This window comes from Microbacterium sp. 4-7, from assembly GCF_014332665.1.
Classification (GTDB): domain Bacteria; phylum Actinomycetota; class Actinomycetes; order Actinomycetales; family Microbacteriaceae; genus Microbacterium.
Map to the genome: position 1 here is coordinate 57672 of NZ_MCRH01000001.1, position 114161 is coordinate 171832.

Consider the following 114161-nt stretch of genomic DNA (forward strand, 5'->3'; position numbering starts at 1 on the left):
TGCGACAGCACGGTGACCTCTGCTCCGAGAGCGTGCGCGATCTGCACGCCCATGTGGCCGAGTCCGCCGAGGCCGACGACCGCCACGCGCGTGCCGGGTCCGACGTTCCAATGCCGCAGCGGGGAGTACGTGGTGATTCCTGCGCAGAGCAGGGGTGCCGCGACGTCGAGCCCGAGCGCGTCGGGGATGCGCACGGCGAAGGACTCGGTCACCACGACCTGCTCGGAGTATCCGCCCTGAGTGACGCTGCCGTCACGGTCGGTGCTGCCGTAGGTGAAGATCGCACCGTTGGAGCAGAACTGCTCGTCGCCGCGCAGGCAGTTGCGGCATTCTCCGCACGAGTTCACGAGACAGCCGACGCCGACCCGATCGCCGACGGCGTGCTTGGTGACATCCGATCCGATGGCCGCGACGGTTCCGGCGATCTCGTGTCCGGGTGCGAGCGGGTACTGCTGCGGCCCCCAGTCTCCGCGCACCGTGTGGATGTCGGAGTGGCAGATACCGGCGAACGCGATGTCGATCAGGATGTCGTTCGGGCCGAGCTCGCGGCGCTCGATGACGGTCTTCTCGAGCGGTGCGGCCTCGCTGGGTGCGGCATAGGCGGTGACACGGGTCATCTCGGACTCCTCTGATCGGTGCGGATGGGCCAGATCGACACTACTCGCGCCCTCCTCTGCGGCACCTGACCGCCCACGACGAAGGCCGGGACCACTGATCCCGGCCTTCGTCAGCGGAGCGAGGAGGAAACCTCAGCGCTTCGCGTTCTTCTTGAGCGCCTTCTCCAGCACAGGGGCGTCACCGGATGCCGCGAGCGCCGCGTAGTACTCCCGAGCCTCGTCCTGCCGCACGCGCTCGGCGCCGGAGGCGATGGGCGCCCGGACGTGCTCCGGCTCGTAGCCGAACGCGTCGACCAGGTCGAGTGCGTACGGACGGAGCCTGGCGCACAGACGGTCGATGTATCGCGAGACCGCGGCGGCGCGCTGCGTCGAGAGACGCCCGTGGATGAGGTGCCAGGCGAGGTGCTTCTCGATGAGCTGCAGACCGAAGAGGTCGCGCAGCCACGTGAGCACCTTCTTGGTGTCGGTGTCGTCGACGCGGTGGACGGCATCCGTGAACGCCTCCCACTGCAGCAACTCACCGTGCGCACGGGCCGCCTCGATCAGCTCGGCCTGATTCTCGTTGAACAGCTTCGCGCCGAGGGCCTTGTCCTTGCCCGCCGGACGCAGCCGGCCGGCGATGTCGGCGACCATCTGCTGCACGCGCTCGGCGAGCAGCTGGTGCTGCTGCTCCTCACGCAGACCGTTCTCGACCGAACGCGAGACCTGACCGAGGTCGACGACCGACTGGCCGAACTGACGAAGGCCTGCGCCGTGGAACAGCTTGCCGGCGGTCATGCCTACGGCGAACTTGGCCAGGGCCGCAGCATCCTTGCCGGTGAACTGCTTGGCGTAGTCGGTGAGCAGCCGCTTGCCGACCAGCTGAAGGAGCACATTGTTGTCGCCCTCGAAAGTGACATAGATGTCGAGGTCGGCGCGAAGTCCCACGAGACGGTTCTCGAACATGAAGCCCGCTCCGCCGCAGGCCTCGCGAGCCTCCTGGAGGGTGTCGAGCGCGTGCCAGGTCGACAGCGGCTTGAGGGCTGCCGCCAGGGTCTCGAGGTCCTCACGGTCATCAGGGGTGTCGATGCGGCCGGAGAACACGCCGTCGAACTTCTGCAGGAACTCGTCGTGCGCGAAGATCTGCGCGTAGGTCGTCGCCAGGCGCGGCAGCAGGCGGCGCTGGTGCTTGCCGTAGTCCATGAGCACGACCTCCTGGCCGTCTGCTCCGTCGAACTGGCGGCGCTGCGTCGCGTAGGTGATCGCGATCTTCAGCCCGAGAGCCGAAGCCCACGACGCGGCGCCGTCGAGCGAGACCCGTCCCTGCACCAGCGTGCCGAGCATCGTGAAGAAGCGGCGACCGGGGCTGTCGATCGCGCTCGAGTACGTGCCGTCGGCCGCCACATCGCCGTACTTGTTCAGCAGGTTCGTGCGGGGGATGCGGATGTGGTCGAAGCTGAGGCGGCCGTTGTCGATGCCGTTGAGTCCGCCCTTGAGCCCGTCGTCCTCACGACCGATGCCGGGAAGATCGACGCCGTCTTCGCCGCGCAGCGGCACGTAGAAGCAGTGCACCCCGTGGTTCACGCCGTTCGTGATCAGCTGAGCGAACACCGTCGCCGCCACGCCGTGCAGCGCCGCGTTGCCGAGGTACTCCTTCGTCGCGCCGCGGAACGGCGTGTTGATCACGAACTCCTCGGTGCTCGGGTCGTACGTGGCGGTGGTGCCGACCGCTGCCACATCGGAGCCGTGCCCGATCTCGGTCATCGCGAAGGCGCCGGGGATCGAGAGATCCATGACACCGGGCAGCCACTTCTCGTGGTGCTCGGCGGTGCCGAGCTGCAGGATGGCGGAGCCGAACAGCCCCCACTGCACTCCCGACTTGATCTGCAGACTCGGATCGGCGACGACGAGCTCCTCGAAGCCGGCGATGTTGCCGCCGTTGTTGTCTTCTCCGCCGAGTGCGGTCGGGAACGCCCGGTGCACTGCCTTGTTCTCGACGAGCAGGTGCAGCTGGCTGAGCACACGCTCGCGGTGCTCGTCCTTGCTCAGCGCGTCATCGCGCCAGAACGCCGAATCCTTGATCAGCTCGCGCGCCTCGCGGCGCGTGTCGGCCCAGGTGCCCATCAGCAGATCGGTGACCCGGGCGACATCGAACCTCAGGTTCGCATCTGCGCTGTCGGTGTGCGGGCGAGTCGTCTTCGGACGGACGGCGGCGTCGACCATGAGCGTTCCTCTCAGAGGGAAGTAGGGATACTCCCATGGTAGGTCTGCCACAACCAGGAGCGAACTGCTGTGTGCGCATCCTCCAACAAGCTCCCGGGACGGCGCCCGGTCGGATTGTCGTCAGACCACAGTCTCAGCCCAGCCGCAGTCTCAGGCCTCGACGCGTGCGGGCGTGGGAGGCGCGGTCTGCGCCTGCTCCCACCGCCGTCTCGTCCCTTCGCTCAACCGCGCCCACGTCCGATCGCGGATGAAGATCGAGTCGATCGCGATCATCGTCAGCGAGAACCACGGCAGCCCCATCAGCACGCCGATGCCGATGTGGAAGGAGAGGATGCCGATGAGGCCGATCAGCCGAGTGGGCCGTGTGAGCAGCATCAGCGGGAACGCCACCTGCAGGATGATCGACCCCCAGGTCGCCGCGACCACCATCGGGCCCCAGGTCGTGACCAGGTCACTCAGCACCGGCCATGTGCCGAACCGAGCGGTCTGCAGCGGGTTGTACACCGCGTAACCCTCTTCCCAGGGCGCGCCTCCCGCCTTGTAGAGAGCACCCGATGCGTACACGAAGCACACCTGCGCGGTCAGCGCCACGAGGGCCAGATTGTGGAAGACCGTTCCCAGGAGGGCGGGCTGGCTTCCCGGAGCGAACCACTCCCCCTTCTTGGCGCGACGTCTGGCATCGATCGACCAGCGAGCGGCCGGGTCGGCGAAGAACAGCAGGAGCAGCGCGATGCGGAACATGTTGTCGCCCTGATCGCCCACCATGTCGTTCGCCTCGATGAACCCGACCCAGAGGCAGAAGAACACCGGGAGGACGATCCGGAAACGCCAGCCGAGGACGAACAGCACCGCCAGCACGCCGAGCAGCAGATAGAGGGCGGTGTAGAGCGCGTCATCGCCCATCGCGGCATGGAACGCGCTGAAGATCCAGATCTTCGGGAACTCGCTGACGGGTTCGGCGAGTTCGCCGTTCCACGCCGACCCCGAGCCGAACGTATAGAGACGAGTGCTGAAGTTCGACGCGAGCAGGCCGATCGCTGTGACGCCGAAGAGGATGCGGGTGACCGCGAGACCGTAGAGGGCCTTCTTGCCGTTGAAGAGCCAGTCCCCCACGAACGCGGAGATCCGGTCGATCGCCGAGAGGACCATCGACCACAGTCCGCCGATCATCGACGAGGCGAAGCTCAGCAGGCGGGTCACGAAAGACCGGGGAGGCGGGGCGGCAGGCGCACCCGAAGGCGCGGGCATGCGCAGCGGCGAAGGCTCGGGGGCAGAGGCGGGTGGAGCGGATGCCGGAGCGGGCGCCGTCACGGTCGACCGCCCGGCAGCATCCTTCTTCCGGTCCCGGTTCGCGGCGCCGTTCGTCTGGGGCGCGGTCTTGGTGGGCGCGCTCACGGCTGGATCCTCTCGAACTGGGCGCGGAAGGTGTTCGCGAAGTTCTCGCGACTCTGCCCTTCCTCTTCTATAGGCAGTCGCCACCCGGTGGTCGAGAACGTGGGGTCGGGGCGCTGCGCGCTCGGATCGTTGCGATCCGCATAGAGCACCACGTTCTGGCGGCTCACGCGGTACTGGACCTTGATGACGGAGTCGGCGCCCCAGATCGCATAAGCCACCTGGGTGGCGTAGGCGGTGGAGAGGTGCTCTTCCGCCATGTACGCGTCGGTCGACGGGTTGTCGCCCTCGAGTTCGTCGAAGGAGCGCACCATCCACTCCTCCCAGCCATCCTCGGCGAAGTCGAGCCCGACGACGGCCTTCTGGTCGTCGTCCAGCTTGTTGTAGGCGTTCATCTGGCCGCTCGCGACCTCGCTCGACTGGATCCCCGCTCGGGGCGGGAAGAGGTTGTAGCGGATCATCGAGAGCTCGACGTCGGTGGCGCTCACCCACCCGGTCTCGATCTCCTCACCGTCCTTCTCGATGACGGCACGCACGTTGAAGTGGTAGTCGCCGTTGATGGGCTCGGGCGCGAAGACGCTCCACGACTGACCGAACATCGGCAGCATGTACCCGGCGAGGACTTCTTGCGTGGGGATCTCGCGGAGCGCCGAGTACGGAGCGATCCACAGGAACGACGCCCCCACGTGCCACAGGGTGAGCAGACACGCGGCGAACGCGATGAGCTTCACCCACCAGGTCGGGCGCGGTCGAGGGGCGGTCGCGGCGACCGCCGCATCCTGCACTTCGGGTGAGGTCTCAGTCATCGTGCCCATCCACATCCTTCTCACCGCTGAAGGTCGGGGCCGCCGCAGCGACGGCCCCGACCTCTCAGCGTTCCTGCACTGCGTTACTCCGTCTGGACGAGCGGCCGTCTGGAACGCGCGACCCTCGTCATCCCGAGTCCGAGCATCAGCAGCAGAGCCGCCAGCGCGATCCACCCGCCCTGGATCTCACCACCGGTGGTGGCGAGGCCCGTGGCCACGACCTGGAACGAGGCCGACACGCTGCCGGAGGTCGCTCCGGTCAGTGTCACGGCGTGGGTTCCGAGGTCGGTGCCGGAGGGGATCGTCCAGGTGAAGGTGACCGTGCCCTGCGCATCGGCGACCTGGGTGCCCAGTGCGATCGGCTCGGACGTCATCACACCGGTGACGGACTCGCCGGGCTGGAACCCGGTGCCGACCGCCGTCTGCTTCTCACCGCGCTCCAGAACCGGGACCTTGATCGTGATGGCGATCGGTCCGGTCGGGTCGGCTGCCGCGTCTGCAGACGCCGAGGCCTCAGCAGTCGCCGAGGCGGATGCCTCGGCAGCAGCCTCAGCGGAGGCATCAGCCGCCGCCGCCGCGGACGCCGTGGCCGACGACGAGGCGTTGGCCGCCGCGGCCGCCGACGCGGTCGGATCAGCGTCAGCCGAAGCCGATGCGTCAGCCGCACTCGTCGAGGTCGCGTCGTTCTGCGCCGACGCCTGCGCCGCTGCCGCGGAGGCGGCCGACGCGTTCGCATCCGTGGTGGCCGTGGCCGAGGCATCCGTGGATGCGTCGTCCGTCGCCGCCGCAGACGCGGCCGCATCAGCCGTCACGTCAGCCGCCGCCGAAGCGGAACTCGTCGCATCGGCCAGAGCCGCAGCGATAGCCGCCGCCTGAGCCGCCGCGTTGCTGTCGTCATCAGCCTGAGCCGACGCCGCAGCGGATGCCGAGGCGTTGGTGTCGACCTCAGCCGACGGGTCGGCCGCAGCCGAGGCATCAGCCGTAGCCGCAGCGTCAGCCGTGGTCGCAGCGGATGCCTCGACCTCTGCCTCGGCGGAAGCGTCAGCCGCCGCCGTCGCGGACGCGGTGGCCGACGACGAGGCGTTGGCCGCCGCGGCCGCCGACGCGTTCGGGTCGGCATCTGCCGCGGCGGACGCGTCAGCCGCACTCGTCGAGGTCGCATCGTTCTGCGCCGCCGCCTGAGCGGCCGCTGCAGCAGACGCGTCCACATCCGTCGTGGCCGTGGTCGACGCGTCCGTGGATGCGTCGTCCGTCGCCGCCGCAGACGCGGCCGCATCAGCCGTCACGTCAGCCGCCGCCGAAGCGGAACTCGTCGCATCGGCCAGAGCCGCAGCGATAGCCGCCGCCTGAGCCGCCGCGTTGCTGTCGTCATCAGCCTGAGCCGACGCCGCAGCGGATGCCGAGGCGTTGGTGTCGACCTCAGCCGACGGGTCGGCCGCAGCCGAGGCATCGGCCGTGGCGACTGCATCGGAAGAGGCGTCGGTCGATGCACTGGCGATCGCCGCCGCGCTCGAGTTCGATGCTGCGCTCGTCGAGGCGTCCGATGTCGCCGAGGCCTCAGCCGCGGTATCCGTCGTCGCGTCGGCCAGCGCCGCAGCCTGAGCCGCTACCGCCGCACCGGCGTTCGCCTCCGAGGTGGCGTCCGCCGTGGCTGCCGTGGACGATGTCGCCGTCGCCGCCGACTCCGCCGCAGCCTCAGCCGTCGGGTCAGCCGCAGCCGATCCCTCTGCCGTGGCGTCCGCGAACGCCGCCGCCTGCGCGGCCGCTTCAGCGATCGCGTCGGTCGATGCATCGGCGTTCGCCGACGCGGATGCCGACGCCGCCGCGTTCGTGTTGGCCGCAGCCTCGGACGAGGCATCCGTCGACGAGTCGGCGATGGCCGCCGACTCCGACGACGACGCCGAGTTCGACTCCGCCGCCGTCGATGCATCCGCGTTCACGTCATCCGACGCGTCGGCCTGGGCCGCCGCCTGCGCAGCAACTGCCGCCGAGGCGTTGGCCGTCGAGGTGGCATCGGTCGTCGCGGCCGACGAGGCATCCGGCGTCGCCGCCGCATCCGCCGCCGAGGTGGCGTCCGAGGTCGCCGCCGCTGAGGCCGCCGACGTCGCGTCTGCGAGGGCCGCGGCCTCAGCCGCCGCCTGCGCCGACGGGTCGCCGTCTGCGGTCGCGTCAGCCGAAGCGGATGCCGATGCAGCCGCGTTGGTGTTGACGTCACCCGGGTCGCCCGCGGTCACCTCGGTGGTGTCCGTGTCGCTGGACGCGCCGGATGTCGCGGTGAGCAGGTAGCCCGCGCCGGGCTCGGCATCAGCCGGAACCGGGTAGTTCTCCGTGAACGCACCGAACTCGTCAGTGGTCGCGATGACCGGGCCTCCGATGTCCGCTTCCCCGCCTGGCGCGGTGAGCTGCAGCGACACGGTGGAGTTCACCGGCCAACCCGTGCCGGTGACGGCGAGGTTGGTACCTGCCGGAACCGACGAGGCCGCGTCGACGACGACCGGAGCAGCCGTCACCTCGGTCGTGTCGGTGGCTGTCTGCGTGCCCGCGCTCGCGGTGACCGTGTATCCCGTGCCCGCGGGAGTTCCCGCCGGCACCGGATAGTCGATCGCGAAGCCGCCGAGAGCACCGGTCGTCACCGTCTGGGGCGTGCCGATGACCGCACCACCGGGGGCTGTCAGCTGCACGGTGACCTCGGTGTCGGCCGGCCACTCCGCACCGGTGATCGCCAGGTCCGTCCCGGCCTCGACGGTCGCGGCCGCGTCGACGGTCGCCGCTGCGGTCACCTCCGTCGTGTCGGTCGCCGTCTGGGTGCCGACGGTCGCGGTGATCGTGTAGCCCGTGCCCGGCGTCGCCGAGGCGGGAACCGGGTAGTCGAGCGTGAACCCGCCGTCGCCATCGGTCGTGACCGTCTCAGGACCGCCGACGGTCGCTCCGCCCGGAGCGGTCAGCTGCACCGAGACCTCGGTGTTCGCCGGCCAGCCGGTGCCGGTGACGGGAAGGCTCGTGCCCGCCTGCACCGTGTCCGCGGCATCCACCGCTGCCGCGGCGGTCACCTCGGTCGTGTCCTCAGCCGTCTGGCCGCCGACCGTCGCGGTCACGGTGTACCCCGTGCCCGGGGTCGCCGACGCGGGAACCGGGTAGTTCAGCGTGAACCCGCCGTCGCCATCGGTCGTGACCGTCTCGGGACCCCCGACGTCAGCGCCGTCCGGGTCCGTCAGCTGCACCTCGACGACGGTGTTGGCCGGCCAGTTCGCACCGGTGATGGGGAGAGAGGTTCCCGCCTGCACCGTGTCGGCCGCATCCACCGCAGCGGCGGCCGTCACCTCGGTGGTGTCGATCGCCGTCTCGGCGCCAGCGGTCGCGGTGACCGTGTAGGCCGTGCCGGGCGTCGCCGATGCGGGCACCGGGTAGGAGAGCGTGAACTCACCGTCGCCGTTCGTCGTGACCGTCTCGGGGCCACCGACGTCCGCGCCTCCGCCCGGAGCCGTCAGCTGCACGGAGATCTCCGTGTTCGCCGGCCAGTTGGAGCCGGAGACCGCGAGATCGGTGCCTGCCTGAACGGTCGGCGCCGCATCGATCGAGGCGACCGGAGCGTTCGTCACCTCGGTGGTGTCCGTCGCCGTCTGCGCGCCCAGCGTCGCGGTGACCGTGTAGCCGGTTCCCGCAGGAGTTCCGGCCGGAACGGGGTAGCCGAGCACGAAGGCACCCGACCCGTCCGTCGTGACGAGCTCGGGGCCGCCGATGTTCGCGCCGCCGCCGGGAGCGGTCAGCTGCACCGAGATCTGTGTGTTCGCGGGCCAGTTGGTGCCCGAGACGCCGAGGTCGGTTCCGTCCTGCACGGCAGGTGCCGCATCGATCGCTGCCGCGGCGGTCACCTCGGTGGTGTCCGTCGCCGTGCTGGTGCCGTCGGTCGCCGTGACGATGTAGCCGGTGCCGGGCACGGTCGGGGCCGGGATGAAGACCGTGCCGGTGAAGTTGCCCGACGCGTCGGTGGTCACCGGCGCTGATTCGTTGACCGGGGTTCCGTCCGGTGCTGCCACCTGGATCGTCACCTGGGTGTTGGCCGGCCAGCCGGAGCCGGTGACCGGAAGATCGGTTCCGGCCTGCACGGTGGTTGCGGCGTCGATAGCCGCGACTGCCGCCGCCGCTGCCTTGACGGTCGACGACGCGAGATCGAGTTCGACCCCTCCGCCCACGGCCGGGAGCAGATCGATGGCGAGCGCCCGCACGGTGAAGCTGTCACCGGGGATGTCTCCCGGCTCGGACTGCTCGTTGATCGTGATGGTCGCGATGCCGGACAGCACGCCCTGCAGCACGGGGTCCAGCGTCGAGAGCACGGGGCCGGTGACCGCTGCGAGGGCCGGCTGGACGAGCGGGATGACGCTGGTCAGCGCGGTGTTCACCAGAGGGCCGGTGGTCGTGGTGACCGCCGTGGTCACAGCGCTCACCACCGGGTTGAGCAGCGCACCGATGTTGAGCCCGGCGAGCGAGATGTCGGTGGTCACCGTCGGAACCGGCGTGGCCGTGCCCGCGAACTGAGCGAGCGAGCCGGCGATCGTGACATCGCCGGAGACCAGGTCGATCCCGGTGAGCGGGTTGGTGAGATCCACCCCGACGGTGAGCGTGACCGCCAGCGAGTCGAGGGTGGAGTCGAGGATGGTCTCGACCTTGCCGTTGAGGCTGTTCGGGTGCGTTCCGGTCAGAGCAGAGGTGATCCCCTGCTGGATGGCGGCGATCGTCGTCGCAGACAGCACAGGGGTGTTCGCGGGAAGCGAGTTGAGGTCGGCTCCTGCGCCCGTCTCCACGAGGATCTGAGCGAGGTCGACCGAGATCGTCCCGTCGCTCAGGTCGACGAGCACCGAGCCCGTGGTGTTCTCGAGCGGCTCCGTCAGGAGCTCCGTGACGACCGTCGCCCCGACTGTGTCGAGGCCGGCGATAGCGACCGTTCCGCCCGTCGCCTCGAAGGCGGCGACGAGGGGCACATCCGGAATCGCGTTGATCGTGTCGACCACGGTCGTGACGAGCCCGGTGAGCGCTCCGCCGGGACCGGCGAGGTCGCTGACCGGGGTCACCGTGCCCTGGATGGCCGTGCCCAGAGTGGTCGCGAGCCCCGCGACGAGGTTGCTGTGCAGGTCGAGGTCCAGGCCCGCGATGCGGTATTCGGAGCCGGCGACGCCGGCGTTCGACTCCGCCCGCGATGCGAGGGCTCCGATGCCGACCGACGCTTCGTCGAGGACGGCGTCGGTGAGACCGGCGACGCTGAGCTGGTCGAAGAGATCGGTGAGTTCGAGGGTGGCGGGGTTGACGCTTCCGTCGATCGCCCCCGCATCGATCGCACCACCGGAGGTGATCGCGCCGGAGGACGCGATCGACTGGGTCTGCGTGGGTGAGGAGCTGAAGCTCTGCGCGCCCCCCAGATCGCCCAGCTGCAGCAGACCGGGCGACGTGCCGTCGGTCAGCAGCGGCACGTTGAGCGTGCCCACGTCGATGCTGAGCGCCTCGAGCACGTCGAGGTCGAGACCGCCGAGCTCAGGGCCGGCCGCGGCTGGGTTGCTCGTCAGCGTGTGCCCGAGTGCGGCGACGTCCAATCCACCGAGCAGGTCGGCCGGCAACTGGATGATCTGTCCCTGCGCGACCGACGGATCGTTCGGATTCGCGTCATCGAGCGCATTCGCCGCCGTCGGTACCAGTGCACCCGCAAGGATCATCGCGCCGACGGTCACGCCGGCGATGCCTCCCCCGATGGCTCTGCGTCGCCGCAGAGTCTTCCCCTCCAAGAATTCCATTCGCCTCTCCCGTGATGCAGATGTTCCGCGTCACAAGGCCCTCCCCAGGCGTCGACAGGTGCCGACCGAGCGCATGTCCAGACAGTATTGCCGGATCGAGAATGTTAAGTCCAGCGATTGTCCAGTGATCTTTCAGGAAACGTCATCAGGTGAGACATTTCGTCATCGGTCATTGAGACCTGCCCACAGGTCTGTCGGCGAGGACGCTTTCGCCAGGACGAATAGGAGGGGTCCAGGGCACTCCGCGCAGGCGCGACACGCACTCCGGCCACACGACGAAACCGCCCCGCAGACCGAGGTCTGCGGGGCGGTTCAGGGCGTGAAGCGAGGGCTACAGAGTGAGCCCGTCGCCGAATCGGAAGAGCGGATCAGCGGTGTCGAACGGCACATCGGGTCGCGAGGCGACGACCGCGGCCATCGACCTCGGCAGGTCGAACGGGAGCCTGCCCTGCGCGCTCGCGACGCCGCTCAGCACATCGAGCAGCGCCGCCCCTGAGACACCCCAGTTGACGGTGACGGCCGCCGCACCGGCCACGATCGGTTCGAGAATGGGCGGTCGATCGGCGAGCACATCGACCACGGTCGGCACGGCTCCGGCGATGGCGCCGACATGCGCGAGCACGTCGTCGGAGAACTCGAGCGACCCCGCATGGAAGAAGTTCTCGAAGGTCGTGTCGCGCTGCTCGAACGGCGCCTGGAGACGGAGGATCGCCAGGTCGGCCTCGTCGACGGTCGCCACGACGTCGCCGTACGCGGCTGCGACGGATGGTTCGATCCCCTCGACGTAGAGCTTGATCCCGGGGGCGAAGGGCAGCGAGCCATCGTTCGTCAGCACGGTCACGGAGGCGCGCTGGGCCGCCTCTCCCGCGGCGCGGAACTCCGCGCTGCCGACGATCTCGTCCGCCGCGTCCTCGTCGACGAACGGGTTCTCGAAGAGCCCGAGCTCGAACTTCTCCCGCAGGATCCGTCGCGCGGAGAGGTCGAGCCTCTCCTCCGAGACCGAGCCCTCGGCGACCAGCCCGAGCAGCAGTTCGGGGCAGTCCTCGCCACCGAACTGATCGACACCCGCATCGAGCACCTTGAGCATCCGCTCTCGCGGCGTCAGATGCTCCACGCCCCAGGCGCGGGCAGGGAACGGCTGGCCGAAGATCTCCGCATCGTTGATCAGACCCCAATCGGTGCACACCAGGCCGTCGAAGCCGAATCGCTCGCGCAGCAGCCCGGTGATCACCGACCTGTTGAAGCCGAACCCGACCTCCTCGTACTCGGTGCCGACGGGCATGCCGTAGTACGGCATCATCTGACGCGTGCCGGCGGCCAGTGCATCCTCGAAGGGCTTGAGGTGCAGGTCGAACGCACCCCCGGGATACACCTGCTCCCGCCCGTACGGGAAGTGCGGGTCCTCGCCGTCGAGCTGCGGCCCGCCGCCGGGGAAGTGCTTGGTCATGGTCGAGACCGATCCGGGACCGAACGAGTCGCCCTGGAACCCGCGGATATATGCCGCTCCCAGAATGCCCGTCAATTCGGGGTCCTCTCCGAACGTCGCCGTCTGCCGCGCCCACCTCGGTTCGGTGGCGAGGTCGACCTGCGGGTGAAGGGCGACGCGCAGGCCGACAGCCGTATATTCCTGACGAGCGATATCTGCGAACCGTTCGACCAGCTCGGGGTCACGGGTGGCTGCGAGACCCAGGGTCTCCGGCCATTGCGAGAACGGTCCGGCGAGGATCGACGCCCCGGGATTCTCGCTGAACGAATGCCGCGGGTCGGTCGACAGCGTGACCGGGATGCCGAGCCGGGTCGAGGCCGCCAGCCGCTGCAGCTCGTTCTGCCAGGCGGCTATCTCTCGCCCGGTGGGCGCCGCCCCCAGCAGGTTGAAGTGCGTCATGTTCTTGAGGTCGATGAACTCGCGGGCGCTCGGTGTGCCGAAGATCGGGTTCGCCTCATCGAGGTCTCCGATCGCGATCATCGTGTGGAAGAACAGTCCGGCCTTCTCCTCGACGGTCATCTCGTCGAGGAGGAGCTGCACTCTCTCATCGACCGGCAGGGCCGCGTCGAGCCACGGTCGGGCAGTGGTCACGTCGGTGTCGGTCATGGTCACTTGACTCCCTTGATGCGGTAGACGAGAACGGCGCCGGCGAGTGCGACGAGCGCTCCGAAGAGGTACCAGGTCGTGTAGCCGCCCAGCGGCGTCGCGGCGCCGAGAGCGATGATGCTCGGCGCGATGGCCGGGGCGATCGACTGGGGAAGGGCGTTGGCGATGTTGAGCACGCCGAGGTCCTTCGCCACGTCGTCGGGGTTGGGCAGCACTTCGGTCGCCAGCGCGAGATCGACCGACAGGAACGACCCGGCACCGAGTCCGATGATGGCCTGAGCGACGATGACGACGGCGATCGACGGAGCGATCGCGAGGATGACGAGGCCCACGACCATGATGACGCCGGCGATCGCGACGAACGGCCGGCGCTTGCCGATCTTGTCGGAGAGGAATCCGCCGAGCGGCGCGGAGATAGCCATCGCGGCCATGGAGGCGAGGTTGGCGATCAGGATCGTGCCGACTGCGCCCTGCTCGTCGAGCTGGAACTTGGTCACCAGGTAGAGCGGCAGGAAGGTGGCGATGCCCGCGTAGCCGAACATCACGAAGAACTTCGTGAGCCAGGTCCATCCGAAGTCGGGGTGCTTGCGGGGGTTGAACACGAACGAGCCGAAGAACGTGCCGACCGTGAAGCGCGTGGCGGGCTTCTCGGTGAGACGACGGTCCTTGAGGGTGAGCACGAACACGATGACGAGGATCAGCGCGATGGCACCGGGGACGAAGAAGCGCTCGAAGTCGCCGGGGAGGAAGTTGACGATGAAGCTGCCGGCGAGGATGCCGATGGGGGTCGTGATGCCGATGATGCCCGACACCTTGCCACGGCTCGAGACCGGCACCTGATCGGGCAGGGTCGCGTTGGCCGCCGCGAGCACGGCGTTCATGGATGCCTGCACGAGGCACCACGCGAGGAGAACGACGAGCACCGAGGTCGCGGCGCCGATGATCGCGAAGCCGCCGAGGCCGACGATCGCACCGCCGAGGATCCAGGGGCGACGCATGCCCCACCGCGAGGTCGTGCGGTCGGAGAGGCGACCGACGAGGGGATTCGCGATGAGCGCGAAGGCCGCACCGACACCCATCACCAGTCCGAGGCTCGCCTCGGTGTTGGTGGGGTCGAGCCGCTGGATCTTGAAGGCCATCGACACCATCACCGGGGTGAGCAGGGCGAGGTAGACGCCGAAGTTCACGGCGGCGAGTCCGGGGGTGTAGCCACGGGGCGTCTTCAGCGGGGTGGTGCCGGGAACTTTGAAACCGGTCGTTCCTACGGCGGCCGCGGTGGCGGCCGATGACAGCTCTGTCACGGGTGGATCCTTTCGGGCAAGGTGCGCCGGTCATCTGCGACACGACGTGAGGATGACAATACCGGAATATCGACCGATTGGTAAGTGAATATCTACCGATTGGTAATGAGAGAGAATGAGAGGGAAGGGTGGACGGGATGACGACAGCAGCCACGACGGGCTCGCGCCAGGCGCGCGCCGCGGCCACGCGTCAGCGGATCGTGGACGCGGCCCGAGAGCTCTTCGTCTCGAACGGATACCGTTCGACGTCCCTGCGCGACATCGCCGCCGCGGCATCCGTGAGCCATCCGGGGCTGCTCGGACATTTCGCGTCGAAGGACGACCTGCTCGCCGAGGTCGTCGCCGGTTTCGAGGACGACAACGAACGGGCATTCGACCTGCTCGCTGCGGCATCCGATTCCGGTGAACTGATCTTCGCGGACGTGGCTCGACGCAACGCGCGCACCCCCGGCTACCTCGAGCTCTTCGCCGCACTCACCGGGGAAGCATCCGCCTCCGGACACCCGGCGCACGAGCGGATGCGCCAGCGGTATGCACGCCTGCACCGCCTCAGCACGGATGTCCTCGAAGATGCGGCGCTGCATGGGACGATCGGCGCCGACCGCGACGTCGCGGACGAGTCCGTGCGTCACAGCGCGGGCTGGGACGGGCTGCAGCTGATCTCTCAGTATCTGCCTGACCGGGTCGACGTCGTGCAGATGCTCGAGGAGCGCGAATCCCTGTGGGCACTGCCCTACGGGTGGCGGGATGCCGACAGCCCCGACCCTTCTCCGACCGCTGCCGGCCCCCTGCCGCCTGTGTTCGGAGAGCCCGCCGTCGACGACTCCCCGGGATACGAGGTGGGACGGCGCCGCCGCGCGCAGATCCTCGCCGACGCCTCACGCCTGTTCTCCCAGGACGGCTACGGGGACACCAGTCTTCGGGACATCGCTCAGGCTGTCGGCGTCTCGAAGTCCACTCTGCTCCACCACTACCCGTCGAAGGAACTGCTGCTCAGCGCGGTGCTCTCCGAGCGCGACAGCGCGATCCGTGTGCGCAGCGAGTCCACCCATGCCGAGCGAGCCGCCGACGCGCTGCGCGCGATCCCGCTCGGAGCACGGGTGAGCGCACTCGACGAGCCCGGCCTCATCGAGGTCTACGCGGTGCTCTCCTGCGAAGCGGTGCCGGCCATGCACCCTGCGCACGACTACTTCGCCACGCGGTTCTCCCAGGCGATCGACTACTTCACCGAGCTGTTCCGTCTCGCCCGCATCGACGGCGATCTGCCCGAGCACCGCGACCCCGAGCACGAGGCGATCTGGCTGATCGCCCTGTGGGACGGCCTGCAGTACCAGTGGCTCTACGACCGCGGGGCCGTCGACGTCGGCGCCCACCTGCGCGCGCATCTCGAAGACGTGCTGCCGAGCTGAACGGCGCCCTGCGTCAGCCGGCCGCGATGACGGCGAGCACTCCCTCGCCGTAGGCATCCCGCTTCTTGGCGCCGATCCCCGTGATCCCGTCGAGGTCGGCCAGCGAAGCCGGACGATGCTCGGCGAGCGCACGCAGCGTCGCATCGCCGAAGACGATGTACGCCGGAACGCCCTGCTCGCGCGCCGTCTCGGCGCGCCACGCCCGCAGCGCCTCGAAGAGCGGGCGGTCGGACTGATCGAGCGCGTCCGCCGCACTCGCCTTGCGTGCCCGCGGCGACGAAGCGGGGCGTCCGATCGTGTCCTTGCGCAGCGGCACCGGGGTCTCGCCCTTCAGAACGCCGGCCGACTGCTCGCCCGGAGCGAGCGTGCCGTAGTCGCCCTGGGCCACGATGATCCCCCGTGCGAGCAGCTGGCGGACGACGCTGCGCCAGTCCTGGTCGGAGAGGTCGGCGCCGATTCCATAGGTCGCGAGCTTCTCGTGCCCCTGCTGACGGATGCGCTCGGTCGAGGCTCCGCGGAGGATGTCGATCAGATGCCCGGCTCCGAAGGCCTGATTGCGCTCGCGCTTGAGCCGCACGATCGTCGAGAGCAGCTTCTGTGCCGGGATCAGGCCGTCGAAGGTCTCGGTCTCGTCGAGGCACGTGTCGCAGTTGCCGCACGGCTGCGAGTCCTGCCCGAAGTAGCCGAGAAGGTTCTGGCGGCGGCACTCGACCGTCTCGCACAGCGCGAGCATCGCGTCGAGGTGCTGCCCCAGGCGCATCTTGAACGTGCGATCGCCCGGGCTCTGGTCGATCATGCGGCGCTGCTGCACCACGTCGCCCAGGCCGTACGCCATCCAGGCGATCGACGGCTCGCCGTCACGGCCCGCGCGACCGGTCTCCTGGTAGTAGCCCTCGACGGACTTCGGCAGGTCGATGTGAGCGACGAAGCGCACATCGGGCTTGTCGATTCCCATGCCGAAGGCGATCGTCGCGACCATCACGACGCCGTCCTCGCGCAGGAACCGGGACTGGTTCTTCGCGCGCACCTCGGCCGGAAGACCGGCGTGATACGGCAGCGCGTCGAAGCCCTGAGCGGCGAGATAGGTCGCGGTCTGCTCGACGGACTTCCGGCTCAGCGCGTAGACGATGCCGACCGAGCCCTCCGGCTGCGCGCGGATGAACGAGACGAGCTGCTTGCGCGGATCGACCTTGGGCACGATCCGATACTGGATGTTGGGCCGGTCGAAGCTGGCCACGTAGTGCTGGGCGGCGTCGAGACGCAGTCGCTCGGTGAGCTCCTTGTGCGTCGCCCGCGTGGCGGTGGCCGTGAGCGCCATGCGCGGAACACCGGGGAACCGCTCGCCCAGATCGCCGAGTGCGAGGTAGTCGGGGCGGAAGTCATGACCCCACTGCGACACGCAGTGCGCCTCGTCGATCGCGATGACGCTGAGCGTGCCGCGCTGCAGCAGGGCGGTCGTCTGCGGCGAGGACAGCCGCTCGGGGGCGACGTAGATGAGGTCGAGTTCGCCGGCGACGTACGCCCGTTCGACCTCGCGCCGCTCTTCGATCGCCTGGGTCGAGTTGAGATAGGCGGCGTTGACGCCGTTGGCCCGGAGCGCGTCGACCTGGTCGTGCATGAGAGCGATGAGCGGGCTGATCACGAGGCCGGTGCCCTCGCGCACCAGTGCGGGCACCTGATAGGTGACGCTCTTGCCGCCGCCGGTGGGCATGAGCACGACAGCGTCACCGCCCGAGATGACCTGATCGACGATCGCGGCCTGATCGCCGCGGAACTCGTCGTAGCCGAAGACCGTGTGCAGCGCCTCGGCCGCAGTCGCGTATCGGCTGGGGGCCGCCTGTCGCGCGGCCGTCGCCGTCACCCAGGGAGCAGACGAGCGTGCGGATGACCGCGCGGACGCCGATCCGACCGGTGTCACGGGGCCCTGGCCCCAGTCGAGCGGCGGCTCGTACCCGGCGCCCTGCGGCTCCCAGTCCATCGGCTCGGGCGGCTCGGAGGGCTCCCACCCTGCGCCGTCCCACGGCTCGTCGGCGTAGGGCAGATCCTCGTACGGGTCACGGGGAGTCTGCGGCATCCCTCCAGCGTAACGACCCCCGCCGACGTCGGCCGCGCCTGTGGACGCTCAGCGGGCGTAGGTTTGTGGCAGACGCCCGAAGGAGCCCCGATGACCGACATCACCGTCACCCGCAACGACGACGCCTCCCGCTACGAGATCCACTCGGATGAGACGCTCGCGGGCTTCGCCGAGTTCGAGCTGCGTCCGGGCGCGATCCGCTTCATCCACACCGAGATCGACCCCGCGTTCCAGGGTCAGGGACTCGCGGGGATCCTCGCTGAGCGCGCCCTGACGGATGCCGCGGCATCCCGCGACGCGATCGTGCCGCTCTGCCCGTACATCGCGAAGTACCTGACGACGCATGAGATCCCGGGCGCCGAGATCCGCTGGCCCAAGCGGCCCGGCGCTGCTCCGACGGAGGCGTGATGATCGGCGAACGACGCATCGTCCTCGAGCCACGCGAGGTGCCGCTCGGCGGGGTGCGCGGGATGAACGTGCTGCGCGTGCTGCCGCATCGCAACCTCCCGACCATCGGTGCGTGGTGCTTCCTCGACCGGTTCGGCCCCGCCGACACCAGGATGCGGGTCGAACCGCATCCGCACATCGGTCTGCAGACCGTGACCTGGCCGCTGGTCGGAGAGATCCGTCACCGGGATTCGGTCGGCAGCGACGCCGACCTCCGCAGGGGCCAGCTGAACCTCATGACGGCCGGCAACGGCATCTCGCATTCGGAGTACTCGATCGGCGATGATCCGATCCCCCTCGACGCCCTGCAGTTCTGGGTGGTGCTGCCCGAGAGCGCACGGCACGGCGCTGCCGGTTTCGAACGGCACACCGAGCTGCCACAGCTGCCGCTCCCTGCCGACGAGGGTCAGGACGCCACCGCCACCGTCGTCCTCGGCGAGTTCGCCGGCACCTCATCGCCCGCCACCGTGCACACCCCGATCGTCGGCGCGGAGATCCGGATCCCCGCGGGCGCTCGTCTGCACCTGCCCTTGCGTTCGGGATGGGAGCACGGCCTCATGCTCGTCGAGGGTGATGCCGTCGTCGCCACGCACGGGATGTCGTCGAACGACATGCTGTACCTCGGCGACTCGAGGGACTCGGTCGAGGTGTCCAGCGCACAGGGAGCGCTGCTGTTCCTCATCGGCGGCGAGCCCTTCGAGGACGAGATCGTCATGTGGTGGAACTTCGCCGGACGCACGCACGAGGAGATCGTCGAGGCTCGCACCGAGTGGGAGGCGGCCTCCGCGCGGTTCGGTGTCGTCGAAGGGCACGACGTCCGCATCCCCGCTCCGCCTCTTCCCGACGTGCGGCTGATGCCGCGCGGCCGCAAGATCTGACGGCTCTGACTGCGACACCGCGCCCCGCGCGCGACGCGACGCGGCCTCGACGCGGCCTCGACGATGCGGCGACCGCACGCGACGGCGCCCCGCGCTCCGAAGAGCACGGGGCGCCGGCGCTGATCGCTACTGCGCGTCGACCGTCACGATCGTGCGCACGGCGGACTCGCCGTACTGCACGAGGCCGAGGTACCGGGTGCCGGCGGTGAGGCCGGTCCAGCTCAGCTCGTAGCTCGTCGCCTGGCCGCGGACGGCCTCGATCGGGTTCGGGGTCGCGGTGAACGCCCCTTCGCCCTCGGGCTGCACGTTGGCGTAGGTCATGTCCCACGTCATCGGGGCCGAGGTCGAGTAGACGTTCGCGACCACCAGGTAGGTGCCCGCCGTCGGAGCCGGGAGTGTGACCTGCTCATCCGCCGAACCGGTCGCCGACTGCCAGCGCTCGTAGTAGCGCAGGTCGTCGGCGCTCACGACCCGGTAGACGGTCAGGTCGAGGTCGCTGCCCGCGTCATCCGACGAGTCGAGGTCGAAGCGCGAGAGCGTCGTGCCCTCCGGCACGTCGACGATCCACGACACGTCCTTGTTCTCATCGCCCGACGCCTCATCGCCCGAGTGTCCGACGACACGGCCGTCGGGGTCCTCCAGCAGGCTGAACGGCGTGAGTCCCGAGAGCCCGAGCGCCAGAGCGCCGTCGACGCCGGGGGTGATCTCGACCGTGGTCGCCCCCTCGACTCCGGTGCCCTCGACCTCGGCCGGCGCGTCGGCCGTCACGGGGAAGACCGCGATCGGCGAGCGCACCGAGTTGCTCTTGCTCGTCCAGGTGAGCGACCCGGTCGCCCACTGCTCGACGGGAGCACTCTGGTTGTCGAACGTGACCGTGTAGGTCGCGGTCTGGCCGGGCTTGGTGAACTTCAGCGTCGAGGGCTCGACGGCCACGTCGACGCCGGGCAGATCGACGGATGCCGTGAACGTGCCCTTCTCGGTCGCCGTCACCGTGCGGGTGACGCTCTGCGCGCTCGCGAGCGATCCGATCGAGAACGATGCGATGTTCAGGTCGCTGCCGTCGATCGGCTCGACGCCGTCGAACTCCGCCAGACCCTTGCCCTCGAGGAACGCGGCCCAGTCGGGCACGTCGTTCAGGTAGAGCAGGCCCGGGTTGAAGTAGCGCTTCGGGTCGACCTGGCCCGCACCCTGCTGGAACGGGTCCTTGTTGGCCGAGCCGTCGGGGTTCACCGTGTCGTAGGCGGTCGTCATCATGGCCGACTTGACCTCAGCCGGCTTCGCGTTGGGACGCTCGCCGAGATACAGCGCCGCGAGACCGGCGATGTGCGGTGACGCCATCGACGTGCCCGACAGGATGCCGAAGGTCGGCGCCTCTCCGGGCCCGTTCTGCGTGGCCGCGAGGATCGCGACGCCGGGGGCTGCGATGTCGGGCTTCATGATGTCGCTGCCGTCGGCGAGCATCGGGCCACGGCTCGAGAAGCCGGCGATCTGCGGCACCGGGGTCACGACACCGGTCGTGTTCTCGCCGACGAGCGTGATCGGGCGATCGGCGCCGCCCTGCACATAGGCGAGCACGGCTGCGCGATGCACGGACGAGAGGTGCACGGTGGGCACCGCGTGGAAGTCGTTGTCGAGCGAGTCCGCACCACCGGGCACGTTCACGAGCACGACGCCCATGCCGCCGGCATCCTTCACGACCTGCGACTTCTCGGCGCGGGCGTTGCCCCCGCGGTCGCAGACCACGATGTGACCCGTGACCTTCGCCGCATCCAGCGTGCCCGGAAGGCACAACGCGGCATCGGCGGCAGCCTGTCCGGCAGCCGGCGCGTCACCCGCGTAGATCGACGGCCCGGTGACAGTCGTGCCGAACGGCACGCTCACCGATGCGCCGGCCTGGGCGAAGCCGTCGAACTGCACGGTGCCCTCCCACGTCGGGATCGTCGATGCCGCGACCGTGGTGTACCAGGGGGAGGCGTGGTCGGCGGTGACGGAGTCGGGACCGTCGTTGCCGGCGCTCGTGGCGACGAAGACGCCGGCTGCCGCCGCGTTGAAGAACGCGATGTCCTCGGGGGCGAGCACGGTGGATGCCGCTCCGCCGCCGATCGAGTAGTTGATCACGTCGACGCCGTCGGCGACCGCCTGGTCGATGGCGGCGATCAGGTCGCTGCCCGCGCAGATGTCATCGGTGGTGACGGCCTCATCGGGCCCGACGTAGCAGGCCTTGTAGGCGGCGACCTTGGCTCCGGGGGCGACCCCCGAGATCTTGCCGAAGTCGACGTCCTCGATCGAGGCCTTCACGCCGAAGTTGCCGGCCGCCGTGCTCGCGGTGTGCGAACCGTGGCCGTCACCGTCGCGCGGCGAGAGGTAGTCGTACTGGAAGTCGAATCCGGCCGCCTCGGCACCGGTGTAGAAGTACTGGGCTCCGATGAGCTTCGACGAGTAGTCGCCCTTGTCCCACTCCTGAGCCTCGACCATCGTGCTCTGGAACTGGCCGCCGTCGGACTTGTCGAAGTAGACGAAGGTGCCGTCGGTGTACGGCTGACCGCCCTTGTGGCGCTTGTCGTTCTTCGGCTGCTTCTTGAGCTTCTTGCCCTCGAAGGAGGGGTGCTCGGGAGCGATGCCCGTGTCGATGACACCCACGACCACGCCCTCGCCGGCCTTGTCGACGCCGCCGGTCTGCTGCCAGACGCCGCCACGCCCCTTCTTGTCATCGCCGAGACCGAGGAAGTCCGTCGAGGTCTGCGCGTCGGGGTGACGGATGAAGTCGGGGTAGACGTCGTACACGTCCTTCGACGCCCGCAGCTTGTCGACCTGCGCGCCCGTGAGCTCGGCGCTGAAGCCGTTGAGCACGACCTGGTAGCTGATCTCGGGAGTGACTCCCGCCTCCTGCGCGACCGTCTGCTGCTCGGCCTCGAGGTGCTGCACGTAGCGCTGCGAATCCTGCGACTGCGTCTCGAGCTGCTCGCCTTCGGCGGGTTTGGTGGCCTTGAGCCCGTTGACGTCGCCGGTGTAGCTCGCGAGCGGATCGGACTTCAGCACGACGATGTAGTGACCGGGCGTGCCGTCGACCGGAGTGGGGTTTGTCACCTCCTCCGTGCCTGCGTAGCCTGCGGTTGCCGTCGATGCGATGAACAGCGTTGCCAGGGTGGTGGCCGCTGCCATCCGGAGGGGTGTTCGACCCATGTGCTTCTCCCGATGATCACGGTGCGACTGCGGTGCCGCACCGCCGTTCAAGCTACGCCCGGCTTCCGTCCACACACCAGGGTCGGGGATTATTCCTGGACGAACGGCCAGCCGTGTCGACAATGGTCGACAGTAGGCTGGAGGGGTGGCCCCCTCCCCCGTTCTGACGACCCGCGTGCTGCTGGTCTGCGCCGCGATCGGCGTCGCCACGGGCATCCTCGGGGGGATCGCCGGGCTCATCACGCCGATCGTCATCGTGGGCGCTCCGTATCTCTACGGACTCGTGCTCGGCTCGCACGTGCTGCCGGGGATCATCGCTCAGGAGGTGCTGCGCCGCCCCTTCGTGGCCCTCGTCACGCACGTGTTCGCCGCCCTCATCTCGAGCGCGTTCAACCCGGCCTGGACGCTGCGCTTCATCGGCACCGCGCTGCTGTTCGGGGCGATCCAGGAGGGCATCGCCGCGCTCACCCGCTACCGCTCCTGGGGCCCTTGGCGCTTCTTCATCTCCGCAGCGATCATCGGGGTCATCGTGGCCGTCGTGGTGTTCTTCGCCGTCGACCTCGCGACCTTCCCGCTGTGGGCGGAGATCTCCTACCTCGTGATCGCGGTGCTCGGTCCGATCGCGTGGACCGCAGCAGGACTCGCGATCGGATCTTCTCTCAGCCGCGCAGGCGTCGCTCGGCGCTGATCACGGCGTCCGACCCTTCCGAGCCGTCCGGCCTGTGCAGATCAGGTAAGGCTCAGCTAAGTTAGAACGGTACCGATCCGCTGAAACCGGGGTTATGCCGTGCGCTCATCTGCGCCTCTCCTCCGCGTGCGTGACCTCTCGATCACCCACGCCGATGCTGTGCACCCCTCGCCGCGGGACGTCACCTTCGACATCGATGCCGGCGAGGTGGTGCTGCTGCTCGGCCCTTCGGGTTCGGGCAAGTCGACGCTCACGCTCGCGCTCAACGGGCTGATCCCGCACGCCGTGCCCGCGACCATGACGGGATCGGTCGAGGCCGGCGGAGTCAGCACGGCGGATGCCGACACCGCATCGCTGAGCACCCACGTCGCGATGGTCTTCCAGGACCCGGACGCCCAGATCGTCACCGGCACGGTCTACGACGAGGTCGCCTTCGGCCCCGAGAACCTGCTGCTGTCGCTCGACGAGGTGCGCACGAGGACCGAAGACGCACTGCGCCGTGTCGGCCTGTGGGAGCGGCGCGATGAGAACCCCGATCGCCTGTCCGGCGGCGGGCGTCAGCGTCTCGCGATCGCGTGCGCGCTGGCGATGGGGTCGCCCCTGATCGTGCTCGACGAACCGACCGCGAACCTCGATCCGCAGGGCATCGACGACGTCTACGCCGCACTGACCGACGTCATCGCAGCGGGCGACCGCGGCATCCTGCTCGTCGAGCACAATCTCGACGCCGCGATGGGGTTCCTGACCCGCACGATCGTGCTCGACCGCGCAGGGCGGGTCGTCTTCGACGGCCCGCCGGCCCGGATCATCCGGGAGCACGCGGCGGAGCTCGTCGAGATGGGTGTCTGGCTGCCTGCGGCGACACTCGCGGCGCTGCGGATGCGGGATGCCAGAACACTGCATCTCGACGACCTTCCATTGACACCCGAGGAGCTCGCCGCGGCACTGGCGGCGGCATCCGCCACTCCTGACCCGTCCGGTGTGCAGGACCACGGCACGGATGCAGGACCGGATACCGCTGTCTCCTCCGGCATCCGTGCGTCGGTCCTGCAGACGCACGAGGGAATGACGGATGCGGCAGACCGTGCAGCCACTCCGATCGTCCGCGCCCGCGGGCTGACGGTTCGTCGTCACCGCACGGAGATCCTGCACGGCATCGACCTCGACATCGAGGCGGGAACCCTGACGGCGATCGTCGGGACCAACGGCGCCGGAAAGACCACCCTTCTGCAGGCGCTCGCCGGTGTCGTCCCGCCGCCCCGGCGGCAGGTCACGGTCGACGGCATGGACCCCGGGTCGGCCTCGCCGCGCGAGCTCTCGAGCCGCATCGGGTTCGTGTTCCAGAACCCGGAGCACCAGTTCATCGCGCACACCGTGTTCGACGAGCTCGCGCACGGACTTCGGCTGCGGCACACCCCGGATGCCGAGACGCGCGAGCGCGTCGACGCCATGCTGATGCGCTTCGGCCTCGAGGCGAAGGCCGATGTGCATCCGTTCCTGCTCTCGGGCGGCGAGAAGCGCCGCCTCTCGGTCGGCACGGCCCTGATCACCCGCCCGCGGGTGCTCGCCCTCGACGAACCGACCTTCGGCCAGGATCGTGCACGGGCGTCCGAGCTCCTCACTCTGCTGCACGACCTGCGTGACGAGGGGACGACGATCGTCATAGTGACCCATGACCTGCAGCTCGTCGCCGAGCACACATCGCACACGGTGATCTTGAAAGACGGTCGCGTGCACGCCGCCGATCGCACCGACGCGCTCTTCGCCGACGAGACGCCGTTCGTCGAGGCAGGGCTCCGCCTTCCGGCGCTGCAGCGCGTGCTCGCCGCAGCGGGACGGGCGATCGCATGACCGCCCACGCCTTCGACCCGTATGCCGCGATGTCGGCATCGTCTCGGCGCCAGTTCCTGTACGCGCTCAATCCGCTGGCGAAGGTCGCGGGAGTCGCCCCGGCCATGGTGCTGCTGATCTTCGTGCGCGACCTCGCCACGCCCGCCGCCTTCCTGGCGCTGTCCCTAGCGGTGATCGTCATCGGATCGCGGGTGACCTGGCGCATCGCCGCGGTGCTGTTCCTCGCACTCCCACTCGGCATGATCGCCATCGGGCTCGGGTTCTCGCTGTGGGTCGACGCCGAGATCGTGCGCGACACCGCTGCCGTGGTGCAGCTCGGCGACTGGACGCTGCGCCAGGGCGCCCTCGCGATCGGCTTCGCCACGGCTCTGCGGCTCGGCGCGATCGTCTCCCTCGCACTCATCGGCGGCCTGACCACCACCGGCCCCGACCTCGTGCGCGCCAGCGTGCAGCAGCTGCGGGTGCCCTACCGCATCGGCTACACGGCCCTGGCCGCGTTCCGCTTCGTGCCGCGCTTCGGGCACGAGCTCGCGGTGATCAGAGCCGCGCATCGCGTGCGAGGGCACCATGGGGGCAGCAGTCCCTTCGCGCGCATCGCTCGCGGCTGGGGATACATCGTTCCGCTGCTCGCGGGTGCGATCCGCCACGCCGAGCGCGTGGCCCTGGCCATGGACTCGCGGGCCTTCGGCGCGCACTCGACGCGCACCGAGAGGCACCTCGTGCCGTTCCGCATCCGAGACACCGTCTTCATCGTCGCCTCGATCGCCGCATCCGCCGCGATCTTCATGCTCTTCTTCCCCTGGCAGCTGCCCTGAAAGGCGCCCCGCATGGCATACAGCAGACTGGTCAAGCCCGAGACCGCCGAACTCCTCCATCTCAGCGTGCTGCGCACCGAGCGCCTCTCCGAGCACTGGATGAGGGTCACGCTCGGAGGCGGTGAGATCGAGAAGTTCCGCCCGATGGGCTTCGACCAGTGGTTCCGCCTGTTCCTGCCGATCGGCGGCGATGCGGGGCTCGACCGCGTTCCCGCGAAGGCGAACAAGATGTTCGGATACCTCAGGTTCCTGCGGATCCCCGACGGCGAGCGCCCGGTCATGCGCAACTACAGCGTGCGCGCGTACCGGGCGGCCACCGCCGAGTCGGGCGCCGAGATCGACGTCGACTTCGTGCTGCACGGGTCTGCGGCCGACGGCACGGCCGGCCCCGCGTCGCGCTGGGCGGAGACCTGCGAACCCGGCGAGCACGTGCTCATCATCGACGAGGGCCTCACGTTCAACCCGCAGCGCGGAACGGATCGCGTGGTGCTGGTCGGCGATGAGACGGCGCTCCCCGCGATCGCCTCGATCTGCGCGTCACTGCCTGCGGACGCGACGGGAACGGCGATCATCGAGGTGCCGTCCGAGGCCGACGCTCTGGAGTTCCCGCACCCCGCCGGCGTCGAGATCATCTGGCTCGCGCGGCCGCACGAGTTCGACCCCGGGTCGTTCGCCCTCGCCCGGCTGCGCGAGCTGACACTGCCGGCAGCGCCGTTCCACGCGTACGCCGCGGGCGAGCAGTCGCTGGCCTCGGGTGCACGCAAGCATCTCGTCGGCGAGCGCGGTGTCGACAAGAACGACGTGAGCTTCTGCGGCTACTGGAAGATCGGCGCGGCCTCGCCCACCTCGAAGGCGGCCCGCGAGGCTGCGGCGGAGCCCCTCGCATGAACGGCGCGGATGCTGTGAACGGTGCGGGGTCGGAAACGCACCGCGAATCGGCTTCCGAGGTGCAGAATCGACCCCGCACCGGCGGCGGACGCTCGCGATTCCGCATCCCGACGGCGATCCTGCTGACGTGCGCGGCACTCGGAGTCGCCGGTGGCGCGCTCCTCGCCCCGGCGAACTGGATCTCGACGATCCTCTTCCCCGGCCTGCCCTTCGTGAGCGTGGCGCTGGCCGGCCTCTGGCTGCTCCCCTCGGTGATCGCCCTCCGCCTGCTGCGGCGCCCACTCGTCGGCCTGCTGGTGGGTCTGCTGGCCGGACTCGTGATCGTGCCGTTCTCGGGGCACGGCTTCAGCAGCGTGGCCACCAACCTCTGGTGGGCGGCGTTCACCGAGCTGCCGTTCCTGTTCGTCCTCTGGCGCTACTGGGGAACCTGGCTGCACTACCTCGGGGCACTGATCGTCGGCATCGTCTACCCGATCCTCGCCTGGGCCTCGTTCGATCTCGGCAGCTTCGGGCTTCCCCTTCAGATCACCTTCTTCGCCGTGACCCTCGGCAGCTGCCTCGGCGCCACCGCACTCGGCATCCTCATCGCCGATCGGCTGCGCAAGGCCGGCGTCGGTGGCCGACTGCCCCGCTGACCCGCGCTGGCTCCTGTCCGCCTGCGCGCCTGCAGGCCCGTTTCATGCGGGCAGCCGTGCCATCGACAGGAGAAGGGCCCCGGATGCCGGCATCCGAGGCCCTTCTCTGAGAGGTTCGTCAGCGCTTGCCGACGATCTGGCGGCCGACGAGGTCGCGCATGATCTCGTTCGTGCCGCCGTAGATGCGGTGCACACGGGCGTCGGTGAAGGCGCGGGCGATCGGGTACTCCATGATGTAGCCGTAGCCGCCGTGCAGCTGCACACCCGTGTCGAGCACCTCCCACTCGCGCTCGGTCGCCCAGAACTTGACCTTCGCAGCGTCCTCGGCGGTGAGGGTGCTGTTCTTGTAGGCGAGCAGCGCACGGTCGATGTACGCCCACATCGCGTCGGTGGTCGCCGCCATGTCGGCGAGCCGGAAGCGGGTGTTCTGGAAGTCGGCGATGCGCTCGCCGAACGCCTCACGATCCTTCGTGTAGGCGACGGTCCAGTCGAGGGCGGCCTGGGCGGCAGCGGCCGCGGCCACGCCGATCGACAGACGCTCGAGCGGCAGGTTCAGCATCAGCTGGATGAAGCCCTGCCCCTCCTTGCCGCTGATGAGGTTCTCGTCGGGGATGAACACGTCGGTGAAGCTGAGCTCGGCCGTGTCCCAGCCGTGGAAGCCCATCTTGCTGAGCTTCTTGCCCTGATCGAAGCCCTCCATGCCCTTCTCGACGAGCAGCAGGCTGAACGCGTCGGGACGGTTGCCCTCACCGGTCTTGACGAAGGTCACCACGACGTCGGCCGTCGAGCCCGACGAGATGAACGTCTTGGCGCCGTTGAGGATGTAGCCCCCGTCGACCTTCTTCGCGTTGGTCTTGATGCCGCGCAGGTCAGAGCCCGCGCCGGGGTCGGTCATGGCGAGCGCACCGAGCACCTCGCCCGTGGCCATGCGGGGCAGCCACTTCTCCTTCTGCTCCTGCGTGCCCATGTGCACGAGGTAGGGCACGGCGAGGTCGTCCTGGATGCCGAAGGCACCGGCGAGCGACCCTGCTCCGGAAGCGATGACCTCCTCCATGACGATGGTGCGGAAGCGGTAGTCCTGCAGCATGCCGGCACCGCCGAACTCCTCGGGGACGGACAGTCCGATCAGACCGGCCTCGCCCGCGGCCAGCATCGTCGCCCGGTCGATCTCACCCGCGGCATCCCACCGCTCGATGGCCTCGTTGTTCACGTGGCGCTTGACGAAGTCCTTGACGAGGTCGCGGAAGGCCTCGTGATCCTCTTCGTAGATGTCGCGTTCCATTGCGTCCTCCCGAACGTTCGTGCGTCATTGCTCCGGCGATTCTATGCCGGGTCGCCGACACCGCGACAGCTCGTTGTGAGAATGCATCCCACAATCCGTGAGACTCGGTACCGCGATTGTCGGATGCCGCAATGCGGTCGCACACGCGCCGCTGTCACTGCGCTCAGTGGGCGTAATCAGGGGCCGCGGGGAGCCCGAAGAACTCCTCCAGCGTGTGATACCCGCCGTGGTGATACGCCGCCGCGAGCTCGCGTCCGAGATATCGCAGGTGCCAGGGCTCGGGCTTGTATCCGGTGATGCCGGAGCCGACCTGCTCGTAGCGCACGATGAAGCCGTACTCCCAGGCGTTCGCCGCGATCCACTGCCCCTGCACCGTCGCGCCGAACGACTCGATGGCTCCGCACGACGAATCGCACGCCACGAGATCGAGCGCCAGCCCCGTCTGATGCTCGCTGTGACCGGCACGCGCCGACGAGGCGTCCGCACCCGCCTGCCCGCTGTTGCGCACATGGGAGGCGTGGGTCACGACCTGCAGCTCATACGATCGGTAGCCGTTGTTCGCTCCGATGCGCCCCGCGCCCTCTGCGGCCGCCGCATCCGCCATCTCTCCGACCGCCGCGGCGACGTCCGTCCGCGCCTGACCGGAGCGGGTGGTCATCTGCAGCGGAAGGTCGGCGAGCGACGACGGCGCGAAGGAGACCGGAGCGAGCGGACGCGCCTTGTTGACGACGACCCAGACGTGAGCCGGGTCGTCGAGCGCGATGCAGGGTGCGTTGCCCGCCACGACAGCGGAACGGAAGCTCTCGCCACCCCCGAAGCCGGCGATGATCGCCGCATCGTCGGCGACGGCTATCGCCTCGAGCACGCTCGGCTCCGAACACGGATCGGCAGCGGTGGTCGCACCGACCTCGACCGCCGGCACCTCCTGCACGACGGACGGCTGCGGCATCGCCAGCTCGTCGGTCGTCTCGGCCACCGGCGCACCGGCCAGCGACAGCAGGACGCCGATCGCCGTCGCCGCGAGACCGATGGGCAGTGCAGGTCCGCGGATCGGGGACCGCGGCGCCGCATGCTGAGGCTGCGGCGGGAAGAACATGCTTCCATTGTCCCTCATGTCCATTCGAACAGAATTCACACGCTCGGTTGACGGAGTATCGTCTTTATGTTCGAATGGAGGACATGCGGTGGCAAGGACAGAAACTCGGTGACGTCGACGCCGCTGCGCTGCCCGGCCTCGAAGATCGCTCCAGCGCGCTCCGCACGGTGACCACGCCGGAGTTCGCAGGCATGACGTTCCATGAGGTGCTGTCGAAGTCGGCCCTCAACCATGTGCCCGGCGCATCGCGCATGCCGTTCGCCTGGACCATCAACCCGTACCGCGGGTGCAGCCATGCCTGCGTCTACTGCTTCGCGCGGGGAACGCATGAGTATCTCGATCTCGACGGCGGATCGGACTTCGATTCGCAGATCGTCGTGAAGGTCAACGTCGTCGAGGTGCTGCAGAAGGAGCTGCGTCGCGGCAGCTGGGAGCACGAGACGGTGGCTCTGGGCACGAACACCGATCCGTATCAGCGCGCCGAGGGTCGGTACAAGCTGATGCCGGGGATCATCGATGCCCTCGCGACGTCGGGCACACCGATGTCGATCCTCACCAAAGGCACCCTGATCAGGCGCGACATCCCGCTGCTGGTGCGGGCGGCGCAGCGTGTTCCCGTCGACATCCAGATGTCCATCGCGATGTACGACGACGATCTGCAGAAGGCGATCGAACCCGGGACTCCGACGACCCAGGCACGGCTCGACACGGTACGCGCACTGCGGGATGCCGGCTTCCGCGTCACCGTCTTCCTGATGCCGATCATGCCCCACATGACCGACTCGGTCGAGGCGATCGACACCGCCCTGCGGCGCATCAAGGAGGCCGGAGCGAGCCGCGTGATCTACGGCGCCCTGCACCTGCGCGCCGGAGTGAAGCCCTGGTTCATGCAGTGGCTCGAGGGTTTCCGCCCCGACCTCGTGTCGTCGTATCGCGGGTTGTACCCCGGAGTCTCCGCCGAGGCGCCGAAGGGCTACCGCCAATGGCTCGCGAAGCGCGCACGGCCGCTGATCAGACTGCACGGACTCGATGGGCAGCACGAGGACGACTACCCCGTGCGCGGCATCCGGGCTTCTGCACCGCACGGGAGGCCGGCGCCCGCATTCACGCCAGCGCCCGCCCCCGCACAGCCGATGCTGTTCTGAACGCCGGTCCGGTGGAGCGTCGGAGGTCGGGAAGCCACCCCCGGGGCGCGTAGGCTCGAGCGTTATGGCTACCGGCTCCACGATGCACACGTTCGACGTCCAGTTGGCCGACATGGATCGCGGTGTCTACGACGACTACTCGCTGCGCGTGGCGCGGCATCCGTCCGAGACCGACGCCTACATGCTGACCCGCGTGCTCGCCTATGGACTCGAGTTCACCGAGGGCATCGCATTCGGCGGCGGCATCTCGCAGACCGATGAGCCCGCCGTGCTGGTGCGCGACCTCACCGGGAAGACGACGGCGTGGATCGAGGTCGGCGCCCCCGATGCAGAGCGCCTCCACTACGGCAGCCGCCTCGCCGAGCGCACCGTCGTCTATACGCACCGCGACCCCGCGAAGGTCATGGCGCCGTGGGCCGACAAGCGCATCCACCGCTCCGAGGACCTCCGGGTCTACAGCTTCGACCCCGGCTTCATCGACTCCGCGGCACCGCTCATCGCACGCCGCAACACGATGACGCTCACCGTGACCGAGCAGGTGCTCTACCTCGACCTCAACGGCACGACACTGACCACGGCCATCCACGAGCACCAGCTCGGCTGAGCCGCCGCTCGGAAGGAGATCACGCGCTCCGTAGGAGCGATCCGACGCGTCAGCCCTTCGGAGTGAGAGATCTCCTTCGCAGGACGCGCACCCGACCGCACCGCGCATCCCTGTGCCGCAGATCGGCCGAGCAAACGACGAAGGCCCCGCCGCCGCGAATGCGGGAGCGAGGCCTTCGAACGTGACGGATCAGGCCGTGAGGTCGGCGGCGGTCGGCACGCGACCGGCGATCTCCTCGATCAGGTCGTCGTCGATGCGCGCGTTCTCGAATGGCGCGTCGATCTCCGCACGCTCCAGCAGCTCGGTCATGCGACGCTGGCGCTGACGCGTGATGAGCGTGACGACGCGTCCCGAGCGACCGGCGCGGCCGGTGCGGCCTGAACGGTGCAGGTACGTCTTGTACTCGTCAGGAGCGTCTGCCTGCACGACCAGGTCGATGTCGTCGACGTGGATTCCGCGGGCGGCGACGTCGGTGGCGACGAGCACGTTCACGCGACCCGACGTCAGGCGCTCCAGGTTGCGCGTGCGCTTGGCCTGGTTGAGGTCACCGTGCAGCGAGACCGCGGGGATGCCGGCGTCGTCGAACTGCTCGGCGAGCATGTCGGCGTAGGCGCGGGTGCGGGCGAAGACCAGGGTCTTGCCGTCGCGGTCGACGAGCGAGGTGAGGATCTCGGCCTTGTCGCGGTGCTCGATCACGAGCACACGGTGCTCGATGGTGCTCGAGTCCTGATCTTCACCGGCGACCTCGTAGACGGCCGGGTCGACGAGGAACTCATCGACGAGTGCCGCGACCTCACGGTCGAGCGTGGCCGAGAAGAGGAGCTTCTGGCTGCCGTCGGCCGTGTGACGCAGGATGCGCTGCACGGGCTCGACGAATCCGAGCTCGCACATGTGGTCGGCCTCGTCGAGCACCGCGATGCGGCAGTCGGAGAGGTCGAGCTTGCCCTGGTTGATGAGGTCCTCGACACGACCGGGGGTGCCGATGACGATGTCGACGCCCTTCTTCAGCGCACCCACCTGACGGCCCTGCGGGACGCCACCGTAGATCTGCGTGGTGAACAGGCCGACGCTGCGGGCGATCGGCTGGATGGTCCGGTCGATCTGCAGTGCGAGCTCGCGCGTGGGAGCGAGGATGATCGCGCGCGGCGAGCGGCCGAACTCACGGCGCTTGCCCGCCTGCGACTGCAGCACGCGCTCGACGAGCGGTGCGCCGAAGGCGATGGTCTTGCCTGAGCCGGTGCGGCCACGGGCGAGGACGTCGCGCCCCTCGAGCACGGCCGGGATGCTGGCCGCCTGGATGGGGAACGGAGTCGCCGCACCCATGCCGACGAGGGTCTCGACGATGTTGGATCCGAGACCCAGGTCGCCGAAGGTCACACCGTCGACCTCGACCGCCGCGACGGACTTGGCCTCGAGGCGCTCGTGCACGACGTCGTCCGTCGGCTCGAACTTCTTGGCGGGTGCCGCGCTCGATGTGGCGTTCCAGTCGTTACGGCTGGGTCGCTCATTGCGCGACGGCCGCCCGCGGGTGTCCGACGTCAGCGGGCGGGGACGATCGGTGCGGTACGCGCCACCGGTCGAGGGACGCGAACGCTCGTCACGCCCACCCTCGATCGACCGCTGCGTGCGGTCGCGGTCGAAGGCACGGCGTGCGCGGTCGGCGTCGTAGGAACGCTCGGCGCCGCGGTCATCGCGACGCGGGCCCGCGCCACGGTCGTCACGACGCGGGCGGTCGTCACGGTCGAAGCGGGGACGCTCGGATGCCGCGCGGTCGAAGCGCGGACGCTCGGTGCGGTCGCCCGAACGCGGCGAGCGGTCGTCGCGGTTGAAGCGCGGACGCTCGGATGCGCCGCGGTCGTCGCGGAAGCCGCCGGAGCGCTGGTCACGGCCCGGACGTCCGCCATCGCGGTGATCGTTGTCGCGGAAGCCCTGGCGCTGCGTGCCCGCACCGCGGTCGTCGCGGCGCGGACGCTCGTCGCGCTGGCCGCCGCGCTCATCGCGGTACGTACCGGGACCGGTCGGACGCTGGCCGCCGCGGTCATCGCGACGCGGACGGTCGAAGCCCGTGGAGGAACGGTCGTTGTAGCGGGGGCGCTCGGCACGATCGTCGAAGCGCGGACGCTCGGAACCGCCGCGGTGCGGTGCCTCGCGGCGACCCGACTCCGCACGGTTGCGGATGCCACGGGCCTCATCGCGACCCGCGCGCTCCTGCGAGGACCAGCGCTGCTTGGGTGCGCCCTCTTCTGCGGGACGGTAGCCGCGGTGGCTGGCGCTGCGGCTGCCGGGACGACGGTCGAAGCCGGCCGCCGGGGTGCGCCGCTCGCCGGCATCCGCTCGTCCGCCCCGCACGTCGCGGGAATCGCGGGTGTCGCGAGCGCTGTCGCGCCCACCGGCGTGGCGGTCGTGGAACGAGGTCTTGTTCGCGCCGTAGCGCGGCTCGAAGTTGGCGGAGGGGCGTCCGCCGCGGGGCTTCTTGTTCTTGGGCATGGGTGTGTCCTTCTGAGTTCTCGCACGAGAACAGCGCCGCGCACACGCGCGAGCACCCAGCGCCGGATCGGATGCGATCGGACGGGGTTCCGGACTGTCAGCGGCCGGGGCCATTCATGTGATGGTTGATTAGCGTCGAGCGACGCTCACCATCGGCCCCTGGACTCACACTTCTTACACAAAAACGTCCGCGCCATGCGCGGGTGTCCGAAGCCGACCCATCAAGTGTAGCGGTCGCACCTGAAAAACCGCCCAGCCCCATCGCGGATGCTGCTCGCCATACGATTGCGGAGTGAACTCCGCATCCCCCACCGGCACACAGGTGCACCTCCAGCTCGGCGACGTCAGCGCTCAGATCGCGCAGGTCGGCGCATCCCTCCGCTCGCTCCGCATCGGATCCGTCGATCTGATCGCCCCGTATCCGCTCGACTCGCCGACCCCGTCCTGCTCGGGCGTCGTGCTCACGCCCTGGCCGAATCGCGTCAGGGATGGAGTCTGGAACGACGAGGGCACCGAGCGGCAGCTCGCGATCACCGAGCCGAAGTTCATGAACGCCAGCCACGGGCTGCTGCGATTCACGGCCTACGCGATCGAGGAGACGGCGTCGGCGACGACGCTGAGCGCCACGATCGTGCCGCAGACGGGCTACCCCTATCTCGTCGAGACCAGTGTCACCTACGTGCTGCGTGCCGACGGGATCGACGTCACGCACGCGCTGACCAACCGTTCCGCCACTGCGGCACCGGTGGCACTCGGCACGCATCCGTTCGTGACGATCGGCGACGTCGACCCGCACGAGCTCGTGCTGCGGGTGCCGGCGCAGACCGCGTTCGACACCGACGAGCGCATGCTCCCCACGGGCACGCACCCGGCGGATGCCGCGCTGCGCGACGGAGTGCGCATCGGCGATGTGAGCCTCGACACCGGATTCACCGACCTCGACCGTGATGCCGACGGGCTGGTCCGGCACTCGCTGACCGCCCCCGACGGTCGGCGACTCACCCTCTGGCAGGGCGCCGGGTTCGACTTCGTGCAGGTCTACACGACCGACAAGTACCCGGGCCAGTCCCTCGCGGTGGCGATCGAGCCCATGACCGCGCCCGCCGATGCGCTGAACAGCGGTGTCGGCCTGCGCCGCCTCGCCCCCGGTGAGACCTGGACCCTCGACTGGGGCATCACGCTCGACTGAGCTCGGCGGCGCCCGCTCCACAACTCAGCCGGAAACGGCTGACGCCCGCCCGGAATGAAGTTCCGGGCGGGCGTCAGACTCTGTCGTGCGGAGGACGGGACGGCGAGGGCGACTACTCGCCGCGCTCGCGCAGCTCCCGGCGCGTCAGCTGATTCGCGTGCGGCAGCGACGAACCCGATTCCGCCGAGCCCGATTCCGACATGCCCGCGCCGGCCAGCGCCAGATCGCCCGAAGGACGAGGGCCGTCCGAGGGGTCCGAGTCGCCGTTCGGTGCAGAGCCGTCGTCGCCCGACCCCGCCTTGCGGGCGCGTCGACGCTCCTTCGCACCCTCGACCAGGTTGTAGAGCGTCGGCAGAACGATCAGCGTCAGAACGGTCGATGAGATGAGTCCACCGATCACGACGATGGCGAGCGGCTGCGAGATGAACCCGCCGTGCCCGGTGATGCCGAGTGCCATCGGGGTGAGCGCGAAGATCGTCGCCAGCGCCGTCATGAGGATCGGACGCAGACGCTTCTCGCCACCGGCCTTCACCGCATCGATCGTCGACAGCCCCTTCTCGCGATACTGGTTGACGAGGTCGATGAGCACGATCGCGTTCGTCACCACGATGCCGATGAGCATCAGCACACCGATCAGCGAGGCGACGCCGAGCGGCACACCCGTGACGATCTGCAGCAGGATCGCGCCCGTGGCCGCGAACGGCACAGAGACGAGCAGCAGCAGCGGCTGACGCAGCGACTTGAACGTCGCGACCATCACGACGTAGACGATCAGGATCGCGGCGAGCATGGCGAGCCCGAGCTGCGAGAACGAGTCGGCCTGCTGCGAGGCGACACCGCCCACCTCGGCCGACGCGCCGTCAGGCAGCTCGACCGCGGCCAGCGCCTCGGTGACCGACTGGGTCGCCACGGCGAGGTTGTCGGATGCCGGGGGCACCGTGATCGTGGCGGTGCGGCGTCCCTGCTCGGTGGTGATGGAGGTCGGGCCGTTGCGCTCCTCGACGGTCGCGATGTCCTGCAGCTGCACCACACCGGTGGCACTCGGGATGGTGAGCTCACGAAGCGCCTGCGCGGTGGCGGGCGGCTCGGATGCGGCGAGGTAGATCGTCAGCGCGGTGTCGTCGATCTCGACCGTGCCCACCTGCTGGGGGCGCATCGTGTTCGAGACGATGGATCCGACGGCGACCTCCGACAGTCCACGCTGCGCGGCGGCGTCGCGGTCGACGACCACGGCCAGGTACGGCAGAGCCGCGGCGAGGTTGTCGGTGACCTGTCCGATGCCGTCCCGACCGTCGAGCTCGTCCACCACGGCGGTGGTGGCGGTCTGCAGGTCTTCGGAGTCGGATGCCGAGACGGTGATCTCGATGTCGCTCGAGCCGAGTCCGGCGGAGGCGGCGACCGACACCTCGCCGACATCGGTGAGCCCCTCGATCGCGTCCTGCACGTCGGCTCGGAGCTTCTCCTGGTCGGCATCCGCGTCGGTGAGCACCGAGTAGGTCACGCCGGCTCCGCCCGAGAACGCGTCACGCAGGGCGGATCCGCTCGAACCGATCGAGGCCTGCACGTGGGTGATGCCGTCGATGTCGAGCAGTGCGCCCTCGACGGCGATCGCCGCCTCCGACTTGGTCTCCAGGCTCGCGGTCGGGCCGAGGTCCTGCGTCACCGTCATGGTGTTCTGACCGGAGTCGCTGAGGAAGTTGATCTTCATGAGCGGTGCTGCGGCGAGCGTCGCACCGAGCACCACGACGGCGAGCACGACGGTCAGGCCGGAGTGCTTCAGCGTCCAGCCGAGGATCGGACGGTAGCCCTTCTGCAGTCGCGTCGGCGGAGCGTCCGGGTCCTCCGGGTCGATCTGCACGCCGTTCTCATCGAGCAGCGGCTTGCCCGGGCGGAGGAACCAGTACGCGAGCACCGGCACGATGGTCAGCGAGACCAGCAGCGACGCGACCATCGCGATCGACACGGTCATGGCGAACGGCCGGAACAGCTCGCCGACCATGTCGCCGACGAACACGATGGGCAGGAAGACGGCGACCGTCGTGATGGTCGAGGATGTGACCGCCATCGCCACCTCGCGCACCGCCAGACGGATGGCGTCTCCCTTGTCGGCATCCCCCACATAGTGCCGTTTGATGTTCTCGATCACGACGATCGAGTCGTCGACCACACGGCCGATCGCGATCGTGAGCGCGCCGAGGGTGAGGATGTTCAGCGAGTAGCCGAACGCCTGCAGCCCGATGAAGGTGATGAGCACGCTGGTGGGGATCGAGATCGCCGTGACGAGCGTCGAGCGGATCGACAGCAGGAACACGAGGATGACGATCACGGCGAAGACGAGTCCGAGCAGGCCTTCGGTGGCGAGCGTCTCGATGGACTGCTGGATGAACGGAGCCTGGTCGAAGATGATCGTGAACTCGGCGTCGGGGAAGGCCTCGCCGATCGTGTCGAGCGCGGCGATGACACCCTGCGACACCTCGACGGTGTTCGCGGCCGGCAGCTTGGTGATCGAGATCGAGAGGGCGTCCTTGCCGTCGACGCGCGAGATCGACGAGATGGGGTCGCTCTCCTGCACCACCGTGGCGACGTCGCCGATGCTCTCGGTGGTGCCGACGAGCGGCAGCGCCGCGAGTTCATCGACCGAGGTGATCTTCGCGCCGGTCTGGACGGTGAGCGTCTGGCCGTTCTCGGTGATGTCGCCGCCGGGGAACAGCGTGCCGTTCTGCTGCAGCGCCGTGGTGATGGCCTGCGTGCTCTGACCGATCGCCGCCAGCTTCGCGACGTCGGGTGTGATCGTGATGCGCTGGCCGACGCCGCCGATGATCTCCGCGGCGTTGACACCGTCGACGTCTTCGAGTTCGGGGATCGCGACGCTCTGCAGCTCGGCCTGCGCGTTCTCGGCGTCCTCGAAGCCGGTCACGGCGACCTGGATCACCGGGAAGTCATCGATCGACACCGTCAGCACCTGCGGACTCACGTCTTCCGGCAGCTGCCCCGAGATGCGGTTGATCGCCTGCTGGATCTTCTGCTCGGCGGTCGCGAGGTTGGTGCCGTAGGCGAAGGTGGCCTGCACGATCGAAGCGTTCGTCGTGCTCGTGGCGGTCGTGCCCTCGAGGCCGGGGACACCCTGGATCGCCGACTCGATGGGGGTCGAGACGTCGTTCTCGACGACCTCGGGCGAGGCGCCGGGGTAGGTCGTCATGACCATCAGGTTGGGCAGCTCGAGCGACGGGATGAGCTCCTGCTTGAGGTTCGTCAGAGCGAGCCCGCCGAACACGGCGGCGACGATCGTGATCAACGCGATCAGTGCGCGGTTCTTCAGACTCAGGACGGCGAGGTTCGACAAGGCGGATTCTCTCTCTGCGGATCAGGCGGATGCTGCGGCGGTGGGTGCGGAGGTGGACGCCTGACGAGTGAGGATCCCGGCGAGGGCGTCGCGGATGAGCTCTTCGTCGAGCGGCTCGTCGTGGATCTGAGAGTGCCAGAGTACGCCGTCGATGAAGACGGCTGCGGCCCTGGCTCTGTCGACCCCGTGAACGGGCGCGATGAAGCCGACGATCTCGTCGGACCACAGTCGCGCGAACTGCCGGACGCGCGGGTCATGCACCGCGGCGGTCACGACGGCGCGGTCGGCCTGGACGGCGCGTGCGTCCTCGAGCCCGCGGCGCACGAGGCGCGCGAGCCCCTCTGGCGTCACTCCCTCGATCACGACGGCCCGTCGTGTCGCGTCGATGCGCGCCTCGATCTCGGCGGCCAGCGCTCCGATCGCCGCTTCACGCAGATCGTCGAGCGTGGCGAAGTACTGCGTCGTCGATCCCAGCGGCACTCCCGCCCGGGCTGCGACCTTGCGGTGGGTGAGTGCGTCGACGCCGATCTCGACGATCAGCTCGGCTGCCGCGGTGATGATCTCGCGACGGCGCGCTTCAGGATCGCGGCGGCGGCGCGTGCCATCGCTCATCCTGACCCCCAGCGCGATCACCCCTGTACGGGCGTACATGTACGTTTGTACATTCTGCATCGCGAAGCTGTGGGTTCGCCCGGATCCCGGCGTCGACGGTCAGAGCGTCGACCCGAGCGCCAGCCCGAGACCAGCGGCGATCAGCCCGAGCAGCAGCATCCCGATGGCGTTGACCGCGGATGCTCTGCGCTGACCGTCTCGCCACAGCACGACGGTGTCGAGCATGGCGGTGCTGAACGTCGTGTATCCGCCGAGAAGACCGGCCCCGACCACGAACGACTCGGACGGCAGTGCCGTGGTCAGCAGGCCCAACGCGAACGATCCGGTGAGATTGACGACGAGGATGCCCCAAGGGAGGCGGCGTCCGACGACCTTCGACACACCGAGGTCGATGACGTACCGGAGGAGGGCTCCCACCCCTCCGCCGAGCGCGGCCGCGACGAACAGCAGCGGAGTCATGCCCTCCCTCCCGCAGGGAGCGTCGGTCGACGCGGGCGTCCGAGTCGCAGGCCCGCCGCGGCGGCGGCGAGTCCCAGGACCAGACTGGCGGCCGCATACGCGAATGCGAGCACCGGGGCGTCGCCCCAGAGCGCGACCGTTCCGGTCATGAACGCGCTGTAGGTCGTGAAGCCGCCGAGCACGCCCGTGCCGAGCAGCAGTCTGAGCTCCCTGGCGCCGGGCAGGCGCGCGGCGAGAACGCCGATCAGGAGCGATCCGAGCACGTTCACGACGATGGTCGCGAGAGGCACGCCCCCGACATCCGGCATCAGCAGACCGATCGCGAGCCGAGCGGCGGTGCCGATGCTCCCGCCGACGAAGACGAGGAGCAGGCGGCGAAAGGTCACGCGGCAACTCTATCCGCGCCATTGCAACGCATCCCTCGAATGTCAACCCGTTGGGCGAAGCCGGTCGGCAGGCGAAGACTGAGGCCATGAAGCCACTGTGGAAGCTCGACCGGACCCCGCCCATCGGCACACCGTTCGACCCCGGCGCACGACACGACGTGATCATCGTGGGTGCGGGCCTCACCGGCCTCAGCACGGCGGTCATGCTCACGCGCGCCGGTCTCGACGTCGCCGTGATCGAGGCGGGATCCGTCGCCGAGCTCGCGACCGGCGGCAACACCGGCAAGCTCACCCTGCTGCAGGGGAAGCGTCTCGCCGAGATCCGCAAGCACCACTCCGCGGCGCTCGTGCAGGCCTACGTCGAGGGAAATCGCGAGGGCATGGACTGGCTGGTCGGCTTCGCCGATCATGCGGGAGTCAGCTACGAGCGACGGATCGACCACTCGTACGCGCAGGACGCCGGCGGCATCGACTCGGTGCGCGAAGTGCACGAGGCGGCGCGGGAGGCGGGCCTCGAGACCAGGATGCTCACGCGAGGAGAGCTGGCCGGTGCGGCCTTCCCTGCGGCGGGAGCCGTGGCGCTCGACGACCAGGTGACCATCGATCCGGCACTCGTCACCCACGCGCTCGCGGACGAGCTTCTCTCCGCCGGAGGAACCCTGCACACCGGCGTCCGGGTCACGGCGACGCATGCGCTGCCCGACCCGCGAGTCGAGACGCCGCTCGGCCCGATGTTCGCCGATCACATCGTGATCGCGACCGGGTACCCGATCCTCGACCGGGGACTCTACTTCGCGAAGATGCGCGCCTTCCGCTCGTACTGCGTCTCGTTCCGCCTCCCCGGCGGCGTGCCGGACAGCACGTTCATCTCGGTCGACAGCCCCACGCGCTCGATCCGCCCGGTGTCGGATGCGGACGGCCCCGGCGGTCCTGCGCGACTGGTGGTCGGCGGAAACGGCCATTCCGTCGGCCGCTCGGACGGCGAGACCGCCGCGATCGACGATCTGGTCGAGTGGACGAGGCGGTACTTCCCGGATGCCGAGGAGACCCACCGCTGGTCCGCCCAGGACTATCAGTCGAACAACCAGATCCCGTTCGTCGGCGCCATGCCCCGGGGTCTCGGCCGCATCCGCTTCGCGACCGGGTACGCCAAGTGGGGCCTGTCGAACGCCCCCGCCGCCGCCCTGCGTCTCACCGCGGAGATCCTCGGTGCGAACTGGCACGACCGACCGTCGTGGATGGTCAAGATCGGCACGAGGCTCACCGTGCCGGCCGATCTGGCCCGCGGGGCCATCGAGGGCGCCAAGGTCGCCGCCGCCGCGACGACCGGGTGGGTCGACGCCGAGCGTCGCCCCGTGCCGGTCCCGAAGCCGGCAGAGGGCGAGGGCGTGGTCGCGAACCGCAGCGGCCGACCCGTGGGCATCTCGACGGTCGACGGCGTCACTCGGGCCGTCTCGGCCGTGTGCCCGCACCTCGGAGGCGTGCTCGACTGGAACGACGCCGAGTGCACGTGGGACTGCCCGCTGCACGCCTCGCGCTTCACGGCGGACGGCACGCGCATCGAGGGGCCGGCGCTGCAGGACCTCAAGCCCCTGCCCCGCAAGATCGGCGGCTGAGGCTCAGCCCGCCGTCGGCGCTCCGGCGCCCGGCGGCGGCGCGTCCCATCCCTGCTGCGGCTGGTCGCAGTTCTCGCGGAACACGTACTGCGAGGCGAGCTTGCGCTGATGGCTCGACCAGTCGATGGCCGGGCGGCGCTGCTCGGGCGGCAGATAGCCGAGGCGGTACACCGCCATGAGCTCGAGGTCGTCCGGCACGCGCAGCAGCTTCACGATCTCGTCCCACTGCCCAGGGACCTCCATCGGGAACGAGATGAACTGGATGCCCATGCCGAGCTCGACCGTGGTGAGCCAGACGTTCTCCATCGCCGCGCCCATGCTGAACACCGAGTAGAACGACGACAGCTGGCCCGGTCGGTACTCGCTGCGATCGAGCATCACGCCGAGCAGCAGCGGCGATCCCGCGACGAGCTTGTGATTCTCCTCCCCGAGGGTCTTCGGCACCCCGAACGTGTTCATCAGCTTCTGGCCGCGCTTGGTGAACACCTGACTCGTGAACGGGCGGAGGGCCGCGGGGAGCTTGTCGAACAGCATCCCGCTGCGCTTCTCCTCCATCTCGGCCTGGCTGAAACGGAAGTACGGCTTGTAGCGTTCGAAGAACGTGCCGTTCGACATCGCCTCGGTCATGCTGTCGCCCGAGATGCGGGCGATCTTGTCGATCGTGTCGCGGTTCTCGACGACCACGAACCGCCACGGCTGGCTGTTCAGCTGCGACGGCGCCCGACCTGCCGCCTCCAGCAGGATGCGCTGATGCTCCTCCGATACCGGGTCGGGCAGGAAGGGCCCGTTCGTGGTCTTGCGGCGGCGGATGGCGTCGAGCAGTTCCATGCGTTCACTTCCGGTCGGTGGCGAGGCGCGAGCAGACGAGGCCCGCGACGATGAAAGGGGCTGCGGCGAGCGCGACGAGCGGATGCCGTCGGCTGTGCGTGCCGAGATACGGGATGGCGGCGAGCGGCGCGGCGGCGGGCGCGAGGGCCAGGGCCGCGCGACGGCTCGCGTGCTTCGGCCGGCCCCAGAGGATCGCCGAGAACGCGGCGGCCGAAGTGGCGCACGTCGCGATGTAGATCGCATGGTGCAGCCAGCGGAAGCTGCTCGTGTCGATGAGTCTCGCGGCGACGGCCGAACCGAGGGCGACGTTCGCGGTGTAGGCGACGGCCGCCGCCGCGAACAGCGGCGCGGCATCCGTGCGTCTGCGTCGGTGACCCATGCCTTGACCCTACGCCCACCTCCGGCATCCGCTCCCGGCCTTGATCCGGTGTCCGCACCTGTGCAATGCCGTGACTCCCGTGCGGGGTCGAGAACGCATCGGAATCGGGTGATTCGGATGCGCTCTCGACCCCGCGGCGACCGGCGAAGGCGGTGCAGCGGGTCACAGGTTGCCGTCCGCGTAGATGCGGAGCGCGTCGCGGACGAACTCGGCGCCCTGCGTTCCGCCGGCGGACGTGGCGTAGTTCGCGCCGAAGCGCGGGTCCGCGACGTACATCTCGCCGAGGCCGATGACGTACGCCTTGACCTCGCCGCCGGGCACGGCCGCGGGAGTGCCCGGGATGCCGGTCAGCCACTCGACGTGACGGCGGGCGATGTCCTGAGCCTCGGCGGACGCCGGATCGATGCCGCTCTCGGCGGCAGCTGTCCAGTCCCGGCCGAGGTCGGAGACGCGCTGCTGCCAGTCGGCGCGATCGGCGTCGGTCATCCCGCGCCACCAGGGGTCGCTGTCGGCGTAGGTCTTCCGACCCCAGCGCTGCTCGACCTCCTCCTTGTAACGGGTGTGGTCGAAACCGTCGAACATGTTCTCTGCCATGAGTTCTTCACCTCCTCTCAATGCGTTGATGGTGTTCTCGACCGACGCGATCTGCCGCGCCAGTCGGTTCTGTTCCTCGCGCAGCAGCTCGAGGTGCGTCTCCAGCGCGGATTCCTCGCTCTGCCGTGCGTTCACCGGGTCGAGCACCTCGGCGATCTGCGGCAGACCGAGTCCGAGCTCGCGCAGCAGCAGAATGCGCTGCAGGCGCACGAGCGCCGCCTCGTCGTAGTGCCGGTAGCCGTTGTGCGCGATGCGTGAGGGCGGCAGCAGGCCCACGTCGTCGTAGTGACGCAGGGTTCTGCTCGTGGTGCCCGCGAGACGGGCGATGTCCTGGATCGACCATTCGCGACCGGCCATCTCGTCCTCCTTCCCTGGAACTGATGATGACTCCACGGTAGAAGTTGACGCTGCGTCAATGCCAAGTGAATCCACGCATGTCAGCATTCTGCACTCGAATGACTAGCTTTCGTGGCGCAGCGATGACAGCCTCCGTGTGTAACGACAAAACGGAGGTGGACAGATGTCCCTAATGGCGGCAATGGAGCCGACGCTGATGAAGCGCCGCGCACAAGACGCACTGGATGAGGCGATCATGCGTCTCGATGCCTGGTGGCTGGTGGTGATCGCGGCGATTCTCGTGTTCGGCGTCGCGTTCCTGGCAGCGCTGGCGCTGTGGTGCTTCTTCAAGGCGGGTGGCAGGCGCTTCACCGGCAACTGGCAGTGGGGCAAGAGCGGCGTCTCAGTGTGGATCGAATGCGTCTAACCCCTCGTCGCTTCCGGACATCGACCCCGATGTCCGGAAGCGGCGGCTTCGCACCGGACCCGCGCGTCCTCCTCGACGTCTCATCGGTCTCGTTCGCCTACTCGAAGCGCGCTCCGGCGCTCCGTGATGTGTCGTTCGCGATCGAGCGCGGCGAGAAAGTGGGTCTCGTCGGACCCAACGGATCGGGCAAGTCGACGCTCATCCGCCTCACCGCCGATCTGCTGCAGCTCGGCCAGGGGAGCATCCGCATCACCGGGCGCCCACATCAGGACCGCGCATCGCGCGAGCAGCTGGCTTTCATCGCGAGCAACGACTACCTGCCGCAGTTCCTGACCGGTCGCGAGTACCTCGATCTGATGCTCCGCCTCTATCGCCACCGTGCCGACCCGACCAGGGCCGACGAGCTCCTCAGCCGCTATCAGATGGAGGCGCGTCAGTTCGACCTCATCGAGGACTACTCGCACGGCATGCGCAAGAAGATCCAGCTCATCTCGACGCTTCTGCTCGAGCGCCCGCTCACGATCATCGACGAGACGCTCAACGGCGTCGACGTCGATGCGCTCTTCGAATTCGAGACGGATGCATCCCGGATCGGAGGGGCGAAGGGGCTGCTGCTGTGCAGCCATGACTTCCGTCTTCTCGAGGCCGTGTGCGACCGCATCATCGTGCTGCGTCGCGGAGAGATCGCCTTCGACCTCCCACTCCCCCGCATCCTGCGCGAATTCGGCTCGGTCGACTCCCTCGTCAAGACCGCGATCGCGCAGCCGTCGAGGGCGGTGGAATGACTCCCGCCCTGCAGCTCGCCGGCTTCCTCTCGGTGTTCCTCGTGAGGCGCATCGCTCGTCGGGGCGTGCTGCGCCTGCCGTCCGTGCGCTGGACGATCGCTCTCGCCGGTCTCGCCGCTTTCGTCGGCTTCTGCGCGTTCGGGGTGGTGATCCTCCGCCAACTGATCAGCGAGCCCGAGCAGCTCTCCCCGCTTCTGCGCGTCGTCGGCGTGTCCACCCCGCTGTGGGTCCTGACGGTCTTCACGGTCGTGCGCGTGCTCTTCATGAAGGCGAGCGATCTGGTCGAGCTCACGTTCTCGTTCCCCCTCACCAATCGGGCGCGAACGCTGGGATTCATGCTCTTCGAGTCGCTGGTCGTGGGCCTCGGCGTGATGCTCATGCTCGGCGCATTGGTCACCGGCACGATCTCGATCGGCGGATTCGGGATCCTCGATCAGGTCATCACCTGCCTGGTCATGCCCTCGACCGTCGCCTATCTCGTCGCGAGCGTCTACTACCTGGGCCTGGAGCGACTGCTGCTGCGTCTGCGGCTGGCGAGGCTCCGGGCGTTCATCGTGCCGGTGGTGCTGGCGGCCACGCTTGTCGCCCTCTACCTCGGCGTGTCGACGCAGTCGGAATCCGTGCTCTTCGCGGCGGTCGGCCAGGGCGACGACTACTTCGCGGTGCAGCTGCTCTTCGCCGACATCGCCGCGAGTCACGGGATCATGGCGGCCACGGGCATCTGGCTGGCCATGCTGGCGCTGCTGGTCTGCGCCGTCTTCGCGATCGCGCCGCGACAGTTCGATCCGACCCGTCGCTTCGCGATCGTGCCCCGCCTGTTCGGCCCCACGGAGTTCGGCGCGTACTTCGCCGCGCACATCAGGGGAATCGAGACGGTGACGGTCTGCGGCATCTCCCTCGCAGGCTCCTACGCGCTCTTCCTCGCCGACATCCGACTCCCGCCGATCCTGCTGCTGGCCGTCACCGTGCAGTCCGTGTACGCCTACGTCTCGACGGAGCCCCTGCGGGCGTGCGGTCCGCGCCGCCACGGTCCAGGCATGCGGTACGTGCTCGTGATCGGACCCCAGCTGGCGACCCTCGCGATCATCGCACCGCCGATCAGCATCCTGTCCGCTCTCACCGGGGCGAGGCTCGACGAGATCCTCTCCGTCGTCGGCTTCGCGGTGTCGAACGTCATCGTGCTCACCCTCGCCGGCATCGCCTTCCCGCCCGAGAAGGGCAACCCCTTCTCGGTCATCGCGGGAGCCGCCGTCGCCGGCCTCGTGACGGGCACGATCATGCTCGGCACCAACCTCCTGGGTCTTCCCCCACTGTTCACGGTCGGAGTGATGCTCGCGCTCACCCTGATCGCCGCCGCACTCTCCATCGCAGGGATGGACAGGATAGAAAGGACCTCTCGTCATGAAGTGGTTGTTTAGGGCCGCCATCAGCGTCGTCGGAGCGCTCGTCGTCATCGCAGGATCCGCCGTCACCGCCGCGATCTGGCTGATGTTCACCGGAGGATCCGCCGAGGGTCGACGCCTGGGGTTCTTCGACTCGGTCTTCGTCGACGTCCGGCAGAGCGCAGAGGGCGCGGTCCAGCTCGGCACCGGCATCAACGATCCCCTTCCGCTGATCCTCGGCGTGATCGTGGTCGCCGTATTCATCCTCGCCGTGTTCGTCGTGCACGACGGCCTTCTCGAACGGAAGAGGCAGCTCCTCGCCGAGGCCGACTGACATGTGGTCGGTCAGTGCGTCGCGCATCGATGGGGTTCTGGTCTGCCGATGGCTGCTGCTCGCCGCCTGGCCGATGAACACCGTGTTCGCGGTTCTGCTCACCGCGACCGTCGCTGTGGGCGCGATCACCGGGCAGTCCGCGATCGTCGGGGCCGCACTGATGATCGCGGTCCACTACGCCGCCGGCCTCGGCGGGTCGTTCGCGCTGCACGAACTCGGGCACCTCGCCGTGCTGTCCCGGGCGACCGGCGTCACGGCGATCACGCTCGAGCGCTCGCTGTGGAGGACGTCGATCAGTCCGCACGGCCGAGTCGGCGACCGGGACGCCGTGCTCGCCGCCCTCGCGGGTCCTGGCGCGTGCGTCGTCGTCGGAGCCGCCCTGTGGCTGCTCGCGCCGGGAATCCAGCTGCACGGGTGGTACCTGGCGCATGCCGTGTTCCTCATTCCGGTCTTCAACGACGGCCGGATCCTGTGGTCCGTCAGTCGGGCTCGCCGCACCGCCACCTCGCGGGCGGTCGAGTGACGCCAACCGATATTCTTCATCCGCTCGTCACACGTTGTGGCCCCACCATCGCTACGGTCGACACGTGCCCGAATCACACTCCGCCATGCATCCGCTCGCGCTCGCTCCGGTGATCGCTCCCCCGAGCACCGTCGACGAGTTCGTGAAGCGATTTCTGCACAACCTCAATCTCGAGCGCGGCGTCGCGCTGTCGGCATCGAGCGCGAACGACCGCTATCTCGCCCTCGCGCACACGGTGCGCGACTACCTGATGGCTCGCTGGCTCGAGGATCTGCGTCACCAGAAGGAGACGCAGGCGAAGGGCGTCTGCTATCTCTCGGCGGAGTACCTGCTCGGTCGCCAGCTCGACAACAATCTGCTCGCGGCCGGTCTCACCGACATCGCCCACGAGGCCCTCGCCGCGTGCGGCGTCTCGCTCGACGACCTGCGCGCGCACGAGGTCGAGCCCGGTCTCGGCAACGGCGGGCTCGGGCGCCTCGCGGCCTGCTTCGTCGACTCGCTCGCCACGATGGGCGTGCCCAGCATCGGATACGGCATCCGCTACGAGTACGGGATCTTCCGACAGACGTTCGTCGACGGCCAGCAGGTCGAACAGCCCGACTCCTGGCTCACGCTCGGTTCGCCGTGGGAGTTCGCCCGTCCCGAAGACGCACAGACCATCGCGTTCGGCGGCCACACCGAGAAGTACGACGACGACGGCATCACGCGCAGCCGCTGGGTGCCGGCGTGGAACGTGCAGGCGGTGCCGTACAACTACATGGTCCCTGGGTTCCGCAACGGGCGGGTCAACACCCTGCGCCTGTGGAGCGCCGTCGCCACCAGCGCGTTCGACCTGCGCATCTTCAACTCCGGCGACTACGAAGAGGCGGTGCGCGCGCAGACCTACGCCGAGACCATCTCGAAGGTGCTCTACCCCGAGGACTCCACGCCGCAGGGCAAGGAACTGCGTCTGCAGCAGCAGTACTTCTTCGTCGCCGCGTCGATCCACGACTTCCTCGACAACATGCTCGCCGACGGCTTCGAGCTCGCGAACCTCCCCGACCGCGTGATCTTCCAGCTCAACGACACGCACCCGGTGATCGCTGTGCCCGAGTTCATGCGGGTGCTCGTCGACGAGAGGCATCTCGAGTGGGATGCCGCGTGGGCCATCACGCAGCAGTGCTTCGCCTACACGTGCCACACACTGCTTCCGGAGGCGCTCGAGGTGTGGCCGGTCGAGCTGCTCGGACGCCTGCTGCCCCGCCACCTCGAGATCATCTATCGCATCAACGACGAGTTCCTCGTCGCGGTGCGCGAGCGGTTCGGCGATGACGAGATGCTCGTGCGCAACATGTCGATCATCGCGGAGCACCCGGTCCGCTCGGTGCGCATGGCATACCTGGCGACCGTCGCGGGCGCCAAGGTCAACGGCGTCGCCGAACTGCACTCGCAGCTGCTGCGCGACAAGGTGCTGAGCGACTTCGATGCGTTCTTCCCCGACAAGTTCACGAACGTGACCAACGGCGTGACGCCGCGGCGCTTCCTCCGCCTCGCCAATCCCGAGCTCTCGTCGCTCATCACCGCGGCGATCGGCGAGGGCTGGACCACCGATCTGGAGCGCCTGCACGAACTCGAGCCCTTCGCCGATGATGCCGAGTTCCGCGCCGCGTTCGCCTCGGTGAAGGCCGCCAACAAGCGCCGCCTGAGCGACGTGCTGCGCGAACGCGACGGTGTCGAGATCAGCGACGGCCACATGCTGGATGTGATGGTCAAGCGCCTGCACGAGTACAAGCGTCAGCTGCTCAAGGTGCTGCACATCGTCACCACCTACGAGGGGGTGATCTCCGGACGCCTCGCAGTGTCGGATGTCGTGCCGCGCACCGCGATCTTCGGGGCGAAGGCGGCTCCCGGCTACGCGATGGCGAAGCGCATCATCCACCTCATCAACGCGGTCGGCGAGGTCGTGAACACCGACCCTCGGCTGGAAGGCCGCCTCACGGTCGTCTTCCCTCCGAACTACAACGTGACGCTGGCCGAGCGGGTCATCCCCGCCGCCGACCTGTCGGAGCAGATCTCGCTCGCAGGCAAGGAGGCGTCGGGCACCGGCAACATGAAGTTCGCGCTGAACGGCGCGCTCACGATCGGGACGGACGACGGGGCGAACGTCGAGATCCGCGAGCTCGTCGGAGACGACCATTTCTATCTGTTCGGCATGAGCGAGCCCGAGGTCGAGGCGCTCAGCATCCGCGGTTACCGGCCGCAGGAGTTCTACCAGCACGACGAGGGACTCCGCCGGGCGATCGACCTGATCGCATCCGGGGCCTTCTCCCGCGGCGACCGCTCGGTGTTCGAGCCGGTCGTCTCGAATCTCCTCTACGAAGACCGCTTCATGGTGCTCGCCGACTATGCGTCGTACATCGAGGCACAGAGCAGAGTGGATGCCGCGTACGCCGACCAGGACGCGTGGACCCGCTCAGCGATCCTCAACGTCGCCCGCACCGGCTTCTTCTCGTCCGACCGTTCGATCCGCGATTACATCGACCGGATCTGGCACACCCCGCCTCTCGTCTGAGGCGTCCTCCTGGGCTGTCTCCTGTGTTCAGGCCCGGTCATCCAGACCGTTTGCAGGACCGAATCGTCCAGACCGTGTGCAGGACCGAATCGTCCAGACCGTGTGCAGGACCGAAGCACGTCTGCAGGAACATCCCACACGGATTCTCCTGCAGACGTGCCGCGATCCTGCAGACGGGATGCTCGGACCACCCCCTTGACAGAGTCGAGATATATCGTGTTACTCTGTGCAGACACGATATATCGTGATCCCTCAAACCAGGAGAAGCAGACATGACCGAGAAGTGGCTCATCGCCCCCGGCGAAGAACGCGTCATCGACATCGAGAACGTCACCCGACTGAAGATCGGCCTGGTCGGCGGTCAGGTCGATGTCATCGCACACGACGAACCCGGCATCCGCATCGAGGTGCACGGCGTCACGACCAAGGACCTCCGCATCGAGGCGAACAACGGCGAGGTCGAGATCGACCACCCGCAGCTCGGCTGGGACAACTTCCTCGAGGTGTTCCGCAACTTCGGATCGGGCGGCCCCAAGGCCGAGGTGAGCGTCGCCGTCCCCCGCTCGATCGCCCTCAACCTCGGCGTCGTGAGCGCCGGAGCGCTCGTCTCGGGCATCCGCAACGACGCCCGCCTCAACACCGTCTCGGGCGACCTCATCGTCGACACCCTCATCGGCGACCTGACCGTCAACTCGGTCTCCGGCGACGTGCAGGTGCGCGGACTCACGGGATCGATCAGCGCGAACAGCGTCTCGGGCGATGTCGCAGTCACGGGCACCATCCGTCGCGCGACCGTCGACATCGTCTCGGGCTCGACACTGGTCGACGCCGCAGGCGACGTGAACACGATCAACGTCAACTCGGTCTCGGGCGGCACCACGGTGCGCCTCGACGAGTCGCTCGCTGCGAACTACGTCATCCGCTCGCTGAGCGGGCGACTGCTGATCGACGGCGTCGAACGCGGCTCCTCCGGCATCAACAACTACACCGGCTCGACGGGCGAGCTCGCAGGACGCTTCGTCGATCTGCGCGCCAACTCGGTCTCCGGCGGCGTGACCGTGCTGCGGCGCACGCCCGAGTCGATCACCGACGATGCGGAGTGGGAAGCATGAGCCCCGCAGTCTTCTCGCACGGCGACCTCAGGCTCTACCTGCTCTCGCTGCTCGCCGAGGCACCGCAGCACGGCTACGGGATCATCCAGGCACTGACCGATCGCACGGGCGGCACCTACACGCCGAGCGCCGGCACCATCTACCCTCGGCTCGCGAAGCTCGAGGAAGAGGGGCTGGTCACCAAGACGGTCGACGGTCGCACCACGATCTACGCGATCACGGATGCGGGACGCGGCGAGCTGGCATCTCGCGAGGGCGACCTCGCCGGAATCGAGGCCGGCCTGACCGACTCGGTGCGACTGATCGCCAACGAGGTGCGGCAGAGCGTCAAGGAGGCCATGAAGAGCCTCCGGGCCGACCTCGCCACGGCGGAGAAGGACGACCGCGCCGCATCCAAGTCCCGTCCGCGGACCGCAGGCGACGACGAGCGCATCGTCACCCGTGAGGAGCTGCACCGAGCGGATGCCGTCATCAACGCCTTCCGCGCACGCGTGCGCACCGACCTCCGCACGCATGTGGCGAAGGGCGGCACGCTGCCGGCATCCGTCGTCTCGCAGCTGGAGGACGGCCTGGACGCCGCGGCGCGAGGCATCACCACCGCGCTGGCGTCACTCGGCCGCTGAGCTCAGCGGCCGACGCCTGCCGAGACGTTCGAAGCCCCTCCCGTCACACGACGAGAGGGGCTTCGGCCGTTCGCATCCCCAGGAACTCAGCGAGGGATGCCGAGACCTACTCGGTCCAGATCTCGGGCTGCTCGTCGGGCACGGGCTCCTGCAGCGGCACGACGAGCACCGACCGGTGCTGGCGGTGCGCGAGGCGGGCAGCGACGGACCCCGTGAAGAACTCGCGGATCGACTCTCCGATGCCGCGCTTGCGTGTGCCGACCACGATCAGCTGGGCGTCGAGCTTGTTCGCCAGCTGTTTGATGGCGAGCGCCGGATCGCCCACGAGCTGCCGGGCCGTCCATGTCAGGCCCGTTCCGTCGAGGGCCGCAGCCGCCTCCGCCTGCACGGCCTCGAACTCGGCCGTGCCGGCATCGAAGTTGATGTCGATGGGCGCCGAGTGCACGTAGCCGTCGGGGTCCTCATAGGTGACGAAGCGCGTGACGTCGACGTGTGCGACCACCAGCGGCACGCGGAGGAGCCGTGCGAATCGCGCCGCCTCTTCGATCACCCGTTTCGGCTGACCCGGCTGCATCCCGACGATCACGGCCTTCTGCAGTGTCGCGTTCTGCGCGGCCTCGTCGGAGGGCGTCGAGGTGTTGTCGGTCATGAGGATCGCTCCCTTCACCAGCTGCCAACGGGCCAGTGCGGTCTGGCCGCGTGCTATTCTGAATGCTACTCTTACCGGCCCTCAGCCGGTGTCGTGAATGACTCGGGCCAGTCGTTGCCCGCAGCTTAACTCGTGAGGGGGTCTCAGGCATGGGCCGTGGCCGTCAAAAGGCGAAACACACCAAGATCGCCCGCGAACTGAAGTCGTTCAGTCCGTCGGTGAACTACTCGGCGCTCGAGCGCGAACTCGCGCACCCGAGTGACGCTGAAGACGCATACGTCGACAAGTGGGCCGACGAGTATGCAGACGAAGACGAGGACGAACTCGAAAAGGCCTGACCGCCTCTTCGCTCGTCATCGATTCCCCCGTGCACCGCACGGGGGTTTCGTCGTGTCCGAAATCCCGGAACTCTCGGCATCCACGCCGGGCTCGTGACGGACGGACACCGCGTGCCCTGAGAGGATCGACCCATGGCCCGCGTCGTCTCCCTCTTCCGTCATCCGATCAAGGGCTTCACGCCCGAGTCGGTCGAGTCCCTCACCGTGCAGCCTGATGGGCGCATCGCCGGCGATCGGGTGCTGGCGTTCCGCTTCGCCGACGCGATCGCGCCGGAGTCTCGTGACGGACTCGACCACTGGCCGAAGGCGAAGGGACTCTCCCTGCAGGACTTCCCGGGCCTCGCGGCGTTGCGCACCGACTACGACGACGATCGGCAGCGCGTGCGGATCGAGCACGAGGGCTCGGTGCTCGTCGAGGCGGGACTCGATGACTCCGGTCGTGGCGAGCTCGCTGACGCGGTGACCGAGTTCGTGCTCGCGAGCCCGGAGGGCCGGCGGATCCGGCGCCCCGGACGACTGCCGCTCGTACTCGTCGGCGACGGTGTGACGTCGAGGTTCCAGGATCGTGAGCGCGGCTACGTCTCCGTGCACAGTCGTGGCAGTGTCGACGCACTGAGCGACTCTCTCGGCTTCGGCATCGATGACCGCCGATTCCGCTCCAACGTCGTCATCGATGACGTCGCCCCCTGGTCGGAGCTCGACTGGGCCGGCGAGTTGAGCATCGGCGAGGTGACGTTCCGCACCGCGGGGCCGATCGTGCGCTGCCTCGCGACACACGCCAACCCCGACACGGGCGTTCGCGACGCGAAGGTGCTCACGACCCTCACGAGCGCCCACGGTCAGGACGAGCCGACTCTCGGCCGACTCCTTCTGCCGCCGCAGGACCCGGCCGATGCGTCAGCGCCGTGGGTCGGCGGCACGATCAGCGTCGGCGACCAGGTGCGAGCGCACTGACGGACCTCGGGCCCACGCCGATCCACCGGCGCCCCTTCACCGCCGCGATTCACCAGCGACCGTGGCGACGCTCCCAGTCCTCTTCGATGGTGCGACGTCGACCGGCGATCCATCCGGCGGGGATCACCGCGATCAGAACCCCCACGAGCACCCACAGGGGAATCTCCCAGCTGTCGGTCATGTCGTGCAGCAGGCCGATCAGCAGCGGGAACACCGCGGCGACCGCGTAGCCGATGCTCTGCACGAAACCGCTGAGGGCCACCGCGCTCTCGGGCGTGCGGGCCCGGATGCTGAGCAGCACGAGGGCGAGCGGGAAGAGCCCGGGTGCGAGGCCGTAGAAGACCACCCACAGCGGCAGCGCCACCGTGGGCAGGAACAGGAATCCGAACAGCCCGATGAGCCCGCACGCGATCGAGATGAAGAACACAGGACGGGTCGCCTGGAACCGGACGATGAGAATGGGCACGAGCAGAGAGCACGGCAGGCCCATCAGACCGAACAGCGAGAGCAGCAGCCCCGCATTCGCCGGTGAGACCCCGCCCACGTCGATCATGATCGACGGCAGCCATGCGAAGGAGACGTAGGCCAGCGTCGACGACGACGCGAACACCAGCGCGATCGACCAGGCCATCGGCAGCCGCCACAGCCGACCGAAGACCCGCGGATTGGCGGGCGTCGTCGCGATCGGTCCGGTCGCCACGGATGCTGCGTCGTAGCCGTCGCGCTCGATCTCGGTCGCGGCGGACTCCGTACGCGCGGGAGCCGAGGCGACGGCATCCGCCCGGCTCGTGACGAGCATCGCCACCCAGGGCACGAGCGCGATCGCGGCGAACACGCCCCACAGCCCCAGCGACACCCGCCACCCGGCCGAGTCGGCGAGCGGCACTGCGACCAGCGGCGGCACGAACGTCGACACCGCCATCGTGGTCGAGTAGACCGTCATCATCAGGCCGAGGCGATCGGGGAAGTACTTCTTCACCAGCGGCGGCAGCAGCACATTGCCCGAACCGACGCCCGCGAACACCACTGCCGTCGCGGCGAGCAGCGATGTCGAGTCGACGGCGAGGCTGCGCAGCAGCAGTCCGGCGGCGATCAGGGCGATCGCCACGACAGCCACGCGCTCGAGTCCGAATCTCCGCTCGAACAGCGGCGTCAACAGCCCGAACACCGCGAAGCACACCGGCGGCGCGGCTCCGATCAGGCCGACGACGACCGACGAGACCGGGAAGTCGTCGGCGACGTGGTCGAGCACGGGCGACAGCGACGCCACGGCCGAGCGCAACGAGAACGCGACCAGCACGATGCCGACCAGCGCGAGCGCACGGCCACGCCAGAGCGGCTGCGCACCCGAGATCACGAGGTCTGCGACCCCTCCACCCAGGCCAGGTACTCGTCGGAGACCGTGCCGGTGACGTACCGGCCGTCGAAGCAGCTCATGTCGAGGTCGCTCAGCACGGATCCCTCGGTGATCGCAGCCTTGAGGTCCTCGACCTCCTGATAGACCAGGTGATCACAGCCCAGCTCGGCGGCGATCTCGGGGATCGTCCGGCCGTGGGCGATGAGCTCGTGACGCGACGGCATGTTGATGCCGTAGACATGCGGGTGACGCACCGGCGGAGCCGCGGAGGCGAACGTCACAGAGGTGGCACCGGCATCCCGGGCCATCTGGATGATCTCCTTCGACGTGGTCCCGCGCACGATCGAGTCGTCGATCAGCAGCACGTTCTTGCCCTGGAACTCGGTCGACATCGCGTTCAGCTTCTGACGCACGCTCTTCTTGCGCACGGCCTGCCCGGGCATGATGAAGGTGCGGCCGACGTAGCGGTTCTTGTAGAAGCCCTCGCGGTACTCGATGCCGAGCTTGCGGGCGACCTCCATGGCGGCGGGCCGGGAGGAGTCGGGGATCGGCATGACGACGTCGATCTTGTCCATCGGCACGTGCTTCGCGATCGTGTCGGCGAGACGGTCGCCCATGCGCAGGCGCGACTCGTAGACCGAGACGCCGTTCATGACCGAGTCGGGTCGGGCGAGGTAGACGTACTCGAACGCGCAGGGCGCGAGAGTGGTCTCCTTCGCACACTGCCGGCTGTGCAGCTCGCCCTCGTTGGTGATGAAGATCGCCTCACCGGGCTCGACCTCGCGCACGACCTCGTAGTCGGCGTTCTCGAGCACCAGCGACTCGCTCGCCACGACCCATTCGTCGCGGCCCTCTGCGCCGGGGACGGTCGAAGGACGACGGCCGAGGATCAGGGGACGGATGCCGAACGGGTCGCGGAACGCGAGCAGACCGTAGCCCGCGATCACCGCGATCACGGCGTACGCGCCCTCGATGCGCTCGTGCGTGCGCTCGACGGCCTCGAAGACGCGCTCGGCGTCGAGGTCGACCGTCGACGTCGTGTTCTGCAGCTCGCCGGCGAGGACGTTGAGCAGCAGCTCGGTGTCGCTCGACGAGTTGAGGTGACGGCGGTCGCGCTTGGCCATGTCGGCCGTGAGCTCGCGCGTGTTCGTCAGGTTGCCGTTGTGGATGAGGATGATGCCGTAGGGCGCGTTCACGTAGAACGGCTGCATCTCCTCTTCGTTCGACGCGGTGCCCTTGGTCGCGTAGCGCACATGACCGAGGCCGACGTTGCCGAGGAGTCCGCGCATGTCACGAGTGCGGAACGCCTCGCGGACCATGCCCTGCGCCTTGGCGTTGTGCATCACGCCGTTCGCCTCGGCGGTCGCGATTCCCGTTGCATCCTGACCGCGGTGCTGCAACAGCAGGAGTGCGTCGTAGATGTCCTGATTGACCGGGGCAGAGCCCACCATTCCGACGATGCCGCACATGGACTCTTACTTCGCTCCGTCCGCGTAGGCGCCGACCAGGCGCACCGCTCCACCGTCGACGCCCTTGGCGCCCTGTTCGAACTCTCCTGCCGGCCGCGCGCCGAAGCCCACGGTTCCGACCTGCCACGCGGGCATGCCGTCGGCCGCGAGCGCTGCGATCGCGGCATCCTTCTTGTCGGCTGCGACGATCGCGAGGAACCCGATTCCGAGGTTCCAGGTGCCCTCGGCGGACTCCAGCGTGGACCCGGCGATGTCACTGAGCACGCGGAAGACCGGGCTCGGCGACCAGGTGCTGCGGTCGACCTCGGCCCAGCTGCCCTGCGGGAGCACGCGCGCGAGGTTCGCCGCGATGCCGCCGCCGGTGACGTGGCTGAGCGAGTGGACCCCACCCGAGCCTGTGCCGCCGCCGAGCTGCTCGATGAGGCGCAGCAGCGGGAGCGTGTAGAGACGAGTCGGCTCGAGCAGCGCCTCGCCCCACGTCTTGCCGAAGTCGGCGGCGTTGTCGCCGTAGCCGATGCCCGCGTTCGTGACGATGTGGCGCACGAGCGAATAGCCGTTGGAGTGCAGTCCGCTGGACTCGACGGCGATGACGACGTCGCCGTCCTGCACGCGGTCGGCCCCGAGGATGCCGTCGGCCTCGACGACTCCGGTCGCGGCTCCTGCGACGTCGTAGTCGCGCGGGCCGAGAAGACCGGGGTGCTCGGCGGTCTCGCCGCCGATGAGCGCGGTGCCCGTCGCGGTGCACGCCTCGGCGATGCCGCGCACGATGTCGGCGATCCGCTGCGGGAAGACCTTGCCGCACGCGATGTAGTCGGTCATGAAGAGCGGCTTGGCGCCCACCACGACGATGTCGTCGACGACCATGCCGACCAGGTCCTGGCCGATCGTGTCGTGCTTGTCGATGGCCTGCGCGATGGCGACCTTCGTGCCGACGCCGTCTGTGCTCGTGGCGAGCAGCGGACGACGGAAGTCGCGCAGCGCACTCGCGTCGAACAGTCCGGCGAATCCGCCGACACCGCCGAGCACTTCAGAGCCGTGCGTCGCGCGCACGGAAGACTTCATCAGCTCGACGGCGAGATCGCCTGCAGCGGTATCGACGCCGGCTTCGGAATAGGGATTGGTGGGGGAGGCAGCCACACCTCCAGCCTACCGCCCGCGGAGACCTCCTCTCCCCTCCCTCCATCTCCTACGATGGGGCCATGGCCGACAAGCCGCAGTGGTTGATCCGCGAGGACGCGAGCGTTCCGGTGCTCGTCGCGCTCGCGCTGCGGCAATCGCTCGGCATCCGCGCACCGGAAGATCTTCCGAGCCTGCGCGATCTGCCCGTCCGGGCACCGGATGCCGCCGAGGTGACGCCCGAGCTCGAGAAGCAGTGGCGCGACTACTGGGACATGACCGTCGAGCCCCGAGCGCATCCGTCCGGCGTGCCACTCGAGCTCGTCGACGGGTTCGACACGCTGGTGGCGCTGCCGGCGACCGGTGCCGAACAGCTCGCCGAGGCGATCGCGCCGCATGCCGCATCGGCGATGCACTACGCTCGCGTCGCACACGATCGCTACGTGTCGTCCATCCACAGCTCGATCGCCAACCGGTCGGGTGGCGGGACGATCGGGGGCGAGTCGTATCGCGCCTATGCCAGCGCGATCGCCGAGTTCGAGCGCGAGATCGGTCGCCGTGCGCACTCGTTCGAGCTCAACGTGCAGGTGCTGCCGTTCTCGCAGCGGGGGATCTGGTGGATCGGCGCGCTCACCGTCGCGGTGACCGACGGCCTGCGCCGCGACGTGGTCTCGTTCGACGCGGCGATCCGGCCCATCATCGCCGAACTGGCGTGACGCCCCTGGGCGTGATCAGTCGTTCGCGATGATCGTCTCGTGCTCGACCCTGACGACGTGGTCGTGGCGACGCGCGACGCGTTCGAGGATCAGCGCGACGACGCTCGCGAGGGCGAAGCCGATCGGCACCGTCCACAGCAGCAGGAATCCGAACACCTGTCCTGGCGGGTAGACGACGTTGACCGCTTCGGACGGCTCGTAGCTGCCCATCATCGTCAGGATGCCGGCGGCGATGATGCCGAGCACGACGCCGATGCCCATGAACACGCCGAAGCGCGGCACGCGGCGGACGGTCGCCTCGACCGTCTGGGAGGAATCGTGGGAGGACATGCATCCATTGTCCCACCGTTGGCTGCGCGTCGCTCCCCCTCCTGCGCACTCAGCCGTGCGACGGGTCAGGGGCGCAGCGGCAGGACGTCCGAGAGATCGGCGCGGGTTCCGGAAGCGCTCACGCGCCCCGAGCCCGCCGCATCCGCCCAGTGCTCCACGCCCGTCGCGACTGCGATCCAGGTCGCCGGGTCCATCTCGACGACATTCGGAGGGGTGCCGCGGGTGTGACGGGGGCCCTGGATCACCTGCACGGCACCGAACGGGGGCACCCGCACCTCGACGCTGTTGCCCGGGGCCTTCTCGTCGAGCAGCTGCAGCAGGTAGCGCACGGCGGTCGCGAGGGGAGCGCGTTGCGGCTTCTCACCTGCGGCATCCGCGCGCCTGACCTCGTCGAGGGCGGCGCGTCCGTCGATGATGTCGATCTTCCTGGAGGGCATGGAGAAAGGGTACGCCGAGGCTTGTGCGGCGCAGGCGGGGGTGCCTCGTACGGAGATCTGCGCTTCCGAAGGACAGATCACCCGGATCCCTCCTTCGCACGCGGAGATCTCCTTCGCCGGCGACCTGGATCAGACCGATAGTCGCCCGGCGCCCGCGCGCACAGGAATAGGCTCGAGGCGATGAGCCAGAATCCCGATACCCTGCGTGGCGCGCGAGCCGAGCTGATCGCGGCGACGCGGCGCGGTGATGCGTGGGCGAAGCCGTTCCCGGCGGTCGGCGACGGTGCGCATCCGGCATCCGTGCTCGTGCTGTTCGGGCGGCTGGACAGTATCGCGGCCGGGACCGACGAGGCGACTGTCGCCGCCGACCTCGATGTACTGCTGCAGCGTCGGGCAGCGACCCTCTCGTCGCATCCCGGCCAGGTGTCCTTCCCGGGCGGCCGGGCCGAGAACACGGATGCGGATGCCGTCGCCACCGCCCTGCGCGAAGCCGAGGAGGAGACCGGACTCGACCCGGACGGCGTCGAGATCCTCGCGACGCTGCCCGAGCTTCCTCTCGCCGCCAGCAACCACGTCGTCACCCCCGTGCTCGGGTGGTGGCGCACTCCGTCGCGCGTCGCCGCCGTCGATCACGCCGAGACGGTCGAGGTCTTCCGCGTTCCCGTGGCGCAGCTGCTCGACCCCGCCATTCGGCACACGTCGACCATCCACCGCATGGGACGCACGTGGAAGGGGCCCGCGTTCGACATCGACGGCACGATCGTGTGGGGCTTCACGGCGATGGTTCTCGATGCGCTGTTCGATGCAGCCGGGTGGACTCTGCCGTGGGACCCGTCGATCGAGCGGGCGATCGACGTCTGACCGGGAACCCGCCGAAACCCGCGCCCTCGCCTCGGTAGTCTGGACGGGTGAAGATTCTCGTCCTCGGTTCCGGTGCCCGTGAGCACGCGATCATCCTCGCTCTGCGAGCAGAGACCGCGGAGCACGAGATCTTCGTCGCCCCCGGCAACGCCGGCATCGCCCAGGATGCGACCCCCGTCACCCTCGACATGCTCGACGGCGCCGCGGTGACCTCCTTCGCCAACGAGCATGCGGTCGATCTCGTGGTCGTCGGCCCCGAGGCTCCTCTGGTCGCCGGAGTCGCCGATGTCCTCCGGGCCCACGGAATTCCCGTGTTCGGCCCGGGCAAGGCCGCGGCCCAGCTCGAGGGGTCCAAGTCGTTCGCGAAGCGCATCATGGATGCCGCCGGTGTCCCCACCGGTCGCGCAGTGCGCGCCACCACCACCGCAGAGGTCGAGGCCGCGTTCGACGACCTCGGCGCCCCGCACGTCGTGAAGGCCGACGGCCTCGCTGCCGGCAAGGGTGTCATCGTGACATCCGATCGTGCCGAGGCTCTCGCTCATGCCGAGCACTACCTGCCGTCCGGTCCCGTGCTGATCGAGGAGTTCCTCTCGGGCCCCGAGGTCTCGCTGTTCTTCCTGAGCGACGGCGACACCGTCCGAGCGCTCAGCCCGGCCCAGGACTTCAAGCGCGCGCTCGACGGCGACGAAGGCCCCAACACCGGCGGCATGGGCGCCTACTCGCCGCTGCCCTGGCTCGCCGACCAGTTCGGCAGCGAGCAGGCCTTCGTCGAGGAGGTCACCCGCGACGTCGCCCTGCCCGTGATCCGTCAGCTCGATGAAGAGGGCACGCCGTTCATCGGCCTGCTGTACGCCGGCCTCATCCTCACTCCCGCAGGCGTGCGCGTCATCGAGTTCAACGCCCGCTTCGGCGACCCCGAGACCCAGATCGTGCTGCCGCGTCTCGTGACCCCGCTGTCGGAGCTGCTGCTCGCCGCGGCATCGGGCACACTCGAGGATCAGCCCGAGCCCGTGTTCAGCGACGACGTCGCGATCACCGTGGTGCTCGCGAGCGAGGGCTACCCCGAGGCTCCGCAGACCGGCCGCCCGATCGAGGGCCTCTCCGATGCGGCCGCGGTCGAGGGCGTGCGTCTCGTGCACGCGGCGACCGCGAGCCCCGACGCACCCGGCGGATCGCTGATCGCCACCGGCGGCCGCGTGCTCAATGTCGTCGCCGTGGGATCGGACTTCCGCACCGCGCGTGACCGGGCATACGAGGCCATCGGTCTCATCACCCTCGAGGGCTCGCACTTCCGCACGGACATCGCTGCCCGCGTCGCGGAGTAGTTCGACCCGTCGTCGCTTTCCTGCCGATTCGCGCAGGTACTCCGCCAACTCGGCCGAGAACTGTTGACACCACCAGCTTTCTTCAAGAAAGTTGGCGGATGCCGCTCCGCTCCGACTGGTCGACAGCCACCTGCCCGATCGCCCGCTCCGCCGATGTGCTCGCCGACCCGTGGGTCCTCCTGATCCTGCGGGAGCTCTTCTCCGGCCGCTCGCGCTTCGACGAGCTGCGCGATGCGACCGGCGCCGCCGACTCCGTGCTCGCCCGGCGCCTCGCCTCGATGGGCGAGGCGGGTCTCGTCGCACACGGTGACCCCGGCTATCGGCTCACGGATGCCGGACGCGAGACCCTCCCGATCCTGCACGCCTACGCGCGCTTCACGAGCACGACCGATCCTGACGGGTCCTGGGGCCTGACCGTCAGCTGCGGTCGCTGCGGCGAGGCGACGGCATCCGCCGACTGGTGCGCGACCTGCGCCGCCCCACTCGACGCCGACAGCACGCGATGGACCCGCCGCAGCATGGGCGGCGAGCCGTTCGCCCTCACGTCAGGCGACGCAGCGTGACCGCAGACTCGGTCGAGGAGCCGACCGGCACCCCGACACCCGCACTCCGGCAGCGCCGCATCCATCCCGCCTGGATCGTCGCACTCGTGGCCCTGATCGCCCTGATCGGAGCCGCCGGATTCCGCGCCGCGCCCGGGGTGCTGATGCTGCCCCTGCAGGACGAGTTCGGCTGGACCACCGCAGAGCTCTCCCTCGCCGTCACGGTCAACCTGCTGCTGTTCGGCCTCACCGCTCCCTTCGCCGCCGCGCTGATGCAGCGCTTCGGCATCCGCGCGGTGACCGTGACCGCTCTGTTCGTGATCGGCGCCGGCGCCGCGCTGAGCGTCTTCGTCGCCACCCCGGCGCAGCTCATACTCACGTGGGGTGTGCTGATCGGGCTCGGCACCGGGTCCATGGCGCTGGTCTTCGCTGCGACGATCACCGACACCTGGTTCGCAACCAGACGCGGGCTGGTCTCGGGTGTGCTCACCGCGGGCAGCGCGACCGGACAGCTCATCTTCCTGCCCGTGATCGCCGCGGCGTCCGAGGACATCGGATGGCGCGGAGCATCTCTCATCATCGCCGGCGGTGCTCTCGCGGTCGTCCCCCTGGTCTGGATCTTCGTGCGCAACCGACCGAGCGATCTCGGCGTCACCCGCTATGGCGACACCGGCCCTGTCACCGTGGCCGCGCGGCCGAAGGGCAACGCGTGGGGCGCCGCTCGCCTCGCCCTCACCACGTTGCGCGACGCCGCCCGCACCAAGACGTTCTGGGCCCTCGCGATCGGGTTCGCGATCTGCGGCGCCACGACCAACGGCCTGATCGGCACCCACTTCATCCCCAGCGCGCACGACCACGGGATGCCGACGACGACCGCGGCCGGACTGCTCGCCGTCGTCGGGATCTTCGACATCGCCGGCACCGTTTTCTCGGGGTGGCTGACCGACCGGGTCAACCCCCGCATCCTGCTGGCCGCTTACTACGCGCTGCGCGGCGTGAGCCTGCTCTTCCTGCCGAGTCTGCTGTCGGCCGAGGTGCAGCCGAGCATCATCGTCTTCATCGTGATCTACGGCCTCGACTGGGTGGCGACTGTTCCGCCGACCATCGCGCTGTGTCGCGAGGTCTTCGGAGACCGAGGACCTCTGGTGTTCGGCTGGGTGTTCGCCGCGCACCAGATCGGCGCCGGCATCGCCTCGTTCCTCGCCGGCATGGTGCGCGACCACACCGGCCAGTACACGTTCGCCTGGTTCGCCGCCGCCGGGCTCTGCGCGGTCGCGGCGCTGGTCAGCGCGACGATCCGCCGGCATCCGGCGCCGACGCCGACTCCGACGCCCTGACCCGACACGAACGAAGGCCCCCGTCCGGAACCGGATGGGGGCCTTCGTCACGGAGTGCCGCTCAGAGGACCTTCGAGAGGAAGTCCTTCAGCCGCTCGTTCTTCGGCGCGCCGAACAGCTCGGCGGGCGGCGCCTCCTCGACGACGACTCCGGCGTCCATGAACACCGTGCGGCCCGAGACCTCGCGGGCGAAGCCCATCTCGTGCGTCACGAGCACCATCGTCATGCCGCCGGACGCCAGGTCGCGGATGACCTGCAGCACCTCGCCCACCATCTCGGGGTCGAGGGCGCTGGTCGCCTCGTCGAACAGCATGATCTCGGGGTCCATCGCGAGCGCGCGGGCGATCGCCACGCGCTGCTTCTGACCGCCCGACAGGGATGCCGGCTTGGCATCGGCCTTCTCGGCCAGGCCCACTCGGTCGAGCAGAGCCAGAGCGCGCTCCTTCGCCTGGGCCTTCGAGAGCTTGCCGAGCTCGACGGGAGCGAGAGTGATGTTCTCGAGCACCGTCATGTGCGGGAACAGGTTGAAGTGCTGGAACACCATGCCGATGCGCTGGCGCACCTCGTCGAGCTTGACGCTCTTGTCGGTCAGGTCGACGCCGTCGACGATGACATGGCCCGACGTCGGCTCCTCGAGCTTGTTGAGGCAGCGCAGCAGGGTCGACTTTCCCGACCCCGACGGGCCGATGACCGCGACGACTTCGCCGTCCTCGACCGTGAGGTCGATGCCCTTGAGCACGTGGTTGTCGCCGAAGGACTTGTGCAGGTCTCTGACCTCGATCTTGCTCATGCGGTGAACTTCCTCTCCAGGCGGTTCGCGAGCAGCGTCAGAAGCGTGATCACGACGAAGTAGATGATGGCGACGATCGTCAGCACCTGCGCCGACAGGTACGTCGAGGCGATGATCTGACGCGACACGAAGGTCAGCTCTGCGAGGCCGATGACGCTGATGAGCGACGTGTCCTTGAGGGTGATGATGCCCTGGTTGACGAACGAGGGGACCATGATGCGGAACGCCTGAGGCAGCACGACCTTCTGCATCGTCTTCCAGTGTCCGAGACCGAGCGAACGCGACGCTTCGGCCTGGCCCGGATCGACGGCCTGGATGCCACCGCGGATGATCTCCGTCATGTACGCGCCCGTGTTGAGCGAGAGCGTGATGGCTCCGGCGACGAAGGGGTTGAACGTCAGCCCGGGAAAGAGCTGCGGGATGGCGAAGAACACGAAGAACGCCTGCACGAGGATCGGCGTGCCGCGGAAGACGTAGACGTAGGCCGTGGCCACCCAGCGGAACGGCGCGAAGGCCGAGACGCGGCCGAAGCCGAAGATGAGGCCGAGGATGAACGCGGCCACGATCGCGACGAGCGTCGCGAGGATCGTGAGCCAGAGGCCCTCCATGAGAGCGGGCCAGTACTTCACGGCGACGGAGAAGATGTCGGTCGCCTGCGTGGTCTCCTCGCCGCCGGCGAGGTAGCTGTCGACGATCTCGTCGTACTCTCCGGAGGCCTGGAGATTCGCGAGACCCTCGTTGAACATCTCGATCAGCTCGGGGTTCTGCCCCTTGTTGACGGCGAACCCGTACTCGCCGCCGAGCTCCGGCTCACCGATCAGGCGGAAGCCCGACCCCTGCTGGATCCCGTAGGCGAGCACCGGGAAGTCCTCGAAGTAGCCGACGGCCTGGCCTGCCTTGACAGCGTCGACCATGTCGGTCGTGTCCTGGTAGGGCGTGATGCGGAAGCCGTACTCGTCCTGGTTCTCCTCCGCGAAGGTCTGGCCCTGCGTGCCGGTCTTGACCGCCACGGCCTCGCCGTCGAGGTCGTCGAGCGACTGGATGTCGCTCGACTCGAGCACTCCGAGCTGGATGCCGCTGGTGAAGTACGGCTCGCTGAAGTCGAACGTCTCCTGGCGCTCCTCGGTGATCGACATCCCGGCCATGACCGCGTCGACCTGGTTCGCCTGCAAGGCCTGCACGGCGGCGTCGAATCCGAGCTGACGGATCTCGACCTCGAAGCCCTGGTCCTTCGCGATCGCACGCAGCAGGTCCATGTCGATGCCGACGAGCTCACCGTCGGGAGAGGTGAACTCGAACGGCGCGAACGTGGTGTCCGTGCCGATGACGTAGGTCTCGGAGTCATCGGCCGCAGTCGCGGCGGAGGCTCCGCCGAGCAGGGCTCCGACGGCGACGAACGCCGTGAGCGCCATCGCCCCGGCGGTGCGTCCGAGCGCGCGCAGGCGCGCGGAAGCAGAGGTGGGATTTCGGATCACGACGGATGCTCCTCAGAGGGGACGGGCGGCAGGATGCTGCCACCGGGATGGTCGTCGACCATCAACCCTAACCGGCGACGACCGGCACCCCTGTCCCGGAGGCGCTTCGCGGATCGGCGTCAGAGCGTGATCCAGTAGCGCCGGAGCATGGCGTGTCCACGCTCCGACTGGTCGCTGACGTCCTGCAGCACGCCACCGGAGCCCTCGATCGTTCGGTAGGAGCCGACGTTGTCGTCGTCGCACGTGACCAGCACGCGCTCGAGTCCGATCTCGCGGGCACGCTCGAGTCCGAGCCGCAGCGCGGCCGATGCGTAGCCCTGGCGACGACGGGAGGCGCGCACCGAGTAGCCGATGTGACCGCCCGCCTCACGCAGCCATTCGTTGAGCTCGTGACGGAAGGACAGGAACCCGACGACCTCGCCGTCATCCACGATCCAGTACAGATCGTTGTGCACGGCATCCTCGGGCAGCTGCGCGGAGGTGTCGGAGAGAACCGCCGACTTCTCGATCAGCGCGTCCAGCGTCGCCCGATCCGGGGTGACCGGCGCCTGCAGACCCGACCCGTCGACGTGCCCGTCACCGAACTCGGCGACCGCAGCCGCCCAGGAGTCGAACAGGTCGGTGGTGGGCCTCGTGAGCTCGATCGTCATCGCCCGATGAGATCACATCCGCGGTGACGGCCGCAAACCGGGAGAGCCGGGCCCGCTGCACGATCGCGCAGTCGACCCGGCTCGCCGACGGACCCGTCAGGCTGCGGGGGCGGGCGCCTCCGCGGGGGCGGATGCCGCGGCATCCGCCTTGTCGTAGCGGCCGAGGAAGAGCGACGCCACGAGAGCGATGACCATCACGCACGCCGGCAGCAGGATCGCCTGCGACATGCCGGCGGCGAATCCCTCGGCGACCTGCGGAGGAAGCGATCCTCCGCCTTCGATCCCCGCGGGTGCGTCGGCGAGACCCGGCAGGTTCGCTTCGAGACGCGACTGCATGAACGCGGCGATGGATGCCGAGCCGATGACCGATCCGATGGTGCGGGTCGTGTTGTAGATGCCCGCGCCGGCACCGGCCTGGCGGGGAGGCAGCTTGCGCGTCGCGGTGGTGGCGAGCGGTCCCCACATTCCGGCGTTGCCGACGCCCATGAGCGCCGAGGGCAGCAGGAACATCCAGATCTCGGTGTCCATGTTGATCAGGGCCGAGTACCAGACGAGCGCGACGACCACGCAGAGAAGACCGGGGATGAGGATGATCCGCGGGTCGATGCGGTCGAGCAGCTTGCCGGCGAACGGGGCGAGCACGCCCGACAGCACGGCCATCGGGATCAGCAGCAGCGCGGCCTGCGTCGGGGTGAGCCCTCGCGCCGTCTGCAGGAAGAACATCATCGGCAGCGACATGCTCGTCACGGTGAAGCCGACCGCGGCGATCGCGACGTTCGCCCCCGAGAAGTTGCGGTCGCGGAACAGTGCGAGAGGCACCAGGGCCTCGCTGCGCGTGCGCGCCTGCTGCACGATGAAGAGCGCGAGCACGACGAGGCCGGTGATGATGATGCTCCACACCGAGATCGGTCCCCAGATCACGCCCCAATCGAACTTCTCGCCCTCCTGCAGTCCGAAGACGATGAGGAACAGCGCCACCGCGCTGAGGATGACGCCCAGGATGTCGAACCGGTGCGCACTGGTCTGCAGCTTCGGGACGAGCCTCCACGCGAGCACGAAGGCGACGATCCCGACGGGGATGTTCACGAAGAAGATCCACTCCCAGCCGAAGCCGTCGACGAGCAGGCCCCCGACGAGCGGTCCCACGAGGGTCGCGACGCCGGCCGTCGCACCCCACAGCCCCATGGCGGCGCCGCGGCGCTCGGGCGGGAACGTGCGGGTGATCACGGCCATGGTCTGCGGCGTCATGAAGGCGGCGCCGAGCCCCTGCACGGCGCGAGCGGCGATCAGCATCTCGAGCGAGTTCGACAGCCCGCACCAGAGCGAGGCGAGCGTGAAGATCGCGAGGCCGATGAGGTAGATGTTCTTCGGGCCGAACCGATCGCCGAGACGGCCCGTGATCAGCAGCGGCACCGCGTAGGCGAGCAGGTAGGCGCTGGTGACCCACACGACGTTGTCGAGGTTGTTGGTGGTCGGGTCGAGCGCCGCCTTGATCGCGGGGTTCGCCACCGAGACGATCGTCGTGTCGACGAGGATCATGAAGAAGCCGATGACGAGCGCCCAGAGCGCGGGCCAGGGACTCGCGGGTCGATGCCCGGCGGCGAAGGTGCCGGTCGAGGGACCGGATGACCCGGATGCCGTGGGCCGGCCTCCGGTCGAGGGGGAATCGGTCATTGCTGTGCAGCCTTTCGCTGAGCGAGGTAGCGGTCGGTGTTCTCGAAAGCCGTGGGCCCCCAGGGGAACTCCTCGGCCTCGAGACGATCGAGGAGCGAGTCGAGCCAGCGCAGCTCGGCGTCGAGCAGCACCTCCTGGCGCTCGAACTCGACGAGCACCTGCTCGGGGGCGCCCCTTCTGCGAGCGCCGACCAGCCCGTCACGGTGCAGCGCGTGGCCTTCGGCGAGCGCGGAGCGGCGCTCGCGGAGGCGGTCGATGACGTCGGGACGCTCGAGATTGTGAGCCTCGGCGAGTGCGATGCGGAACTCGGCCGGGCGCTCGATGATCGACAGCTCGCGACGCAGCCAGGCGATCAGCGCGTCCCGTCCGGCATCCGTGAGCGTGTAGGTGGTGCGCTCGGGGCGGTTGCCCTCTCGGTCGATGCCCACCTCGTCGATGAGACCGGCCCGCTGGAGTCGGCCGACCGTGTGATAGAGCGTCCCGTTCGTGACGGCGAGCAGCCGTTCGTCGCGGCGCACGCGCATCAGGCGCACCATCTCGTAGGGGTGCATGTCGCCTTCGCGCAGCAGCGCCAGCACCATGACGCCCATCGGGGTCAATCGCTGCATCGGCCCCTCCCCAGATGGTTCCGCTTGAAATAGTCCATGTGGACTATACGCCTGGCACGCGTCATCGACAAGACGGCGCCCGCGAGCGTCAGCTGCTCAGCTTGCGCAGAGCCGATCCCTTGTGCGCCGCGGTGTCGCCGCTCTTCTCCGACTTCACGATGTAGGCGGGATCGTCGTCGGAGGCGGTGAAGCTCTGCCCGGCGAACCGGAAGTCCTTCGTCCGCTTCTCCTCGACGGTGCCGTGCGTGCGCCCCTGCGACGTGTTCCAGCTCACCCGGTCCCCCGTGGAGAGATCCTTCGTCATGACTCCTCCGTTCGTCTTCCGTCGAGCCTCGCCGATGCATCGGAGGTCCCACCAGGGCTTGACACGACACCGGCGACGTCGACCCGGGATAATGGGCGGGTGAGCACACCTTCGGACAGCAACGCGCAGACTATCCCCGGCTGGCGCCACATCTACTCGGGCAAGGTCCGTGACCTGTACGCCTCGGATGACGCCGCCGACACCCGCATCCTCGTGGTCGCGTCCGATCGCGTGAGCGCGTTCGACTTCGTGCTCTCGCCCGGCATCCCCGAGAAGGGCGCGCTGCTCACGCGTCTCAGCCGCTGGTGGTTCAGCGAGCTCGACGATGTGCCCAACCACCTCGCCGAGGGTGAGGTCCCCGCGAGCGTCGCTGACCGCGCCATGCTCGCGCAGTCGCTGGAGATGCTCCCGGTCGAATGCGTCGTGCGCGGCTACATCACCGGATCCGGATGGGCGGAGTACACCGAGAGCGGCACCGTCTGCGGCATCCCGCTGCCCGCCGGCCTGCAGAACGGCGACCGCCTGCCCGAACCGCTGTTCACCCCGGCCTACAAGGCGCCGATGGGCGAGCACGACGAGAACATCACCTTCGAGCAGACCGTCGAGCTCGTCGGAGCCGAGCGCGCGGCCGAGCTGCGCGACGTCTCGATCTCGCTCTACACACGGGCCGCCGCGATCGCCGAGGAGAAGGACCTGATCCTCGCCGACACCAAGTTCGAGTTCGGGACGGATGCCGACGGCGTCCTGCACCTGGCCGACGAGGTGCTCACGAGCGACTCGTCCCGGTACTGGGATGCCGAGGCCTGGCGCACCGGAACCACGCCGAGCGAGCGCATGGCGAGCTTCGACAAGCAGATCGTGCGCGACTGGCTGGCCGCGAACTGGGACAAGCAGGGTGAACCGCCCGTGCTGCCCGACGACATCGTCGAGCGCACCGCCGCCCGGTATCGCGAGCTCATCGAGCGCCTCGGGGCCTGAGGCCCGGTACCGCCCCCGTCCCTCACTCCGTTTCCCACTCGCTGCGAAGGAGATCTCACCCAGCGAAGGGGCGATCTGCGGATGCGGCCGTTCATTGCGCGAGTTCTCCTTCGTAGCGCGCGGCGACCCCGCCGCTCCTCCGTCCCCCGCGCACCCAGCCAACACTCAGGAATCGGTAGTGTTGCTCCAGCACTCCCACTCCCCCCGATCCTGAGGAGCCCGCATGCCCCTGTGGAAGACCCACGGAAACGGACGCACCGTCGAACCCGGTGCCGTCGTCAAGCCCGAAGAGCGCCTGAACTGGCCGGCCACGATCGCGATCGGTGCCCAGCACGTCGTCGCCATGTTCGGAGCCACGTTCCTGGTGCCGACGCTGACCGGCTTCCCGGTCTCGACCACGCTGCTGTTCAGCGGCCTCGGCACCCTGATCTTCCTGCTGATCACGAAGAACCAGCTGCCCAGCTACCTCGGCTCGTCGTTCGCGTTCATCGCGCCGATCACCGCCGCGGTCGCAGCCGGCGGCACCGGATCCGCCCTTGCGGGCGTGGTCGCGGTCGGCATCCTGCTCACGGTCGTCGGCCTGGTCGTGCAGTTCGCCGGCCTCCGCTGGGTCGACGCTCTGATGCCCCCGGTGGTCGCCGGCGCGATCGTCGCCCTGATCGGCTTCAACCTCGCCCCCACCGCGTGGAACAACTTCCGGATCGACCCCGTGACCGCGACCATCACGCTCGTCGCGATCATCCTGTTCGCGGTGCTGTTCCGCGGATTCCTCGGACGCATCTCTATCTTCCTCGGCGTCGCCGTCGGCTTCATCTACGCCGCCTTCACGGGCTCGTTCGAGGTCCCCAACGCGCTGCGCGGAGGCAAGACGCCGGCGGAGCTCATCGCCGACGCCCCCTGGGTCGGTCTGCCCGAGTTCCAGCTTCCCGACTTCGTCGCTCCCGGCACCTGGTCGACCATCGCGATGTTCCTGCCGGTCGTCCTGGTGCTCGTCGCTGAGAACGTCGGGCACGTGCGCGGCGTCGCGACGATGACCGAAGACCCCGCGATCAACAAGCACACCGGTCGCGCGCTGATCGCCGACGGGGTCGCCACGACCATCGCCGGTGGTTTCGGCGGCTCGGGCACGACGACGTACGGCGAGAACATCGGCGTCATGGCCGCGACCCGCGTCTACTCGACCGCCGTCTACTGGGTCGCCGGTCTCTTCGCCATCCTGCTGGCGTTCTCGCCGAAGGTCGGCGAGGTCTTCAACTCGATCCCCGCCGGTGTGCTCGGCGGCGCGACCACCGCGCTCTACGGTCTCATCGGCATCATCGGCATCAAGATCTGGGTCGACAGCAAGGTCGACTTCTCACGACCGGTCAACCAGTACACCGCGGCCGTCTCGCTCGTGATCGGCGTCGCCGGCTTCTCGATGCAGCTCGGCGACTTCGCCTTCGGCGGCATCGTGCTCGGCACGGTCGCGGCTCTGCTGATCTACCACGTGGGCAACCTCATCGCCCGCGCCCGCAAGACCGGCGCCGACGACCCTCGCCCCCTCGAGGCCGTGGGGCCGCTGGGTGGAGATCCCGCGTAATCACGCTCGACTCGCGAACGCGAAGATCCCGGATGCCGCTGCGGCGGCATCCGGGATCTCTGTGTCAGGGCGCGGTAGCTCTCAGGCGATGACGGCGAGCACCGCATCGGGCGCGACCGAGGCCGAGAGCTCCACGCGGCGCGACAGCGTGCCGGCACGATGGGCGGTGACCGTGGTCTCCATCTTCATGGCGTCGAGCACCGCGATCGGATCGCCCTCGGCGACGCTCGCCCCGTCGTCTGCGAGCCACCGCACGAGCGTTCCCGGTGCCGGAGCACGCAGCTCGGTCGGATCGGATGCGGCGGGCGCACCTCCGGAATCCGCCAGGCCGCCGAGCCCCGCGAGCAGCGCCATCGGGAGCCCGAGCACGACACGGCGCCCGTCGATCTCGACGGGGAAGCGCTGGAGAGCGGCATCCGGTGCGGGGGCGGGACGCAGTTGCGGCTCGAGGCGCGGCAGCAGGGTGCTCTCGATCCACTGGGTGTGCACCGCGAAGGTCTCAGTGGCGAACGCCTCGTCGTCGAGCGCGAGCATATCGAACGGGATGACCGTGGCCGGCCCCTCGACGACCAGCTCGCGCAGCGCCCGACGCGCCCGCACGAGGGCCGCGTCGCGGTTGTCGGCATGCACGACGAGCTTCGCGATCATCGAGTCGAAGGCGGGCTGAACGACGTCGCCCGCCTCGATGCCGCTGTCCCAGCGCACACCGGGCCCGCCGGGGATCCGCAGCACCTCGACACGACCGGGGCTGGGCAGGAATCCGCGACCCGGGTCTTCGGCGTTGATGCGGAACTCGAAGGCGTGCCCGGTCGGCACGGGCGTCTCGGTGAACGAGATCCCCTCGCCGAAGGCGATGCGGAACTGCTCGCGCACGAGATCCGTGCCGGTGACCTCCTCGGTGACGGGGTGCTCCACCTGGAGTCGGGTGTTCACTTCGAGGAAGGAGATCGTCCCGTCGGCCGCGAGGAGGAACTCGACGGTCCCTGCGCCGCGGTACTGCACCTCGGCGCAGATCGCCCTGGCCGCGTCGTGGAACCGCGTGCGCTGATCCCTCGACAGGCCCGGCGCGGGTGCCTCTTCGATGAGCTTCTGGTTGCGTCGCTGCATCGAGCAGTCTCGATCGCCGACGACCACGACGCCGCCGAGTCCGTCACCGAGCACCTGGACCTCGATGTGGCGCGGGCTCTCGAGGAAGCGCTCGACGAAGCACTCCCCCCGCCCGAAGGCGGCGATGGCCTCGCGCGTCGCGGCCTCGAAGGCATCCGCGACCTCCGACAGCTCATGCACCACCTTCAGCCCCCGGCCGCCTCCGCCGAACGCCGCCTTGATCGCGATCGGAAGCCCGTGCTCCTCGGCGAAGGCCACGGCCTCCTCGGGGCCGGCGAGCGGCTGGTCGGTGCCGGCGGCCAGGGGTGCCCCGACCCGCTGCGCGATCCGGCGCGCGGTCATCTTGTCGCCGAGCGCATCGATGCTGTCGGGCGACGGGCCGATCCAGATGAGGCCCGCACCCTCGACGGCCCGCGCGAACTCCGCGCTCTCCGAGAGGAATCCGTAGCCCGGGTGCACGGCATCCGCACCGCTCGTGCGGGCGGCGTCCAGTAGCGCATCGATCGAGAGATAGGTCGTCGCAGCGGTGTCTCCCCCCAGTCCGACGGCCTCATCGGCGAGCCGCACGTGCAGAGCATCGGCATCCTGGTCGGCGTAGACCGCGATCGACGTGTACCCGGCTTCGGCGCAGGCGCGGATGACGCGCACGGCGATCTCTCCGCGATTCGCGATCAGCACCTTGGTCATGAGGTCTCCTTGACGATGAAACGGATGCGCACGCCGGGCGGCAGCTGCGCGGCGAGGTCGAGACTGCGATCGGTGAGGGCGCCGATGATCGGATACCCACCGGTGAGCGGGTGATCCGGGAGGAACAGCACGGGCTGACCGTCAGGCGGCACCTGGATCGCCCCGGTGACCGCCCCTTCGCTGGGCAGCTCGCCCCCGACGGAGCGCGCGAGGAGCCTGTCGCCCTCGAGCCGGATGCCGACGCGGTCCGACCGCGGGGTCACGGTCCACTCCTGGCCGGCGAGCGTCGAGAGCGCTGCGGGGGTGAACCAGTCGTCCCGAGGGCCGAGGGTGATCTCGAGGTCGACGACGTCACCGGATGCCGGCAGCGTCCGCGGGGTGACATCCGGCTCGACGGGATGCCGTGCGGAATCGCCGATGCGCAGCACGTCTCCGGCAGCCAGCGGATCGGGCCCGAGCCCGGCGAGGGTGTCGCTCGCGCGGCTGTCGAGCGCCGTGTCGACGGCCACTCCGCCACGGACCGCGATGACGTAGCGCAGCCCGCTGGTCGGATGCCCCAGCGTGAGCTCGTCGCCATCGACGGTGGCGAAGGGCGCGCCATGGGCGATGCGACGCGCCACACCGTCGGCGTCGATCAGGTCGAGCGCCCCGACAGCGCCCGTGACAGCGGCGACCCCGGCGCCCCGGAAACGCAGCACGGCACCGCCGACGCTCTCGAGCACCGCCGCGCCGCTCGCATTGCCCACTGCCCGGTTCGCCTCGCGCATGGCGCGGCGATCGGCGACACCGGACGCTGAGACGCCGAGCGCCGCGAATCCCGGACGACCGGCATCCTGCACCAGCAGCTGCATCGACGGACGCACGACCTCGACGGCCGGGGACGCCGGAGAACCCGGGTCCGTCGCGCTCGCGGCGGCGTCTCGCTCGGTGACGCGCCGCGCGTCGGCACGATCGTCTGCGTTGTCCGACATCACGGCCTGCGCCCGCACCTGCTCGAACCGCACCGTCGTGCCGGGCGACAGCAGCGCGGGAGGGTCGCGATCGATGTCCCACATCAGGGCATCCGTGCGTCCGATGAGCTGCCATCCGCCGGGGCTCTCGCGCGGGTACACGCCGGTGAACTGGCCGGCGAGGGCCACGGATCCGGCCGGCACACGGGTGCGGGGCGACGAGCGGCGGGGCACATCGAACAGCGGATCACTGCTCACCACATACCCGAAGCCGGGGGCGAAGCCCGAGAAGGCGACCGTCCACTCGGCGGCGAGGTGGCGGTTCACGAGCTCGGATGCCGAGACACCCAGCAGGGATGCCGCCTCGTCGAGGTCTTCCCCGTCGTACCGCACCGGAACGGTGACCTCGCCCGTGGCCGGCAGATGAGCGGTGTCGATCTCGGTCGCGGCGAGCGCGCCGGCGAGATCGGCGGCCGACACCGTCAGCGGATCGAACCGCACGAGCACCGTGCGAGCGCCGGGGATGCGCTCGACCACGCCGTGCACGCCGTCCCACGCGAGGTTCAGACGCATCGCCTCATCGAGGTCGGCCGCCTCGACGAGAAGCGCGTGGTCGGATGCCGTGAGGATGCGCATCAGACCAGGTACTCCGCATCGGGGACATCGGTGATGAACATGTAGCCGGGCGCGTGGGTGATGGCGAACGGCGGCTTCGAGGCCATGATGGCGGCCTGCGGGGTGACGCCGCACGCCCAGAACACCGGCACCTCACCCTCGCGCATCTCAGGGGCATCGCCGAAGTCGGGGCGGGCGAGGTCGACGATGCCGAGCGATGCCGGGTCGCCGATGTGCACCGGGGCCCCGTGCACGGCGGGGGTGCGGCCGGAGATCTGCACGGCATCGGCCACGCGGTCCGCGGGGATCGGTCGCATCGACACGACCATCTCGCCGCTCAGCCTGCCCGCGGGGGTGCAGGGCACTGCGGTGCGGTACATCGGCACGTTGCGTCCGAGTTCCTGATGGCGGATCGGGATGCCCGCCTGCACGAGCCCGGACTCGAACGTGAAGCTGCATCCGATCAGGAACGAGACGAGGTCGGGATGCTCCTCCCACGCCTCGGTCGCATCGGAGACCTCGTCGACCAGTTCGCCGTCGCGCCAGACGCGGTACCGGCCGATGTCCGTGCGGATGTCGCTGCCCGGGGCGAGCCGCGATTCCACCTCGCCCTGTTCGATGACCTCGAGCACGGGGCACGGCTTCGGGTTGCGCTGCGCGAAGAGCAGCGTCTCGAAGGCCCAGTCCGCGGGCACCGAGATGAGGTTCGCCTGCGTCAGTCCGACGGCGACGCCGCTGGTCGGCGCGGCGTGCCCCGCCCGGATGGCGGCTCGCGCTGCCCGCGCGGCGGCGAGCTGGTCGGGGGTGGCGAGAACGGTCATCTCAGACTCCCGCGAACGGTGCGATCGTGATGCCGGCGTCCTGCAGCATCCGCTTGGTCTCGGCGGCCATGGCCACCGAGCCGGGGCTGTCGCCGTGCACGCAGATCGACTGCGCGCTGACGGGCACGTCGGTGCCGTCGATCGCGCGGATCACTCCTTCGCCGGCGAGGCGCACCATGCGCTCGGCGACCGCGACGGGGTCGTGCAGCACCGAGCCCGCCTCGGTTCGTGAGACGAGCTGGCCGTCGGGCTGATACGCCCGATCGGCGAAGGCCTCGGCCGCGATCTGCAGGCCCGCACGCTCGGCGACGTCGAGCACGACGCCTCCGGCCAGACCCAGCAGCACGAGGTTCGGGTCGATCGCGCGGATCGCCGCCACCACGTCCTTCGACTGCCGCTCGTCGCGGGCGATCGTGTTGTAGAGCGCTCCGTGCGGCTTGACGTAGGCGACCGTGCCACCGACGGCTGCGGCAAGACCGATCAGGGCACCGAGCTGGTACTCGACGTGCGCCTGCAGGGTGGCCGAGTCGATCTCGACCTTCGTGCGGCCGAAGTTCTCGTAGTCGCGGTAGCCGGGGTGCGCGCCGATCACGACGCCTCCGGCCACGGCGCTCTCGAGAGTCGATCGGATGCCCTCGGGGCTGCCCGCGTGGAACCCGCACGCCACGTTCGCGCTCGTCACGAGGCGCAGCATGCTCTCGTCGTCGCTGACCACCCGGTCGGGGACGTTCTCGCCGAGGTCGGAGTTCAGGTCGATCGATGTCATGGGGTCACGCTCCGATTCCGAGGAAGGCGAAGATGGGGCCGACCGAGACGATTCCCATGTACCAGGTCAGCAGCGTCACGAGCGTGCCGGCGATGAGCAGCCACAGCGGGTACTTCTTCGAGCCGAGCAGGTCACGGCGGAACCAGCCGATGTACATGAACACCGTGAGGCCGATGGGGAGGATGAGCCCGTTGAAGCCGCCGACGAAGACGAGGATCGCGGCCGGCGCCGTGCCGATCGAGAGGTAGACGATCAGCGACACGACGATGAAGGCGACGGTGGCCAGCTGCAGCGGCCACCCGCCCCGGAGCTTCTTCGTGAAGGTCGAGAGGAAGGTCGCTGACGTGTATGCCGCGCCGATCACCGAGCTGATCGCGGCGGCCCAGAAGATCGCGCCGAAGATGCGGAGTCCCGCGTCGCCGAGCACGGCGCCGAAGGCCTGTCCCGCGGGGTTCGCGGCCTGGCTCGACAGGTCGAGCGAGACGCCCGAGGCGACCACGCCGAGGATCGCGAGGAACAGCACGTAGCGCATGATGCCGGTGACGAGGATGCCGTTCGCCGCGGCGCGCATCACAGGACCCGCCTGCTCGGGACCGGTGTGACCCGAGTCGAGGTAGCGGTGGGCACCCGAGTAGGTGATGTATCCGCCGACCGTTCCGCCGACGATCGTGGTGATCGTGGCGAAGTTGAGCTCGTCCGGCGCGAACGTCTGGCGCAGCGCCTCGCCGATGGGCGGTTGGGCGATCACCGCGACGATCACGGTCATCACGATCATGCCGATGCCGAGCACGACGAGCACGATGTCCATCACCGGACCGGCCTTCTTGATGAGGAAGATGATGATCGCGAGGGCGGCGGTCAGCGCTCCGCCGAGCTTGGGATCGATGCCGAGCAGCGCGTTCATGCCCAGGCCGCCACCCGCGATGTTGCCGATGTTGAACGCGAGGCCGCCGATGACGACGAGCACGGCGATCACGTGCCCGGAGAACGGGATGGCCCTGTTGGCGAGTTCCCCGGCGCGCATGCCGGAGGAGGTGATCATGCGCCACACGTTCAGCTGCACGGCGATGTCGACGAGGATCGAGACGAGGATCGCGAACGCGAAGGCCGCCCCCATCGTCGCGGTGAAGGTGGCCGTCTGGGTGATGAACCCGGGACCGATGGCGCTGGTGGCCATCAGGAAGATGGCGCCGATCACGGCGCTGCGGCCGGCGCGTCTCTTGGCGGCGGAGAGCCGGACTTCGTCTTCGGCGGACAGCGGGGCTGCGGTGTTCTCTGACATTGCGGGGGGATTCCCATCGTCGTTGGTGGGTGTCGAGTGACACCCAGTGTAGAACGGATCGAGCAATATTGTTCAACAACTTTGTTTCCGCTGTGCTACGGCGGAGTTGCATTCGCGTGATGGCGGAGACACTTCCTCGAACGATCCGCCCCGGCCGCCGCCTACGATGAAGGCATGAACCAGCAGGGCATGCTCGCCGATGCGCTCCGACAGCAGATCATCGACGGCGCCTTCGCACCCGGTTCCCGACTGTCGGAATCGGCCATCGCGGAGCACTTCGGCGTGGCACGCAACACGCTGCGCGAGGCGTTCCGCGCCCTCTCCGAGCAGGGTCTGCTCGAGCACGTGCCGCACCGGGGCGTCTCCGTCGCCTCGCCGTCGATCGCCGACGTGATCGACATCTATCGCGCACGTCGCATCATCGAGTGCACCGCGCTCCTGCACTCCGAGCCGGAGCATCCGGCGGTCCAGCAGATGCAGGAGGCCGTGCTCGCCGCCGAGGCCGCGGCGCACGACGCACTCCTCGACGACGCCGAGACGTGGCGCGCGGTGGGCAGCGCCAACATGGCGTTCCATGTCGCCCTGGTGTCGCTCGCGGACAGCCCCCGTCTGGCCCGCACCTACCGTGACCTCGCGGCAGAGCTGAGACTCGCGTTCCTGAAGATCGACGATCCTCGCTCGCTGCACGAGCCGTTCGTGCGCAAGAACCGCGCGGTGCTCGACACCTTCCTCGCCCGCGGTGCGGCGGCCGGTGCGGCCGAGCTCGAGCGCTACCTCGTGCAGTCCGAGCGCGTGGTGCTCGGGGCCTTCGCCCGGATGCAGCTGGGCTGACGCCGTCCGCGATGGAGGGTCGGCCGCAGCTCGGTCACTCCTCGTCCCGCAGAGCCCCCGCCGCCCTGGTCCTCGCGTCCGGATCCCGGGGCGCGAGTTGCAGCGGAAGCCCCGCCTCGGGCTCGGGCAGGCCGTAGAGACGCCGCACCCAGCGTCGGGCGTCTTCGAGCGGGTAGGTGTCGCCGTAGACGGCGTACTTCATGAAGACGCCCTCGAGGGTGGTGCGCAGCATGATCTCCTCGAGCGGAGGATCGGCGGCACCCCTCTCGCGGAAGATCTCGCGGACGGCGTTCTCCGATGCGATCGCCTGCTCGGCGAACCGGGTCTCGGCCTCGGCGAACATGCGGTGGGTGCTGGGCTGCTGCTGCATCGCGAAAACCGCTCGCTGCACCGGGAGGGCGAAACCGGTGGCGGCGAGAGCACCGTCGATGATCCCGGCGAGCCGGACGTCGGCGGGCCCTTCGACCTGCGGGATCGCGAAGAGCGCCTCGTACCAGCGGTCGATCACGGCGGCCACGAGTTGGTCCTTGCCGCCGAAGTGGTAGCTCACGAGTCCCTGCGCGACCCCCGCGCGGCGGGTGATCTCGGCGATGCTCGCGCCGGAGACGCCACGTTCGGCGAACAGGATGATGGCCGATTCGAGAATGGCTTCGCGGGCGCGCTCCCGCGCGGCCCGGTTGTGTTCGTCTGAACGTGCCATCGGTGTCCCGCTCCCCAGCATCGGACGACTTCGGATTTCCCCCCGGAGGCTATATATTAGCGACTGAATAGCTGTTCAAGCTATGAGCGGCCCCAGGCCCCACCCTCAGGAGTGTGATGAGCCCGACATCATGGTTCACGCGTCCCCAGAGGCTCGCGCCATCCGAGCGGTTCTCCACCACCGACACCGAGGCGAACGAGATCGCGCTGGGCCTGCTGCAGATCAGCTCCCTCCCGTCCGGGCCCTGGAACGACCCGACGGCCCCCTCTCTGGGACCTGACGACAGAGCGCTCGTCGCCGAGACGTGGGGCATCCGCTCCCGTGACGACTGGCTCGGCATGATCGACCATCTCAGCACCGTGCGACGTCGACGTCAGGCCTGGATGCTCCGTCTGGCTGTCCGCAACGACCTGGACACCGCCCTCGGGCGTGTGCCGACCACGCGGGAGTGGCTCGCGGGGATCGTCGCCGAAGGCGGAGATGCGCGCGACGCGTTGCCGTTCGTGGCCGGCATCGAGCGCATCGAGCGCGAGGTGCGCAGACGAGTCGGAAAAGATGTCGTGACGCCCGATGTGTATGTGCGCACACTCGACGCGTACGCGCTCGGTCAGGCCGTGGCGATGACGACGTGGGGTGTCGCGCTCGGATACGCCGACGTCGCAGAGGCCCGCCGCATCATCCATCGGATCAACGTCGACACCCGCCCGTCGTTCGTGTCATGGGTCGATTTCGGCCTGAGCTACATCGCCGGGCGGGTCATGCACTGGAGCGACGGGAACCTCGACGCGGAGTCGTTCGAGAAGTACGGCGAGGTGTGGACGGATTTCGCGACGGCAGTGATGCCCAAGCGCAACGGCCCGTGGGCGACGCTGCCGTGGCCCGCGACGATCGATCAGCGGTCACGGGACCGGATCGGCTGATCGCCCGAAGACCCACGGATGCGGACCGACCTGGAGGGGCGTATGGTCCGCATCCGTGTTCTTCGGTCGCACCCGTTCGATCCCGGCCCGCGCGAGGTCACGACGAGGCGCGCACCACGAGTTCGGTCGGCAGGATCGTCGTGTGCGCCGGGTCGCGCCCGGCCAGGCGCGAGAGCAGCACTCCGGCCATGGCCTCCCCCTGCGCGTACATGGGCTGCCGCATGGTGGTCAGCGGCGGGTCGGTGCTCAGCGCGACCGACGAGTCGTCGAACCCGACGAGCGCCACGTCCTCGGGAACACGGATGCCGGCCGAGCGCAGCGCCGTGAGCGCGCCACGGGCCATGAGGTCGCTGGCGACGAAGATCGCATCCGGACGCCCCGCCGCGAGGATGCGGCGCGCGGCATCCGCTCCGCTGGCTTCGCTGTAGTCACCGGCCTCCTCGGCGAACGGCGAGAGCCCTGCATCGGCCAGTGCCCCGCGGAAGCCCTGCACACGGTCGACGGAGGAGACCATCGTGATGGGCCCCGAGATCGTGGCGATCCGCGTGCGACCGGTCTCGATCAGGTGCTGGGTGGCGGTGCGGGCGCCGGCGACGTTGTCGACGTCGACCACGTAGTCGCCCTCGCGGATGCGCACCGGCCTGCCGCCCCAGACCACGGGCACGGCATCGGCGACCCGGTCGATGAACGCGTCGCTCGTGTGGTGCGAGACGATGAGCGCGCCGTCCACACCGCCGTTGCGCACGAAGCTCGTCATCTTGTCGCCGGGGTCGTCGCTCGCGATCAGCAGGTTGAGCAGGTAGTCCGAGCCCCGGAGCGCCCCCGTGATGCCCGCGACGATCGCCGCGAAGAAGGGATCTCCGAAGAACCGCGTGGTGTCCTCGGGCACGATCAGGGCGATCGCGTGGGTCTGTCGGGACGCGAGTGAGCGAGCCGCGCGGTTGGGCACGTAGCTGAGCTCCTCGATGGCCCGCTTCACCGACTCGAGGGCTTCAGGACTCACCGCCGTCGACCCGTTGACGACGCGTGACACCGTCGACCGTGAGACTCCGGCGGCCGATGCCACCTCTTCGATGGTCGCTCGTGACGACACGACTCTCCCTCCGTCCGGCGGCGAGGCCGGATGCTCCCTGGTGACGCCGCCCGGCGTCAGAGAGCGCGAGCGGCGATGATGCGAGCGTACTCCCGACCGGAGTCCTTCAGACTCCGCTCCTGGGTGTCGTAGTCGACGCGCACGATGCCGAACCGCTTGTCGTAGCCCCAGGCCCACTCGAAGTTGTCGAACATCGACCAGTAGAAGTAGCCGCGCACGTCGACGCCGGCATCCGCCGCATCGAGCACGGCGGCCAGGTGCAGGCGCAGGAACTCGGTGCGGTCCTCGTCGTGCACGCGGGTCTCACCGTCTTCGACGACCGCGACGTCGTCATAGGCGGCACCGTTCTCGGTCATGTAGAGCACGGTTCCGGCGGGCTCGGCGTACTCGGTCCACACGCGCTGCAGCAGACGGGTGAGCCCCTCGGGCTGCACCTCCCAGTTCTGCGCCGTGCGCGGGAGTCCGCGTTCGACGGGGTGGATGCCCTCGCTCGACGGATACGGGCTTCGACCGACCCGGTCGGTCGCGGGGCCGCCGCTGAGCGGGGTCCACTCAGGGGCGGGAGCCGTGCCCGAGACGAAGTCGCCGTGGTAGTAGTTGACGCCCTGCGTGTCGATGCGCTGAGAGATGACGTCGAGGTCGCCGTCGTGCACGGCATCCGTGAAGCGGGCGACGGCATCGGCATCCACCGACCGGATGTCCCGGATGATGTCGTCCGGGTACACGCCCCGGTAGATCGGGTCGAGGAACCAGCGGTTGAACTGGCCGTCGACGCGACGCGCGGCGTCGATGTCTGCGGGGTTGGTCGGATCGGCGGGGTCTGCGACCGTGTGGTTCAGCGTGATGCCGAGATTCAGGCTCGCATCCCGGCCACGCAACTCACGGACCGTCTCGCCGTGGGCGAGCAGCAGGTGGTGCGCCGAGAGCAGACCCTCGGCGACGCTCGTGTGACCCGGAGCGTGCTCGCCGCCGGTATAAGAGAGGAACGACGAGCACCACGGCTCGTTCAGGGTCGTCCACACGTTCACCCGATCGCCCAGGGCGTCGTGCATCGTGCCGGCGTACTCGAGGAAGCGTCCGACGGTGTCACGGTTGGTCCACCCGCCGGTCTCCTGCAGCGCCTGCGGCATGTCCCAGTGATAGAGCGTCAGCCAGGGCAGGATGTCGTTCGCGAGCAGCTCGTCGACCAGGCGCTCGTAGAAGTCGACGCCCTTCACGTTGACCGCGCCGCCGTCGGGCCGGACGCGCGACCACGAGGTCGAGAAGCGGTAGGTCTGCAGCCCGAGCTCCTTCATGAGAGCGACGTCCTGCGGATAGCGGTGGTAGTGGTCGCACGCCACATCGCCGTTGTCGCCGCCGATCACGGCGCCGGGCTCCCTGCTGAAGGCATCCCAGATCGACGCGGTGCGCCCGTCTTCGAAAGCCGCCCCTTCGATCTGGTACGCCGCTGTCGCGGCGCCGAACAGGAAGTTCTCGGGAAAGGCACGGGTCATAGGGGTCATCCTTTCACCGCGCCCGCCATGATGCCACTGACCAGCTGCCGGCCCGCCACGACGAACAGGACGAGCAGCGGAAGGGTCGCGAGCACCGCACCGGCGAGCACGATGGAGTAGTCGATGTAATAGCCGGACTGCAGCTGGCTGAGGGCCGTCTGCAGTGTCGGGTTCTGCGGGGAGAGCACGATCAGCGGCCAGAGGTAGTCGGTCCACGCCGTCATGAAGGTGAAGAGGCCGAGGATCGCCATGGCAGGGCGAGCGGCCGGGATGCCGACGGTGAGGAACGTGCGGAACTGGTTCGCGCCGTCCATCCGCGCCGCCTCGATCAGCTCGTCGGGGATCACGTCGACCAGGTACTGCCGCATGAAGAAGACGCCGAAGGCGGTGACCAGTGTCGGCACGATGACCGCGCCGATCGATCCGGTCCAGCCGAGCTCCCGCATCAGCATGAACAGCGGGATGATGCCGAGCTGCGTCGGGATCGCCATGGTCGCGATCACGAAGATCATCAGTCCGTCGCGGCCCTTGAAGCGCAGCTTGGCGAAGGCATAGCCGGCGAGCGTCGAGAACGTGACGACCGAGACCGTGATGATCGCCGAGATGAGGAACGAGTTGCCCAGAGCGAGCCAGAACGGGATCGCGTCGAACACCTTGGCGGCGTTGGTGAAGAAGTTGCCGCCGGGGATCAGCGGCAGGGTTTCGCCACGCGTGGCGTTCGTGCCGCTCGCCACGACGACCGACCACCACAGCGGGTAGACGCTGCCGATGATGAACGCGGCGAGCAGGCCGTAGGTGAGGAAGCCGGGGCGGCTGCCGATCCCGGCGTTGCCGCCCACGGCGCCTCGACGGCGGCGGATCTTCTCGGGGACGCTCAGCGCCTGGGTGGCGGTCATCGCGCATTCTCCTCGGTCGTGGTGGCGATCGTCGTGCCGGCGGCGGCCGTCGCGGCTGCGGCGGCAGCGGCGGTGCGGGCTCGTCGGCGCGCGACGCGGCTCTTCGGAGCATCCCCGGTCGAGATGCGTCGGGAGATCAGGAAGTTGATGACGCCGATGCCGACGATGAGCAGGAACAGCAGGATGGCGACGGCGGATGCTTCGCCGAGGTCCCGGCGGAAGAAGGCGAGCTCCCACAGGAACAGCACGGTCGTCTGGAACTGCCGGTCGCTGCCGCCGATGCCGCCCGCGGTCGAGACGTCGAACAGCCGGGGCTCGGCGAAGATCTGCAGACCGCCGATCGTCGCCGTGATGATCACGAAGATCAGCGTCGGGCGGATCGTGGGGATCGTGATCGAGAAGAACCGGCGAGCAGCGCCGGCTCCGTCGAGGGCTGCCGACTCGTAGAGATCGCGCGGCACCGCCTGCATGGCGGCGAGGAGGATGAGGGCGTTGTAGCCGGTCCAGCGGAAGTTCACCATCACGGCGATCGCGAGGTGCGACAGGGCCGTGTTGTGCTTCCACTCCTGGTCGGCGATGCCGATCAGATTGAGCAGGTTGTTGGCGAGGCCGTCGGCCTCGTTGAAGATGCTCGAGAAGATGATGGCGACGGCGACGGGGGTCACGACGAACGGGATGAGAACGCTCATGCGCCAGAACGTCGGGGCACGCAGGCCGCGGTCGAGGAGGTAGGCGATCACCAGGGCGACCGCGAGCTGCGGGATCGCCGACAGCAGGAAGATGCTCAGGGTGTTGAAGATCGAGTTCCAGAACATCGGGTCGCCGAGGATCTCGACGAAGTTCCCGGCGCCGATGAACTCGCCCTGCCCCTTGAGCAGGTCCCACTCGTGCACGGCCACCCACACCGTGTAGAGCAGCGGGAAGAGTCCGACCAGCCCGAAGAGCAGGAAGAACGGCGAGATGTAGAAGTACGGGGAGGCGTTCTGGTCGAACCGCGAGATGCGGTGCCGCCAGGGACGCCGAGCCGCGGCATCCGTCTTCGGGCTCTTCGCGTCGTTCGACGACGCGGATGCCGTCTCCGAGCGCTCATGCGTGAGGGTCATGACTCTTCCTTGGTCCTGTTCCGGGCTTCCGTGGTGCTCCGGTCACAGCCCGTGCCGCGCCGGTGAAGGCGGCGCGGCACGAACTGCGACCGGAACGGATGCGGTGGCTGGGTCAGTCGACCAGCTCGTTCAGGAGCTCGACCGCGGCATCCCAGGCGCCCTGGGTGTCGGTCTCGCCACGGTCGAGGCCGCTGAGGGCCGGACCGAAGACGTTCTCCTGGATCACCGAGTCATCGGCGCCCTTGAACTGGGCGACGACGCCCTTGGCACGCTCGGCGAGGATGGCACCGGTGGGTGCGTCGTTGAAGAACGCGTTCGGAGTCGCCTCGGACGAGAGCGTCTCCTGCGCCTTGATCGTCGAGGGGAAGTTGCCCGCGGCGGCGGACTGCTTGACCTGCTGCTCGGGCTGCGTCAGCCAGTCGGCGAGGTCGGCCGCGGCCTCCTTGTGCTGCGAGCTCTCGGGGATCGACAGGAACGCGCCGCCCCAGTTGGCTGCGCCGCCGGGGAAGACGTCGGCGAAGTCCCAGCCGGTGGAGGCGTCGCCGCCGCCGGCCTCGACCTGGCCCTGCACGACGCCGAGCATCCAGCCCGGGCAGACGAACGTGGCGAAGGTGCCGTCGACGAACGACTTGCCGCCGTTCCAGTCCCACGCGGTCTGTGCAGCGGACTGACCGCCTTCGGTCGCGGCTCCGAGCAGCTCGAAGCGCTCCTTCAGCTCGGCGTTGTCCTCGACGTTCAGCTCGCCGTCAGAGGTGTAGTACCCCTCGTCGAGCTGGTTCACCATGGCGTTCCAGACGAAGCCCGAGTGGTCGTACCAGGCCTTGCCGGTCTTGGCCGTGTACTCGGCGCCGACCGCGAAGTAGTTCTCCCAGTCGCCGTTCAGCAGCTCGGCGACGGACTCGCGGTCGCTGGGCAGGCCGGCTGCCTCGAAGGCGGCGCCGTTGTAGCAGATGCCGCTCGGGCCGATGTCGGTGCCGTAGCCGATCACGCGGCCCTCGGCGTCGGTCGCCTGTCCGTACTTCCAGTCGACCCAGTCGGACTTGCGGTCTTCGATGCCGTAGTCGCGCAGGTCGACGAAGGTGTCGGAGACGTCCATGATCGCGCCGAGCCACCCCTCCTCGATCGCGACGACGTCACTGAGACCCGAGCCGGCTGCGATCTTCGTGAACGCGTCGGTGCGGGCGTTGCCGCCGGTGTCGATGTTGGTCGCCTCGATCGTGACGTTCGGGTTCGCCTTCTCGTACTCGTCGTAGAGGTCGTCGTATCCGAAGGTGCCGAAGGTGGTGACGGTCAGTGTGACCTTCTCGTCACCGGAAGCGCTGTCGCCGGCATCGGCGGAGGCGCAGCCGGCGAGGGCCAGGGCGGAGACGGATGCGACGGCTGCTGTCGTCAGGATCCGCTTGCGGGCACGTGTGTTCACAGTTCACTCCTTTGTGGTGGGTCGTGCAGTGGTGGTGCGGGTGGTGCTCGGGGTCGTGCGGGGGCTTTCCGTGATGGCTTCCCGTGAGGATTCCTGTGGGAGCGCTCCCATGCACTGTCCAGTGACTCTATGGGAGCGCTCCCACGGTGTCAAGCCCGAGCCTTTCGCGTAGCCTTGACCGGTGCCCGACACCGATCTCTCCCCCGCCCTCGTCCGCGCCGAATCCCTGATCCGCAGCATCCCCGACTATCCCGAGGCGGGGATCATCTTCCGCGACATCACCCCGCTGCTCGCCGACGCAGAGGCTCTGCAGGCGACCACCGATGCGATCATCGCGCCGTTCGCCGGACAGTTCGACGTCGTGGCGGGCATCGAGGCGCGCGGCTTCATCCTCGCCGGAGCGGCCGCGATCGCCGCAGGTGTCGGCCTCATCCCGATCCGCAAGGCCGGCAAGCTGCCCCGCCCCGCGGCATCCGTCGACTACGCCCTCGAATACGGCACCGCGACGATCGAGATGCACGACGATCTGCCCGCCGGATCCCGCGTGCTGCTCATCGACGACGTGCTCGCCACAGGGGGCACGCTCGCCGCCGGACGCGAACTGGTCGAGCGCCTGGGCAGCCACGTCGTCGGCATCTCCGTGCTGTTCGAGATCGACGGTCTCGGCGGCCGCGAGGCGATCGGCGACCTGCACACCGTCTTCCACGCCTGAGCCCCGTCACCCGGGAATCGGGCGAGTCCCGAGCCGGTAGACTGGACACGCCCGTCCGCCCGCGACTTCCGGAGCCGTTCATGCCCACCATCGTCGTCGACGTCATGCCCAAGCCCGAACTGCTCGACCCGCAGGGGAAGGCCGTGTCCGGCGCATTCTCCCGTCTGGGCGTCGAGGGCTTCTCCGATGTCCGCATCGGCAAGCGCTTCGAGCTCACCGTCGAAGGCGAGGTCACCGACGAGATCCTCGCCGAGGCCCGCCGCATCGCCGATGAGGTGCTCTCCAACTCCGTGATCGAGGACGTCGTCGGCATCGAGGTCGCCGAGTGACCACGCGCATCGGCGTCATCACCTTCCCGGGCTCGCTCGACGACCGCGACGCTCAGCGCGCCGTGCGCATCGCCGGCGCCGAGCCGGTCGCCCTCTGGCACGGTTCGCACGATCTCGAGGGCGTCGACGCCCTCGTGCTGCCCGGCGGCTTCAGCTACGGCGACTACCTGCGCGCCGGTGCGATCGCCGCGCTCTCGCCGATCATGGCGGAGGTCAAGGACGCCGCGGCCAAGGGCATGCCGATCCTCGGCATCTGCAACGGCTTTCAGATGCTGGTCGAGGCGCACCTGCTGCCCGGCGGCCTGATCCGCAACGATCACCAGCACTTCGTTCGGCGCGATCAGAAGCTGATCGTCGAGAACTCCGACACCGCGTGGACCAACCGCTTCCGCACGGGCCAGGAGATCACGATCCCGCTGAAGAACGCCGACGGCGGGTACATCGCCGACGAGGAGACGCTCGACCGTCTCGAGGGCGAGAACCTCGTGGCATTCCGCTATGCGGGCGTGAACCCGAACGGCTCCCTGCGCGACATCGCCGGACTCACCAACGAGGCCGGCAACGTCGTGGGTCTCATGCCGCACCCCGAGCACGCGACCGAGGCCGGCTTCGGCCCCGACACCTCGGCCGCCATGCGCTCGGGCATCGACGGCGTCGACGTCTTCACCAGCGCGATCGCCGCCGTCGCCCGCGTCGCCGCGTAAGCGGTAGGCGCGCGCAGCCGGGGCCAGTTCTGCACCCGCGCGCACAGCCGGGGCCAGTTCCGCACCTGAAACTGGCGATTCGGGTGCAATAGTGACCACGCACCGCGCCGGAGGTGCACTAGTGACCCCGCACCGCGCCCGACGTGGCGGCAGGCGTCAGAGCGGGACGGGTCAGTCGACGGGCAGCGCGAAGGGATTGTCGCCTGCGGCGGCGAGCAGGTACCAGGCCGTCGCACCGGTGTGCAGGCTGGCGTAGTAGAGGTCGCCGAAGCCCGAGTCGAGGCCGTCGGTCGACGTCGCCACGATCCCCTTGCCGTCGCCGTTGGGCGCATCGCGCTGACCGAGGCGGATGCTGCTCAGCAGCGACTCCACGCGCTCGGCGTCACCGGGCGCATCGCGCAGCGTGAGAGCGAGCGCCAGGTGGCCGGATCCCTCGAACCACACCTTCGACACGTCGGCGTCGCTGATCGACGCGCCCTGATACTGCCCGTCCGTCGCGATGAGGTGGGTCAGCGTCCAGTCCAGCGAGGTGTCGTAGCGGGGGTCGCGCGTGGCGAGCGAGCTCCAGGTCTGCGCGTCGAGGGGAATGGGGCGGGTGTTGACCGTCGACCCGTCCAGCAGGGTGCCCGTGTCGACATGGCCGTCGGCGCTCTGCATCGCGGCCACGAAGGCCGACGCGACGCCCGCCCGATCGGCCCAGACGGAGTCGCCGGTGAGCTGTGCGAGCTGCGTGAAGAAGCCGGCGATATCGCTGTTGTGCTCCGTGGACTTCCACTCCAGCGACGAGCCGTTCTCGAGCTGGCCGCCGGTGTAGCCGAAGGGCGCTCGCACCATGTCGGCGGTGTTGTTCTGGATCCATTCGGCGATCTGCACCGCCCCGGCGAGGTACTTCGAGTCGCCGGTCGCGTGGAAGAGACGCGCGAGCGCCATACCGGTCCAGGCCTGGTTGCCGGTGAACGTGCCGGGGCCGGTGATCTCGACCCTCCCCTGACGGATGCCGTGCGGCTCGTACGAGGTGCGCACTCGGCCGTCGCCGATCGGGTCGTTCGCCTGCACGAAGAGCAGGGTGTCGCCGATGGTCCGCGCCCGACGGATGTCGTCGGGGAGCCCGCGTGCCGTGTACGCGATCACGACGAGGGCGTCGTCGTAGACGAACGACGGGGTGAAGTCCCAGGTCGGCAGGTCGGTGAAGAAGCCTCCCTGATAGCTGCGGGGAAGGCAGTGCCCCGCGCCGTCGCAGAACTCGTCGACGCGCGCATCGAGGAACTCGTAGGCGAGGGCGACCGACAGAGTCGGATCCGGTGCGGCGGTCGGGTCGTCGGCGGGGGCATCACCGGAGGCCGCGGTGGTCACGCCCGCGACCATCGCGGCGGCGATGAGTGCGGCGGCGAGCATCCATGGCGCTGAACGGCGCGATGAACCCGACATGAAGACCCCCTTGGTCTGAACCGCAGTCGGCGACCGCAGGCGACCAGGAGGTCACGTGCAAAATGCTGGCATACCAGGAAGTCTCGGCGGAAGTGGCGAAGGTCTAGTCTTTCGAGGCGCCCGGCGTGTCGCGCCCCGCGAGTAGCATGCGAGCCATGCCCATCACACTGGAGAACGTCGGCATCGCCGTGCGCGACCTCGAGGCGACGATCGCCTTCTTCACCGATCTCGGCCTCACCGTGCTCGGTCGGGACGAGGTCAGCGGCGAATGGGCCGACACCGCCGTCGGCCTCGACGGCAACCACGCGAAGATCGCCGTGCTGCAGACACCCGACGGCCACGGTCAGCTCGAGCTGTTCGAATACATCCATCCCGACGCGATCGAGACCGAGCCGACCCTGCCGAACGAGATCGGGATGCACCGGGTGGCGTTCTCCGTCGACGACATCGACGAGTCCCTGGCCATCGCTGCCCGGCACGGATATCACCCGCTGCGAGGAGTCGCGAACTACCAGGGCGTCTACCGGCTCACCTATCTGCGCGGCCCGAGCGGGATCCTCGTCATGTTCGCGCAGGACCTCACGACGGATGCCGCGGCGAGCTAGCCGAGAGCCGGCGGCCAGACGCCGATGATCACGGCCATGACCACGATCGTGACGATCTCGTGTGCGATGTTCATGGTGGTCAACGCCGTCGGGCGGCCCTCGAAGGCGTCGTGCGTGATGAACCGCGCGGCCGTGAACCCGGCCCACAGCAGCACGCCGGTGACGACGGCGGCCCAGAAGAACGATCCGTCGTAGAAGTGCCAGGCGATCGCGGATGCTCCGGCGAGCACCCACGCCGTCGCGAAGCTCACGATCACGGTGGTGATGATCGCCATCGTCGCGCTCGCCCCCGGACCGTCCATGTCGACGTTCGCGAGCTTCGACCAGCGGGTGCCGAACACCTTCGGCGCGTACCAGATCGAGCCGACGATCATGCTCGAGGCGGTCGCGAGCAGAACGGCCCAGTAGTTGATCTCGGGAACCATGACAGCCTCCTGTGGTCGGATGCCCGAAGCATACTCCCGGGCCTGCAAGCGGCTGCGGACCGGCGCAGAATATCGGCTCCCCGAATCGATTCGATGCTCGCTCTGGCAATCATGTAAGCGTTTGCACTAATCTATTGCCATGGCACAGCTTGAGCAGATCGCAGCCCCCGGTTCCGAGTGGTGGCGCAGCGCGGTCATCTACCAGATCTACCCCCGTTCGTTCGCCGACGCCTCGGGCGACGGCATCGGCGACCTGCCCGGCATCACCAGCCGGCTCGACTCGCTGAAGGAGCTCGGCGTCGACGCGATCTGGCTGAGCCCGTTCATGACGAGCCCCCAGCGGGACGCCGGCTACGACGTCGCCGACTACCGCGACGTCGACCCGCTGTTCGGCACCCTCGACGACTTCGACACGATGCTGAACGAGGCGCACGCCCGCGGCATCCGCGTCGTGGTCGACCTGGTCCCCAACCACTCGTCGGCGCAGCACGCCTGGTTCCAGGAGGCCCTCAAGGCTGCTCCCGGCAGCCCCGAGCGCGCGCGGTACATCTTCCGCGACGGCAAGGGCAAGAACGGCGAGCTGCCCCCGAACAACTGGGAGTCCGTCTTCGGCGGCGGCATGTGGGAGCGCGTGACCGAGGCCGACGGCACGCCGGGCCAGTGGTACCTGCACATCTTCGACCCGACGCAGCCCGACTTCGACTGGAACAACGAAGAGGTGCGCGAGGAGTTCCGCTCGATCCTGCGCTTCTGGCTCGACCGCGGCGTCGACGGCTTCCGGGTCGACGTGGCCCACGGCATGATCAAGGCCGACGGCCTGCCTGACTACACGCCCCCGGCAGACGCCGACTCGATGGGCGGCGGCGAGGCGAACGTGCCGTACTGGGGCCAGGACGGCGTGCACGACATCTACCGCGACTGGCACAAGGTGCTGGCCGAGTACGACGGCGACCGCGCTCTGTGCGGTGAGGCCTGGATGCCGACGCTCAAGCAGACCGCCCTGTGGGTGCGCCCCGACGAGATGCACCAGACCTTCAACTTCCCCTACCTCATGACCGAGTGGGACGCGAAGGCTCTGGGGTCTGTCATCCGCGAATCCCTCGACGCTTTCGGCGAGGTCGGCGCACCCAGCACCTGGGTGCTGTCGAACCACGACGTCGTGCGCCACGCGTCGCGACTCGCGCTCACGGCCGAGAACCCGCAGGGCGAGGGCATCGGCCCGAACACCCCGCACAAGCCCGACACCGCCATCGGACTCGCCCGCGCTCGCGCGGCGACGACCGTGATGCTCGCGCTTCCGGGTTCGGCATACCTCTACCAGGGCGAGGAGCTGGGCCTGCCCGAGGCGATGGAGATCCCCGACGCCTTCCGTCAGGACCCGACGTGGTTCCGCACCAACGGCGAGCGCTACGGTCGCGACGGATGCCGTGTGCCGCTGCCGTGGGAGGCGGATGCTCCGGCGTTCGGCTTCAACGAGACCGGTGCGTCGTGGCTGCCGCAGCCCGCCGACTGGGCGTCGTACTCGCGCGAGGTCGAGGAGAAGGACGAGACCTCGACCTTGTCGCTGTACAAGCAGCTGCTCGCCGGTCGCCGCGAGCACGGCTTCGGAAGCGGCTCCCTCGTGTGGGAGGATGCCGGAAAGCACGCGGTCGCGTTCCGTCGCGGTGCGGTGCACGTGGTCGCGAACCTCGGCAAGAAGCCTCTCGCACTCCCGGCCGACGCGACGATCGTCGTCAGCAGCCAGCCGTTCGAGGGCACCGACCTGCCCGTCGACACGGCGGTCTGGTACACCACGGCGTAAGCCGCACGACGTTCCGGTCGCAGTTCGCGCCGCCCCCGGCTCCGCCCGACGGCACGAACTGCGACCGGAACGGCTCAGAGAGGATCCCCCATGGCGAGCATCGATGAGGTCGCCCGGCTCGCCGGCGTCTCGACCGCGACGGTCTCGCGCGCGCTGAGCGGCCGAGGCCATGTGTCGGAGTCGGCCCGCCTGCGCGTGCAGGAGGCGGCATCGGCGCTCGGCTACGTCGTGTCCTCCCGCGCATCGAGCCTGGCATCGGGCCGCACCCGCAACATCGGGGTCGTGGTTCCCTTCCTCGACCGATGGTTCTTCAGCACCGTGCTGTCGGGGGTGTCGTCCGCGCTGATGCGCGAGGGCTACGACATCACCCTCTACAACATCACCGCCGACAAGGACGTGCGCCGCCATGTGTTCGACACCTTCCTGCGACGGCAGCGAGTGGATGCCGTGATCGCGGTCTCGATCGAGCTCGACGACGACGAGACGCAGTACCTGCTCGACCTCGGCCTGCCGGTGATCGCGATCGGCGGGCCGAACCCCAAACTCGACACCCTCACCGTCGACGACGTCGCCGTGGCCCAGCTGGCGACCGAGCACCTGATCGGTCTCGGACACCGCGACATCGCCCACATCGGCGCGAACCCCGAGTTCGACATCGACTTCCACATCCCGACGAATCGTCGCCTGGGCTTCGAGAAGGCGCTGGCGAAGGCCGGCATCCCTCTGAATCCTGCCTTCCTCGAACCCGCCGACTTCACGGTCGAGGGCGGATACCGCGCGGCGAAGCAGCTGCTCGGACGCCCCGGCCCGCGACCCACCGCCGTGTTCGCGGCATCCGACGAGATGGCGATCGGGGCGATCCTCGCCGCCCGCGACCTCGGATTCGCCGTGCCGGACGACCTCTCGATCGTCGGCATCGACGGTCACGAGCTCGGCGAGTTCTTCCGACTCAGCACCGTCGACCAGTTCCCCCTCGGGCAGGGCGAGCGTGCGGCAGATGCCGTGCTCGCGAAGCTCGCCGACGGCGAAGCCGCGGGAATACCGGCCGAGCTCCCCTACGAGCTGAACGTCCGAGGCACGACCGCGCGCTTGGTCTAGAAGCGGAATATCACCACGGGCGCCAGCATGCCGCCATACTGATGCGATGGACGCGCTCAACGATTTCGTGCTCTCTGCCGGCGATGGGCTCTGGACGTGGGTGGTGCTGCCGATCCTCGTGGTCCTCGGCCTGTACTTCACCGCGCGATCGGGCGTGGTGCAGTTCCGGCTGATACCGGAGATGTTCCGCACCCTCACCGACCGGACACCCCGGAAGGAGAACGGCGAGCCGCAATCGGTCTCGGCGTTCCAGGCGTTCACGATCTCAGCGGCCTCCCGCGTCGGCGTCGGGAACATCGCGGGCGTCGGCACAGCGATCGCCATCGGCGGCCCCGGCGCGATCTTCTGGATGTGGACGATGGCGTTCATCGGCGGTGCGTCGAGCTTCATCGAGTCGACCCTCGGTCAGGCGTTCAAGGTCCGCGACAAGGATGGCTTCCGCGGCGGTCCCGCGTACTACATGCAGCACGGACTCAAGGCGCGCTGGATGGGCATCCTCTTCGCCGTCATCCTGATCGTCTGCTTCCCCTTCGCCTTCAGCTCCCTGCAGGCGAACACGATCAGCGCCACCGTCTCCTCGAGCTTCGGCGGCGAAGTGGGCTGGATCCCCTGGGTCGTCGGCATCATCCTGGCCGTCCTGACCGCCCTCGTCGTCTTCGGTGGCATCCGTCGCATCGCCAGCGTCACGCAGGCGGTCGTCCCGGCCATGGCGCTGGGATACCTGCTGCTCGGCCTCGTGATCGTCGGTATGAACTTCGAGCGCCTCCCCGAGGTGTTCGCCTCGATCTACACCCAGGCGTTCGGGTTCAACGAGGTCGTCGGGGCCGCACTCGGAACCATCATCATGACCGGCGTCAAGCGCGGCATGTTCTCGAACGAGGCGGGTCTCGGCTCTGCGCCGAACGCGGGCGCCACCGCGGCGGTGACCCACCCGGTGAAGCAGGGACTCGTCCAGACCCTCGGGGTCTACTTCGACACGTTCCTCGTCTGCTCGATCACGGCGTTCATCATCCTGGTGTCCACGCCCGACCTCGCGAACGCGACCCGGGGCATCGGGCTCACGCAGAATGCGATCGTGAGCAACCTCGGCGAATGGTCGAACATCCTCCTGAGCATCATCATCTTCCTGCTGGCGTTCAGCTCGATCCTCGGCAACTACTACTACGGCGAATCCAACATCGAGTTCATCAGCAGCCGACCCGCCGTCCTCACCGCCTACCGCGTGCTCGTCGTCGCGATCATCTTCCTCGGATCGATCGCCTCGGCGGACATCATCTGGAACACGGCCGACGGCATCATGGGGCTCATGGCGATCGTGAACCTCGTGGCGATCGCGCTCCTGTCGGGCATCGCGTTCAAGCTGCTGCGCGACTACTCCGATCAGCGGCGTGCGGGGCTCGACCCTGTCTTCACCCGTGCGCGGATGCCCGAGGTCACGGGCATCCAGTGCTGGGAGGACGAGCTGAGCGTCACCGGTCCGATCCCCGTCCAGGGCGAGCAGCGCACCCGCCGGGGCTAGCGCGCGGCTGGTCGGCTAACCCGGCGCGGGCGACCGTGGCCGCTCCCGCTCCGGCGCGGACGCTACGCTGACGCGGGTGACGAACATTCGCGACCTGGTGCTGATCCCCGGCGGAACCTTCCGGATGGGGTCCGAGGACTTCTACCCCGACGAGCGCCCGGTGCACGAGCGCGAGGTCGCCTCGTTCGAGATCGACCGCTACGAGGTGACCAACGCGCAGTACGCGGAGTTCGTCGACGCCACGGGGTATATCACCGTGGCCGAGCGGCCTCTCGACCCGGCTGCCTTCCCGGATGCGGATCCGAGGGACCTCGTGCCCGGTTCCATGGTCTTCACGCCGACCGCCGGCCCGACCGACCTGCGCAACTGGCGCAACTGGTGGCGCTGGCAGGCTGGCGCCTCCTGGCGGCGTCCGTTCGGCCCCGACTCGTCGATCGACGATCGGCTGCAGCATCCGGTCGTGCACATCGCGTTCGAGGACGCGGTCGCCTACGCCGACTGGGTCGGGATGCGGCTGCCCACCGAGGCCGAGCACGAGTACGCCGCCCGCGGCGGGGTCGACGGTGCGCCTTTCGCCTGGGGCGACGAGATCTACCCCGGCGGCGAGGCGCAGGCGAACTCCTGGCTGGGTCGCTTCCCGTATGACAACCAGGGCGTCGGCGGCACGGCCCCGGTCGGGTCGTACGCCCCCAACGGCTACGGACTCTACGACATGATCGCGAACGTCTGGGAGTGGACGAGCGACTTCTACACGCCGCGGCATCTGAAGCTGTCGGACAAGCCGGTGGATCCCGGCAAGCGCGCGAACCTGTTGGCGGCGGCGAGCGCGCAGGAGGGCTTCCCGAGCATCCCGCGCCGGGTGCTGAAGGGCGGATCACACCTGTGCTCCCCCGACTACTGCCTGCGCTTCCGCCCGGCCGCCCGCTCGCCCCAGGCGGAGGACACCGGCATGTCGCACATCGGATTCCGCCTCACCCGCTCCGTGTGAGGCCCCCTGGGCATCGGCCCGAGCCCCTGGTTGGCTGAGCCGCACGGGCGCCTGCCCGGCCTCACCGCCGACCGAGGAGCGACAATGTCCGACAAGCCCAACATCCTCATCATCTGGGGCGATGACATCGGCATCGCCAATCTGAGCACCTATACCGACGGCCTGATGGGCTATCGGACTCCGAACATCGACCGGATCGCCGATGAGGGCGCGAAATTCACCGATTACTACGGCGAGCAGAGCTGCACCGCCGGGCGTGCGGCGTTCATCACCGGACAGAACCCCTATCGCACGGGTCTCACGAAGGTGGGGATGCCGGGGGCGAAGCTGGGGCTCCAGCCCGAGGATCCGACGATCGCGGATGCGCTCAAGCACCACGGCTACGCGACCGGCCAGTTCGGCAAGAACCATCTCGGCGACCGCGATGAGCACCTGCCGACGGCGCACGGCTTCGACGAGTTCTTCGGCAACCTCTATCACCTGAACGCCGAGGAGGAGCCGGAGCACCCGGACTACCCGACCGACGAGGAGTACCCCGGGTTCAGCGAGCGGTTCCGCCCGCGCGGCGTGATCCACTCGTGGGCGAACGACGACGGCACGCAGCGCATCGAAGACACCGGTCCGCTGACGAAGAAGCGCATGGAGACCGTCGACGAAGAGTTCCGCGATGCTGCGGCGGACTTCATCCGCGCTCAGGCCGACGACGACACCCCGTTCTTCGTGTGGTTCAACTCGACCCACATGCACTTCCGCACCCACACCAAGGAGGAGAGCAAGGGGCGCGCCGGACGCTGGCAGTCGGAGTATCACGACACGATGCTCGATCATGACGACGTGGTGGGCAGTCTGCTCGATCTGCTCGACGAGCTCGGCCTCGCCGAGAACACGATCGTCATGTACTCCACCGACAACGGCCCGCACATGAACAGCTGGCCGGATGCCGGCATGACGCCGTTCCGCAACGAGAAGAACTCGAACTGGGAGGGCGCCTACAGGGTCCCGGCGATGGTGCGCTGGCCCGGGCACGTCCCCGCCGGCACGACGCTCAACGGCATCGTGAGCCACAACGACTGGTTCGTGACGCTGCTCGCGGCGGCCGGCGACACCGACATCGCCGAGCGTCTGAAGGCGGGCACGGATCTGCACGGCACCGACTTCAGGGTCCATCTCGACGGCAACAACCAGCTCGACTACATCACGGGAGTCGCCGAGCACAGCCCGCGACGACACTTCTTCTACGTCTCGGACGACGGCGACCTCACGGCGCTGCGCTTCGAGAACTGGAAGTTCGTCTTCCTGGAGCAGCGCGCGGTCGGAACCCTGCAGGTGTGGCAGGAGCCCTACATCGAGCTGCGGTTCCCGAAGCTCTTCAATCTGCGCACCGATCCGTTCGAGCGCGCCGACATCACCTCGAACACCTACTGGGACTGGGTGCTCGACCACATCTTCCTGTTCATCCCGGCCCAGGCGTATGTGGCGAACATGCTGCACACCCTTGCCGAGTTCCCTGCTCGCCAGGAATCGGCATCGTTCACGATCACCCAGGTGATGGCGAAGCTGCAGTCGACGGTCGGCAGCTCCTGACCGTCGCCCTCAGGCGTCGAGCGGCGATCGGCGGGCGAGCGCGTTGCGCCTCGCGAGCATCAGCCCGCCGATCACCGCGGCGATCAGGGAGCCGAGGAGCACGCCGATCTTGACGTGCTCGTCGGCGACCGAACTCGACCCGTAGGCGAGCTCGCCGACGAGCAGGGAGACGGTGAATCCGATTCCCGCGAGGAACGCCATGCCGGTGAGGTCGGGCCAGCGCAGCGATTCGTCGAGGCGCAGAGCGGGCACCCGGCTGAGCAGGAACGTGGTCGCGAGGATCCCGATCGGCTTCCCCAGGACGAGGCCGACGATGATGCCGATCGCGATCGGATCGGTCAGCGCCGACGCGAGCCCCGCGAGTCCGCCGATCGTGACGCCCGCCGCGAAGAAGGCGAACACGGGCACGGCGAACAGCGTCGCCACGACACCCCACCGGTCGGCGAAGTGCGGGGCGAGGCCGTCGTAGAGGGGCTCGCCGTCGGCATCCGTCCCTCGCGGCACCCGAGCGCGCTCGGTCGGGATGACAGGAACGACGAAACCGAGGAGGACTCCGGCGACGGTCGCGTGGATGCCGGCGGCATGGATGCAGACCCACACGGCGATCGCGAGAGGCATCAGGATCCACCACGCCCGCACGCCCTTCTGCACGAGCAGCGCGAATCCGGCGAGGGGCAGCAGCGCGAGAGTCAGCCAGGGGAAGCTGATCGAGTCGGTGTAGAAGGTCGCGATGATCGTGATGGCGATCAGGTCGTCGATGATCGCGAGTGTGAGCAGGAAGACGCGGAGCGCCGGTGGGAGGAACTTCCCGACCACGGCGATCACGGCGACCGCGAACGCGATGTCCGTGGCGGTCGGGATGGCCCAGCCGCGCAGGGCGTCGCCGTCGCCCGCGTTGATCAGGGCGAAGATGATCGCCGGCACGATCACCCCGCCGACGGCTGCGGCGATCGGCAGCGCGGCCTGACGCGGATCGCGCAGTCGGCCGGTGACGAACTCCTCCTTCAGCTCGAGACCCACGACGAAGAAGAAGATCGCGAGCAGGCCATCCGCTGCCCAGGCCCCGACGCTCAGATCGAGATGCAGCTCGGGGATGCCGAACGTGAAGTCGCGCACCGACTCGTACCACGACACGGCGGGGGTGTTGGCGAGGATCAGCGCGGCGACGGTGGCGGCGAGCAACAGCGAACCCCCGAGCACCTCGCTGCGGGCGTTGGAGCGGATGCCTCGCCACAGCTCATGGGGAGCCAGGCGGAGACGGGGACGGGTGCGGACAGGAGAAGCGGACATGACGAGACCTCACGCGGGAGAAGGGGTGAACGACGCGGAAGACAGCACCCCACAGAGGCGCGGTCTAGTCGCGTGGCGGCGGGCAGCCCGCGATCTCGCCGTGCGAGAGAGTGCCCCAGACGCTGGTCCACCCGTTCGTGCCCGGGTGGAGCACGACGCGCATCCATTCCTTCATCGGAGTCGCCGAGCGCAGCTCATGCGGAGCGCGCGCCGAACCGGCGATCGAGAGGAGGGCCATGGAATCAGCCTATCGGGATGACCGCACGCCGACCTGAGGAGCGCAGCAGGATCAGACGGCTCGCAGGGCGTCGCCGGCGGCGTCGAGAGCACCCTCGGCGAGGGAGAAGTACGCCCACTTGCCGCGCTGCTCACGCGTGACGAGTCCGGCGTCCGCCAGCAGCTTCATGTGATGCGAGACCGTGCCCTGCGACAGACCGACCGGGTCGGTGAGGTCGCAGATGCAGGCTTCGCCACCCGCGGCCGACGAGATCAGCGAGAGCAGGCGGATGCGCGTCGGGTCGCCGAGCGCCTTGAACAGGCGGGCGATCCGTTCGGCCTCGGCGAGCGGAAGAGCGGATGCCGCGCGCGGCGTGCAGCAGCCCGTCTGATCGATCGTCACCGGAAGCGTCATGCGCTCATCCTCTCACGTATTGACAATCTTCGATACGTGGGCGACGCTTCTCGTATTGAAGTCTTTCGATCTGAGGAGATGTCGTGTCCGAGCTTCCCATCGTCGTCATCGGCGCGGGGCCGCAGGGTCTCGCAGCGGCGGCGCATCTCGTCGAACGCCGCGAAGACGTCGTCGTCCTCGAACGAGGGCGCGGCCCTGCCGCCGCGGTCTCCGAATGGGGCCACGTGCGCCTGTTCTCGGCGTGGCCCGAGCTGACGGATGCCGCCGCGCGTCGTCTGCTCGAGCCGACCGGGTGGACCGCACCGACCGCAGGCTGTCCGACCGGGGCGGAATGGGTGAGCGACTACCTGGCGCCTCTCGCGGGCGCACTCGGTGAGCGGATCCGGTACGGCACCGCCGTCACGGGCGTCGCTCGCCAGGGTCGCGACAAGGTCGTCGAGTCCGGACGCAGGAACCAGCCGTTCGTCGTGCACACCCTCGACACGGACGGCACCGAATCGCGGATCCGCGCCCGGGCGGTCATCGACGCGAGCGGCACCTGGGACCTCCCCCACCCTGCGGGCGCAGACGGCTTCCCCGCCGTGGGCGAGGCCGCGGCATCCGATCTGATCTCCTATCGCATCCCCGACGACGTGTCCGAGCTCGCGGGTTCGCATGTGGTCGTCGTCGGAGCGGGACACTCCGCCACGCACGCCGTGCTGCGCCTGAGCGAACTGGCCCGCCGGTCGCCGGGGACCCGCGTCACCTGGCTGCTCCGCCGAGGGAGCGCCGCGAACGTTCTCGGGGGCGGCGCCGGAGACGAGCTGCCCGAACGCGCAGCGCTCGGCTCTCGGGTGTCGAAGGTGATCCATGACGGTGTCGTCGAGGTGGTGACAGGATTCCGAGTCGCCGAGTTCCGGCGGGACGGGAGCGGCCTGGTGATCGTCGCCGAAGACGGACGCGAGATGGCAGAGATCGCGCACGTGTTCGCGCTCACCGGATTCCGGCCGGACACCGGCATCCTGCGCGAACTCCGAATCGATCTCGACCCCGCTCTCGATGCGGTCGCCGGCATCGCCTCCGAGATCGACCCCAACATCCACTCCTGCGGTTCGGTGGGCGCGACCGGTGCCCGACAGCTCATGCAGCCGGAGGAGTGCCTCTTCATCGTCGGCGCGAAGTCCTACGGTCGAGCTCCGACCTTCCTCGCCCTCACCGGATACGAGCAGGTGCGCAGCGTCGCGGCCCACCTCGCCGGCGATCACGAGGGCGCGGCCCGCAACGAACTCACCCTGCCCGCGACCGGCGTATGCGGGGGATCAGGAGACTTCGACGACGGCGCGGGCGGATGCTGCGCCGCGCCGGCCGTGCTGCAGATCGGCCTGCGCCCCGTCACCGTCGGCTGATCGCGATTCACCGGGCGCTGGGCCCTCAGGCCGAACCCACCTCGCGCTCCCACGCCTGTGTGGCGATCTGCACGGCATCCCACGGGGAGCCGAGCGGGGGCGTGTAGGAGAGATCGAGGTCACTCATCGCAGCGACGGTCATCCCGTGGTGCAGCGCCGTGGCGTAGGTGTCCACGCGCTTCGAGATCTCTGCGCCGCGCGTACCGACGAGCTGCGCGCCGACCAGTCGGCCATCCTGACTATCGCCCGTGATACGCATGCTGATGGGTGTCGCCCCCGGGTAGTAGCGCTTATGGTCGTCCGCGAGCGCGGTATGGCTTCGCGGTGCGAACCCTGCCGCCTCTGCTTCGTGGTCGCGGAGCCCCGTGCGAGCGGCCACCACGTCGAACACCTTGACCACCTGCGTGCCGAGGCTTCCGGCGAACCGAGCGTCGCCGCCGATCGCGTTCTCGCCCGCGACGCGCCCCTGCTTGTGGGCCGTCGTGCCGAGCGGGAGGTAGGTGACGCCGAGAAGACGGTGGTGCGTCACGACTCCATCGCCCGCGGCCCAGACGTGCGGAAGGCCGGTGCGCATCCGCTCGTCGACGACCACGGCGCCGCCCGCTCCCGTCGACGCACCGGCAGCGGTGAGAAGCCCGGTGTTGGGGCGCACGCCGACGACGACGAGCACCACGTCAGCAGTGCGGGAGAACGCCTCGCCGTCGCGGGTTCCCCGGACTGAGATTCCGGCCGCGTCTCGGATGACGGCTTCCACCCGCGTGCGGGTGAGGACGTCGACGCCGTGGCGGGTGAGTTCGTCATGGACGAGGGAACCGAGTTCGGGATCGAGAGTAGAGAGCACTTCGGGTCCACGCTGGAGTTGGGTGACCTGGAGGCCGCGCACGGTGAGGGCTTCGGCCATCTCGAGGCCGACGTAGCCCGCTCCGACGATGATCGCCGTCTCGGGCTGATGTTCATCGAGATACCTCTCGAGCGCGAACGTGTCGCCCATCGAATGCAATAGGTGCACGCCGTCGTCGGGGCCGAGCTGATCGAGCCCTGCGATGCCGGCCGTCGACGGCGATGCCCCCGTGCCGACCATGAGTTCGTCGTACGCGATGGTCGATTCCGTGCCGTCGGCGTTGCGGACGGTGAGCCGGCGGCTGTCGACGTCGATGGCGGTCGCGAGAGTGTTGAGCCGGAGGTTCATGCCGGTGGCTTCGAGATCGGCGTGTGTGCGGTGGGCGAGCGACTGCCAGGGCTGCACCTCACGGGAGAAGTAGTACGGGATGCCGCAGATGGAGAAGTTCGGATACGCGTCGGCCACCACGACGGTGACATCGACGGACGGGTCGAGTTCGCGGGCGCGGATGGCGGTCGAGATTCCGGCGTCGCTTCCGCCGATCGCTACGAGGTGCATGAGCGTGCCTTTCAGGGCCGGTTTTCGAGCTGCGGAACCACGACGTCGCCCGCGGTGCGGGCGACGGTCGGGTAGAAGAGGAGCAGGAGCGCGAGGCCGAGGGCGGCGCCGACGAGCTGGGCGAGGATGAACGGCGCAACGGATGCCGGCGCAATGCCGGCGAAGGTATCGGTGAACATCCGGGCGATCGTCACCGCAGGATTCGCGAACGAGGTCGAGCTGGTGAACCAGTAGGCCGCGCCGATGTAGGCGCCGACGGCCGCCGCCGTGACCGACCCCGCGCCGGTGCGTGCCAGCGCGAAGATCAGTAGAACGAGCCCGGCGGTGGCGACCACCTCGCCGATCAGATGCCCGCCTGTCGAGCGTTCATTGAGGGAGAACGCGGGCGCCGCGTCGAACATCGCCCCGGCGAGAAGCGTGCCGGAGACCCCGCCGAGAATCTGTGCGAGCACATAGGGAGCGACATCACGCACCGGGATACCCGTCCCGGCGCGGCGGCCCAGCAGCCAGTCCACGATCGTCACCGCAGGGTTGAAGTGCGCCCCGGACACGGGGCCGCAGCAAGACCGAGCGCCGTGGTGAGGCTGTTCTCGAGGAGCTGCAATCCAGTGTCTTCCGGAGACAGTCGCTGCGCGGCGATGCCCGAACCGACGACGATGGCGACGAGGAGGCCGGTTCCGACGTACTCGGCAGCAGCGCGGCGCATGAGATGGGGTCGATGGGACACCGGGGGTGAGGAGGTGGCGGTATTCATGTCGGCTCATCTTGACTTACGCCAAGTACTTCAGTCAACATTGAAGTAATGAACATCGATCGACCGCAGAGTGCCGAGGAGCGCGCCGCGAAGCACGCTGCACTCGGCGACCCGTCGCGCCTGCGCATCGTCGACCTTCTCACCCTGGGAGATCTGTCCCCGAGCGAGATCAGCGTGGCGTTGGGACTCCCCTCGAACCTGATCACCCACCATCTGAACGGACTGGAGTCGGTCGGGATGGTGTCCCGTTCGAGGTCAGAAGCCGACAAACGTCGCAATTACGTCCACCTCGTCGACTCCGCACTCGACGGGCTCACCCCGGGGCGCGTCGAGCGCGCGAGCCGCGTCGTCTTCGTCTGCACAGCGAACTCGGCGCGGTCTCAACTCGCCGCGGCGCTATGGTCGACCCACAGCAGCATCCCTGCCACATCCGCAGGAACCCATCCCGCCGATCGAATCGATGCAGGAGCCGTCGCTGTCGCCGGCCGCCGCGCGATCGACCTGCCCGACGAATCGCCGCGCGCGCTCGAGTCGGTGTGGGATACGTCAGATCTGGTTGTCACCGTCTGCGACAACGCGCACGAAGAGATCGGCCTCACCGGGCACCTGCACTGGTCCATCCCGGACCCTGTCCGCCTCGGCACGGACGATGCTTTCGATACCGCTTTCGAAGAGCTGGAACGCCGCATCACGGCGCTGGCCCCGCGTCTTGCCGCCATCCCACCGCACCGGAAAGAGACCACATGACCGACCGCACTCCCCGCGTCCTGTTCATCTGTCAGCACAACGCGGGTCGCTCTCAGCTCGGCGCTGCCCTTCTGGAGCACCTCGCGGGTGATCGCTTCACTGCCGCATCAGCCGGCCTCGCTCCAGCCGACGAGGTCAACCCGGCGGTCGCAGCCACCGTCGCGGAGCTGGGAATCGACATCACCGACCGAACGCCGCGGGCCGTCACGCCCGACGACCTGGATGCGGCAGACATCGTGGTCCTCATGAAGCCGGGGCTCGCCCTGCCATCCACCCCTCGCGGCGAAGTGCTCGAGTGGTCGTTCCCCAATCCCGAGTCTTGGGACGCCGATGCCGTACGCCCCCTGCGAGAGGCCGTGTCGAACAAGATTCGAGAGACGCTGCTCGTCCGGAGCACGACAACCGGCACGACCACCACCAAGCCCTCCGTCCTCTTCGTGTGCGTGCACAATGCCGGACGCTCGCAGATGGCCGCAGGTTTTCTGCGCGAGGTCGCCGGGGACCGCATCGAGGTGCGCTCCGCCGGCTCCATGCCCGCCGACCAGATCAACCCGATCGCGGTCGAGGCCATGAGCGAACTCGGCATCGACATCACCGCCGAGCAGCCCAAGGTGCTCACGACCGAGGCCGTGCAGGCATCCGATGTCGTGATCACGATGGGATGCGGCGACGCCTGCCCGTTCTTCCCCGGCAAGCGCTACGAGGACTGGGAGCTCGACGACCCGGCCGGGCAGGGCATCGACTCCGTGCGCCCGATCCGCGACGACATCCGCCGTCGCATCGAGGCGCTCGCGGGCGAACTGCTCGCCTGACTCTCACTCCATCGGGAGGAGATCTGCGGACGGGAGGGCGGATGCCGCGGCATCCTCCTCCGGATCGCGGATCTCCTCCCGATGCGGCGCGTTGGCCGCGCAGAAGCGGCTCAGCGCGCTCTGATCACATGCCCGGGATCCCGAGCATCTCCAGTATCTCGATCGTCCCACCCCACCCGCGATGGGGGTGCTCGGCGAGCGCGGCCGTGACGCCCGCCAGATCATCGGCCTGCATGATCGAATACCCGCCGATGAAGGAACCGGGCTCACCGCCCGCGACACTCTGCGTCGGCGAACCGAGTTCGACGATCGCGTCGCCCGCTCGCTTGGCCCAGTCCATCCACGCCTTCATCGACTCCGCGCCCGACTCGGGATCGGCTGTCGCCATCTGCTCGGCGGCACTCACTGCTGAACGGTAGAGAACCAGGAACCTGCTCATGATCGACCTCTTCGTGTCTCGACGCACGCCGAACGCATTCGTCTCTGCACAGAGAGACCCCGATCCGCGGCATTCATGACGCAGGAGCTCGGAACCCGTGATCGGTGACGCGCCACACGGGATGTCGTTCGGTCGCGACCCCGGTTACGGGTAGTGTCCATGCGTGACCCTGCTCCGTCGCGCCGCCGGTCGGCGTCGAAGTCTCGCCCCCGCCCAGGTGATCGCCTCCGGGTTCGGAGCGGTCATCATCATCGGCACGGTACTGCTCATGCTGCCGATCTCGTCGAGCGCCCAGACGTGGACTCCACCGATCGACGCCCTGTTCACCGCGACGTCCGCGGTGTGCGTGACGGGTCTCGTGGTCGTCGACACCGCGGTCTTCTGGAGCCCCTTCGGCAAGGTCGTGATCCTGGCGCTGATCCAGGTGGGCGGCCTGGGCATCATGCTCTTCGCGGCGCTCATCGGCCTCGCACTCGCGCGCCGCCTCTCCGTGCGATCGCGGATCCTCGCCGGCACCGAGACCAAGACGTCTGGGGGCGGAAGTATGAAGCGCATCGCCACCGGCATCCTCGTCACCACCCTGATGATCGAGGTCGTCGTGGCGGCGCTGCTGTTCGTGCGATTCCTCACGGGCTATGGATACGACCCCGCGCGTGCGGCGTGGCATGCCGTGTTCCACGCCGTCTCCGCGTTCAACAATGCGGGATTCGCCCTCTACACAGACAGCCTGATGGGCTTCGTCGGCGACCCCTGGATCTGCCTGCCGATCTGCGCGGCGATCGTTCTCGGCGGTCTCGGCTTCCCAGTGCTGCGACAGCTGCGACGCGAGTTCCGCCGTCCGTTGCACTGGACCATGAACACCCGCATCGTGCTCTCGGCGACGATGGCCCTGCTGGCGATCGGCACGGCGTACGTGCTGCTGTTCGAGTGGGACAACCCGGGAACGCTCGGCGCACTCTCTCCTGGCGACCGGATCCTCGCCGGGTTCTTCCACTCCGTGCAGTCGCGCACGGCGGGCTTCAACTCCGTCGACATCTCTCAGATGCACGACGAGACCTGGCTCGGAACGGACGTACTGATGTTCATCGGCGGCGGACCGGCCGGCACCGCCGGCGGCATCAAGGTGACCACTTTCGCAGTTCTCTTCTTCATCATGTGGACGGAGCTCCGCGGCGGCGCGGCGGTGAATGTCTTCGGCAAGAGGTTGTCGCGCGCCGTCCACCGCGAGGCGATCACCGTCGTGATCGTCGCGCTGGGTGCGGTCATGGCGGCTGTCATCGCGATCCTCGCAATGACAGAATTCGATCTCGACCGCGTGCTGTTCGAGGTGGTGTCGGCCTTCGGCACCGTCGGCCTGTCGGCGGGGATCACTGCGGACCTGCCGCCGGCCGCGCACCTGATCCTCGTCGCGCTCATGTTCCTCGGCCGGCTCGGGCCCCTGACGCTCGGTTCCGCTCTCGCCCTGCGCGAGCGCCCCAGCGCCTACGATCTCCCTAAAGAGCGCCCCGCAATCGGTTGATCGCCACGCTCACAACGCACGAAAGGACCCGCGTGTCCAGATTTCTCTCATTCAGGCAGGACGCTCGGCGGATCGCCGAGGCCGACTCCGTAGCGGTCATCGGACTGGGCCGGTTCGGGACCTCGCTCGCACTCGAGCTGATGGCCTCGGGCACTGAAGTGCTGGGAATCGACGCCGACGAGGATCTGGTGCAGTCGCTCAACGGTCAGCTCACGCAGGTCGTGCGTGCCGATTCCACGCGTATCGACGTGCTCGAGCAGCTCGCGGTCGGCGAGTTCGATCGGGTGGTCGTCGCGATCGGCAGCGACATCACCGCGTCCATCCTCACCGCCTCGCTGCTGCTGACCATGAAGGTGCCGGTGATCTGGGCGAAAGCCGTCGATGAACGACACGGAGCCGTGCTCGAGCAGCTCGGCGTGCACCGAGTGATCTATCCCGAGAAGGACATGGGCCGCCGCGTCGCACACCTCGTACGCGGCGCGGCAGCCGACTATCTCGAGATCGATCGAGGATACGCCGTGGTGAAGACGGTCGCCCCGGCTCACCTGCAGGGGATCACGCTTACCGATGGCGCGGTGCGTTCGACCTACGGCGTCACCATTGCGGCGTTCCGTGCGCCGGACGGCGAGTGGCGCAACGCAGAGGCGACCACAGTGCTGGGCGACGGCGACGTCGTGCTCGTCGTCGGACCCACACGCGAGGTCGAGAGGTTCGCCCAGCTGCGCTGAACCGCACGTCGCCGACCTGATCCTCGGGAGGAGAAGTGCGCCTCGGGAGGACGGATGCCGTGGCATCCTCCTCCCGAGTGGTGATCTCCTCCCGAGGGAACGGGCAAAGACAGGTCGCGCGCAGGCGAGAAGGCGTGAGATTCAGCGGGCGACGATGAGGCCCGCGGTCTTCTCCTGTACGGCCTGGAACCGGCGCTGCACGTCGGACCAGTTGACGAGCTCCCAGAACGCCTTGACGTAGTCGGCGCGCACGTTGAGGTAGTCGAGGTAGTAGGCGTGCTCCCAGACGTCGAGCTGCAGCAGCGGCGTGACGCCGAGCGGGGCATTGCCCTGCTGGTCGAACAGCTGGAAGATGACCGGACGCGCACCGACGCTGTCCCACGCGAGCACAGCCCAGCCCGAACCCTGCACACCGAGCGCGGTGGCGGTGAAGTGCGCGCGGAAGGCGTCGATCGAGCCGAACGCGTCGGTCAGCGCGGCCTCCAGCTCACCCTCGGGGTTGCCGCCGCCGTCGGGCGACAGGTTCTCCCAGAACACCGAGTGGTTGATGTGACCGCCGAGGTTGAACGCGAGGTCCTTCTCGAGCTTGTTCACGGCGGCGAAGTTGCCGGACTCGCGGGCCGCGCCGAGCTGCTCGAGCGCCGTGTTGGCACCGGTGACGTAGGCCTGGTGGTGCTTCGAGTGGTGCAGCTCCATGATCTTGCCGGAGATGTGCGGGGCGAGCGCCGAGTAGTCGTACGGCAGCTCGGGAAGGGTGTACGGAGTGGGCATGCTGTTCCTTTCAGTCGTTCTGATCGGTGGGGAGTGAGTGGAATCGGCGGTCGAGGTAGACGAGCGGTCGGCCCGCCCGCCCGAGCAGCACCTCGTCGATCTCGGCGACCACGACGGTCGATGAGCCGACCGCGACCGTCGACATCGTGTGACCGCGCATCGCGGCGCGCGCCTCGGCGAGGTACGGCTCACCGGTCGGAAGGGTGCCCCACCCCTGCTCGGGGGTGAAGCGGTCGGCGCCGCTCACCGCGAAGCTCTGCGCCAGAGCCGAGTGCTCGTCGTCGATCAGGTGCACGACGAACGACTCGGCGTTGAGGATCGAGCCCGCGCTGCCGGTGGCCCTGGTGACCGAGAACACGATCGCCGCGGGGTCGACCGCGACGGATGCGACGCTCGACGCCGTGAGACCGACGGGACCGGCAGGGGTCATCGCCGTGATGATCGCGACCCCCGCCGGATGCGCGCGGAACGCGGCCTTGAGCCCTTCACCGACCTCGGACGGAACCGGCGCGGCGGGGTGCTGCTGACTGCTCATTCGGGTGCCTCCTGGGGCGGAAGTGCGGCGATGATCGGGTGGTCGCGCTCGATGATGCCGAGCTTCGCGGCGCCACCGGGCGACCCGAGCTCATCGAAGAACTCCACGTTGGCCTTGTAGTAGTCCTGCCACTCGTCGGGCAGGTCGTCTTCGTAGTAGATCGCCTCGACGGGGCAGACGGGTTCGCACGCGCCGCAGTCGACGCATTCGTCGGGGTGGATGTACAGCGAGCGTTCGCCCTCATAGATGCAGTCAACAGGGCATTCGTCGATGCACGCACGGTCCTTGACATCGACGCAGGGCAGGGCGATCACGTAGGTCATCGGGTGGCGGTCTCCGTTCGGGTCACGGTTGCCACCGTATGACCTCAAGTACACTTGAGGTCAAATCGAGGAGGCCGCGATGAGCACCGATCCGGACCGGATTGCGCACGGACCCGACGAGCCGCTGACGATCGGCGAGATGAGCAGGCGCACCGGCGTCTCCCCGTCCGCCCTGCATTTCTACGAGAGCCTCGGTCTCATCGCGTCGACGCGCACCGCCGGCAATCAGCGCCGCTACGCCCGACACATGCTGCGCCGGGTCTCGCTCATCACCGTGGCGAAGCGCCTCGGCATCCCGCTGTCGGATGTGCAGGACGCGTTCGCCGACGTCCCGCTCACGCAGACCCCGAGTCACGCCGACTGGCAGCGGGCGTCACGGCGCTGGAAGCGCGAACTCGAGAAGCGCCGCGAGGGCATCGAGCGACTCGAACGAGAGCTGACGGGATGCATCGGCTGCGGATGCCTGTCGATGAAGGCGTGCGGTCTGCTCAACCCCGACGATGCCCTGGGAAGTCAGGGCGCGGGGCCGCAGCGCCTCCGCGACGAGGACGCCTGAGCGCCCTCGTCGCAGACTCATGCCACGGTGAACGCAGCGCTCCGCAGGGCTTCTTCGCGCGAGCTCGGACCGACCAGCAGTTCGAACGCGCCGGATTCGACGCGACGGTTGCCGGCCGCATCCACGATCGAGCACTCGGCGACCGGCACCTCGAGCCGCACGCGCGCAGACTCTCCGGGCGCGACGTCGACCTGGCGGTAGGTCTTGAGCTCCTTGTCGGCCCAGCTCACGCTCGTGACGGAGTCGCGGACGTAGACCTGAACCGTCTCGCGCACCGGGCGCGAACCGGTGTTCGTCACCGTCACCTCGGCGACGATCGTGTCGGCGAGACCGAGCCGGTCGGTGTCGAGCGAGAGCTCGCCGTACGAGACCGTCGAGTACGACAGCCCCTCGCCGAACGCCCACGCGGGAGACTGCGTGAGGTCCGCGTAACGGTCGCCGTGCTGGCCGCGGATCTGGTTGTAGTACGTCGGCTGCTGCCCGACGTGGCGTGCGAACGAGATCGGCAGGCGCCCCGACGGCTCGACCGCACCAGAGATGATCTCGGCGAGCGCGCGGCCGCCCTGCATGCCGGGGTTCGCCGCCCAGATCACGGCGGCGGCCTTCGATGCGGATGCCGGCAGCACGAGCGGCTTCGAGGCCAGGAGCACCACGACGACGGGCTTCCCCGTCGCGATGAGCGCGTCGAGCAGCGCGTTCTGTCCGCCGATCAGCTCGAGCGTCGCCGTCGAGCGACCCTCGCCCACGAGCTCGATACGGTCGCCGACGACGGCGACCACGACATCGGACGCCTCGGCCGCAGCGACGGCCTCGGCGATCATCGTGTCGTCGGGTGCGCTCGGGACGACGACCGAGGGGCGGGGCTGCCCGTCGGGGAACTTCGTGCCCCGCGGATCGTCTTCGAGCGTGAGGATCTCGGCGCCGCGCGCGTGCGTCACCGACCATCCGTCGATACCGGCGAGACCGTCGAGCACGGTGGTGATCATCTCGCGCGGCTGTCCGTCGAGCCATCCGGCCTGACCCGATCCGCCGGCCCAGTCGCCGAGCTGCGTCTGGGCGTCGTCGGCGAGGGGCCCGACGACCGCGACCGTCAGCGGCGCGGACGCGTCGAGCGGCAGCACGCCGTCGTTCTCGAGCAGCACGATCGAACGGCGGGCCGTCTCGAGGTTGAGCTCGGCGTGGGCGGCGCTGCCGACCACGGCATCCAGGTCCGCCTGCGGAAGTCGCGGGTCTTCGAACAGCCCCAGCTCGAACTTGAGCGTGAGGATGCGCGCCACGGCGTCATCGAAGGCGTCCTCCGCGAGCAGGCCGTTCGACACCGCCTCGAGAGCTCCGGCGAAGAAGCCCGGAGTGTTCATCACCATGTCGTTGCCCGCGCTCACCGCGGCGGCCGAGGCGTGCGCGTAGTCGGGCTGCACATGCTGCTCCCAGACCATGCGTCCGACGTTGTCCCAGTCGGTGATGAGCGTGCCGGTGTAACCCCACTCGCCGCGCAGCACATCGCTGAGCAGCCAGTCGTTCACCGTGATCGGCACCCCATCGGTGGTCTGGTAGCCGAGCATGAACGTGCGGCATCCTTCACGGGCCACCCGCTCGAACGGCGGCAGGAACCACGACCGCAGCTTGCGTCGCGAGATGTCGGCCTCGCTGGCGTCGCGCCCGCCCTGCGTCTCGGAGTAGCCGGCGAAGTGCTTCGCCGTCGCGAGGATCGCGGTGGGGTCGTCGAGGCCCTCGCCCTGGTATCCGCGCACCATGGCGGAGGCGAGCTCGCCGATGAGGAACGGGTCTTCGCCGAACGTCTCGTCGATGCGGCCCCAGCGCAGGTCGCGCGCGATGCAGAGCACCGGGGAGAAGGTCCAGTGGATGCCGGTCGCCGCGACCTCGACCGCGGTGGCCCTCGCCACCTTCTCGACCAGCTCGGCGTCCCACGTGGCCGCCATGCCGAGCTGCGTCGGATAGATCGTCGCTCCCGGCCAGAAGGAGTGGCCGTGGATGCAGTCCTCGGCGACGAGCAGCGGGATGCGCAGTCGCGTCTGGGCGGTCAGCTCGTTCGCCCGGATGATGCGCTCGGGCGAGGTGTGCAGGATCGAGCCGACGTGCTTGCCCAGCACGTGATCGTCGAGGTCGTCGCGAGCGTCGAGCTGCAGCATCTGCCCGATCTTCTCCTCGACCGTCATGCGGTCGAGGAGGTCGGCGACGCGCGCGGCGATCGGCAGTTCTGGGTCGAGGTAGGGCAGGGATTCGGTCAGGGTCTGAGAGGTCATCACTCGGCGTTCTGTGTCTTCTTGTCGGTCTTCGTATGGGTCGTCGTCGCTGTCGCCGCGCTCTGCACGGTACCCGAGTCGGTCGTCGGCGCGCTGCGCACCGCCGTCACCGGATCGTTCACGTCGAGCCCCTTCTTCTTCATCGCGCGGGCACGCTCACCGGCCGACCGCAGCCTCGGGTTGACGTACTCGTCGATGCCGAAGTTGATGAGCGACAGGGCGACGCCGATGATCGCGATGCAGAGTCCTGCGGGCACGTACCACCACCACAGCCTCGGGAAGGCGCCGTTCTGCTGCGCCCAGAACAGGATGGTGCCCCAGTTGAGGTTGCTCACCGGGATCACCCCGATGAAGGCGAGGGTCGTCAGACCGAGGATGGCGGCGGTGACGGTGCCGACGAAGCTCGACGCGATCAGCGCCATGAGGTTCGGCAGCATCTCGACGGTGATGATGCGGTGCAGCGGTTCGCCGTTGGCGCGCGCGGCCTGGATGAAGTCGCGGTTGCGCAGTGACATGGTCTGCGCGCGCAGCACGCGCGCGCCCCATGCCCAGCCCGTGAGGCCCAGCACTGCGGCGATCACGATCAGCGGCGGGTTCTCGAACTGCGACGCCACGATGATGATCAGCGGGATGCCGGGGATCACCAGGAACACGTTCGTGAGCGCCGACAGCGACTCGCTCTTCCACCCGCGCACGTATCCGGCGATGACGCCGATCGTGATCGCGATGACGGTGGCGATGATCGCCGACAGGAATCCGACCACGACGACGCCGCGCGTGCCGAAGATGAGCTGGCTGAGCACGTCCTCGCCCATGTGCGTGGTGCCGAGCCAGTGGTCGAACGAGGGCGGCTGCCGCAGCGCGGTGCGGTCCTTCTGCGTGGCTCCGTAGGGGGCGAGCAGCGGCGCGAAGATCGCGATCAGCACGAACACCCCGAGGATGATCAGGCCGGCGATCGACTTGGGGTTGCGGAACATCGCGAACGATTGGGCGAGCTGCGACCAGAACGTCTTGCGGGTCGGCTGGTCGCCGTGGGCCGTGCGGAACGTGGCAGTCTCCGGCATCCCGGTGGGGATTGTGCTGCCGTCGGGCGCGGTCGTGTCGGTCGAGGTGGGAACGCTCATGTCAGGCCTCCGTCTGGCGCGTGCGCGGGTCGAGGTATGCGTAGACGATGTCCGCCAGGATGTTGGCGACCAGCACCGACAGCGTGATCACGAGGAACACGCCCTGCATGAGGGCGAAGTCCTTCGCGTTCGTGGCGTCGAGCAGCAGCTTGCCGACGCCCGGGTAGCTGAAGACCATCTCCATGACGATCGTGCCGCCGACGATGAACCCGATCGAGAGGGCGAAGCTCTGGATCTGCGGCAGCACCGCGTTGCGAGCGGCATACGCCCACAGCACCCGCCTGTTCGGCATGCCCTTGGCCTGGGCGACGGTGATGTAGTCCTCGTCGAGCACCGTGAGCATCATGTTGCGCATGCCCAGCATCCATCCGCCGAGCGAGGCGATGATGATCGTGACCGCCGGCAGGGTGCCGTGCACGATGACCTGGCCGATGAAGTCGAGGCTCCATTCGGGTGACTGCCCCTTGTCATAGGCGTGCGACGACGGGAACCACTTGAGGGTCGACGAGAAGATCGCGATCGCGATGAGACCGAGCCAGAAGTACGGGATCGTGTTGAAGAACGTCGTGATCGGGATGAGGGCGTCGAGCCTGCTGCCGCGCTTCCAGCCGACGATCGCGCCGCCGACCGTGCCGAGCGCGAACGAGATGATCGTGGCGAGACCGACGAGACCGAGCGTCCACGGGAGAGCGGATGCCAGCACCTCGCTCACCGGACGCAGGCCGTGCAGTGTCGAGATGCCGAGGTCGCCGCGGAACAGCATCGCCCAGTACTCGATGTACTGCTGCCACATCGACTTGTCGGTGTCGATGCCGAGCAGCGCCCGCAGCGAGTCCGCCGCCTCGGGACTGATGTTGCGGTTGCGCGCGAGGTACGAGCTGACCGCGTCGCCCTTCATGAACCGCGGGAGGAAGAAGTTGATCGTGATGGCCGCCCACAAAGTGAACAGGTAGAAGCCGGCCCGACCGGCGAAGAACCGCCATGGCACGACGGCTCGCCCCTTCTGCGCGACGGTCGCGGTGGTGCCGACCTCGAGCGCGTCGCGGTTCTCCTGGTCGATCTGACCCAGATCGGGGGATGCGGTGGTCACAGTGCACCTCCGTGCGATCCGGTCGTCGCGAAGTGCTTGTCGGGGTCGGGCGACGCCGCCCGCAGCTCGCGCGTATAGGGGTCCTGCGGGGTGAGGATCACGTCGTCGGCGTCGCCGTACTCGACGACCCGACCCTGGTTCAGCACCATGATCTTGTCGCTGAAGTGACGGGCGGTGGCGAGATCGTGGGTGATGTAGAGCACGCCGAGGCCCTCCTCGCGCTGCAGATCGGCGAGCAGGTTCAGCACTCCGAGACGGATCGACACGTCGAGCATCGACACCGGCTCATCGGCGACGAGCAGAGACGGACGGGAGGCGAGCGCGCGGGCGATGGCGACGCGCTGACGCTGGCCGCCCGACAGCTCATGAGGGCGGCGGTCGATCACGGCATCCGCGTCGAGGCGCACACGCTCGAGCAGTCGGCGCACCTCGGCCTCGGTGTCCTTCTTGGGGACGACGTCGTCGAGACGGATCGGGCGCTCGAGGTGATAGCGGATCGAGTGGTACGGGTTGAGCGAGGCGAACGGGTCCTGGAACACCATCCGCAGCTGCTGGCGGTACTTCCGCAGTCCCCTGCCGCGCCGCGGGATGGGTGTGCCGTCGAGCCGCACCTCGCCGGACGTGGGCGTCTCGAGCTGGGTGAGGATCTTCGCGATGGTCGACTTGCCGCTGCCCGACTGGCCGACGAGACCGATGGTCTGGCCGGAGTTCAGGGTGAAGCTGACGTCGTCGAGCGCCTTGAGCTGGCCGGCTCCGCGGACGTTGTAGATCTTGCTGACGTGGGCGAACTCGAGAGTGGTCATCGGGTCAGCACTCCTCTCGCACCGGTGAGTCGGGGGAACGACGACAGCAGGGTCTTCGTGTAGTCGTTCTGCGGGTCGGTCCAGATCTGCTCGGCGGAGGCCAGCTCGACGATCTCGCCCTCGCGCATGATGGCGATGCGGTCGCTGATCTCGAGCAGCAGCGGAAGGTCGTGGGTGATGAAGATCACCGAGAAGCCGAACTCGTGCCTCAGCTGCGAGATCTGCTTGAGGATCTCCCGCTGCACGAGCACGTCGAGCGCCGTGGTCGGCTCGTCCATGACCATCAGCTGCGGGCGCAGCGCCAGGGCCATCGCGATCATGACACGCTGGCGCATGCCGCCGGAGAGCTCGTGCGGGAACGACCGGGTGCGCTGACGCCCGACCTTGACGATCTCGAGCAGTTCCTCGGCCTCGGCCCTGCGCTGCCGTCGCGTCATGTCGGGGCGGTGGATCTCGAACACGTCCTCGAGC

At 68.8% G+C, this 114161-nt stretch carries 103 protein-coding genes and 2 pseudogenes (2 of these 105 cut by a window edge); 47 read left to right on the forward strand and 58 right to left on the reverse strand.

Translation table 11 applies throughout. The features are described from left to right. The 7 genes from BEP68_RS00230 to BEP68_RS00260 form a co-directional block, all read right to left on the reverse strand. Window positions 1-617 carry the 5' portion of an NAD(P)-dependent alcohol dehydrogenase gene (locus BEP68_RS00230; RefSeq protein ID WP_187248892.1) on the reverse strand. The gene continues 430 nt to the left of window position 1, outside the view, so the window shows 617 of its 1047 coding nt (coding positions 1-617); its start codon is at window positions 615-617; its stop codon lies beyond the left edge, outside the window. A 132-nt stretch (window positions 618-749) separates the two neighbouring features. After that, window positions 750-2819: an acyl-CoA dehydrogenase gene (locus tag BEP68_RS00235; protein WP_187248893.1), complete on the reverse strand. Its 2070-nt coding sequence runs from the start codon at window positions 2817-2819 to the stop codon at window positions 750-752. 150 nt (window positions 2820-2969) lie between these two features. Continuing rightward, on the reverse strand, window positions 2970-4214 hold the full coding sequence (locus tag BEP68_RS00240) for an HTTM domain-containing protein (protein WP_187248894.1): 1245 nt from the start codon (window positions 4212-4214) through the stop codon (window positions 2970-2972). Further along, window positions 4211-5017, reverse strand: coding sequence for a DUF5819 family protein (locus tag BEP68_RS00245; RefSeq protein WP_261987658.1), 807 nt, complete (start codon window positions 5015-5017; stop codon window positions 4211-4213). Before BEP68_RS00245 ends, BEP68_RS00240 begins: the two co-directional genes overlap by 4 nt. Window positions 5018-5100: 83 nt before the next feature. After that, window positions 5101-10800 carry a choice-of-anchor G family protein gene (locus BEP68_RS00250; RefSeq protein WP_187248896.1) on the reverse strand — a complete coding sequence of 1900 codons (5700 nt, stop codon included), beginning with the start codon at window positions 10798-10800 and terminating at the stop codon, window positions 5101-5103. Window positions 10801-11131: 331 nt separating this feature from the next. Then, the gene (locus BEP68_RS00255; protein ID WP_187248897.1) at window positions 11132-12892 is read right to left on the reverse strand and encodes a glycoside hydrolase family 3 protein; all 1761 of its coding nucleotides are present in this window, start codon (window positions 12890-12892) and stop codon (window positions 11132-11134) included. Window positions 12893-12894: 2 nt separating this feature from the next. Continuing rightward, on the reverse strand, window positions 12895-14193 hold the full coding sequence (locus tag BEP68_RS00260) for an MFS transporter (RefSeq protein WP_187248898.1): 1299 nt from the start codon (window positions 14191-14193) through the stop codon (window positions 12895-12897). Window positions 14194-14330: 137 nt separating this feature from the next. On the opposite strand from BEP68_RS00260, the gene BEP68_RS00265 reads away from it, so the two are divergent. After that, window positions 14331-15602, forward strand: a complete 1272-nt coding sequence (locus BEP68_RS00265; protein WP_187248899.1) for a TetR/AcrR family transcriptional regulator — start codon at window positions 14331-14333, stop codon at window positions 15600-15602. 13 nt (window positions 15603-15615) lie between these two features. Here BEP68_RS00265 and recQ read toward each other — a convergent pair whose 3' ends face one another. After that, window positions 15616-17676 carry a DNA helicase RecQ gene (gene recQ / locus BEP68_RS00270; RefSeq protein WP_187248900.1) on the reverse strand — a complete coding sequence of 687 codons (2061 nt, stop codon included), beginning with the start codon at window positions 17674-17676 and terminating at the stop codon, window positions 15616-15618. A gap of 90 nt (window positions 17677-17766) precedes the next feature. Here recQ and BEP68_RS00275 point away from each other — a divergent pair, with 90 nt between their 5' ends. Both BEP68_RS00275 and BEP68_RS00280 read left to right on the forward strand, forming a co-directional pair. After that, window positions 17767-18084, forward strand: coding sequence for a GNAT family N-acetyltransferase (locus tag BEP68_RS00275; RefSeq protein WP_187248901.1), 318 nt, complete (start codon window positions 17767-17769; stop codon window positions 18082-18084). Continuing rightward, window positions 18084-19001 carry a pirin family protein gene (locus BEP68_RS00280; protein ID WP_053098645.1) on the forward strand — a complete coding sequence of 306 codons (918 nt, stop codon included), beginning with the start codon at window positions 18084-18086 and terminating at the stop codon, window positions 18999-19001. Before BEP68_RS00275 ends, BEP68_RS00280 begins: the two co-directional genes overlap by 1 nt. A 126-nt stretch (window positions 19002-19127) precedes the next feature. On the opposite strand, the gene BEP68_RS00285 is transcribed toward BEP68_RS00280, so the two are convergent. Further along, window positions 19128-22184, reverse strand: coding sequence for a S8 family peptidase (locus tag BEP68_RS00285; protein ID WP_187248902.1), 3057 nt, complete (start codon window positions 22182-22184; stop codon window positions 19128-19130). 145 nt (window positions 22185-22329) lie between these two features. Between BEP68_RS00285 and BEP68_RS00290 the strand changes: the two genes are divergently transcribed. The 5 genes from BEP68_RS00290 (at window position 22330) to BEP68_RS00310 (ending at window position 27061) form a co-directional block, all read left to right on the forward strand. Beyond that, a complete protein-coding gene (locus tag BEP68_RS00290) occupies window positions 22330-22872 on the forward strand; it encodes an ECF transporter S component (protein WP_053098643.1) in 543 nt (180 codons plus the stop codon). Window positions 22873-22971: 99 nt separating this feature from the next. Continuing rightward, window positions 22972-24723, forward strand: a complete 1752-nt coding sequence (locus BEP68_RS00295; protein ID WP_187248903.1) for an ABC transporter ATP-binding protein — start codon at window positions 22972-22974, stop codon at window positions 24721-24723. Further along, window positions 24720-25538 carry an energy-coupling factor transporter transmembrane component T gene (locus BEP68_RS00300; protein ID WP_187248904.1) on the forward strand — a complete coding sequence of 273 codons (819 nt, stop codon included), beginning with the start codon at window positions 24720-24722 and terminating at the stop codon, window positions 25536-25538. Before BEP68_RS00295 ends, BEP68_RS00300 begins: the two co-directional genes overlap by 4 nt. Before the next feature lie 12 nt (window positions 25539-25550). Beyond that, window positions 25551-26426 carry a siderophore-interacting protein gene (locus BEP68_RS00305; protein WP_053098640.1) on the forward strand — a complete coding sequence of 292 codons (876 nt, stop codon included), beginning with the start codon at window positions 25551-25553 and terminating at the stop codon, window positions 26424-26426. 59 nt (window positions 26427-26485) lie between these two features. Then, the gene (locus tag BEP68_RS00310; RefSeq protein ID WP_056277690.1) at window positions 26486-27061 is read left to right on the forward strand and encodes an ECF transporter S component; all 576 of its coding nucleotides are present in this window, start codon (window positions 26486-26488) and stop codon (window positions 27059-27061) included. A 118-nt stretch (window positions 27062-27179) separates the two neighbouring features. Here the strand turns inward: BEP68_RS00310 and BEP68_RS00315 are convergent, their stop codons facing one another. Together BEP68_RS00315 and BEP68_RS00320 are read right to left on the reverse strand one after the other, a co-directional pair. After that, entirely contained in the window at window positions 27180-28343 is a 1164-nt protein-coding gene (locus BEP68_RS00315) for an acyl-CoA dehydrogenase family protein (RefSeq protein WP_053098639.1), read from the reverse strand. A gap of 163 nt (window positions 28344-28506) precedes the next feature. Beyond that, window positions 28507-29439 carry a M15 family metallopeptidase gene (locus tag BEP68_RS00320; protein WP_053098638.1) on the reverse strand — a complete coding sequence of 311 codons (933 nt, stop codon included), beginning with the start codon at window positions 29437-29439 and terminating at the stop codon, window positions 28507-28509. An 83-nt stretch (window positions 29440-29522) separates the two neighbouring features. Here BEP68_RS00320 and BEP68_RS00325 point away from each other — a divergent pair, with 83 nt between their 5' ends. Continuing rightward, complete coding sequence (locus BEP68_RS00325; RefSeq protein WP_187248906.1) at window positions 29523-30584, forward strand: Rv2578c family radical SAM protein; 1062 nt, start codon at window positions 29523-29525, stop codon at window positions 30582-30584. A 64-nt stretch (window positions 30585-30648) separates the two neighbouring features. Beyond that, window positions 30649-31188: a YaeQ family protein gene (locus BEP68_RS00330; RefSeq protein WP_053098637.1), complete on the forward strand. Its 540-nt coding sequence runs from the start codon at window positions 30649-30651 to the stop codon at window positions 31186-31188. 189 nt (window positions 31189-31377) lie between these two features. Here BEP68_RS00330 and BEP68_RS00335 read toward each other — a convergent pair whose 3' ends face one another. Next, on the reverse strand, window positions 31378-33675 hold the full coding sequence (locus BEP68_RS00335) for a DEAD/DEAH box helicase (protein WP_187248907.1): 2298 nt from the start codon (window positions 33673-33675) through the stop codon (window positions 31378-31380). Between the two features lie 292 nt (window positions 33676-33967). Here BEP68_RS00335 and BEP68_RS00340 point away from each other — a divergent pair, with 292 nt between their 5' ends. After that, window positions 33968-34864 (forward strand): aldose 1-epimerase family protein, encoded by an 897-nt coding sequence (locus tag BEP68_RS00340; protein ID WP_187248908.1) that lies wholly within the window; start codon window positions 33968-33970, stop codon window positions 34862-34864. Between the two features lie 112 nt (window positions 34865-34976). On the opposite strand, the gene BEP68_RS00345 is transcribed toward BEP68_RS00340, so the two are convergent. The 4 genes from BEP68_RS00345 to BEP68_RS00360 all read right to left on the reverse strand — a co-directional run bounded on the left by BEP68_RS00345 (window position 34977) and on the right by BEP68_RS00360 (window position 39664). Further along, complete coding sequence (locus tag BEP68_RS00345) at window positions 34977-38207, reverse strand: efflux RND transporter permease subunit (protein ID WP_187248909.1); 3231 nt, start codon at window positions 38205-38207, stop codon at window positions 34977-34979. A 21-nt stretch (window positions 38208-38228) separates the two neighbouring features. Then, the gene (locus tag BEP68_RS00350) at window positions 38229-38819 is read right to left on the reverse strand and encodes a TetR/AcrR family transcriptional regulator (RefSeq protein WP_187248910.1); all 591 of its coding nucleotides are present in this window, start codon (window positions 38817-38819) and stop codon (window positions 38229-38231) included. A 99-nt stretch (window positions 38820-38918) separates the two neighbouring features. Next, the gene (locus BEP68_RS00355) at window positions 38919-39278 is read right to left on the reverse strand and encodes a fluoride efflux transporter FluC (protein WP_187248911.1); all 360 of its coding nucleotides are present in this window, start codon (window positions 39276-39278) and stop codon (window positions 38919-38921) included. Beyond that, window positions 39275-39664: a fluoride efflux transporter FluC gene (locus BEP68_RS00360; protein WP_187248912.1), complete on the reverse strand. Its 390-nt coding sequence runs from the start codon at window positions 39662-39664 to the stop codon at window positions 39275-39277. The genes BEP68_RS00355 and BEP68_RS00360 overlap by 4 nt, the downstream gene beginning before the upstream one ends. Window positions 39665-39750: 86 nt before the next feature. Here BEP68_RS00360 and BEP68_RS00365 point away from each other — a divergent pair, with 86 nt between their 5' ends. Next, on the forward strand, window positions 39751-41280 hold the full coding sequence (locus BEP68_RS00365; protein WP_187248913.1) for an FAD-dependent oxidoreductase: 1530 nt from the start codon (window positions 39751-39753) through the stop codon (window positions 41278-41280). A gap of 3 nt (window positions 41281-41283) precedes the next feature. Here the strand turns inward: BEP68_RS00365 and BEP68_RS00370 are convergent, their stop codons facing one another. The 3 genes from BEP68_RS00370 to BEP68_RS00380 form a co-directional block, all read right to left on the reverse strand. Beyond that, window positions 41284-42108 carry a nitroreductase family protein gene (locus BEP68_RS00370; protein ID WP_053098629.1) on the reverse strand — a complete coding sequence of 275 codons (825 nt, stop codon included), beginning with the start codon at window positions 42106-42108 and terminating at the stop codon, window positions 41284-41286. Between the two features lie 4 nt (window positions 42109-42112). Continuing rightward, entirely contained in the window at window positions 42113-42487 is a 375-nt protein-coding gene (locus BEP68_RS00375; RefSeq protein ID WP_056276548.1) for a hypothetical protein, read from the reverse strand. A gap of 162 nt (window positions 42488-42649) precedes the next feature. After that, entirely contained in the window at window positions 42650-43438 is a 789-nt protein-coding gene (locus BEP68_RS00380; protein ID WP_187248914.1) for a MerR family transcriptional regulator, read from the reverse strand. Between the two features lie 181 nt (window positions 43439-43619). Here BEP68_RS00380 and BEP68_RS00385 point away from each other — a divergent pair, with 181 nt between their 5' ends. The 8 genes from BEP68_RS00385 (at window position 43620) to BEP68_RS00420 (ending at window position 51154) form a co-directional block, all read left to right on the forward strand. Then, window positions 43620-43844: a hypothetical protein gene (locus BEP68_RS00385; RefSeq protein ID WP_053098626.1), complete on the forward strand. Its 225-nt coding sequence runs from the start codon at window positions 43620-43622 to the stop codon at window positions 43842-43844. A gap of 29 nt (window positions 43845-43873) precedes the next feature. Then, on the forward strand, window positions 43874-44629 hold the full coding sequence (locus tag BEP68_RS00390; RefSeq protein WP_187248915.1) for an ABC transporter ATP-binding protein: 756 nt from the start codon (window positions 43874-43876) through the stop codon (window positions 44627-44629). Further along, window positions 44626-46047 (forward strand): hypothetical protein, encoded by a 1422-nt coding sequence (locus BEP68_RS00395; protein ID WP_187248916.1) that lies wholly within the window; start codon window positions 44626-44628, stop codon window positions 46045-46047. Before BEP68_RS00390 ends, BEP68_RS00395 begins: the two co-directional genes overlap by 4 nt. After that, a complete protein-coding gene (locus BEP68_RS00400; protein WP_053098623.1) occupies window positions 46031-46345 on the forward strand; it encodes a hypothetical protein in 315 nt (104 codons plus the stop codon). The genes BEP68_RS00395 and BEP68_RS00400 overlap by 17 nt, the downstream gene beginning before the upstream one ends. 1 nt (window position 46346) lies before the next feature. Then, a complete protein-coding gene (locus BEP68_RS00405; RefSeq protein ID WP_187248917.1) occupies window positions 46347-46868 on the forward strand; it encodes a hypothetical protein in 522 nt (173 codons plus the stop codon). Between the two features lie 85 nt (window positions 46869-46953). Further along, entirely contained in the window at window positions 46954-49419 is a 2466-nt protein-coding gene (locus tag BEP68_RS00410; RefSeq protein WP_187249291.1) for a glycogen/starch/alpha-glucan phosphorylase, read from the forward strand. A gap of 272 nt (window positions 49420-49691) precedes the next feature. Further along, complete coding sequence (locus BEP68_RS00415) at window positions 49692-50531, forward strand: DUF4097 family beta strand repeat-containing protein (protein WP_053098620.1); 840 nt, start codon at window positions 49692-49694, stop codon at window positions 50529-50531. Then, window positions 50528-51154, forward strand: a complete 627-nt coding sequence (locus BEP68_RS00420; protein WP_187248918.1) for a PadR family transcriptional regulator — start codon at window positions 50528-50530, stop codon at window positions 51152-51154. Before BEP68_RS00415 ends, BEP68_RS00420 begins: the two co-directional genes overlap by 4 nt. 106 nt (window positions 51155-51260) lie before the next feature. Here BEP68_RS00420 and BEP68_RS00425 read toward each other — a convergent pair whose 3' ends face one another. Further along, the gene (locus tag BEP68_RS00425) at window positions 51261-51803 is read right to left on the reverse strand and encodes a universal stress protein (protein ID WP_053098618.1); all 543 of its coding nucleotides are present in this window, start codon (window positions 51801-51803) and stop codon (window positions 51261-51263) included. Between the two features lie 149 nt (window positions 51804-51952). Between BEP68_RS00425 and BEP68_RS00430 the strand changes: the two genes are divergently transcribed. Both BEP68_RS00430 and BEP68_RS00435 read left to right on the forward strand, forming a co-directional pair. Further along, window positions 51953-52141, forward strand: coding sequence for a DUF3073 domain-containing protein (locus BEP68_RS00430; protein WP_042537993.1), 189 nt, complete (start codon window positions 51953-51955; stop codon window positions 52139-52141). Window positions 52142-52273: 132 nt separating this feature from the next. Further along, window positions 52274-53095, forward strand: coding sequence for an MOSC domain-containing protein (locus tag BEP68_RS00435; RefSeq protein ID WP_187248919.1), 822 nt, complete (start codon window positions 52274-52276; stop codon window positions 53093-53095). Between the two features lie 49 nt (window positions 53096-53144). On the opposite strand, the gene BEP68_RS00440 is transcribed toward BEP68_RS00435, so the two are convergent. From BEP68_RS00440 to purM, 3 genes are read right to left on the reverse strand one after another with little or no spacing between them, the layout of a single operon-like run. Next, entirely contained in the window at window positions 53145-54449 is a 1305-nt protein-coding gene (locus BEP68_RS00440; RefSeq protein ID WP_187249292.1) for an MFS transporter, read from the reverse strand. Continuing rightward, entirely contained in the window at window positions 54449-55921 is a 1473-nt protein-coding gene (gene purF / locus BEP68_RS00445) for an amidophosphoribosyltransferase (protein WP_053098615.1), read from the reverse strand. Before purF ends, BEP68_RS00440 begins: the two co-directional genes overlap by 1 nt. A gap of 6 nt (window positions 55922-55927) precedes the next feature. Next, a complete protein-coding gene (gene purM / locus BEP68_RS00450) occupies window positions 55928-57058 on the reverse strand; it encodes a phosphoribosylformylglycinamidine cyclo-ligase (protein WP_187248920.1) in 1131 nt (376 codons plus the stop codon). A 62-nt stretch (window positions 57059-57120) separates the two neighbouring features. Here purM and BEP68_RS00455 point away from each other — a divergent pair, with 62 nt between their 5' ends. Beyond that, window positions 57121-57753, forward strand: a complete 633-nt coding sequence (locus BEP68_RS00455; RefSeq protein WP_053098613.1) for a hypothetical protein — start codon at window positions 57121-57123, stop codon at window positions 57751-57753. A 15-nt stretch (window positions 57754-57768) separates the two neighbouring features. Here the strand turns inward: BEP68_RS00455 and BEP68_RS00460 are convergent, their stop codons facing one another. Both BEP68_RS00460 and BEP68_RS00465 read right to left on the reverse strand, forming a co-directional pair. Further along, the gene (locus BEP68_RS00460; protein ID WP_053098612.1) at window positions 57769-58083 is read right to left on the reverse strand and encodes a hypothetical protein; all 315 of its coding nucleotides are present in this window, start codon (window positions 58081-58083) and stop codon (window positions 57769-57771) included. A gap of 65 nt (window positions 58084-58148) precedes the next feature. Then, on the reverse strand, window positions 58149-58520 hold the full coding sequence (locus BEP68_RS00465) for a sterol carrier family protein (protein WP_187248921.1): 372 nt from the start codon (window positions 58518-58520) through the stop codon (window positions 58149-58151). A 180-nt stretch (window positions 58521-58700) separates the two neighbouring features. Between BEP68_RS00465 and BEP68_RS00470 the strand changes: the two genes are divergently transcribed. From BEP68_RS00470 to BEP68_RS00485, 4 genes are all read left to right on the forward strand, one after another. Then, a complete protein-coding gene (locus tag BEP68_RS00470; protein ID WP_187248922.1) occupies window positions 58701-59381 on the forward strand; it encodes an NUDIX hydrolase in 681 nt (226 codons plus the stop codon). A 47-nt stretch (window positions 59382-59428) separates the two neighbouring features. After that, window positions 59429-60706 (forward strand): phosphoribosylamine--glycine ligase, encoded by a 1278-nt coding sequence (gene purD / locus BEP68_RS00475; protein ID WP_187248923.1) that lies wholly within the window; start codon window positions 59429-59431, stop codon window positions 60704-60706. A 98-nt stretch (window positions 60707-60804) separates the two neighbouring features. Continuing rightward, window positions 60805-61269, forward strand: coding sequence for a winged helix-turn-helix transcriptional regulator (locus tag BEP68_RS00480; RefSeq protein ID WP_056276503.1), 465 nt, complete (start codon window positions 60805-60807; stop codon window positions 61267-61269). After that, complete coding sequence (locus BEP68_RS00485) at window positions 61266-62585, forward strand: MFS transporter (protein WP_315985244.1); 1320 nt, start codon at window positions 61266-61268, stop codon at window positions 62583-62585. The genes BEP68_RS00480 and BEP68_RS00485 overlap by 4 nt, the downstream gene beginning before the upstream one ends. Window positions 62586-62646: 61 nt before the next feature. Here the strand turns inward: BEP68_RS00485 and BEP68_RS00490 are convergent, their stop codons facing one another. From BEP68_RS00490 to BEP68_RS00515, 6 genes are all read right to left on the reverse strand, one after another. Then, window positions 62647-63375 carry an amino acid ABC transporter ATP-binding protein gene (locus tag BEP68_RS00490; protein ID WP_056276496.1) on the reverse strand — a complete coding sequence of 243 codons (729 nt, stop codon included), beginning with the start codon at window positions 63373-63375 and terminating at the stop codon, window positions 62647-62649. After that, complete coding sequence (locus BEP68_RS00495; protein WP_072590633.1) at window positions 63372-64850, reverse strand: amino acid ABC transporter substrate-binding protein/permease; 1479 nt, start codon at window positions 64848-64850, stop codon at window positions 63372-63374. The genes BEP68_RS00490 and BEP68_RS00495 overlap by 4 nt, the downstream gene beginning before the upstream one ends. Window positions 64851-64969: 119 nt before the next feature. After that, window positions 64970-65500, reverse strand: coding sequence for a GNAT family N-acetyltransferase (locus BEP68_RS00500; protein WP_053098605.1), 531 nt, complete (start codon window positions 65498-65500; stop codon window positions 64970-64972). Window positions 65501-65596: 96 nt separating this feature from the next. Beyond that, a complete protein-coding gene (locus BEP68_RS00505) occupies window positions 65597-67174 on the reverse strand; it encodes a DHA2 family efflux MFS transporter permease subunit (protein WP_056276494.1) in 1578 nt (525 codons plus the stop codon). Next, complete coding sequence (locus tag BEP68_RS00510; protein ID WP_053098603.1) at window positions 67171-67782, reverse strand: PadR family transcriptional regulator; 612 nt, start codon at window positions 67780-67782, stop codon at window positions 67171-67173. Before BEP68_RS00510 ends, BEP68_RS00505 begins: the two co-directional genes overlap by 4 nt. Before the next feature lie 88 nt (window positions 67783-67870). After that, the gene (locus tag BEP68_RS00515) at window positions 67871-68086 is read right to left on the reverse strand and encodes a DUF2945 domain-containing protein (protein WP_072590630.1); all 216 of its coding nucleotides are present in this window, start codon (window positions 68084-68086) and stop codon (window positions 67871-67873) included. 99 nt (window positions 68087-68185) lie between these two features. Here BEP68_RS00515 and BEP68_RS00520 point away from each other — a divergent pair, with 99 nt between their 5' ends. Beyond that, window positions 68186-69064, forward strand: a complete 879-nt coding sequence (locus tag BEP68_RS00520) for a phosphoribosylaminoimidazolesuccinocarboxamide synthase (protein ID WP_187248925.1) — start codon at window positions 68186-68188, stop codon at window positions 69062-69064. Between the two features lie 223 nt (window positions 69065-69287). Then, the gene (locus BEP68_RS00525; protein WP_056276489.1) at window positions 69288-70643 is read left to right on the forward strand and encodes a uracil-xanthine permease family protein; all 1356 of its coding nucleotides are present in this window, start codon (window positions 69288-69290) and stop codon (window positions 70641-70643) included. Between the two features lie 81 nt (window positions 70644-70724). Here BEP68_RS00525 and BEP68_RS00530 read toward each other — a convergent pair whose 3' ends face one another. Genes BEP68_RS00530 through BEP68_RS00550 form a run of 5 tightly spaced genes read right to left on the reverse strand, consistent with a single transcriptional unit; the run spans window position 70725 to window position 76871 of the window. After that, window positions 70725-72437 (reverse strand): acetyl/propionyl/methylcrotonyl-CoA carboxylase subunit alpha, encoded by a 1713-nt coding sequence (locus BEP68_RS00530; RefSeq protein WP_187248926.1) that lies wholly within the window; start codon window positions 72435-72437, stop codon window positions 70725-70727. Continuing rightward, complete coding sequence (locus BEP68_RS00535; protein WP_187248927.1) at window positions 72434-74023, reverse strand: urea amidolyase family protein; 1590 nt, start codon at window positions 74021-74023, stop codon at window positions 72434-72436. Before BEP68_RS00535 ends, BEP68_RS00530 begins: the two co-directional genes overlap by 4 nt. After that, window positions 74023-74823 carry a putative hydro-lyase gene (locus BEP68_RS00540; RefSeq protein WP_187248928.1) on the reverse strand — a complete coding sequence of 267 codons (801 nt, stop codon included), beginning with the start codon at window positions 74821-74823 and terminating at the stop codon, window positions 74023-74025. The genes BEP68_RS00535 and BEP68_RS00540 overlap by 1 nt, the downstream gene beginning before the upstream one ends. Before the next feature lies 1 nt (window position 74824). Continuing rightward, window positions 74825-75589 carry a LamB/YcsF family protein gene (locus BEP68_RS00545; RefSeq protein ID WP_053098596.1) on the reverse strand — a complete coding sequence of 255 codons (765 nt, stop codon included), beginning with the start codon at window positions 75587-75589 and terminating at the stop codon, window positions 74825-74827. A 4-nt stretch (window positions 75590-75593) separates the two neighbouring features. Then, window positions 75594-76871 carry an NRAMP family divalent metal transporter gene (locus BEP68_RS00550; protein WP_053098595.1) on the reverse strand — a complete coding sequence of 426 codons (1278 nt, stop codon included), beginning with the start codon at window positions 76869-76871 and terminating at the stop codon, window positions 75594-75596. 174 nt (window positions 76872-77045) lie between these two features. Here BEP68_RS00550 and BEP68_RS00555 point away from each other — a divergent pair, with 174 nt between their 5' ends. Next, entirely contained in the window at window positions 77046-77702 is a 657-nt protein-coding gene (locus BEP68_RS00555) for a GntR family transcriptional regulator (RefSeq protein WP_053098594.1), read from the forward strand. 34 nt (window positions 77703-77736) lie between these two features. Here the strand turns inward: BEP68_RS00555 and BEP68_RS00560 are convergent, their stop codons facing one another. Then, entirely contained in the window at window positions 77737-78402 is a 666-nt protein-coding gene (locus tag BEP68_RS00560) for a TetR/AcrR family transcriptional regulator (protein WP_187248929.1), read from the reverse strand. Between the two features lie 116 nt (window positions 78403-78518). Between BEP68_RS00560 and BEP68_RS00565 the strand changes: the two genes are divergently transcribed. Beyond that, window positions 78519-79322 carry a DUF1266 domain-containing protein gene (locus tag BEP68_RS00565; protein ID WP_187248930.1) on the forward strand — a complete coding sequence of 268 codons (804 nt, stop codon included), beginning with the start codon at window positions 78519-78521 and terminating at the stop codon, window positions 79320-79322. Between the two features lie 97 nt (window positions 79323-79419). On the opposite strand, the gene BEP68_RS00570 is transcribed toward BEP68_RS00565, so the two are convergent. The 5 genes from BEP68_RS00570 to BEP68_RS00590 form a co-directional block, all read right to left on the reverse strand. Further along, window positions 79420-80415 carry a LacI family DNA-binding transcriptional regulator gene (locus BEP68_RS00570; RefSeq protein ID WP_056276469.1) on the reverse strand — a complete coding sequence of 332 codons (996 nt, stop codon included), beginning with the start codon at window positions 80413-80415 and terminating at the stop codon, window positions 79420-79422. Between the two features lie 56 nt (window positions 80416-80471). Next, window positions 80472-81908: a glycoside hydrolase family 1 protein gene (locus BEP68_RS00575; protein WP_187248931.1), complete on the reverse strand. Its 1437-nt coding sequence runs from the start codon at window positions 81906-81908 to the stop codon at window positions 80472-80474. Window positions 81909-81913: 5 nt separating this feature from the next. After that, window positions 81914-82804, reverse strand: a complete 891-nt coding sequence (locus BEP68_RS00580) for a carbohydrate ABC transporter permease (protein ID WP_053098590.1) — start codon at window positions 82802-82804, stop codon at window positions 81914-81916. After that, on the reverse strand, window positions 82801-83907 hold the full coding sequence (locus BEP68_RS00585) for a carbohydrate ABC transporter permease (RefSeq protein WP_187248932.1): 1107 nt from the start codon (window positions 83905-83907) through the stop codon (window positions 82801-82803). The genes BEP68_RS00580 and BEP68_RS00585 overlap by 4 nt, the downstream gene beginning before the upstream one ends. A gap of 112 nt (window positions 83908-84019) precedes the next feature. Further along, window positions 84020-85327 (reverse strand): ABC transporter substrate-binding protein, encoded by a 1308-nt coding sequence (locus BEP68_RS00590; RefSeq protein WP_072590620.1) that lies wholly within the window; start codon window positions 85325-85327, stop codon window positions 84020-84022. A 181-nt stretch (window positions 85328-85508) separates the two neighbouring features. On the opposite strand from BEP68_RS00590, the gene BEP68_RS00595 reads away from it, so the two are divergent. From BEP68_RS00595 to purQ, 3 genes are all read left to right on the forward strand, one after another. After that, entirely contained in the window at window positions 85509-86039 is a 531-nt protein-coding gene (locus BEP68_RS00595) for an adenine phosphoribosyltransferase (protein WP_053098587.1), read from the forward strand. A gap of 80 nt (window positions 86040-86119) precedes the next feature. Next, window positions 86120-86368: a phosphoribosylformylglycinamidine synthase subunit PurS gene (gene purS / locus BEP68_RS00600; protein WP_053098586.1), complete on the forward strand. Its 249-nt coding sequence runs from the start codon at window positions 86120-86122 to the stop codon at window positions 86366-86368. Then, on the forward strand, window positions 86365-87072 hold the full coding sequence (gene purQ / locus BEP68_RS00605) for a phosphoribosylformylglycinamidine synthase subunit PurQ (RefSeq protein ID WP_187248933.1): 708 nt from the start codon (window positions 86365-86367) through the stop codon (window positions 87070-87072). Before purS ends, purQ begins: the two co-directional genes overlap by 4 nt. Before the next feature lie 171 nt (window positions 87073-87243). On the opposite strand, the gene BEP68_RS00610 is transcribed toward purQ, so the two are convergent. Continuing rightward, entirely contained in the window at window positions 87244-88500 is a 1257-nt protein-coding gene (locus BEP68_RS00610; protein WP_187248934.1) for a hypothetical protein, read from the reverse strand. 155 nt (window positions 88501-88655) lie between these two features. Here BEP68_RS00610 and BEP68_RS00615 point away from each other — a divergent pair, with 155 nt between their 5' ends. Further along, window positions 88656-89105, forward strand: a complete 450-nt coding sequence (locus BEP68_RS00615) for a VOC family protein (RefSeq protein WP_056277679.1) — start codon at window positions 88656-88658, stop codon at window positions 89103-89105. Here the strand turns inward: BEP68_RS00615 and BEP68_RS00620 are convergent. Beyond that, complete coding sequence (locus BEP68_RS00620) at window positions 89102-89530, reverse strand: DUF1761 domain-containing protein (RefSeq protein ID WP_187248935.1); 429 nt, start codon at window positions 89528-89530, stop codon at window positions 89102-89104. The two genes, BEP68_RS00615 and BEP68_RS00620, sit on opposite strands and share 4 nt — an antisense overlap. A gap of 139 nt (window positions 89531-89669) precedes the next feature. Between BEP68_RS00620 and BEP68_RS00625 the strand changes: the two genes are divergently transcribed. The 5 genes from BEP68_RS00625 (at window position 89670) to BEP68_RS00645 (ending at window position 96520) form a co-directional block, all read left to right on the forward strand. Continuing rightward, window positions 89670-91331: a glycoside hydrolase family 13 protein gene (locus BEP68_RS00625; protein ID WP_053098582.1), complete on the forward strand. Its 1662-nt coding sequence runs from the start codon at window positions 89670-89672 to the stop codon at window positions 91329-91331. Window positions 91332-91421: 90 nt separating this feature from the next. Next, a complete protein-coding gene (locus tag BEP68_RS00630) occupies window positions 91422-92429 on the forward strand; it encodes a LacI family DNA-binding transcriptional regulator (RefSeq protein ID WP_187248936.1) in 1008 nt (335 codons plus the stop codon). 46 nt (window positions 92430-92475) lie between these two features. Continuing rightward, window positions 92476-93948, forward strand: a complete 1473-nt coding sequence (locus BEP68_RS00635) for an alanine/glycine:cation symporter family protein (RefSeq protein ID WP_187248937.1) — start codon at window positions 92476-92478, stop codon at window positions 93946-93948. A 94-nt stretch (window positions 93949-94042) separates the two neighbouring features. Further along, the gene (locus BEP68_RS00640) at window positions 94043-94936 is read left to right on the forward strand and encodes a formylglycine-generating enzyme family protein (protein WP_187249293.1); all 894 of its coding nucleotides are present in this window, start codon (window positions 94043-94045) and stop codon (window positions 94934-94936) included. Window positions 94937-95020: 84 nt separating this feature from the next. Then, window positions 95021-96520 (forward strand): arylsulfatase, encoded by a 1500-nt coding sequence (locus BEP68_RS00645; protein ID WP_053098580.1) that lies wholly within the window; start codon window positions 95021-95023, stop codon window positions 96518-96520. Window positions 96521-96529: 9 nt separating this feature from the next. On the opposite strand, the gene nhaA is transcribed toward BEP68_RS00645, so the two are convergent. The 3 genes from nhaA to BEP68_RS00660 all read right to left on the reverse strand — a co-directional run bounded on the left by nhaA (window position 96530) and on the right by BEP68_RS00660 (window position 98441). Beyond that, the gene (nhaA, locus tag BEP68_RS00650) at window positions 96530-97810 is read right to left on the reverse strand and encodes a Na+/H+ antiporter NhaA (protein WP_187248938.1); all 1281 of its coding nucleotides are present in this window, start codon (window positions 97808-97810) and stop codon (window positions 96530-96532) included. 64 nt (window positions 97811-97874) lie between these two features. Further along, window positions 97875-98048, reverse strand: a complete 174-nt coding sequence (locus BEP68_RS00655; RefSeq protein ID WP_171821976.1) for a hypothetical protein — start codon at window positions 98046-98048, stop codon at window positions 97875-97877. 51 nt (window positions 98049-98099) lie between these two features. Continuing rightward, window positions 98100-98441 (reverse strand): ArsR/SmtB family transcription factor, encoded by a 342-nt coding sequence (locus tag BEP68_RS00660; RefSeq protein WP_187248939.1) that lies wholly within the window; start codon window positions 98439-98441, stop codon window positions 98100-98102. A gap of 83 nt (window positions 98442-98524) precedes the next feature. Here BEP68_RS00660 and BEP68_RS00665 point away from each other — a divergent pair, with 83 nt between their 5' ends. After that, window positions 98525-99826: an NAD(P)-binding domain-containing protein gene (locus BEP68_RS00665; RefSeq protein ID WP_187248940.1), complete on the forward strand. Its 1302-nt coding sequence runs from the start codon at window positions 98525-98527 to the stop codon at window positions 99824-99826. 25 nt (window positions 99827-99851) lie between these two features. On the opposite strand, the gene BEP68_RS00670 is transcribed toward BEP68_RS00665, so the two are convergent. After that, on the reverse strand, window positions 99852-101225 hold the full coding sequence (locus BEP68_RS00670; protein WP_072590613.1) for an FAD-dependent oxidoreductase: 1374 nt from the start codon (window positions 101223-101225) through the stop codon (window positions 99852-99854). Between the two features lie 11 nt (window positions 101226-101236). Beyond that, window positions 101237-101979, reverse strand: a pseudogene (locus BEP68_RS00675) (aquaporin). A gap of 48 nt (window positions 101980-102027) precedes the next feature. Here BEP68_RS00675 and BEP68_RS00680 point away from each other — a divergent pair. The 3 genes and pseudogenes from BEP68_RS00680 to BEP68_RS18070 all read left to right on the forward strand — a co-directional run bounded on the left by BEP68_RS00680 (window position 102028) and on the right by BEP68_RS18070 (window position 103538). Continuing rightward, window positions 102028-102726 carry an ArsR family transcriptional regulator gene (locus tag BEP68_RS00680; RefSeq protein WP_072590611.1) on the forward strand — a complete coding sequence of 233 codons (699 nt, stop codon included), beginning with the start codon at window positions 102028-102030 and terminating at the stop codon, window positions 102724-102726. Then, window positions 102723-102965 (forward strand): annotated as a pseudogene (locus BEP68_RS18065) (low molecular weight phosphatase family protein); the annotation flags it as partial. The gene BEP68_RS00680 and the pseudogene BEP68_RS18065, both read left to right, overlap by 4 nt. 141 nt (window positions 102966-103106) lie before the next feature. Beyond that, window positions 103107-103538, forward strand: coding sequence for an arsenate reductase ArsC (locus BEP68_RS18070; RefSeq protein ID WP_261987683.1), 432 nt, complete (start codon window positions 103107-103109; stop codon window positions 103536-103538). Window positions 103539-103662: 124 nt separating this feature from the next. On the opposite strand, the gene BEP68_RS00690 is transcribed toward BEP68_RS18070, so the two are convergent. Next, window positions 103663-103977 carry a hypothetical protein gene (locus tag BEP68_RS00690; RefSeq protein ID WP_187248941.1) on the reverse strand — a complete coding sequence of 105 codons (315 nt, stop codon included), beginning with the start codon at window positions 103975-103977 and terminating at the stop codon, window positions 103663-103665. A 163-nt stretch (window positions 103978-104140) separates the two neighbouring features. Here BEP68_RS00690 and BEP68_RS00695 point away from each other — a divergent pair, with 163 nt between their 5' ends. Together BEP68_RS00695 and BEP68_RS00700 are read left to right on the forward strand one after the other, a co-directional pair. Next, a complete protein-coding gene (locus BEP68_RS00695) occupies window positions 104141-105496 on the forward strand; it encodes a TrkH family potassium uptake protein (RefSeq protein ID WP_187248942.1) in 1356 nt (451 codons plus the stop codon). Window positions 105497-105528: 32 nt separating this feature from the next. Continuing rightward, window positions 105529-106224, forward strand: a complete 696-nt coding sequence (locus BEP68_RS00700) for a potassium channel family protein (RefSeq protein WP_187248943.1) — start codon at window positions 105529-105531, stop codon at window positions 106222-106224. Between the two features lie 141 nt (window positions 106225-106365). Here BEP68_RS00700 and BEP68_RS00705 read toward each other — a convergent pair whose 3' ends face one another. Genes BEP68_RS00705 through fdxA form a run of 3 tightly spaced genes read right to left on the reverse strand, consistent with a single transcriptional unit; the run spans window position 106366 to window position 107853 of the window. Then, window positions 106366-106995 (reverse strand): superoxide dismutase, encoded by a 630-nt coding sequence (locus tag BEP68_RS00705; protein ID WP_187248944.1) that lies wholly within the window; start codon window positions 106993-106995, stop codon window positions 106366-106368. Between the two features lie 10 nt (window positions 106996-107005). After that, complete coding sequence (locus BEP68_RS00710) at window positions 107006-107530, reverse strand: flavin reductase family protein (protein WP_053098574.1); 525 nt, start codon at window positions 107528-107530, stop codon at window positions 107006-107008. After that, on the reverse strand, window positions 107527-107853 hold the full coding sequence (fdxA, locus tag BEP68_RS00715; protein ID WP_053098573.1) for a ferredoxin: 327 nt from the start codon (window positions 107851-107853) through the stop codon (window positions 107527-107529). The genes BEP68_RS00710 and fdxA overlap by 4 nt, the downstream gene beginning before the upstream one ends. A 79-nt stretch (window positions 107854-107932) precedes the next feature. Here fdxA and soxR point away from each other — a divergent pair, with 79 nt between their 5' ends. Continuing rightward, complete coding sequence (gene soxR / locus BEP68_RS00720) at window positions 107933-108409, forward strand: redox-sensitive transcriptional activator SoxR (protein WP_187248945.1); 477 nt, start codon at window positions 107933-107935, stop codon at window positions 108407-108409. A 17-nt stretch (window positions 108410-108426) separates the two neighbouring features. Here the strand turns inward: soxR and BEP68_RS00725 are convergent, their stop codons facing one another. The 5 genes in view from BEP68_RS00725 to BEP68_RS00745 are tightly spaced (at most 1 nt apart) and all read right to left on the reverse strand, a layout consistent with a single transcriptional unit that may run on beyond the window. Next, entirely contained in the window at window positions 108427-110673 is a 2247-nt protein-coding gene (locus tag BEP68_RS00725) for a glycoside hydrolase family 3 N-terminal domain-containing protein (protein WP_187248946.1), read from the reverse strand. Further along, a complete protein-coding gene (locus BEP68_RS00730) occupies window positions 110673-111797 on the reverse strand; it encodes an ABC transporter permease (RefSeq protein WP_261987659.1) in 1125 nt (374 codons plus the stop codon). Before BEP68_RS00730 ends, BEP68_RS00725 begins: the two co-directional genes overlap by 1 nt. Window position 111798: 1 nt before the next feature. Then, window positions 111799-112887, reverse strand: a complete 1089-nt coding sequence (locus tag BEP68_RS00735; protein WP_053098570.1) for an ABC transporter permease — start codon at window positions 112885-112887, stop codon at window positions 111799-111801. Beyond that, window positions 112884-113690: an ABC transporter ATP-binding protein gene (locus BEP68_RS00740; RefSeq protein WP_187248947.1), complete on the reverse strand. Its 807-nt coding sequence runs from the start codon at window positions 113688-113690 to the stop codon at window positions 112884-112886. Before BEP68_RS00740 ends, BEP68_RS00735 begins: the two co-directional genes overlap by 4 nt. Further along, a protein-coding gene (locus tag BEP68_RS00745) for an ABC transporter ATP-binding protein (protein WP_053098568.1) crosses the window boundary here: on the reverse strand, window positions 113687-114161 show its 3' portion. The gene runs 350 nt beyond the window's last position; only the last 475 of its 825 coding nucleotides appear in the window; the start codon falls outside the window, past its right edge; the stop codon is at window positions 113687-113689. The genes BEP68_RS00740 and BEP68_RS00745 overlap by 4 nt, the downstream gene beginning before the upstream one ends.

Coding starts and splice junctions, on each gene's coding strand:
- BEP68_RS00280 (WP_053098645.1), top strand. CDS start 18,084: ATGATCGGCGAACGACGCATCGTCCTCGAGCCACGCGAGGTGCCGCTC.
- BEP68_RS00425 (WP_053098618.1), bottom strand. CDS start 51,803: ATGACCGACAACACCTCGACGCCCTCCGACGAGGCCGCGCAGAACGCG.
- recQ (WP_187248900.1), bottom strand. CDS start 17,676: ATGCCGCAGACTCCCCGTGACCCGTACGAGGATCTGCCCTACGCCGAC.
- BEP68_RS00390 (WP_187248915.1), top strand. CDS start 43,874: ATGTCCGGAAGCGGCGGCTTCGCACCGGACCCGCGCGTCCTCCTCGAC.
- BEP68_RS00400 (WP_053098623.1), top strand. CDS start 46,031: ATGAAGTGGTTGTTTAGGGCCGCCATCAGCGTCGTCGGAGCGCTCGTC.
- BEP68_RS00410 (WP_187249291.1), top strand. CDS start 46,954: ATGCATCCGCTCGCGCTCGCTCCGGTGATCGCTCCCCCGAGCACCGTC.
- BEP68_RS00330 (WP_053098637.1), top strand. CDS start 30,649: ATGGCTACCGGCTCCACGATGCACACGTTCGACGTCCAGTTGGCCGAC.
- BEP68_RS00575 (WP_187248931.1), bottom strand. CDS start 81,908: ATGACCCGTGCCTTTCCCGAGAACTTCCTGTTCGGCGCCGCGACAGCG.
- BEP68_RS00705 (WP_187248944.1), bottom strand. CDS start 106,995: ATGCCCACTCCGTACACCCTTCCCGAGCTGCCGTACGACTACTCGGCG.
- BEP68_RS00370 (WP_053098629.1), bottom strand. CDS start 42,108: ATGGAACTGCTCGACGCCATCCGCCGCCGCAAGACCACGAACGGGCCC.
- BEP68_RS00245 (WP_261987658.1), bottom strand. CDS start 5,017: ATGACTGAGACCTCACCCGAAGTGCAGGATGCGGCGGTCGCCGCGACC.
- BEP68_RS00375 (WP_056276548.1), bottom strand. CDS start 42,487: ATGGGTCACCGACGCAGACGCACGGATGCCGCGCCGCTGTTCGCGGCG.
- BEP68_RS00615 (WP_056277679.1), top strand. CDS start 88,656: ATGCCCATCACACTGGAGAACGTCGGCATCGCCGTGCGCGACCTCGAG.
- BEP68_RS00645 (WP_053098580.1), top strand. CDS start 95,021: ATGTCCGACAAGCCCAACATCCTCATCATCTGGGGCGATGACATCGGC.
- BEP68_RS00610 (WP_187248934.1), bottom strand. CDS start 88,500: ATGTCGGGTTCATCGCGCCGTTCAGCGCCATGGATGCTCGCCGCCGCA.
- BEP68_RS00250 (WP_187248896.1), bottom strand. CDS start 10,800: ATGGAATTCTTGGAGGGGAAGACTCTGCGGCGACGCAGAGCCATCGGG.
- BEP68_RS00405 (WP_187248917.1), top strand. CDS start 46,347: ATGTGGTCGGTCAGTGCGTCGCGCATCGATGGGGTTCTGGTCTGCCGA.
- BEP68_RS00465 (WP_187248921.1), bottom strand. CDS start 58,520: ATGCCCTCCAGGAAGATCGACATCATCGACGGACGCGCCGCCCTCGAC.
- BEP68_RS00365 (WP_187248913.1), top strand. CDS start 39,751: ATGAAGCCACTGTGGAAGCTCGACCGGACCCCGCCCATCGGCACACCG.
- BEP68_RS00460 (WP_053098612.1), bottom strand. CDS start 58,083: ATGTCCTCCCACGATTCCTCCCAGACGGTCGAGGCGACCGTCCGCCGC.
- BEP68_RS00635 (WP_187248937.1), top strand. CDS start 92,476: ATGGACGCGCTCAACGATTTCGTGCTCTCTGCCGGCGATGGGCTCTGG.
- BEP68_RS00510 (WP_053098603.1), bottom strand. CDS start 67,782: ATGCAGCGATTGACCCCGATGGGCGTCATGGTGCTGGCGCTGCTGCGC.
- fdxA (WP_053098573.1), bottom strand. CDS start 107,853: ATGACCTACGTGATCGCCCTGCCCTGCGTCGATGTCAAGGACCGTGCG.
- BEP68_RS00535 (WP_187248927.1), bottom strand. CDS start 74,023: ATGCGCATCCTCACGGCATCCGACCACGCGCTTCTCGTCGAGGCGGCC.
- BEP68_RS00380 (WP_187248914.1), bottom strand. CDS start 43,438: ATGGCCGGTCGCGAATGGTCGATCCAGGACATCGCCCGTCTCGCGGGC.
- BEP68_RS00630 (WP_187248936.1), top strand. CDS start 91,422: ATGGCGAGCATCGATGAGGTCGCCCGGCTCGCCGGCGTCTCGACCGCG.
- BEP68_RS00455 (WP_053098613.1), top strand. CDS start 57,121: ATGGCCGACAAGCCGCAGTGGTTGATCCGCGAGGACGCGAGCGTTCCG.
- BEP68_RS00690 (WP_187248941.1), bottom strand. CDS start 103,977: ATGAGCAGGTTCCTGGTTCTCTACCGTTCAGCAGTGAGTGCCGCCGAG.
- BEP68_RS00625 (WP_053098582.1), top strand. CDS start 89,670: ATGGCACAGCTTGAGCAGATCGCAGCCCCCGGTTCCGAGTGGTGGCGC.
- BEP68_RS00730 (WP_261987659.1), bottom strand. CDS start 111,797: ATGAGCGTTCCCACCTCGACCGACACGACCGCGCCCGACGGCAGCACA.
- BEP68_RS00305 (WP_053098640.1), top strand. CDS start 25,551: ATGGCATACAGCAGACTGGTCAAGCCCGAGACCGCCGAACTCCTCCAT.
- BEP68_RS00395 (WP_187248916.1), top strand. CDS start 44,626: ATGACTCCCGCCCTGCAGCTCGCCGGCTTCCTCTCGGTGTTCCTCGTG.
- BEP68_RS00415 (WP_053098620.1), top strand. CDS start 49,692: ATGACCGAGAAGTGGCTCATCGCCCCCGGCGAAGAACGCGTCATCGAC.
- BEP68_RS00420 (WP_187248918.1), top strand. CDS start 50,528: ATGAGCCCCGCAGTCTTCTCGCACGGCGACCTCAGGCTCTACCTGCTC.
- BEP68_RS00525 (WP_056276489.1), top strand. CDS start 69,288: ATGCCCCTGTGGAAGACCCACGGAAACGGACGCACCGTCGAACCCGGT.
- BEP68_RS00385 (WP_053098626.1), top strand. CDS start 43,620: ATGGAGCCGACGCTGATGAAGCGCCGCGCACAAGACGCACTGGATGAG.
- BEP68_RS00670 (WP_072590613.1), bottom strand. CDS start 101,225: ATGCACCTCGTAGCGATCGGCGGAAGCGACGCCGGAATCTCGACCGCC.
- BEP68_RS00275 (WP_187248901.1), top strand. CDS start 17,767: ATGACCGACATCACCGTCACCCGCAACGACGACGCCTCCCGCTACGAG.
- BEP68_RS00435 (WP_187248919.1), top strand. CDS start 52,274: ATGGCCCGCGTCGTCTCCCTCTTCCGTCATCCGATCAAGGGCTTCACG.
- BEP68_RS00680 (WP_072590611.1), top strand. CDS start 102,028: ATGAACATCGATCGACCGCAGAGTGCCGAGGAGCGCGCCGCGAAGCAC.
- BEP68_RS00505 (WP_056276494.1), bottom strand. CDS start 67,174: ATGACCGATTCCCCCTCGACCGGAGGCCGGCCCACGGCATCCGGGTCA.
- BEP68_RS00285 (WP_187248902.1), bottom strand. CDS start 22,184: ATGGGTCGAACACCCCTCCGGATGGCAGCGGCCACCACCCTGGCAACG.
- BEP68_RS00545 (WP_053098596.1), bottom strand. CDS start 75,589: ATGACATCGATCGACCTGAACTCCGACCTCGGCGAGAACGTCCCCGAC.
- BEP68_RS00430 (WP_042537993.1), top strand. CDS start 51,953: ATGGGCCGTGGCCGTCAAAAGGCGAAACACACCAAGATCGCCCGCGAA.
- BEP68_RS00550 (WP_053098595.1), bottom strand. CDS start 76,871: ATGTCAGAGAACACCGCAGCCCCGCTGTCCGCCGAAGACGAAGTCCGG.
- BEP68_RS00655 (WP_171821976.1), bottom strand. CDS start 98,048: ATGGCCCTCCTCTCGATCGCCGGTTCGGCGCGCGCTCCGCATGAGCTG.
- BEP68_RS00660 (WP_187248939.1), bottom strand. CDS start 98,441: ATGACGCTTCCGGTGACGATCGATCAGACGGGCTGCTGCACGCCGCGC.
- BEP68_RS00740 (WP_187248947.1), bottom strand. CDS start 113,690: ATGACCACTCTCGAGTTCGCCCACGTCAGCAAGATCTACAACGTCCGC.
- BEP68_RS00325 (WP_187248906.1), top strand. CDS start 29,523: ATGCGGTGGCAAGGACAGAAACTCGGTGACGTCGACGCCGCTGCGCTG.
- BEP68_RS00560 (WP_187248929.1), bottom strand. CDS start 78,402: ATGGCACGTTCAGACGAACACAACCGGGCCGCGCGGGAGCGCGCCCGC.
- BEP68_RS00335 (WP_187248907.1), bottom strand. CDS start 33,675: ATGCCCAAGAACAAGAAGCCCCGCGGCGGACGCCCCTCCGCCAACTTC.
- BEP68_RS00470 (WP_187248922.1), top strand. CDS start 58,701: ATGAGCCAGAATCCCGATACCCTGCGTGGCGCGCGAGCCGAGCTGATC.
- BEP68_RS00585 (WP_187248932.1), bottom strand. CDS start 83,907: ATGACCCTCACGCATGAGCGCTCGGAGACGGCATCCGCGTCGTCGAAC.
- BEP68_RS00490 (WP_056276496.1), bottom strand. CDS start 63,375: ATGAGCAAGATCGAGGTCAGAGACCTGCACAAGTCCTTCGGCGACAAC.
- nhaA (WP_187248938.1), bottom strand. CDS start 97,810: ATGTCCGCTTCTCCTGTCCGCACCCGTCCCCGTCTCCGCCTGGCTCCC.
- BEP68_RS00315 (WP_053098639.1), bottom strand. CDS start 28,343: ATGGAACGCGACATCTACGAAGAGGATCACGAGGCCTTCCGCGACCTC.
- BEP68_RS00480 (WP_056276503.1), top strand. CDS start 60,805: ATGCCGCTCCGCTCCGACTGGTCGACAGCCACCTGCCCGATCGCCCGC.
- BEP68_RS00725 (WP_187248946.1), bottom strand. CDS start 110,673: ATGACCTCTCAGACCCTGACCGAATCCCTGCCCTACCTCGACCCAGAA.
- BEP68_RS00300 (WP_187248904.1), top strand. CDS start 24,720: ATGACCGCCCACGCCTTCGACCCGTATGCCGCGATGTCGGCATCGTCT.
- soxR (WP_187248945.1), top strand. CDS start 107,933: ATGAGCACCGATCCGGACCGGATTGCGCACGGACCCGACGAGCCGCTG.
- BEP68_RS00580 (WP_053098590.1), bottom strand. CDS start 82,804: ATGACCGCCACCCAGGCGCTGAGCGTCCCCGAGAAGATCCGCCGCCGT.
- BEP68_RS00235 (WP_187248893.1), bottom strand. CDS start 2,819: ATGGTCGACGCCGCCGTCCGTCCGAAGACGACTCGCCCGCACACCGAC.
- BEP68_RS00515 (WP_072590630.1), bottom strand. CDS start 68,086: ATGACGAAGGATCTCTCCACGGGGGACCGGGTGAGCTGGAACACGTCG.
- BEP68_RS00540 (WP_187248928.1), bottom strand. CDS start 74,823: ATGACCGTTCTCGCCACCCCCGACCAGCTCGCCGCCGCGCGGGCAGCG.
- BEP68_RS00620 (WP_187248935.1), bottom strand. CDS start 89,530: ATGGTTCCCGAGATCAACTACTGGGCCGTTCTGCTCGCGACCGCCTCG.
- BEP68_RS00265 (WP_187248899.1), top strand. CDS start 14,331: ATGACGACAGCAGCCACGACGGGCTCGCGCCAGGCGCGCGCCGCGGCC.
- BEP68_RS00565 (WP_187248930.1), top strand. CDS start 78,519: ATGAGCCCGACATCATGGTTCACGCGTCCCCAGAGGCTCGCGCCATCC.
- BEP68_RS00255 (WP_187248897.1), bottom strand. CDS start 12,892: ATGACCGACACCGACGTGACCACTGCCCGACCGTGGCTCGACGCGGCC.
- purS (WP_053098586.1), top strand. CDS start 86,120: ATGCCCACCATCGTCGTCGACGTCATGCCCAAGCCCGAACTGCTCGAC.
- BEP68_RS00530 (WP_187248926.1), bottom strand. CDS start 72,437: ATGACCAAGGTGCTGATCGCGAATCGCGGAGAGATCGCCGTGCGCGTC.
- BEP68_RS00500 (WP_053098605.1), bottom strand. CDS start 65,500: ATGACGATCGAGCTCACGAGGCCCACCACCGACCTGTTCGACTCCTGG.
- BEP68_RS00350 (WP_187248910.1), bottom strand. CDS start 38,819: ATGAGCGATGGCACGCGCCGCCGCCGCGATCCTGAAGCGCGCCGTCGC.
- BEP68_RS00710 (WP_053098574.1), bottom strand. CDS start 107,530: ATGAGCAGTCAGCAGCACCCCGCCGCGCCGGTTCCGTCCGAGGTCGGT.
- BEP68_RS00355 (WP_187248911.1), bottom strand. CDS start 39,278: ATGACTCCGCTGCTGTTCGTCGCGGCCGCGCTCGGCGGAGGGGTGGGA.
- BEP68_RS00555 (WP_053098594.1), top strand. CDS start 77,046: ATGAACCAGCAGGGCATGCTCGCCGATGCGCTCCGACAGCAGATCATC.
- purF (WP_053098615.1), bottom strand. CDS start 55,921: ATGTGCGGCATCGTCGGAATGGTGGGCTCTGCCCCGGTCAATCAGGAC.
- BEP68_RS00320 (WP_053098638.1), bottom strand. CDS start 29,439: ATGTTCTTCCCGCCGCAGCCTCAGCATGCGGCGCCGCGGTCCCCGATC.